Origin of the sequence: Galbibacter marinus (assembly GCF_000300875.1) — a bacterium.
Lineage (GTDB): Bacteria > Bacteroidota > Bacteroidia > Flavobacteriales > Flavobacteriaceae > Galbibacter > Galbibacter marinus.
In genome coordinates, this window is the sequence record NZ_AMSG01000006.1 from 1 (window position 1) to 115,343 (window position 115,343).

General features: G+C 36.5%; 100 protein-coding genes (1 of these 100 running past the window's edge). 47 read left to right on the forward strand and 53 right to left on the reverse strand.

What is annotated here, in order from left to right:
* Together I215_RS06240 and I215_RS06245 are read right to left on the reverse strand one after the other, a co-directional pair.
* Positions 1 to 241: hypothetical protein (locus I215_RS06240; RefSeq protein ID WP_008991118.1), on the reverse strand; the 241-nt coding region annotated here is incomplete at its 3' end.
* Between the two features lie 274 nt (positions 242 to 515).
* Positions 516 to 1,718 carry an LETM1-related biofilm-associated protein gene (locus I215_RS06245; RefSeq protein ID WP_008991119.1) on the reverse strand — a complete coding sequence of 401 codons (1,203 nt, stop codon included), beginning with the start codon at positions 1,716 to 1,718 and terminating at the stop codon, positions 516 to 518.
* Between the two features lie 372 nt (positions 1,719 to 2,090).
* Here I215_RS06245 and mgrA point away from each other — a divergent pair, with 372 nt between their 5' ends.
* The gene (mgrA, locus tag I215_RS06250; protein WP_008991120.1) at positions 2,091 to 3,098 is read left to right on the forward strand and encodes an L-glyceraldehyde 3-phosphate reductase; all 1,008 of its coding nucleotides are present in this window, start codon (positions 2,091 to 2,093) and stop codon (positions 3,096 to 3,098) included.
* A gap of 117 nt (positions 3,099 to 3,215) precedes the next feature.
* Here the strand turns inward: mgrA and I215_RS06255 are convergent, their stop codons facing one another.
* A complete protein-coding gene (locus I215_RS06255) occupies positions 3,216 to 4,601 on the reverse strand; it encodes an FAD-binding oxidoreductase (RefSeq protein WP_008991121.1) in 1,386 nt (461 codons plus the stop codon).
* Between the two features lie 454 nt (positions 4,602 to 5,055).
* Here I215_RS06255 and I215_RS06260 point away from each other — a divergent pair, with 454 nt between their 5' ends.
* Complete coding sequence (locus tag I215_RS06260; protein ID WP_008991122.1) at positions 5,056 to 6,021, forward strand: glycoside hydrolase family 97 catalytic domain-containing protein; 966 nt, start codon at positions 5,056 to 5,058, stop codon at positions 6,019 to 6,021.
* Positions 6,022 to 6,068: 47 nt separating this feature from the next.
* Here the strand turns inward: I215_RS06260 and I215_RS06265 are convergent, their stop codons facing one another.
* The gene (locus I215_RS06265) at positions 6,069 to 6,689 is read right to left on the reverse strand and encodes a LysE family translocator (RefSeq protein WP_008991123.1); all 621 of its coding nucleotides are present in this window, start codon (positions 6,687 to 6,689) and stop codon (positions 6,069 to 6,071) included.
* A 108-nt stretch (positions 6,690 to 6,797) separates the two neighbouring features.
* On the opposite strand from I215_RS06265, the gene I215_RS06270 reads away from it, so the two are divergent.
* Both I215_RS06270 and I215_RS06275 read left to right on the forward strand, forming a co-directional pair.
* The gene (locus I215_RS06270; RefSeq protein WP_008991124.1) at positions 6,798 to 7,694 is read left to right on the forward strand and encodes a LysR family transcriptional regulator; all 897 of its coding nucleotides are present in this window, start codon (positions 6,798 to 6,800) and stop codon (positions 7,692 to 7,694) included.
* 232 nt (positions 7,695 to 7,926) lie between these two features.
* Positions 7,927 to 10,278 carry a hypothetical protein gene (locus I215_RS06275; protein ID WP_008991125.1) on the forward strand — a complete coding sequence of 784 codons (2,352 nt, stop codon included), beginning with the start codon at positions 7,927 to 7,929 and terminating at the stop codon, positions 10,276 to 10,278.
* Here I215_RS06275 and I215_RS06280 read toward each other — a convergent pair.
* Positions 10,275 to 11,408, reverse strand: coding sequence for a Pycsar system effector family protein (locus I215_RS06280; RefSeq protein WP_040459946.1), 1,134 nt, complete (start codon positions 11,406 to 11,408; stop codon positions 10,275 to 10,277). The genes I215_RS06275 and I215_RS06280 overlap by 4 nt on opposite strands.
* 72 nt (positions 11,409 to 11,480) lie before the next feature.
* On the opposite strand from I215_RS06280, the gene I215_RS06285 reads away from it, so the two are divergent.
* A complete protein-coding gene (locus I215_RS06285; RefSeq protein WP_008991127.1) occupies positions 11,481 to 15,185 on the forward strand; it encodes a metallophosphoesterase in 3,705 nt (1,234 codons plus the stop codon).
* 138 nt (positions 15,186 to 15,323) lie between these two features.
* Here the strand turns inward: I215_RS06285 and I215_RS06290 are convergent, their stop codons facing one another.
* Together I215_RS06290 and I215_RS06295 are read right to left on the reverse strand one after the other, a co-directional pair.
* Positions 15,324 to 15,572, reverse strand: coding sequence for a hypothetical protein (locus tag I215_RS06290; RefSeq protein ID WP_156800213.1), 249 nt, complete (start codon positions 15,570 to 15,572; stop codon positions 15,324 to 15,326).
* Between the two features lie 45 nt (positions 15,573 to 15,617).
* Positions 15,618 to 15,923: a murein L,D-transpeptidase catalytic domain-containing protein gene (locus I215_RS06295; RefSeq protein WP_008991129.1), complete on the reverse strand. Its 306-nt coding sequence runs from the start codon at positions 15,921 to 15,923 to the stop codon at positions 15,618 to 15,620.
* Between the two features lie 190 nt (positions 15,924 to 16,113).
* Here I215_RS06295 and I215_RS06300 point away from each other — a divergent pair, with 190 nt between their 5' ends.
* From I215_RS06300 to I215_RS06350, 11 genes are all read left to right on the forward strand, one after another.
* Positions 16,114 to 17,001, forward strand: coding sequence for a helix-turn-helix domain-containing protein (locus tag I215_RS06300; protein WP_008991130.1), 888 nt, complete (start codon positions 16,114 to 16,116; stop codon positions 16,999 to 17,001).
* Between the two features lie 126 nt (positions 17,002 to 17,127).
* A complete protein-coding gene (locus I215_RS06305; RefSeq protein WP_040459947.1) occupies positions 17,128 to 17,676 on the forward strand; it encodes a cysteine hydrolase family protein in 549 nt (182 codons plus the stop codon).
* A gap of 174 nt (positions 17,677 to 17,850) precedes the next feature.
* Positions 17,851 to 18,270, forward strand: coding sequence for a hypothetical protein (locus tag I215_RS06310; RefSeq protein WP_040459926.1), 420 nt, complete (start codon positions 17,851 to 17,853; stop codon positions 18,268 to 18,270).
* A gap of 115 nt (positions 18,271 to 18,385) precedes the next feature.
* Positions 18,386 to 19,771, forward strand: a complete 1,386-nt coding sequence (locus I215_RS06315) for a TolC family protein (protein ID WP_008991132.1) — start codon at positions 18,386 to 18,388, stop codon at positions 19,769 to 19,771.
* A 10-nt stretch (positions 19,772 to 19,781) separates the two neighbouring features.
* Complete coding sequence (locus I215_RS06320; RefSeq protein WP_008991133.1) at positions 19,782 to 22,961, forward strand: efflux RND transporter permease subunit; 3,180 nt, start codon at positions 19,782 to 19,784, stop codon at positions 22,959 to 22,961.
* A 9-nt stretch (positions 22,962 to 22,970) separates the two neighbouring features.
* A complete protein-coding gene (locus I215_RS06325; protein WP_237738932.1) occupies positions 22,971 to 24,089 on the forward strand; it encodes an efflux RND transporter periplasmic adaptor subunit in 1,119 nt (372 codons plus the stop codon).
* A gap of 7 nt (positions 24,090 to 24,096) precedes the next feature.
* A complete protein-coding gene (locus I215_RS06330) occupies positions 24,097 to 24,654 on the forward strand; it encodes a TlpA family protein disulfide reductase (RefSeq protein ID WP_040459948.1) in 558 nt (185 codons plus the stop codon).
* Between the two features lie 22 nt (positions 24,655 to 24,676).
* Positions 24,677 to 25,123 (forward strand): protein-disulfide reductase DsbD domain-containing protein, encoded by a 447-nt coding sequence (locus tag I215_RS06335; protein ID WP_008991136.1) that lies wholly within the window; start codon positions 24,677 to 24,679, stop codon positions 25,121 to 25,123.
* 4 nt (positions 25,124 to 25,127) lie between these two features.
* Positions 25,128 to 26,795 carry a protein-disulfide reductase DsbD family protein gene (locus I215_RS06340; protein WP_008991137.1) on the forward strand — a complete coding sequence of 556 codons (1,668 nt, stop codon included), beginning with the start codon at positions 25,128 to 25,130 and terminating at the stop codon, positions 26,793 to 26,795.
* A 22-nt stretch (positions 26,796 to 26,817) separates the two neighbouring features.
* Positions 26,818 to 27,381, forward strand: a complete 564-nt coding sequence (locus tag I215_RS06345) for a TlpA family protein disulfide reductase (RefSeq protein ID WP_008991138.1) — start codon at positions 26,818 to 26,820, stop codon at positions 27,379 to 27,381.
* Between the two features lie 23 nt (positions 27,382 to 27,404).
* Entirely contained in the window at positions 27,405 to 28,028 is a 624-nt protein-coding gene (locus tag I215_RS06350) for a TlpA family protein disulfide reductase (RefSeq protein WP_040459950.1), read from the forward strand.
* 175 nt (positions 28,029 to 28,203) lie between these two features.
* On the opposite strand, the gene I215_RS06355 is transcribed toward I215_RS06350, so the two are convergent.
* From I215_RS06355 to I215_RS06420, 17 genes are all read right to left on the reverse strand, one after another.
* Positions 28,204 to 29,220, reverse strand: coding sequence for a TQO small subunit DoxD (locus I215_RS06355; protein ID WP_008991140.1), 1,017 nt, complete (start codon positions 29,218 to 29,220; stop codon positions 28,204 to 28,206).
* 9 nt (positions 29,221 to 29,229) lie between these two features.
* Entirely contained in the window at positions 29,230 to 29,643 is a 414-nt protein-coding gene (locus tag I215_RS06360; RefSeq protein WP_008991141.1) for a DsrE family protein, read from the reverse strand.
* A 260-nt stretch (positions 29,644 to 29,903) separates the two neighbouring features.
* Positions 29,904 to 30,281, reverse strand: a complete 378-nt coding sequence (locus I215_RS16120; protein ID WP_156800214.1) for a hypothetical protein — start codon at positions 30,279 to 30,281, stop codon at positions 29,904 to 29,906.
* A 147-nt stretch (positions 30,282 to 30,428) separates the two neighbouring features.
* Positions 30,429 to 31,376, reverse strand: a complete 948-nt coding sequence (locus tag I215_RS06365; RefSeq protein ID WP_008991142.1) for a glycoside hydrolase family 43 protein — start codon at positions 31,374 to 31,376, stop codon at positions 30,429 to 30,431.
* Between the two features lie 28 nt (positions 31,377 to 31,404).
* Positions 31,405 to 32,577 carry a glycoside hydrolase family 43 protein gene (locus I215_RS06370; RefSeq protein WP_008991143.1) on the reverse strand — a complete coding sequence of 391 codons (1,173 nt, stop codon included), beginning with the start codon at positions 32,575 to 32,577 and terminating at the stop codon, positions 31,405 to 31,407.
* Positions 32,578 to 33,339: 762 nt separating this feature from the next.
* Positions 33,340 to 33,546: a hypothetical protein gene (locus I215_RS15680; RefSeq protein WP_008991144.1), complete on the reverse strand. Its 207-nt coding sequence runs from the start codon at positions 33,544 to 33,546 to the stop codon at positions 33,340 to 33,342.
* Positions 33,547 to 33,564: 18 nt separating this feature from the next.
* Positions 33,565 to 34,221 (reverse strand): tetratricopeptide repeat protein, encoded by a 657-nt coding sequence (locus I215_RS06375; RefSeq protein WP_008991145.1) that lies wholly within the window; start codon positions 34,219 to 34,221, stop codon positions 33,565 to 33,567.
* A gap of 211 nt (positions 34,222 to 34,432) precedes the next feature.
* Positions 34,433 to 34,633: a HepT-like ribonuclease domain-containing protein gene (locus I215_RS06380; RefSeq protein WP_008991146.1), complete on the reverse strand. Its 201-nt coding sequence runs from the start codon at positions 34,631 to 34,633 to the stop codon at positions 34,433 to 34,435.
* A 115-nt stretch (positions 34,634 to 34,748) separates the two neighbouring features.
* The gene (locus I215_RS16470; protein ID WP_008991147.1) at positions 34,749 to 34,895 is read right to left on the reverse strand and encodes a nucleotidyltransferase domain-containing protein; all 147 of its coding nucleotides are present in this window, start codon (positions 34,893 to 34,895) and stop codon (positions 34,749 to 34,751) included.
* A gap of 285 nt (positions 34,896 to 35,180) precedes the next feature.
* Positions 35,181 to 35,459: a helix-turn-helix domain-containing protein gene (locus I215_RS06390; RefSeq protein WP_008991148.1), complete on the reverse strand. Its 279-nt coding sequence runs from the start codon at positions 35,457 to 35,459 to the stop codon at positions 35,181 to 35,183.
* Between the two features lie 162 nt (positions 35,460 to 35,621).
* Positions 35,622 to 36,740 carry a Gfo/Idh/MocA family protein gene (locus I215_RS06395; RefSeq protein WP_008991149.1) on the reverse strand — a complete coding sequence of 373 codons (1,119 nt, stop codon included), beginning with the start codon at positions 36,738 to 36,740 and terminating at the stop codon, positions 35,622 to 35,624.
* Between the two features lie 317 nt (positions 36,741 to 37,057).
* A complete protein-coding gene (locus tag I215_RS06400) occupies positions 37,058 to 37,738 on the reverse strand; it encodes a response regulator (RefSeq protein ID WP_083852488.1) in 681 nt (226 codons plus the stop codon).
* A 10-nt stretch (positions 37,739 to 37,748) separates the two neighbouring features.
* Positions 37,749 to 39,815 (reverse strand): ATP-binding protein, encoded by a 2,067-nt coding sequence (locus tag I215_RS06405; RefSeq protein ID WP_008991151.1) that lies wholly within the window; start codon positions 39,813 to 39,815, stop codon positions 37,749 to 37,751.
* 46 nt (positions 39,816 to 39,861) lie between these two features.
* Positions 39,862 to 39,999, reverse strand: a complete 138-nt coding sequence (locus tag I215_RS16130; RefSeq protein WP_156800215.1) for a hypothetical protein — start codon at positions 39,997 to 39,999, stop codon at positions 39,862 to 39,864.
* A 539-nt stretch (positions 40,000 to 40,538) separates the two neighbouring features.
* Positions 40,539 to 41,150, reverse strand: a complete 612-nt coding sequence (locus I215_RS06410; RefSeq protein ID WP_008991152.1) for a MarR family winged helix-turn-helix transcriptional regulator — start codon at positions 41,148 to 41,150, stop codon at positions 40,539 to 40,541.
* A 53-nt stretch (positions 41,151 to 41,203) separates the two neighbouring features.
* The gene (locus I215_RS06415; protein ID WP_008991153.1) at positions 41,204 to 41,467 is read right to left on the reverse strand and encodes a DUF2024 family protein; all 264 of its coding nucleotides are present in this window, start codon (positions 41,465 to 41,467) and stop codon (positions 41,204 to 41,206) included.
* Positions 41,468 to 41,585: 118 nt separating this feature from the next.
* A complete protein-coding gene (locus I215_RS06420; RefSeq protein WP_008991154.1) occupies positions 41,586 to 42,302 on the reverse strand; it encodes a hypothetical protein in 717 nt (238 codons plus the stop codon).
* A gap of 302 nt (positions 42,303 to 42,604) precedes the next feature.
* Here I215_RS06420 and I215_RS06425 point away from each other — a divergent pair, with 302 nt between their 5' ends.
* The 5 genes from I215_RS06425 (at position 42,605) to I215_RS06445 (ending at position 48,851) form a co-directional block, all read left to right on the forward strand.
* On the forward strand, positions 42,605 to 43,678 hold the full coding sequence (locus tag I215_RS06425; RefSeq protein WP_237738933.1) for an ArsO family NAD(P)H-dependent flavin-containing monooxygenase: 1,074 nt from the start codon (positions 42,605 to 42,607) through the stop codon (positions 43,676 to 43,678).
* 930 nt (positions 43,679 to 44,608) lie between these two features.
* The gene (locus I215_RS06430; RefSeq protein ID WP_162131558.1) at positions 44,609 to 46,663 is read left to right on the forward strand and encodes a tetratricopeptide repeat-containing sensor histidine kinase; all 2,055 of its coding nucleotides are present in this window, start codon (positions 44,609 to 44,611) and stop codon (positions 46,661 to 46,663) included.
* On the forward strand, positions 46,660 to 47,325 hold the full coding sequence (locus I215_RS06435; RefSeq protein ID WP_008991157.1) for a response regulator transcription factor: 666 nt from the start codon (positions 46,660 to 46,662) through the stop codon (positions 47,323 to 47,325). The genes I215_RS06430 and I215_RS06435 overlap by 4 nt, the downstream gene beginning before the upstream one ends.
* A gap of 567 nt (positions 47,326 to 47,892) precedes the next feature.
* Positions 47,893 to 48,369 (forward strand): MauE/DoxX family redox-associated membrane protein, encoded by a 477-nt coding sequence (locus I215_RS06440; protein ID WP_008991158.1) that lies wholly within the window; start codon positions 47,893 to 47,895, stop codon positions 48,367 to 48,369.
* Between the two features lie 146 nt (positions 48,370 to 48,515).
* Complete coding sequence (locus I215_RS06445) at positions 48,516 to 48,851, forward strand: DUF6520 family protein (RefSeq protein ID WP_237738934.1); 336 nt, start codon at positions 48,516 to 48,518, stop codon at positions 48,849 to 48,851.
* A 144-nt stretch (positions 48,852 to 48,995) separates the two neighbouring features.
* Here the strand turns inward: I215_RS06445 and I215_RS06450 are convergent, their stop codons facing one another.
* From I215_RS06450 to I215_RS06460, 3 genes are read right to left on the reverse strand one after another with little or no spacing between them, the layout of a single operon-like run.
* A complete protein-coding gene (locus I215_RS06450) occupies positions 48,996 to 51,854 on the reverse strand; it encodes a M16 family metallopeptidase (RefSeq protein ID WP_008991160.1) in 2,859 nt (952 codons plus the stop codon).
* A 14-nt stretch (positions 51,855 to 51,868) separates the two neighbouring features.
* Positions 51,869 to 53,263 carry a RagB/SusD family nutrient uptake outer membrane protein gene (locus I215_RS06455; RefSeq protein WP_040459933.1) on the reverse strand — a complete coding sequence of 465 codons (1,395 nt, stop codon included), beginning with the start codon at positions 53,261 to 53,263 and terminating at the stop codon, positions 51,869 to 51,871.
* A gap of 10 nt (positions 53,264 to 53,273) precedes the next feature.
* Positions 53,274 to 56,303, reverse strand: coding sequence for a SusC/RagA family TonB-linked outer membrane protein (locus tag I215_RS06460; protein ID WP_008991162.1), 3,030 nt, complete (start codon positions 56,301 to 56,303; stop codon positions 53,274 to 53,276).
* Positions 56,304 to 57,455: 1,152 nt separating this feature from the next.
* Here I215_RS06460 and I215_RS06465 point away from each other — a divergent pair.
* Entirely contained in the window at positions 57,456 to 58,040 is a 585-nt protein-coding gene (locus tag I215_RS06465) for a helix-turn-helix domain-containing protein (protein ID WP_008991163.1), read from the forward strand.
* Between the two features lie 33 nt (positions 58,041 to 58,073).
* Here I215_RS06465 and I215_RS06470 read toward each other — a convergent pair whose 3' ends face one another.
* Entirely contained in the window at positions 58,074 to 58,304 is a 231-nt protein-coding gene (locus tag I215_RS06470; RefSeq protein ID WP_008991164.1) for a hypothetical protein, read from the reverse strand.
* A 618-nt stretch (positions 58,305 to 58,922) separates the two neighbouring features.
* Here I215_RS06470 and I215_RS06475 point away from each other — a divergent pair.
* A complete protein-coding gene (locus I215_RS06475; protein ID WP_008991165.1) occupies positions 58,923 to 59,213 on the forward strand; it encodes a helix-turn-helix domain-containing protein in 291 nt (96 codons plus the stop codon).
* Positions 59,214 to 59,565: 352 nt separating this feature from the next.
* Here I215_RS06475 and I215_RS06480 read toward each other — a convergent pair whose 3' ends face one another.
* From I215_RS06480 to I215_RS06500, 5 genes are all read right to left on the reverse strand, one after another.
* Complete coding sequence (locus tag I215_RS06480) at positions 59,566 to 60,528, reverse strand: HaeIII family restriction endonuclease (protein WP_008991166.1); 963 nt, start codon at positions 60,526 to 60,528, stop codon at positions 59,566 to 59,568.
* Between the two features lie 15 nt (positions 60,529 to 60,543).
* Entirely contained in the window at positions 60,544 to 61,635 is a 1,092-nt protein-coding gene (locus I215_RS06485; RefSeq protein ID WP_008991167.1) for a DNA cytosine methyltransferase, read from the reverse strand.
* A gap of 155 nt (positions 61,636 to 61,790) precedes the next feature.
* The gene (locus I215_RS06490) at positions 61,791 to 63,110 is read right to left on the reverse strand and encodes a phospholipase D-like domain-containing protein (RefSeq protein WP_008991168.1); all 1,320 of its coding nucleotides are present in this window, start codon (positions 63,108 to 63,110) and stop codon (positions 61,791 to 61,793) included.
* Between the two features lie 168 nt (positions 63,111 to 63,278).
* Positions 63,279 to 64,109, reverse strand: a complete 831-nt coding sequence (locus I215_RS06495; protein WP_008991169.1) for a hypothetical protein — start codon at positions 64,107 to 64,109, stop codon at positions 63,279 to 63,281.
* A gap of 275 nt (positions 64,110 to 64,384) precedes the next feature.
* On the reverse strand, positions 64,385 to 66,307 hold the full coding sequence (locus I215_RS06500) for an ATP-binding protein (protein WP_008991170.1): 1,923 nt from the start codon (positions 66,305 to 66,307) through the stop codon (positions 64,385 to 64,387).
* A 693-nt stretch (positions 66,308 to 67,000) separates the two neighbouring features.
* On the opposite strand from I215_RS06500, the gene I215_RS06505 reads away from it, so the two are divergent.
* On the forward strand, positions 67,001 to 67,531 hold the full coding sequence (locus I215_RS06505) for a hypothetical protein (RefSeq protein ID WP_008991171.1): 531 nt from the start codon (positions 67,001 to 67,003) through the stop codon (positions 67,529 to 67,531).
* Positions 67,532 to 67,625: 94 nt separating this feature from the next.
* On the opposite strand, the gene I215_RS06510 is transcribed toward I215_RS06505, so the two are convergent.
* Both I215_RS06510 and I215_RS06515 read right to left on the reverse strand, forming a co-directional pair.
* Entirely contained in the window at positions 67,626 to 68,036 is a 411-nt protein-coding gene (locus tag I215_RS06510) for a hypothetical protein (RefSeq protein ID WP_008991172.1), read from the reverse strand.
* Between the two features lie 259 nt (positions 68,037 to 68,295).
* The gene (locus I215_RS06515; protein ID WP_008991173.1) at positions 68,296 to 70,743 is read right to left on the reverse strand and encodes a DEAD/DEAH box helicase; all 2,448 of its coding nucleotides are present in this window, start codon (positions 70,741 to 70,743) and stop codon (positions 68,296 to 68,298) included.
* Between the two features lie 507 nt (positions 70,744 to 71,250).
* Between I215_RS06515 and I215_RS06520 the strand changes: the two genes are divergently transcribed.
* Both I215_RS06520 and I215_RS06525 read left to right on the forward strand, forming a co-directional pair.
* Positions 71,251 to 71,679 (forward strand): DUF1801 domain-containing protein, encoded by a 429-nt coding sequence (locus tag I215_RS06520; protein ID WP_008991174.1) that lies wholly within the window; start codon positions 71,251 to 71,253, stop codon positions 71,677 to 71,679.
* Between the two features lie 50 nt (positions 71,680 to 71,729).
* Positions 71,730 to 72,224 carry a MepB family protein gene (locus I215_RS06525; RefSeq protein WP_008991175.1) on the forward strand — a complete coding sequence of 165 codons (495 nt, stop codon included), beginning with the start codon at positions 71,730 to 71,732 and terminating at the stop codon, positions 72,222 to 72,224.
* A 248-nt stretch (positions 72,225 to 72,472) separates the two neighbouring features.
* Here the strand turns inward: I215_RS06525 and I215_RS06530 are convergent, their stop codons facing one another.
* Together I215_RS06530 and I215_RS06535 are read right to left on the reverse strand one after the other, a co-directional pair.
* Positions 72,473 to 72,916 (reverse strand): virulence RhuM family protein, encoded by a 444-nt coding sequence (locus I215_RS06530; protein ID WP_008991176.1) that lies wholly within the window; start codon positions 72,914 to 72,916, stop codon positions 72,473 to 72,475.
* A 10-nt stretch (positions 72,917 to 72,926) separates the two neighbouring features.
* Complete coding sequence (locus tag I215_RS06535; protein WP_008991177.1) at positions 72,927 to 73,115, reverse strand: hypothetical protein; 189 nt, start codon at positions 73,113 to 73,115, stop codon at positions 72,927 to 72,929.
* Positions 73,116 to 73,326: 211 nt separating this feature from the next.
* On the opposite strand from I215_RS06535, the gene I215_RS06540 reads away from it, so the two are divergent.
* The 9 genes from I215_RS06540 to I215_RS06580 all read left to right on the forward strand — a co-directional run bounded on the left by I215_RS06540 (position 73,327) and on the right by I215_RS06580 (position 89,108).
* Positions 73,327 to 76,044: a substrate-binding domain-containing protein gene (locus I215_RS06540; protein WP_040459935.1), complete on the forward strand. Its 2,718-nt coding sequence runs from the start codon at positions 73,327 to 73,329 to the stop codon at positions 76,042 to 76,044.
* Positions 76,045 to 76,289: 245 nt separating this feature from the next.
* The gene (locus I215_RS06545) at positions 76,290 to 77,624 is read left to right on the forward strand and encodes a sugar porter family MFS transporter (protein WP_008991179.1); all 1,335 of its coding nucleotides are present in this window, start codon (positions 76,290 to 76,292) and stop codon (positions 77,622 to 77,624) included.
* A 2-nt stretch (positions 77,625 to 77,626) separates the two neighbouring features.
* Positions 77,627 to 79,222, forward strand: a complete 1,596-nt coding sequence (locus tag I215_RS06550) for a glycoside hydrolase family 32 protein (protein WP_008991180.1) — start codon at positions 77,627 to 77,629, stop codon at positions 79,220 to 79,222.
* 11 nt (positions 79,223 to 79,233) lie between these two features.
* Complete coding sequence (locus tag I215_RS06555) at positions 79,234 to 82,332, forward strand: SusC/RagA family TonB-linked outer membrane protein (protein ID WP_008991181.1); 3,099 nt, start codon at positions 79,234 to 79,236, stop codon at positions 82,330 to 82,332.
* Between the two features lie 22 nt (positions 82,333 to 82,354).
* Positions 82,355 to 84,052, forward strand: a complete 1,698-nt coding sequence (locus I215_RS06560; RefSeq protein WP_008991182.1) for a RagB/SusD family nutrient uptake outer membrane protein — start codon at positions 82,355 to 82,357, stop codon at positions 84,050 to 84,052.
* Positions 84,053 to 84,325: 273 nt separating this feature from the next.
* Positions 84,326 to 85,228: a carbohydrate kinase family protein gene (locus tag I215_RS06565; RefSeq protein ID WP_008991183.1), complete on the forward strand. Its 903-nt coding sequence runs from the start codon at positions 84,326 to 84,328 to the stop codon at positions 85,226 to 85,228.
* 535 nt (positions 85,229 to 85,763) lie between these two features.
* Positions 85,764 to 86,075 (forward strand): EthD family reductase, encoded by a 312-nt coding sequence (locus I215_RS06570; protein ID WP_202802592.1) that lies wholly within the window; start codon positions 85,764 to 85,766, stop codon positions 86,073 to 86,075.
* 477 nt (positions 86,076 to 86,552) lie between these two features.
* Positions 86,553 to 87,131: a YdeI/OmpD-associated family protein gene (locus I215_RS06575; RefSeq protein WP_040459938.1), complete on the forward strand. Its 579-nt coding sequence runs from the start codon at positions 86,553 to 86,555 to the stop codon at positions 87,129 to 87,131.
* Positions 87,132 to 87,632: 501 nt separating this feature from the next.
* Positions 87,633 to 89,108, forward strand: a complete 1,476-nt coding sequence (locus tag I215_RS06580; protein ID WP_008991185.1) for an SLC13 family permease — start codon at positions 87,633 to 87,635, stop codon at positions 89,106 to 89,108.
* Positions 89,109 to 89,343: 235 nt separating this feature from the next.
* Here the strand turns inward: I215_RS06580 and I215_RS16475 are convergent, their stop codons facing one another.
* Positions 89,344 to 90,279 (reverse strand): DUF932 domain-containing protein, encoded by a 936-nt coding sequence (locus tag I215_RS16475; protein ID WP_083852489.1) that lies wholly within the window; start codon positions 90,277 to 90,279, stop codon positions 89,344 to 89,346.
* Positions 90,280 to 90,284: 5 nt separating this feature from the next.
* On the opposite strand from I215_RS16475, the gene I215_RS16140 reads away from it, so the two are divergent.
* Positions 90,285 to 90,563 (forward strand): hypothetical protein, encoded by a 279-nt coding sequence (locus I215_RS16140; RefSeq protein ID WP_156800216.1) that lies wholly within the window; start codon positions 90,285 to 90,287, stop codon positions 90,561 to 90,563.
* Between the two features lie 205 nt (positions 90,564 to 90,768).
* On the opposite strand, the gene I215_RS06590 is transcribed toward I215_RS16140, so the two are convergent.
* Positions 90,769 to 91,743, reverse strand: coding sequence for a S41 family peptidase (locus I215_RS06590; protein ID WP_008991188.1), 975 nt, complete (start codon positions 91,741 to 91,743; stop codon positions 90,769 to 90,771).
* A gap of 277 nt (positions 91,744 to 92,020) precedes the next feature.
* Positions 92,021 to 92,584, reverse strand: coding sequence for a hypothetical protein (locus I215_RS06595; RefSeq protein ID WP_040459941.1), 564 nt, complete (start codon positions 92,582 to 92,584; stop codon positions 92,021 to 92,023).
* Between the two features lie 699 nt (positions 92,585 to 93,283).
* On the opposite strand from I215_RS06595, the gene I215_RS16360 reads away from it, so the two are divergent.
* From I215_RS16360 to I215_RS06635, 6 genes are all read left to right on the forward strand, one after another.
* Positions 93,284 to 95,092 (forward strand): hypothetical protein, encoded by a 1,809-nt coding sequence (locus I215_RS16360; RefSeq protein ID WP_008991190.1) that lies wholly within the window; start codon positions 93,284 to 93,286, stop codon positions 95,090 to 95,092.
* Between the two features lie 148 nt (positions 95,093 to 95,240).
* On the forward strand, positions 95,241 to 95,447 hold the full coding sequence (locus tag I215_RS06610) for a hypothetical protein (protein ID WP_008991191.1): 207 nt from the start codon (positions 95,241 to 95,243) through the stop codon (positions 95,445 to 95,447).
* Between the two features lie 3 nt (positions 95,448 to 95,450).
* Positions 95,451 to 95,939, forward strand: coding sequence for a hypothetical protein (locus I215_RS06615; protein ID WP_008991192.1), 489 nt, complete (start codon positions 95,451 to 95,453; stop codon positions 95,937 to 95,939).
* A gap of 148 nt (positions 95,940 to 96,087) precedes the next feature.
* The gene (locus I215_RS06620; RefSeq protein WP_008991193.1) at positions 96,088 to 97,536 is read left to right on the forward strand and encodes a toll/interleukin-1 receptor domain-containing protein; all 1,449 of its coding nucleotides are present in this window, start codon (positions 96,088 to 96,090) and stop codon (positions 97,534 to 97,536) included.
* 162 nt (positions 97,537 to 97,698) lie between these two features.
* Positions 97,699 to 98,376, forward strand: coding sequence for a DUF5677 domain-containing protein (locus tag I215_RS06625; RefSeq protein WP_008991194.1), 678 nt, complete (start codon positions 97,699 to 97,701; stop codon positions 98,374 to 98,376).
* Positions 98,377 to 98,479: 103 nt separating this feature from the next.
* Positions 98,480 to 99,639 (forward strand): IS3 family transposase gene (locus I215_RS06635; RefSeq protein ID WP_156800217.1). Its coding sequence is split into 2 segments (ribosomal slippage): positions 98,480 to 98,720 and positions 98,720 to 99,639, totalling 1,161 coding nucleotides; the frame shifts between segments, so codons are not numbered across the junction.
* Here the strand turns inward: I215_RS06635 and I215_RS06640 are convergent.
* From I215_RS06640 to I215_RS06650, 3 genes are all read right to left on the reverse strand, one after another.
* Positions 99,618 to 100,880 carry a serine hydrolase domain-containing protein gene (locus tag I215_RS06640; RefSeq protein ID WP_040459942.1) on the reverse strand — a complete coding sequence of 421 codons (1,263 nt, stop codon included), beginning with the start codon at positions 100,878 to 100,880 and terminating at the stop codon, positions 99,618 to 99,620. The genes I215_RS06635 and I215_RS06640 overlap by 22 nt on opposite strands.
* 97 nt (positions 100,881 to 100,977) lie before the next feature.
* Positions 100,978 to 101,385, reverse strand: a complete 408-nt coding sequence (locus I215_RS15695; RefSeq protein WP_162131559.1) for a helix-turn-helix domain-containing protein — start codon at positions 101,383 to 101,385, stop codon at positions 100,978 to 100,980.
* A gap of 998 nt (positions 101,386 to 102,383) precedes the next feature.
* Complete coding sequence (locus I215_RS06650) at positions 102,384 to 102,671, reverse strand: helix-turn-helix transcriptional regulator (RefSeq protein ID WP_008991198.1); 288 nt, start codon at positions 102,669 to 102,671, stop codon at positions 102,384 to 102,386.
* A gap of 367 nt (positions 102,672 to 103,038) precedes the next feature.
* On the opposite strand from I215_RS06650, the gene I215_RS06655 reads away from it, so the two are divergent.
* Complete coding sequence (locus I215_RS06655) at positions 103,039 to 103,806, forward strand: type IV toxin-antitoxin system AbiEi family antitoxin (protein ID WP_008991199.1); 768 nt, start codon at positions 103,039 to 103,041, stop codon at positions 103,804 to 103,806.
* A complete protein-coding gene (locus I215_RS06660; RefSeq protein ID WP_008991200.1) occupies positions 103,799 to 104,695 on the forward strand; it encodes a nucleotidyl transferase AbiEii/AbiGii toxin family protein in 897 nt (298 codons plus the stop codon). Before I215_RS06655 ends, I215_RS06660 begins: the two co-directional genes overlap by 8 nt.
* A 22-nt stretch (positions 104,696 to 104,717) precedes the next feature.
* Here the strand turns inward: I215_RS06660 and I215_RS06665 are convergent, their stop codons facing one another.
* The 5 genes from I215_RS06665 to mnmE form a co-directional block, all read right to left on the reverse strand.
* The gene (locus I215_RS06665; RefSeq protein WP_316928331.1) at positions 104,718 to 105,581 is read right to left on the reverse strand and encodes a tyrosine-type recombinase/integrase; all 864 of its coding nucleotides are present in this window, start codon (positions 105,579 to 105,581) and stop codon (positions 104,718 to 104,720) included.
* A complete protein-coding gene (locus tag I215_RS16605) occupies positions 105,535 to 105,879 on the reverse strand; it encodes a hypothetical protein (protein WP_316928332.1) in 345 nt (114 codons plus the stop codon). The genes I215_RS06665 and I215_RS16605 overlap by 47 nt, the downstream gene beginning before the upstream one ends.
* Positions 105,880 to 105,907: 28 nt before the next feature.
* The gene (locus I215_RS06670; protein WP_008991201.1) at positions 105,908 to 106,102 is read right to left on the reverse strand and encodes a helix-turn-helix transcriptional regulator; all 195 of its coding nucleotides are present in this window, start codon (positions 106,100 to 106,102) and stop codon (positions 105,908 to 105,910) included.
* Entirely contained in the window at positions 106,089 to 106,475 is a 387-nt protein-coding gene (locus I215_RS16645) for a helix-turn-helix transcriptional regulator (RefSeq protein WP_008991202.1), read from the reverse strand. Before I215_RS16645 ends, I215_RS06670 begins: the two co-directional genes overlap by 14 nt.
* A 245-nt stretch (positions 106,476 to 106,720) precedes the next feature.
* Positions 106,721 to 108,145, reverse strand: coding sequence for a tRNA uridine-5-carboxymethylaminomethyl(34) synthesis GTPase MnmE (gene mnmE / locus I215_RS06680; protein WP_008991203.1), 1,425 nt, complete (start codon positions 108,143 to 108,145; stop codon positions 106,721 to 106,723).
* Positions 108,146 to 108,308: 163 nt separating this feature from the next.
* Here mnmE and I215_RS06685 point away from each other — a divergent pair, with 163 nt between their 5' ends.
* Both I215_RS06685 and I215_RS06690 read left to right on the forward strand, forming a co-directional pair.
* Entirely contained in the window at positions 108,309 to 108,806 is a 498-nt protein-coding gene (locus tag I215_RS06685) for a Dps family protein (RefSeq protein ID WP_008991204.1), read from the forward strand.
* A gap of 205 nt (positions 108,807 to 109,011) precedes the next feature.
* Entirely contained in the window at positions 109,012 to 109,353 is a 342-nt protein-coding gene (locus I215_RS06690; RefSeq protein ID WP_008991205.1) for a DUF4870 domain-containing protein, read from the forward strand.
* A gap of 159 nt (positions 109,354 to 109,512) precedes the next feature.
* On the opposite strand, the gene dnaN is transcribed toward I215_RS06690, so the two are convergent.
* The 4 genes from dnaN to I215_RS06710 form a co-directional block, all read right to left on the reverse strand.
* Positions 109,513 to 110,631: a DNA polymerase III subunit beta gene (gene dnaN, locus I215_RS06695; protein WP_008991206.1), complete on the reverse strand. Its 1,119-nt coding sequence runs from the start codon at positions 110,629 to 110,631 to the stop codon at positions 109,513 to 109,515.
* Positions 110,632 to 110,703: 72 nt separating this feature from the next.
* Positions 110,704 to 112,368, reverse strand: a complete 1,665-nt coding sequence (gene gldG / locus I215_RS06700; RefSeq protein ID WP_008991207.1) for a gliding motility-associated ABC transporter substrate-binding protein GldG — start codon at positions 112,366 to 112,368, stop codon at positions 110,704 to 110,706.
* Complete coding sequence (gene gldF, locus I215_RS06705; protein ID WP_008991208.1) at positions 112,365 to 113,081, reverse strand: gliding motility-associated ABC transporter permease subunit GldF; 717 nt, start codon at positions 113,079 to 113,081, stop codon at positions 112,365 to 112,367. Before gldF ends, gldG begins: the two co-directional genes overlap by 4 nt.
* A gap of 78 nt (positions 113,082 to 113,159) precedes the next feature.
* Positions 113,160 to 113,987: an SAM hydrolase/SAM-dependent halogenase family protein gene (locus I215_RS06710; RefSeq protein WP_008991209.1), complete on the reverse strand. Its 828-nt coding sequence runs from the start codon at positions 113,985 to 113,987 to the stop codon at positions 113,160 to 113,162.
* Between the two features lie 190 nt (positions 113,988 to 114,177).
* On the opposite strand from I215_RS06710, the gene I215_RS06715 reads away from it, so the two are divergent.
* Positions 114,178 to 115,134: a PhoH family protein gene (locus tag I215_RS06715; protein WP_008991210.1), complete on the forward strand. Its 957-nt coding sequence runs from the start codon at positions 114,178 to 114,180 to the stop codon at positions 115,132 to 115,134.
* Between the two features lie 6 nt (positions 115,135 to 115,140).
* On the opposite strand, the gene I215_RS06720 is transcribed toward I215_RS06715, so the two are convergent.
* Positions 115,141 to 115,343: the final stretch of a hypothetical protein gene (locus tag I215_RS06720; protein ID WP_008991211.1), read on the reverse strand. It continues 430 nt past the right edge of the window; 203 of the gene's 633 nt are visible here — the last part of the coding sequence; its start codon lies off the right edge, out of view; it ends in the stop codon at positions 115,141 to 115,143.

Here is a 115,343-nt window from a genome sequence, read left to right on the forward strand (position 1 = left end):
CACCAATTTGAACGTCTAATTTATAGGTACCCTCAGCGTTTTTATATGCTTTCGAGATAGCTGCTTCTGGATAATCAGCTGCTAGAGCTTCTTGAATAGCTGCTGGAACTTCCTCTACAGCGATTTCTTGATATTCATCTTGCATAGTGATTACAAGATCGTTGTTTACTGTCACTGGTGCAGCTGCAAATGCTGTCAATCCACCTAGTGCTAGGGCTGCTACTAAAATTACTTTTTTCATGATTCTTAAAATTTATATTAAACTTATGTTCTCAATTTGTTTCGCTTAAGTAATTGCTATTTTTATGCCACTGCATATAGTTTGGATTAAGTTGTTGATTAACAACGTTTTAATTATGAGTGCCATCGATTTTGTAAGAGTGAAAATTGTGTAAAGTGTGTAAGAAGATGTGTAATTGTTACCCATTTTTGTGAGAATTCAGGTATGTGGCATACCCGACTATTCTATTTTGCTATAATAAATGGAGAAGTTGTTTAAATAACCACCTTAAGGCTTATGATTTTTTCACCCTATTATCATCAAAGGCGGAGGGAAGTAGGGTAGGTATTAATTTAATAAAGATAGGAAGTAATATCGCTCCACCTGGTAGTGCGAAAATCGCTAAGGATGGAATCGACTTAAAGATATCAAGTAATTGCTCCTTTATTTTTCGCCGTTCCTGGTCGGTGAGTTCTGTTGTAGTTGATTTGCTCAATAGGTAAATTAATTCTTTACTCTCACTAAGTTCTCTCAACAGCCGTTTACTGTTTCTTTTTATCAATCGTCTGACTAATTGATGGGAGTTTTCAAAGAATTGTAAGATAGGATTGGCGGTTTTAAAAAGGCTAACACTGTCTTTGTGTTTTTCAAAAAACACGGCCACGTGATTAATGGCGTCTTTTACAACGTCTTGGTCAAGCTCAAGAACCAGTGCAATCTCTTTAATGAAATCTGATTCAGTATATTCTATTTCATGATCTTCCCAAGCAGCTAGTGAAACGATATCGATGAAATATTGTCGCTCTGAGGAAGAGTAGCTTCCTTTTAAATCATCCTTATAGGTGTTCACAATAGGATGGTCTTCCATGTCGTGGTAGAGCAAGGAAGCGCTAAAAAGTTTTAGAAGCTGATTGTCGTTTTCTGTTTTAACCTGTTTGGCATCTATGGCGTAAAAGGCCAGGCTCATTAAGATCCGTTCTAGTTTTTTCGCCTGTAATTGAATGTCTGATCCCCCTTCTAGGTAATAGACAAACATTAGAACATCTACAAAGAGTAATGAATTGGTCAGTAATTTACTGAAGTTTTTGGTCAAGAGGTTCTCCATCACATGAACCCTTTGATGGATGATTTTCTCAAGCTTTGCGCTTGGTTTGTTGTCGGTAAATAAACTGGCCAAAAATGAAGCCTTCTCAATCTCTAGCTTGGAATAAAAATCAAGAACCTCTTCTAAAAATAAATCAAAATTTATAGGTTGATCCTTTGTGCTGTGGAATTGATAGGTAGAATAAAGAGCAGTCAATAAGTTGACTTTAGCCATTTCATCCTCTGTAAGTTCATTATCAATGTCCAGAACAGCTGCGACATTTATGTTCGCACCGTAGATGAACCCAAAACTTCGTAATTCACGATAAAGTACTTGTTCAGAGGGATAAGGGAAATCCTTATCCTTTACAACGTATGCGAATTTGTCAATCCAACCTTGGGCTGAAGGGTTCATAGCTTCTTAAAACTTTAGGGTGCTAAAATACGATAGTTCTTTTAATATCCTTTTGGAAGCAGGTAAAATTAAGGCGAACAAAATGTTCCTAAAATGTGTGTTATGTACTATTTGTTTATTGCACAGTGTGGAGTTAACAATTTTTAACTACTGTGCTTTTGGATTCCTTAAGTCCAATTAGTAAATGCAACAACCTTTGGTTTTTTGTGTTGCATCTCAAAGGTGAAATTTGAGGAACAATAATCCCTTACTCTTTTTTAAACCTTTAGGCCGTTATGGATTGGGTATTAAAAATTAATAGATTTTTTAAGCGTTGCTTTATAATAACATCCAAATAGCGTAATTTGGTCTGTAGATACTAACTAAAAAGACATGAAAAAATACTTTGCAGAAGAAAACCGATATGAAAAAATGCAATACCGTCGATGTGGCAAAAGTGGAATAAACTTACCGCTTTTATCACTTGGGTTATGGCACAATTTCGGAAATAACGATGACTTCAAAAATGCAGCGCAAATTTTGCGTTCTGCCTTCGATCATGGGATTACGCATTTTGATTTGGCAAACAATTACGGACCTCCTTACGGAAGTGCTGAAAAGAATTTTGGTAAAATTTTCAAAAGAGATTTTAAATCCTATAGAGATGAGCTTATCATATCTACCAAAGCAGGTTGGGATATGTGGCCCGGGCCTTATGGGAATTTCGGATCCAGGAAATACCTAATCTCAAGTTTGGATCAATCCTTAAAACGAATGAAACTGAACTATGTAGACATCTTTTACCACCATCGTCCTGATCCAGATACCCCATTAGAAGAGACTATGGGAGCACTTGATCAGATTGTGCGATCCGGAAAAGCGTTATATGTAGGTATTTCACAATACAATGCTGCAGATACTAAAAAAGCGGCAGCTATCTTAAAAGCTCAAGGAACACCATTTTTAATTCACCAACCAAGGTATAATATGCTTGATAGATGGGTTGAAGATAAGCTTCTTGATACCTTGGATCAAGTAGGTATCGGAAGTATTGTGTTCTCGCCTTTAGAACAAGGTATTCTCACCTCCAGGTATTTGGATGGTATTCCAAAAGATTCAAGAGCAGCCACAGAAGGCAGCTACCTAAAGGCTGACAGGATAACTCCTGAACTTATCGCTAAGATTGGAGCGTTAAATGCTATAGCGGAGAAAAGGGGTCAGAGTCTGGCACAAATGGCCATAGCGTGGCTTTTAAAAGATCAAAGAGTAACCTCTGTACTTATTGGCGTAAGTAAGGTATCTCAATTAAAGGATAATATTGAGGCTTTGGACAATTTGAAGTTCACCGCCAAGGAATTAAAAGAAATTGAAACTATTGTTGCTGATGTAAAACTCAATTAATTGTTGACTAATAGCAAGAATTCAGTGCTATACAAGCTTTAATTAAAAGCATAAAACCATCAAATGCGGTACTCTAAATACCGCATTTGATGGTAATAGAAAAACTTATAAGCCTCATTATGGCTTAATGTTTTGATTGATTCGAAATAGATTTTTAGGGTCATATTTCTGTTTTATTTTCTGAAGCCTAGTATAATTGTCACGATAACTGGCCTTTATTTGATCTTGGCCTTCATCCATCATAAAGTTTATATACCCTCCTCCCAGAGAATAGGGGTGTATGGCCTCCCAATAAGATCTTGCCCAATGCGTTATTTTAGGGTTGTTTGTGGGGTCAGGATCAACACCAACGATAACTTGTGACCAATTGGCATCGCGATTCCCCCAAGCACTATCACTGTTTTTTTTATCATGGCACGCACCATTTACGGGGTAAAAGTGTACTGTAGAATGGGGTGTTGGAAGTCGATTTGCATGTATGATGTTTTGACTTATTGCCTCCTGGCTGAGGTCCTTTAAAAATGCGGCTTTCCAATACCATTGTAATCCGGAAGGATAGAGGGCGTCGAAAAGTGATTGTAATTGCACGTATGGCATGATTTCTACATAGTCAAGCGCAGGAGTTTTAAAGCTTCTGAATCGTTCCAACGCTGCGTTAGACTTAATGGTACTCCCGAGATTACACCAAACCAGACCACACATTTTTTTAAGGTGTAAATTTTCAGGGAAGATAGCAACCGGAGGTATTGTGAGAAACGCGAAATAGCAGTAAATTTCTTTGGGCGCCTTTAATATAAAGTCTCTATAAAAAGGCATTATATGCTTGGCCTCTTCCATATGCCATAGCATTGGGCCTCCCTGTATTTTTCCGGCAGGATGGAGCTCAAATAAATACGAGGTAACAATTCCAAAATTGCCGCCACCGCCTTGTATTGCCCAAAATAGATCTGGAAAGTTATGTTCATCCACCGTAATTAGTCTACCATCAGCTAAAACGATGTCAGCTTCTAATAAACTATCTATAGTCAGCCCATAGGCTCTCGAGAGATGACCAAAACCACCGCCCAACGTAAGGCCGGATATTCCAGTTGTCGAAAAAATCCCTGTTGGAAAAGCCTTACCAAAGGGATCTAGAGCATGGTCAATATCACCCAATAAACAGCCCGCCTCTACTCGTACAGTATTAAATTTTAAATCCACTTGGATGCCGTTCATCAGACTAAGGTCTATCACAATGCTTTGGTCAGCAACGCCTAGGCCTGCTGCATTATGCCCTCCTGCTCGAATTGCAATTGGGATGTTGTGTATTTTACCAAATTCCAGGCTATATAAGACATCGGCAATGTTCTGACACCTAACGATCAAGGCAGGTTTTTTGTCAATCATTCCATTATACACTCTTCTGAACATATCGTAACGATCACTGTCAGGAGTGACTAGTTCTCCTTTTAATTGATTTTCAAATGCTTCTAAAGCTTTAGAATCCAAATGTTTAGTTTTCATTTTTATTTTTTGTTGGTTGGTTGAGTAGGTTGAATTCTAGAGTGGGGACAAGGTGGGTTATTGATTCTTCAAACTCTAACTTGCTTTGCAGTATAAAATGCAAGGAAAGTTTATCCGATAAACGCGCAAAAAAGTCAATGTTAGTGTTCTTCATAAGGCCATTACAGTGTCTTCTTGTGCATAATAGATAGTAACAAAAAAGTCAGCTGCATATTCGCAATAATTATAATCGAAACAACCCTTAAATTACTAAATATCCAAAGTTGCAATGTCGAATTAGGATGAAGTGCGAGAAATTAACTATAAGAGGTCAATCCTGTCCTAAATAAATTTAAGGCACTCAAAATCTAACCATTTTATGTGGTGCTGGCGTCTGTCCTGTGGAAGTTTCAGTTCCTTTGATTTATGTTCATTTTGAAGAAGAAGGTAAAATTATCTATATTATGATTTCTGATTGAACGAATATGCAGATTTTGATTTGGAACGAATTGCTAAATATGCAGCACTAAAAAATGTACGTCTAATCGGGCACCATAGAACTGCAGGAGCTGCGAAACATTACGAAAGTCAAATGGATTCGGCTTTTCAGCTTTATCACAAAAATGGAATAAATACGGTCAAAACAGGCTATGTGAATAAATACCTGGACACCAGCCAGTGGCACGATAGCCAATATGGAGTAAGACACTACAGAAAGCTGGTGGAGACCGCAGCGAGGTATCAAATCATGATTAATAATCACGAACCCGTAAAAGGAACTGGTCTTCAGCGAACCTACCCCAATTTAATGACTCAGGAAGGGGGGAGAGGCCAAGAGTATAATTCCTGGTCTATCGATGGTGGAACCCCACCGGAGCACGCCACTATACTTCCTTTTACCAGAATGCTTGCCGGACCCTTTGATTTTACTCCAGGAAATTTTGATTATCAAACTCCCAATGGAGCATTGGTGAACACAACTCTAGCCAAACAATTAGCATTATATGTAATTATTTTTAGCCCATTACAAATGGCTTCCGATTTACCCGAAAATTATAAGAATAAACCCGCTTTTGATTTTATAAAAGATGTTCCGGTAAATTGGTCATTCACTAAGGTCTTAGATGCTAAAATTGGAAATTACGTGAGTATGGTAAGAAAGGGTCGCAACAGTGAAAATTGGTATCTGGGCGCCATAACCAATAAAGATGGACGAACCGTTGAGATTCCTTGTGATTTTCTGGATGAAGATAAGCGTTATGAAACTATCATTTATACCGATGGAGTAAATGCAGATTATAAAACCAATCCATATGCCATTGACATTGTCTACAAAAGAATCACGGCTAAAGACACCTTAACATTGCAACTGGCGCCAGGAGGAGGAACAGCCGTTTCATTTAAAGCAGTACAACCCAACTGTGACATGATAAAGCGCTAATAAGTCCTATAGATATTCTCATATGGTGTTACAAGGGAAATAAATCATTAATATGCCACCAGTAAACCCATTAAGATGAAAACAATTCCGCTGATGGTATTGAGGTGAAACATCGTTTTGGGGTTTGTTTTTAATCTTTGAGAAAATCCACTGGCCAAAAGAGAGAGCGTTATATACCATATGGTTCCCATAATGGCATAACTTAAGCCCAATGTCATAAATGGTATTGGGTTATTTATCTGCTCCGGAACAATGAATTGGGGGAAAAAGGCTAAAAAGAGTAATGCAACTTTCGGATTTAAAGTATTGGTAACAAGTCCGGACCAATAGCTGTTCGTTTTCCTACCGTTTCGATGGGAGGATGAATCAATATTGACTTTTGACTTTCTATTTATAAGAGCCATTGTGCCTACATAAACCAAGTAAGTCGCGCCACAATATTTTATGGCAATAAGGGCCGAAGGAACCTTGGAAATGAGAACAGATAATCCTAAGGCACCAAGTAGCGTATGGATGATAATTCCTGAATTCACACCTAAAGTAGCGTATATTCCGGATTTTCTTCCTTCTCCGATTGATTTGTTTAAAACAAATACGGTGTCCATCCCGGGAGTAATAATAAAAAATAGTGTACTGATAATAAAGGTATAAAAGTTTTCGATCCCCATGTTTTTCTTTTTTTAAATGAATGACAGAATCACAGTGCAAATAAAGTAGAAGAGCTACAAAAGAAAAATACTTATTTTTGCTTAACTAATGCATAAAGTGAATTAATTATGACAATTCAACAACTTAGATATTTTTTAGCTCTTGCTCAAGAATTACACTTTTGGAAAACCTCTGAAAAGATGTACTTATCGCAATCGACATTAAGTCGACAAATTTTATCATTGGAAGAGGAGTTGGGTTGTAAGTTATTTGAGAGGGACAAAAGAAATGTGAAACTAACAGATGCCGGGCGGTATTTACAAGAGAAATGGACGGTGCTGATTGATGAGTTTGACAGAACAGTTCAACAAGCTAAAAAAATAGATTTGGGAACCACCGGGGCAGTTAGTATTTCATATCCGGGATCCATAATTCATAATTTTCTACCAGAGGTATTAGAATTGTTTTCCAGAGATCTTCCTGAGGTGAAAATCGAATTAATGGAACCGGTAGATAAGGATCAGGAGCGTTTGCTGCTGGATTACAAAATAGATATATCCTTTAGTAGAGACTCTACTTTGCATCCTTCATTGCTTTGTGAAAAGCTGTACACTGAACTGGTGTGTTTGGTTGTGCCAAAACAGCATTGGTTAACTCAAGACACCTTTGAGAATCTAAGGGATCTTAAAGATGAAAAGTTTATTACTTCCGGTTTACATCACAACACCTATTTTGCTTCGCTACTACGTCAAATGTTTAGTAGTGCGGCAATAGAACCTGAGATACAAATTGAAACCGACTTTGGGGGAATTATCTTAAATCTTGTTTCACAAAATCTCGGAGTTTCCATTCTACCTATGTCATTTTCAAAGGCAGAAAATGAGAATCTTCGATTTATTCCATTGGAAGAAACCGTAGACTTATATGTACACTGGAGAAAAAACGATCCTAACAGAATTCTCGAACAACTCGTTGTTTATGCAAAGGAGCTTGGTGCAAAGTATGCCTTAAAATCCAAACGTTAAAATCAAATGATCCAACTAGTTCTAAGTGATTTTCCTTGTGATTAAGATCCTTCATTTGGGTATTTAAATTCACCCATGGGGCTGTTTGGTGAATGCTTGAGCGGAAGTAATGTAGTATTCTAGTAAATTAGTCGAGTTTCTATGGTTTCACCGCGGACGTTTGTTAAATTTTTCGGATCTTTGTTGTAAGTTTTTTGTATATTCTAGACTAAAGTAAAAATTAAAAAAAAGCATGACAAAAGAGGCTCCATTCGAGGTTTTAATTAGCTTTCATAAGCTGTTGGATAAGTATGAGTCCTTAGCACAAAGCAAAAATAAGCTTCAGGCAAAAAAAGCCAAAGAAATTTTGGAGTTAGCCGGTAGCCATAGTGAGCTACGCAATGGTATAGTGGATAGAAGCAGGGTAGGTGAGTTTCAAGAGATTATTGACGCTATGCTTCAGGATTCTTTCTCTTCGATACTTTCGGAAAATGAAATTAAAATCGCCGGGATTCCTTTTGAATATGCTAACTTCCAGACCACACAACGATTCGATAAGATTATAGAGGACGCAGGTAAGGATTTCTTTTTGCATATGAGGGATCTTCCTGATGGTCAAATGTACGTACTCCAATGTGCCATAATACTTACGATGTACTATAAAATTGATATCAATTTTAAACGGACATTGTACTTTGATATTCCTGATAAATATGGAATAATGAGACATTACCGTATTATGTACAATGCGGATTTTATGGACTTTATACCCACAGATAAAGCAAAGGATTTAACCCAAGAAGATATAGAGGAATTGCTGGATGGATTTGATAATTTGGAATTGTGGAAGGAAAAATTCCCGCCCAATAGCTGGATTGCAAAAGGTTTTGTCATTTCAAGTCTCTTTGATACTACTCTGGATCATTCGATCTCCAACCTAAAAACGACCCTACTGGAACGCAGTAGTGGAGATTTGCACCTGATTCAGAGGTTACAAAATATATTTAGATCCTTTTTTAATATTCGTGATCTGGAAGTAGGTTTCTCAATCTATGATAATCGGAACTTCACTTTTGAACGCTTGACCTCCGGTCTGCCTAGTTTCCTGTTATGTGATCTTAAAGAGATGGATTGTAAAACGCTCCTTTGTCAGCAAAGCAGGGAGGTGCTGCTTAAGGATAAAAGGTACCTTGCCATTTCGGATGTTGAGAAGAAAACAGCAATGCAGTGTGGGGATATGCCTTATAAAGTTCTTAACGATCAAGGACTTAAAAGTGCGATCTTAATACCAATAAATACTGGAGAAAAATTGGTTGGTGTTTTGGAATTAGTTTCCAAAAAGAGCTATGAACTCAACAGTATCAACGCTAAAAAATTAGACGATATTTTACCCTATATCACCGCTGCGGTGGTACGCTCAAATAATGAATTAGAAAATGAAATAGAAGCTATTATTCAAAATGAATATACTTCGATACATGAGAGCGTGAAGTGGAAATTTGTCAAGGAAGTAAAACGCTTTATTGACGAGCGTGCAATTGGCAACAACATGGCCTTTAAGGATATTACCTTTAAAGAAGTGCAGCCTCTTTACGGACAGGTAGATATACAAAATTCTTCCACTTCAAGAAATAAAGCTACCCAGAGAGATTTGGCAAAGCAGCTTGAACTTTTAGGAGAGATATTCAGTACCTTAATGAGTATTCACCGCATACCGATCTATGAAGAATACCAATTTAGAGTATTCAACTTTTTGGAAGAGGTGAAGAAATCATTTAAGACAGGTACTGAACAACGAATCATTGATTTTATCAATGAAGAAATACATCCTTCCTTGGATCAAATAGCATTGATGGATCCTTCGTTAGATGTTTTAGTAAGCGGTTATAGGGATCATTTGGACACGAATTTACAAATGGTCTACGACCACAGACAAAATTATGACGATGCGGTAACCGCTGTAAACAAGCGCTTGACGCGTGTAATAGACCAGCACCAAAAAGACGCGCAATTGATGTTTCCTCATTATTTTGAGCGCTATAAAACTGATGGCGTGGAGCATACCATGTATATAGGTGAATCCATTACTCCTGGAGCCGGTTATAGCGACTTGTACCTTCAGAATTTGAAACTGTGGCAATTGGAAACAATTTGTGCCATGGAAAATGCATTTTATGAGCTTAAGCCGGAATTAGAAGTGGATTTTGAAGTCACCTCTATGGTTCTAGTGCACAGTTCTCCTTTATCAATAAAGTTCCGAATGGATGAGAAACACTTTGATGTGGATGGTACGTATAATGCCCGCTATGAGGTTATTAAAAAACGTATTGATAAATCTTTGATTAAAGGAACCAATAGACGTATTACGCAACCAGGAAAAATTGCAATCATTTACTCCCAGGAGAAAGAAGAGCTTGAATACCTACGGTATATTCGCCTTCTGCAAGCCAAGGGGATGTTGAATGACAAGATTGAGATTCATGAGTTAGAAGAACTGCAGGGTGTCAGTGGATTAAAGGCCATTTCAGTGGAAATCCTTTATTCCAATGAGGCTAATGAAAAGAGTAAATTGACCTATGATGACCTTGTGAAGTCTATGGCTTAGATCAGTCCGAATGACAACCCGAAGGTTAGCACTGAAATGATCAGCCCAAATAGAAACACATAATAGGTTATTCTAAGGAGTCTATACTTTTTTGCCAGGACTGTTCCTAAGGAATGAAGATCCTTTGTCATGGATTCGTAAATATAATCTCGTTCTTGGATCATCTCCATAACTGCGTCTTCATATTCTTCATATTTCATTTTGTGAAAATTTCCAAAAAAGAGGAGGTTAACATTTCTGTTATCTAAATCCTCTCTGGTAAACTTGCCGGAGGATAGGTTTGGCTTTGTGGAGAGTACTGCAAATATTACCGAGACAACACTAAAGACGACCAATACTAAGGTGGGTATTATGAGGTGTTGATTGGATGGGCTGTCTAATTTAGGAATAAGATTTGAAAGTGCTAATGAGATGATAATGGCATTGATAGATAAAAGAATATTGGCTTTAGTGTCTGCAATGGCACTGAGTTGAATATGATTTCGTAATGAAACTCTAAATAAGGTTTGAACACCTCTATCCGGATTTTCCTGTTTGTTTTTAGCTTTTTGGGTTTTTCGAATCAGTTCATTAATATTGTTCAACTTCCCGAGTCCCCAATTTTCGCGCGCAAAACTAGTATAGTACTGATGCTTGTTGTTTAGTACTTCGATGTTTTTTTCCCTCCATTGTTCCGTGGTGTATTCAGCAATTCCCAGTAACTGAAGTTCTTGTTGTAGTAATTCTGATATTTTGGAGAAATTCTCATCGGAAAAGTGATAACTATCGGCGTCCTTAATGATTTCTTCCATAAGGTTGGTAGGCTTATGATCCATTTTAGTGGCCATGATGACCTGTATGACAGCGTCAATTTTTTCGACATCATAGTTTTGTTGCGTCAAGAAATTTTTAGTGATTTGACAACTCGTTTCTTCATGAACCTCATTACCTTTGGTATACCCTAAATCGTGTAACCAGGCCGCGATGATAATTATTTCTTGCTCAGAAGGACTTACTTCTAAGGCTTCACAAATTGTTTTTGCCGCGTTGACTACTCTTTCTGTGTGAATGAGGTTATGATATAGATAGTTTTTGTCTAATTTAGTAGTTAGTAAATTTTTGGCGTATTCTGATACTTTATCTATAATCATAACTTGTGGTAATGCGTAAGTGGAAATTTCATATAATATTACAAAATTAAACATATTCTAAATACAAAGTTGATGAAAAAATCTTGGTTCCTGTGGCAGTTAATTTTACTTGGAATAGTAGTAGGTTCATGTGCTACTTATACTTCTAAAGTTAAGGTAGGTTCAAATTCATCTAACTATCCACTGGATAAACAGTTGGATCATAGATTTTTTTTAATAGGTGACGCCGGTTTATCCAAAAATGGAAAGCCGTCTGACGCCCTGACAATTTTTCAAAACGCAGTATCCAAAAGCACCAAAAATGATGTTGTTCTTTTCTTGGGCGATAATATTTACCCCAATGGCCTGCCGGAAGTAGGGGAGCCGGGAAGAGCGGATGCGGAATTTCAGCTTAACACTCAGCTCAATGCGGTTAAGGATGCCAAGGCTCAGGTGCTGTTCATTCCCGGAAACCATGATTGGTATAGTGGTGGCATTCCAGGGCTGGAGCAACAAGAAGAATTTATTGAATCCGTGATACAGCAAAAAAAAGTGTTTTTACCGAGCGATGCATGTGGATTGGAAGATGTTGATATTTCCGAAAGTGTTCATTTGATTATAATCGATTCAGAGTGGTTTTTGGAAGATTGGGACAAACATCCTACCGTTAATGACGATTGTGAAATAAAAACTCGAAAGAAATTTTATGAAGAATTCGAGGGGATGCTTAAAAAGAATGAGGGTAAGACTGTTATTGTAGCGATACATCATCCCTTAAATACCTATGGTACCCATGGAGGGTATTTCTCAGCAGATAAACATCTTTTTCCTTTTCAAAACAAAGTACCGCTTCCAGTGATTGGTAGTCTGATCACACAGGTTAGAAAAACAGGAGGTGTGTCGGTCCAAGACATTCAAAACCAACGCTACAAAGCCCTTAGGGATCGTTTAGAAGCTATTGCCATGGTGGCTCCGGCGAATGTAATTTTTACCTCCGGGCATGATCATTCCATGCAGTACATAGAAAATGACAACTACAAACAACTGATCTCGGGTTCTGGTTCAAAAGAATCCCCGACTAAACTCACCGGAGATGCACTTTTTGTATCCGGAAAACAAGGTTACGCCACATTGGATGTTTTTAAAGACGGCTCGGTATGGGCACGTTTTTATACTTCAAGAAACGGGCAGCCTTATTTAGAATTTCAAAAAGAAATATACCCTGCTCAAGAAGATCAATATGTCGATGAATTTCCAAAGGAGTACCCACAGCATGTGATGTCGTCTATTTATCCAACTGACGAGACTATCAAATCTAAAGGATATCAAAAGTTTTGGGGAGAGCATTACCGGAAACTTTACGGGACACCGATTAAGGCTAGAGTAGCGCTTTTGGACACGCTCTATGGGGGACTGACTCCGGTGCGTAAAGGTGGAGGGCATCAGACCAGGACCTTGCGGCTTGAAGATCCTCAAGGTAGGGAGTACAATATGAGAGCTGTTAAAAAAAGTGCTGTTCAATTTCTACAAAAAGTGGTATTGAAGGATCACAAGCTTTCTATCGACGATCTTTCAGAGACCTTGCCGGAATCCTTACTGATGGACTACTATACGGCATCTTATCCTTATGCGGCATACCCTGTATCAGAACTTTCCAAGGCCATAGAGATTTATCATACCAACCCTGAGCTATTTTACATTCCTAAACAACAGCGTCTGGGGAAATATAATTCAGAGTACGGAGATGAATTGTATTTGATTGAAGAGCGCCCTGCAAAGGAGCATCAGAATGTTGCGAGTTTCGGGTATGCTGAAGATATTGAAAGCACCGATGACCTGTTCAAAAAACTTCGAAAGGATGAAGAGAATGTTCTGGATGAAAACGCTTATATCAGAGCGCGATTGTTTGATATGCTTATAGGAGATTGGGATCGTCATGGAGATCAGTGGCGTTGGGCAGAATTTAAGGGAGAAGAACAAACGGTATACCGATCAATTCCAAGAGATAGGGATCAGGCCTTTGCAGATTTCGACGGTAGCTTTTTAGCTGTAGTTCGGGCCTTAATGGCTCCTGCAAAAATGTTGCAACCTTATGGGCCGGAAATTGATCATCTGCGTTGGATTAATACTGAACCATTGCCTATGGATAGGGCCTTAATCCGAAATAGCGATCAAGAGGATTGGGTGAGGGAAGCTAAGTTTATTCAAGATCACCTGACTGAACAGGTTATCGACCAGGCTTTTATGACTGTTCCTGCCGAGGTACGAGAAGAAACAATGAAAAAAGTAAAGCCTTTGTTAATGCAGCGACACGATGGATTAGTAACTACAGCTAAGGATTATTATAAATTGGTGGACAAGGTTGCGATATTACACGCAACTGATAAGGATGATTATATAGAAGTGATACGATCCGGTCCAAAAGAAACCAGGGTTGTAATTCACAGGATAAAAAAAGGAGAAAAGGCTGATCTGATTGTAGATAAAACCTATCATAAGGATGTCACCAAAGAACTGTGGATATACGGGCTGGATGACAAGGATGTTTTTGAGGTTAAAGGACAAGGGAAACAACCGATGCTGGTACGATTAATAGGCGGGCAAAACAGGGACACCTATAAAATACGAAACGGTAAAAAAGTACGCTTTTACGATTTTAAATCTAAAGATAATATTGTTGAGGTCAATAATGGGGGAACCAAACGCTTTAGCGATAAATACGATACTAATATTTTCACCTTTGGAAAGAGTAATTACAGTACCTATACACTGTTGCCGAGTTTAGGTTATAATGCAGATGCCGGCTTTATCGCAGGGGTGAATTATGCTATTACCAATTATGGATTCGAGAGAAATCCATTTAGTTCAAAACATAGTATAGGAGTTAATTTCCATTTTGCCACTTCCGGTATTGAATTGAAATATGATGGGGAAAGTTCCGGGATTTTCCATAAGCTGAATTTAGCGTATGGTTTAAAATATAACAGTCCGACTTATGCCAGGAACTTCTTTGGCTTCGGAAATCAAACCATGAATTTAGAAGATGATTTTGGGAAGGATTATTATCGCTCGAATTGGAGTAACCTAAGGGGGTATCTCGGACTGGTAAAAAGGTCTGAATATGGGGGTGTGCTCTCTGTCAAAGCAATTTTTGAAGGAGCTCAGGTAGAGGATACGCAGAATAGGTATATTACCACATATAATTCTGATGCTTCCTTTTTCGATTGGCGCTATTTTGCCACAGCAGAGGTAGGTTTTGAGTATGAAAGCTACGATGTTCCGGTAAATCCCAGTCGTGGAATGTATTTTAAAACTACTCTTGGTTATACCCTTAACTTATCGGGTAGCAGCACATCCTTTGCTTACTTAGATCCACAAATCACTTTTTATAATCCTTTGAGCCAGAATCATAGATGGGTGCTAAAGACCAATGTACAGAGCCAACTTAATTTTGGAGATGATTTTGAGTTTTACCAGGCTCCTTACCTAGGAGGGAATAGTGGTCTTAGAGGCTATCGCATCAACCGATTTACCGGAAACAAAAGCTTGGTGTTTAACGGTGATATTCGACACACCTTCAACTCTTTTAAAACACCGATTCTTCCCGTAAATTTAGGTGTTTACGGCGGAGTGGATCTCGGTAGAGTATGGGTTGACGGTGAAGATTCCAAACAATGGCATAACTCCGTTGGAGGGGGTGTGTTTTTAGTGGCCAGTGAACTGGTAAACTTAGACCTATCCTACTTTAACTCTAAAGAAGGAAATAGATTTACCCTTGGGTTTAGGGCGAGTTTTTAAGCCTTACTTAATTACATATGTCTAACATTCCAGCTTAAATTGGAATCAAAACTCATATGAGCATCGTTTGTTTTTTAATCTATGATAGGAATTTGACAGCGTCGTGTTGCGTGGTATTTAGTTGGGTATTACCTTTACTTATTGATAGTTAAGCTCGTAATTTCCTTTGGTTACCTTCAAAGTATGGGCAATCCATGAATTTCCGGGATTATTTAACTTAATGAGCTTTACATCAGTGATTTTTAGATCTTTATACTCCTTGTTAATACCTTCACTTTGTGGAGATTCGTCCGTTTTTTGATCAGTGTCGACCTCTTCAGTAACATCACTACTAGTATCTTTTTCCTTTTTATTATTACATGAAATCAACACCATCAAACTCGCCATATAAAGTACCTATAGAAAACGTGATTTTTTCATTTTAATTATTTATTAAAATTGCCTTTCCAGGCATTTTAATAAACTTGAAGAATCGTAATAATTCTTACCATTATCATCAGTCGCATTTGCTTTAGTTGTATAGGCAAATAGCAGACTACCATTTTTAATTTCCTCAAATAATATGTTTTTAAGTTTATTGTTGATAGTTTCATTCTCGAAAGGATCAATGGCAGGACAGCCATGGCTTCTCCCTACTACTCCGGAGTTTTCTTTGACGTAACTGGCGGTATGCATCATGATTCCACGTCTTTGAGCTTTATCATTGATATCTTTTTCTAGTACGTAGAATATTAACAAAAATCAGCTATCATTTTAATATGGCGAACCAATTGTGTTACATTTTGAATCAATTATTATTCATATAATTTTCTTTGATAAACAAACATCCATAATGTGATAAGCTTGTTTGCTAAAGTTTGTAAATTGCGATATCTGGTTTGAGAAAGGATAAGGCAATGCATAACTGATTTTTTAAATTAAAGACGTGATGGAGAACGAGGTCGAAACATATAGATTTCACAAAACAGATTGTGGTGTTGATTTTCTTTTGAATGTTGTTCATCTAGAGAACACACATGGAACCTATCTTAAGGATATCCCGTTCAATACAGATTTCTTTGAAGTAGTGTTTTTTAAAAAGGGTAGTGGTCGGCTTATATTAAACCATCAGCAGATTGATTTGAAGGATAACAGTGTGGTCTTTATATCTCCATATCAAAAAAGACAGTGGCATTTTGATAAGGAAAGTGAACAGGATTTTACAATTCTCCTGTTTCAGGAAGATTTTCTTAATGAGTTTTTCGCCGATAAGCTTTTTACTTACAAACTTCTTTATTTTTACCAACTTCATTTTCCTGTGCAGATGAACGTTGACAGACCTTTTATTGAAAAATACTGTGCATTACTTACCGAAATAAAGGATGAACTTGTATATACAAAAGCCGGCAGTGTCCACATTATACGGTCCCTACTTTATTACATCCTCCAAAAACTTAATAGGGAGTATGCCCTTAGAAATGATTTAGACTTGGAAAAGGAGAATAATCACTACGCTTTCAAATTCAAGCAATTGATCGAAATTAATATAAAGAAAAAACAACGTATCGCTGATTATGCCGAGATGCTTGGTATTAGCAGGGTTTCTTTAAATACCGCCGTCAAAGAACAATTTAACGTAACGGCTACACATCTATTAAAACAACGGTTGTTGCTGGAGATAAAGAACTATCTGATCCACTCAAAGCTGACTGTAAGCGAAATTGCTTATCAGCTCAATTTTTCAGAACCGAACCATCTGATGCGTTTTTTCAAAAATCAAACAGGAATGACTACCAGTGAATTTCTTACCGATAACGGATACAATTTGCATTCCTGAAACCTCCCTTGGTAATCAATTTTATTTATCATAATGGTAGTTTTAACTCCTGCTTTGGTAGGTTTATCCATTCTAAAACAAGAGAACTTTGTATAATACAATGTTAACGAATAAAAATAGATGAAAATGAGTAAAAAAGCATTAATAGTAATTGACATTCAGAATGACTACTTTGAAAATGGCGCATGGGAACTTGTGGGTGCAAACGAAGCAAGTTTAAAAGCACAAAAGATGATTAATCACTTTAGAGAGAACAATTTACCAATAGCACACATTCAGCATTTTGCTGTTGAGGGTAATATTCCGTTTTTCCACCCGGGAACACCAGGTGTTGAAATCCACAACAATGTAAAACCGCTAGAAGGAGAGAAAGTAGTTAAAAAGAATTATCCAAATAGCTTCAGGGATACTGATTTAATGGAATACTTGAAAGAAAACGACGTATCAGAAGTAGTCATCACCGGGATGATGTCACATATGTGTGTGGATGCAACAACAAGAGCTGCCAAGGATTTTGGATTTGATTGTACGGTGATTAGCGATGCCTGTGCCTCTAAGGATCAGGAGTTGGATGGTAAGCTGGTCAAAGCCGCTGATGTACACACCGCATTTTTAGCAGCATTAACATTCTTCTATGCCAGGATAACTACAGCCGAAGGCTATATTAGTGCATAATAATTGAGTAACAAAAACTGTTAATACGGTTTTTGTTACTTAAAACTAAAAGAGAAATTCAATTTTTTCTTCCAGGGATGAAATATCACATAGGTAGCAGAGATATGTTAAAATAACTTAAATTACAGGTTGTCACTTGCTCCCTTAATCAATAAAAACTAATTTTGATAATTGATGAAAAGGACAATTCTAAATATTTCAACGAATTTCAAGCAATACTTTCTTGTGTTGACAGCAATACTTTTTGTATTGCTTTCGTCCTGTGCCATCAAATCCAGTATTAAAGAATTGACAGGTATTTCTGCGAACACAGAGCAGGGAGTACCACAAAACAGTCGTAATTTATTTACAAATTCAGTTGAAAAATGTCCGTCTTTTGACATTTCAGATTCACAAGTCGTTCAAAACATCTCTTCTCATTCGGACGATTTACTACCACTAATTAGCTTTAAAACTGCATTTTTATTTTTGTTTGACTTTCCTTCACTAGAAAGTGAAAGTATACATCCACTTTATAACGGCAGTAGAAAAATCCAAAGTTCTATTCCCATCTTCTTGGAATACCAGAAACTGATTATCCATTACTCCTGCTAAAAAATTTTCTTTCGCCTATCGACCCCCTGGTCAGCTAGGCTAAATTTCTGTTATATCCATTTTAAAAACAATCTACGGTCGATCCATGTGATCTTTCCAAAATATGTAACGTAATATGATTAAACATATTAAGGTGACCTCATTATTGTGGTTAACCATTGTTGCAGTGTATCCAATAAATGCGCAGCAACATAAGGAGTATACTTTAGGCAAAATATGGTCTAAAGTGGAACGAAATTATCCTGGAATAGGAGCCGAAATCTCTACTGTGGAGGCAGCTAAGCTCAATGAGAGAGTAATTAAGAGCGGCACACTTCCTCAGTTAAGTGCACAGGCACAGAACACATACGGAACCTTTGAAGGAAGTGCAGGAGCTTTTTTTCCCCAGCCGGGTTTATTCAATGTCAGTGGTTCGGCTATACCACTGCAAGGCAGTTCTACTACTGCCAATAGTTTTGGTTCAGCCGTTGTTGAATGGGAGTTGTTTTCTTTCGGGAAGAACCGCAATCACAAGAAGGCTGCAACTACTTTGTATCATAAATCAGTAAGTGAAAAGGATGCTTACTTGCTCAAGCTTAAAAAGACGTTATCCCAGCGCTATATTTTTCTATTGTACAACGATGCCAAGTTAAAATTATCCGAGAAGAACGTTCAACGCTTGAATGAAATTCTGAAAATTACTTCTAGATTGTCGGCATCGGGATTAAGGCCTGCAGCAGACAGTCTTCTAGCCTCCTCCTCGCATATTCAAGCTTTGGGCGAACACGATAAATGGGAGGGACTTAAAAACGCTTCTATTATCAAGTTGTTGGAGCTATACAACGAGGATACCATTGTATATGCCGCATCCGCCAAACAATTCAGTAATCCTGTGGAAAATGGATTAAACCAGAAGCGTATCATAAATACTGCTCACCCAATCTTGACTGCTTTGGAAATGCAATCTGAGTATTTTAAGTTAAGTGGTAAGGCAGAAAAAAGAGCCTCATTGCCATCGATAAGTCTTTTAGGCGGTTATGCTTTTAGAGCAACTGGTATCAACCCCAATGGTACAGTAAGTGGAGCGTGGGAAGAAGGGTTTAAGAATTCAACCAATAATTTTCTAGCCGGTATTGGCATTACTTGGAACTTAACAAACTTGGTAACCAATCGAATAAAAGGAGAACAGTTACTTAAAGAAGCAGAAAGTGCGGAACTACTTCATTCGCAATACCAACAAGGAATGCAGGCAGATTTATCGGCTTCCCAGGCAAAAATTATACAACAGTACCAACAACTTCAAAAAGCCTTGCTAGCTGTTAAGCAATCAGAAGACGCGTACCGAATGTACCTCGCAAGATACAAAAGTGGGTTAATCACCCTGAGCGAGTTGCTACAGATTCGCAGTATGCTTGAACAAGCAGAAAATGCGCATATAGAAGTCTCTAGAGACTATTGGGTATTACTTACTTACCAAGCCGAGCTTACCGCTGATTTCGAGTACTTATTTAATAACCTTTAACTAATCGTTTATGAATATTATAAGATTTGCGTTAAGGAAGCCTATTGCCATAATGGTTGTTGTATTGACCATAGCTTTCTTTTCCTATAACACGGTAAAAAATATAAACGTTGATATATTTCCAGAAGTGGAACTCCCTGCGATGTACATAGCCATGCCTTACGGAGGGCTATCCCCTGAGTATATGGATGGATTTATGGCTAATGAATTTCAAAAAGTGCTACTGTTTGTAAGTGGTGTGAAGAACATTGACTTTAAAAGTGTACAAGGCCTAACCTTAATGAAATTAACTTTTTATCCGGGGACTGATATGGCGCAGGCGGCAGGAGAAGTATCCACCTCTGTTTCAAGAGCAATGGGTTTTTTGCCTCCTGGTGCGGTTCCGCCGATGGTGGTGCGTTTTGATGGTAGTTCACTTCCCGTGGGACAGCTAGTCTTTGAAAGTGATCAGCGATCGGTTAATGAACTGCAGACTCTTGCCATTTCTAAAATCAGACCTATGTTTACAACTATTCCGGGTATTACTGCCCCGGCTCCATTTGGAGGGAATAGTAGAACCATAGTAGTAAATGTAGACCCGGTTGCCATGCATTCTAATGGGCTTACACCTGAGGATATCACAGTCGCCATTACCAACAACAGTCTACCGTCTCCGGCTGGAAATATCCGTATAGGAGAAGAAAACTTGATGGCACCCATTAACTCCATTTTAAAAGGGCCTGAAGAGTTTTTAAATACACCGGTTAAAACAATAGACAACCGTACTATATATGTGAAAGATGTTGCCAGCGTTGAGGACGCAGCTGATCAAACTGTAGGCTACGCCTTAATTAATGGAAAGCGTTCAGTTTATCTGCCAATTATTAAGAAGGCAGATGCTTCCACTTTGGAAGCGGTGAAAAACCTGAAAGCATCTATTCCAATGCTTAAAAATCAATTGCCGGAGGATGTACAAGTGAGTTATGAATTTGATCAATCTACCTATATCCAGCGCTCACTTTCAAATCTAATCCACGAAGGTCTATTAGGAGCACTATTTACCGGATTGGTGATACTGATGTTCTTGGGAGATACACGAGGCGCTCTTATTGTAGTATTCACTATTCCAATTTCTATTCTTGCAGCCGTTACCGTACTGCATTTATTTGGACAGACTATCAATATGATGACCTTGAGCGGTCTAGCCTTATCTATCGGAATCCTAGTGGATGAAGCTACTGTAACTATAGAGAACATACACCAACATATGGAACTAGGCAAACCCAAGCAGAGAGCTATTTTAGACGCTTTACTCGAGATCTCTATTCCAAAATTTCTCATAATGCTTTGTATTCTTGCGGTATTGACTCCTGCCTTTATTATGACCAGTATTCCAAGAGATATGTTTATGCCTTTATCCATGGCTGTTGCCTTTGCAATGATTGCATCCTTTTTGGCTTCTCAAACCTTTGTGCCTATACTGGCGAATTGGATGATGAAAAATAAGCACGTTAAGATAACTAAGACAAAACGAAAGCGAGCATTCTTTGAAAAATTCCGTGTCAATTATTCTTATAGAATGCGCAAGTGGTCTACTAAAGCACTCTCGATTTTTGCTATTTATGTTTTGGTAGCGGGGACTGTAGCCGGCATACTATTGACTGTGGTGGGTACGGATGTAATGCCTGTTTCAAATAACGGCGACTTTCAGATTCGTCTCCTGGCTCCAGAGGGTAGCAGGATTGAAAAAACAGAGCGTCTGGTCAAGGGAATTATTGGGACTATTAAAGCTGAATTACCTGAAAACGGATTGAATATTACATCCGCTTTTGTGGGAATGCATCCCTCAAATTCACCTATCAATCCGATATTTCTTTTCAGCAGTGCTTCTCATGAAGCCGTCTTGCAGGTGTCTGTAAATCAAGATATTTACGATGGGTCGATGGAGGATTTTAAAGATAAAATACGTACGAAGATTTCACAAACACACCCTGAGGCTACGTTCAACTTCGAACCCATGGAGCTAACAGAAAAAATTATGGGGCAAGGCGCGATGACCCCGATTGAGGTAAAAGTGAGTGCCAATAAGTTAGGTACTGCAGTTAATCATGCTGAAAAAATTGAAACAAATTTGAAAAATGTTTCATACTTGCGTGATGTTCGTATTGCAGAATCCACGTCTTACCCCAGTTTAGCAATTGATGTAGATCGGGATCTTGCCGGACAGTTTGGTTTGACCATGAAGGATATTACACGCAGTTTGGTTTCGGCTACCTCATCAACTCGTTATACGAATAAAAATTTATGGGTTGATCCAAACTCCGGACGGGTATTTCAGACTCAAGTACAGCTTCCTGAAGGAATTATGTCGGAAGAAAAACTACGATCCCTTCCTTTGAAATCCGGAAGTCTTCGTCCTGTTCTGGAAGATGTGGCCACCATAAGTAGTGTAACCACGCCAGCACAGGTAAACCGCAAAGGGCCAAACCGATACGTCACCATTGTCGCCAATGTTTACGGCGAAGATCTAGGTACGGCTTCACGTGCGGTTGATACGGCTATCAAAGATGCTGGAGAGCCCCCACGGGGTACCCTTGTTTGGACTGAAGGAACATTGCAACTTTTAGAAGATACCCTAAGTAGCCTATTGGCAGGTTTAGGTGTGGCTATTATCGCCATATTTCTGATGCTGGCGGCCTACTACCAATCGTTTAAAGTTCCGTTGATTATTCTTTCCGTATTGCCTGCCGTGATTGCAGGAAGTCTCACTGTCCTGTTTTTGACGGGCAGTACACTAAATCTGCAATCATATATGGGAATCATTATGTCGCTTGGCGTCTCGGTTTCCAATGCGGTATTGCTAGTTAATCAGGCAGAATATTATCGCAAAAAACTGGCGCTAAAACCCGCTAATGCCGCGAGGCTTGCTGCTTCATCAAGATTAAGACCTGTTCTTATGACTGCCGCAGCAATGTTCGCAGGGATGTTGCCGATGGCAATGGGATTAGGAGATGGAGCAGAACAGATAGCGCCACTAGGTAGGGCAGTTATTGGAGGTTTGATTGCCTCTACGATAACTATTCTTTTGTTAGTTCCTCACTTTTTTTCCTCATTGATGTCTAGGACTTCTATTGTAAGCCCTTCATTAGATCCTGATGATAGCCAAAGCAGGTATTATTTGGAACAGTCCAAACAACAAACCGTATTATAAACTTTAAAAATGCATATTTCAATGTTTCACAGTATTTCAATATATAGAAGATTAATCACAATATTGGTGTCCGCCTCACTATTGGGATTTCTATTTTCCTCTTGTTCGCAACAAGACGGGCAAAAGAAGGAGTTACAGTATAGAACGTCAATTTCCGAAACCTATCCTACCGCTCCAATAGCGGTCATGAATCCTCAGTACCAAATATCCGTTCCTGCGGAATTAAAACCCTACGAGCAAGTAGCGATTTATGCCAAGGTAACGGGATTCGTCAAACAAATTCGTGTTGAACGTGGCGACCGCGTAAAAAAAGGACAGCTCTTGGCTGTTCTGGAGGCCCCTGAGATGCAGCAACAGTATCTTTCTGACAGATCCACAGAGCAAAAAGTATATAGCGATTATCTCTATGCAAAACAGGCCTATGATCGCCTCGTTGTGGCTTCAGAGACTACAGGGGCAGTTGCGGAGATTGAACTTGATAGAGCTAAAAGCGCTATGGAAAGTGCCAAATCCGCTTATGATGCTTCAAAGGCAGGTACAGGGCATACCTCACAGTTGCAAGAGTATCTTCATATCACAGCACCGTTTAACGGAATAATTACTCAAAGAAATGTATCCGTAGGGGCATTGGCAGGAAAAGCAAATCATTTGCCGTTATTTAGGGTTGCGCAGGATGATAAACTGCGGTTGACCTTATCTCTGCCCGAAAAACACGCGTCTTCTGTTTACCCAGAGATGCCGGCTACTTTCACTATTAGTTCACAGCCGGGTAAAATTTTTGATGCCAAGCTTTCCCGCACCTCTGGTATACTCGATCCGCATGATCGCTCACTTGCATTGGAGTTTGATGTAAGTAATTCTTCAGGCCAATTGCAGGGTGGAGATTATGCACAAGTTAAATTGAAATTAAAACGTGAAAACCCTTCCAACTGGGTCAAGAGCCAAAGCGTCTTGAAAACCCAGTCAGGAAAATATGTTTTAACATTTAATAACAACCAGGTAAAACGGATTGCTGTAAATGAAGGAAATCGATTAGATAGCTTGACAGAAGTCTTCGGAAATCTATCTCCCAATGACAAAATCATTATTAAACCATCAGAAGAAATTAAAACAGTTAAAATTAATTAAGAGAACTATGAAAAAGCATATTAATAAAATAACAGTAGTCTTATTATTAATCGTCACAGGTTGGGCAAATGCTTCAGAGCAACAAAGAACTTTGCCGGTTTATGAAATCCCCAATAGTAAAAAGATTTTAGAGACACCATCACAACAATTTCCGGAATTAAAATTCAAGGACGAAACTGGTAATATCATTTCACTTAAATCCCTAAGAGGGAAGGTCGTTTTCATCAATCTTTGGGCCACATGGTGCCCCCCGTGCATTCATGAGATGCCTTCAATTAACGGGCTTCGAAACACCTTTAAGGATAATGATGATTTGATATTCCTGATGGTCGATATGGACAATAAAATTGAAAAGTCCAAAGCCTGGATGGAAAGTAATAATTATGACCTTCCGGTGCATGTTATGGACAGTAGATTGCCTCGGGAACTGTTCAGTGGTTCCATTCCAACGACAATTATTGTCGATAAACAAAACAATATCGTAGCCCGGCATGTCGGTATAGCGGATTATAACTCCCCGGAGATTATCGAGTTGATGGAGAAACTGTTAAATGAAAAATTATAATTAATTCGCAAAAGATATTGAAATGAAAAAAAATCTAATATTGGTAGTGCTTCTTTGTATAAGTGCTGCGTCATACGGACAAATATTAAATCCAGTAAAATGGTCTTATGCTTCAAAGAAAATCAACGACAAGGAAGCTGTGATATTTTTAAAGGCTACTATTGACCACGGTTGGAATATCTATGCACAAAAAGTTCCTGAAAACGGTCCGGTGCCCACGACCTTTTCGTTCAATTTATCGGAATCATATCAATTAAACGGAAATACCAATGCACCACATCCGGTGGTCAAACATGACCCCACATTTGATATGGAGATCGGTTACTATTCAGAAACGGTGGTTTTCCAACAAAAGGTAAAATTATTGGAAAATTCAACTGCTGTTAAAGGAACACTGAGTTACATGGCATGTGATGACACACAATGTCTGCCACCAGAAGAAGTGGCTTTTAATATCCCAATAAAATGAACTAATGATGAAATTTAAAATGAAATTAGTTGTGATGCTATTGCTGAGCGCATTGACGTATTTTCCAGCAAGTGCCCAAGATAGCCTCATTTCATTCGATGATGTAGAATTTACAGAGATAAAACAACAACCTGTAGATAACGTGATACTTGGTGAAGGGCAGACGACCAAAAAAGTGACTAACGCAGTCACAGATTATGAAGCACAAAACAATAAAAGTTCTTTATGGACGATATTCATTGCGGGTTTTATCGGAGGTTTTGCGGCTCTGATTATGCCTTGTATTTTCCCAATGTTGCCACTAACGGTGAGTTACTTTACAAAGAGTGGAAAAGCAAAGGGTAAAGCAACGGCACATGCAATGTTGTACGGTTTGTCCATCATTGTCATTTATGTTTTATTAGGTATTCTGATTACTGTTGTTTTCGGAGCAGATGCATTGAATAGCCTTTCCACCAACGGAATCTTTAATTTTTTATTTTTCGTTCTTTTGGTGATTTTTGCTTTTTCATTTTTGGGAGCATTTGAACTTCAGTTGCCATCCTCGCTTGCCAACAAATTAGATCGAAATTCAGATCGCGGAGGTCTATTAGGGCTTTTCTTTATGGCAGCAACATTAGCCGTTGTATCATTTTCGTGCACGGGTCCTATTATTGGAACATTATTGGTGCAGGCAGCTACAATGGGTGAACTTTTAGGTCCTGCTATCGGGATGCTGGGCTTTGCATTAGCTTTGGCTATACCATTCACCATCTTTGCTATGTTTCCTAGTCTTTTGAAAAGCCTGCCCTCCTCAGGAGGCTGGCTGAACAGTGTAAAGGTTACACTCGGATTCTTAGAATTGGCTTTAGCGCTGAAATTTTTGAGTAACGTAGATCTCGCTTACCACTGGAATTGGTTTGATAGAGAAGTGTTTTTAGTCCTTTGGATAGTTATTTTTGGATTTTTAGGACTTTATTTATTAGGGAAAATTCGTTTTTCCAATGATGTCCCAATAGACAAAATGAGCCTACCAAGAATGGTATTTTCAATGCTGGTGTTTTCCTTTACGCTTTATATGGTTCCCGGCTTATGGGGAGCTCCGTTGAAATCTATTTCAGCATTTTTACCTCCACAGACAACTCAAGATTTTGACTTGTATACCTCCTCATTTGGGACAACGCAGGCAGGTCATACTACAGAAGGTAAAGCTCAAAAATATGCCGATATATTCCATGCTCCATTAAACTTGAATACTTTTTTTGATTATGAAGAAGGGATGGAATATGCAAGAAAAGCGGATCAACCTGTAATGCTAGATTTTACAGGTCACGCTTGTGTTAATTGTCGTAAAATGGAAGCATCTGTATGGTCAGATAAACAGGTGTATAGGTTGTTAAGTGAAGAGCTTGTTATCATTCAGCTTTATGTGGACGACAAAACAGAACTACCGCAAGCAGAACAATTCACATCATCTTACAGCGGAAAAAGTATACGTACAATCGGCAATAAATGGAGTGATTTTCAAGCCAGTAAATACAATTCCAATTCGCAGCCATACTATGTGATGTTAGACCCATACAGCGAAGAGCTATTGCTAAAACCCAAAGGAGCAGACTATAACCCTGAAAGTTATTACAACTTTCTTCAGTCAGCCATTGACCGATACCACAATAAAAAGAACCAGAATTAAGAATCACTAAAAATTAATGTATATGAAAATGCAAGCCAGAAATGTGGCAGTCAGTCTCGGATTTTTCATTTTTATAGCCATTTTGTTGGCTTCCTGCGGGAATATCGAAGGTAAAAAGAGCAAACAAGACACCCGTGCCCAAGAGGCGACGAAAGTTGAAATTCCAGCGCCTGAAGATTCAGACCTTTCATTTAAAGACAAAAGCGGAAACATCGTTACTTTAAGCTCGTTGAAAGGTAAAGTAGTTTTTATTAATTTTTGGGCTACGTGGTGCCCACCTTGTATACATGAAATGCCCTCAATTAACGAACTGAAACACTCTTTCAAAGACAGTGACAATATAGAATTTTTGTTGGTTGATGTGGATAATAAAATAGAGAAATCCACGGCCTTCATGGAAGAAAACGACTATGATTTACCCGTGTTTGTTCCAGCTAGTATTATACCATCTTCCTTTCTAGGGGGTGCCATACCAACAACTGTTATACTTGATAAAAATGGAGAAATGGTAGCCCGCTTGGAGGACGGTCGTGATTATACACACCCACAAATCATCAAAGGTTTGAATGAACTGGTCGCAAAATAATGAGTTTAAAAAAAAGAAAAATTATGTTGAACGATCAAGAGGTAGTTGAAAAGAAAACTCAGGTAAACGGATTTATCGGGTTTTTGAAAAAAAACGGATTCAATATCATTATGCTGCTTCTAATCCTTGTACTGATAATTCCTGATGCAAAATCCTACGTACTTCAACAACTAATGGTAACGGGATTATTTAATGCGAGCATGGATGTAAACGAAGTGGATAAGGGGAGTAAGGCTCAAATAGATTTTGAATTTGTTGACGAAAAAGGAAATTTGAAACATACATCATCCTTAAGGGGAAAGGTTGTCTTTATTAACTTTTGGGCTTCATGGTGTCCTCCTTGCCGCGCTGAATTTCCCTCCATTGAAACACTTTACACAAAATTCAAAGATAACCCGGATGTTTTCTTTTTGACCCTTAATGAGGATAGTGACTTAGCCACCGGGAAAGCTTATCTTGTGGAGGAGGGGTTTTCTGTACCCATGTATACCTCCAGAGGCAATATCCCGACACAGGTGTATTCTGGGGCACTGCCTACGACCGTTGTGCTTGATAAGGATGGAAGAATTAGGTACCACCATACAGGCTTTGCAAATTATGCAGCACCTAAATTTATCGAGCAAATTGAGAACCTGATAAGTAAATAGTTCATTCTTAAGATTTACTTGTATCGGATTAAACCTTCTCAAACACCAATTTAGCGGTGCAGCATAAAGGATCCTTTCTTTAAGGGTAGTACTAGTAGTTGCCGATATATGGCAACTACTAAGTTACTACAAAAGCTGTCAACTGTTTATTTGATAAAATTAACAGCAGAGGACGTTATATTTCAATATGATGTTGCCAATAAACACCACTGATGTCAGTGATCTTTATAGTGTAAGTCCCTTTTTTCAAGTTTTTCAAGTTATCATGTTGTAGGTTTATTTTAGCCTTTGCTCCCAAAGGAACAATCAAACTGTGTTTAGCAGATTTAATTTTGGCGATATAATAATTGGAAATACTTTCTTTGGGTAAAAAGGCCAGGTCTTCTTGTGAGTACGTTAGAATGGCATTGTTTTGCTGGTCATAAAGTTCTATACCAATAACCCAAGAGCCATATACATCAGCACCTTCTGTTCTGAAGACATCAAAGGAAAGGGTGTTGTTAGCGATTACACCTTCGGTAATCTCCAGTTTAGGTTTTACTGACTTATTGTGGAGTGTACCCCACAGGCCGCCATGAAACACCTGATTGGTCATCAGGGTCATCCCTAGTATGCATAGCGAACCGATTAAAACGACTTTTGGGAAAATATTTTCTTTAATGGGAAGTACACCCGAGCCAAGCCACGCAAAAGATTTCTTTTTGGTGATGGCATAGTTGTTTTTCATCATATAACGATCTAAAGAATATCGCCCACTACCGGTAAGGAATAATACAAAGCCAGTTGCGATACCCAATACTCCGATTTGCCATTCGTCTAAACAGGTAGTCCCAATCCAACCGGAACCAAGTAAGATTCCCATGGCCAGACCAAATACACCAATGCTCATAAGTCGGGTAAACAATCCAAAGATGATCAGTAGACCTACTATCCCTTCAATGATTGTAAAGAGTACCATGCTGATCCAGAGAATATCAGGATTTTCTACCAGGTATAGAATGATAGGTTTTATACCCAAGGCATTGGGTAAAAAGTGGTTAAATTTTTCTCCGATATAACCTGCTAATTCAGGATCCAGTTTGTCCGCTAATATAGTTCTTCTCCAAAAGGCTGAAAAATATGTCCAGCCTATAACAAGCCTTGTTGCCAGAGCCAAAAGGCCAGCGTCATTTTTTACACTTATATGTTGCATAAATGAATATTAAATGGTTAATGAAATGAATCCTTTTTTGCTGAATTGAAATCCAAAAAGAATTCCATTCTCAGTCCTAATTAATTGGTCAGGAAGCTCACTAGGGTCTACTTGGAATTTATCCAACGAAATGCCACAAACAAAAACTTTCACATGCTGCTCTTTGGCTTTTTTGAGAAGTTTTTTAAAGCTATTATTATCAGGAATATCTTTTACCGTTTTGCCGCATATTACCACATAAAATTCACCATAGGAATTACCATCTTCCTTAGCCAATTCTTCTGCGGTTAATAGTACAGGCTTGAGTTGGTTGATGTTTTTGGTAAGCAAAAGATAATTGTTCTTTTGTGGATCAAAATCCTGTGCTTGGACAACTCCGAAAGATAATAGGAGCGTAGATATAAATAGAATAAAATGTTTCATTTTTTTAATTTAAAATTGGAATTTATATTGACAAGAGCGGTGCCCGTAAATACAGGCTTTCGCCACTTGAATCTAATGATGCTAGGAATTACTGATAAAATAGAATTACGGCAGTCGATCTATTGGATGATCATTTGGCTAAACCGAAAGATTGACACTAGTCTCTAGATGGATCTTTACGGTTAAAACCACCATGGACTAACATATAATACTTTGGAGCAATGCTGCAACTGACTCTAATTATTCTATCAGAAAATCAATTACGAATAAATCTTTAGATTCCGGTATAAAATGTATAAAGGAACATCAGAAATTAAAAGGTATTTCGATGGAGGTGAAATTACAGGATATTGGTAGAAATGACCTGTGAAATCATCAGGACAAACCGCATTAAATAGCAGCTTTGTTACTGTGATAGATGGTTTAATGACTGTTTCATCAGATTGGGAAATTTCAACTGAAAAGCAACCGAACTGCGAAATTGTCGATTGACTTTTATTCAATGCTTGGGTCTGAGATACACCCAATTTGGACTGCATAAAATTTCGGACCTTACATGGGGAAACTAAAAGCAACAACGCCAGTCCTGCAATGGAAAGCATAGTGACAATAGGTCTTATGTATAGTCTTTTTTTCATCTATGCAAAGGTAGTAAAAATGAATACCAATAAGATGTTATAAATTTCTTAATGCATCAGCAGATTTCCAAAATACGGGAGAGATGAGCCTCGCATTCTCAATTTATATGTAAAATTCCAATACTATAGAGAGCCACACTATTGAATTCACAACTTAAGCCACTGAAAACTGTTTTTAACAGCTTGTATTTTATAATTCTTAATTTGTATAGAAATAATGGCGGTTTTTCGTGGTGCGACCTTTGTATTTGAAAAATGAGTATGAAATACATAGTATGCCTTACCGTTATGATTATAGAGTAGATCGCCATGACCACTTCCGTTTTCACCAGTAACAGTTCTTGAAATAAAAGGACTGTCTTTTATCTTCTTCCATGGGCCTTTGGGCGACTCACTGATGGCATAGCCCACTGCGTAATCCTGATTTCTAAAATCATTAGCAGAATAGAGCATAACATACTTTCCATTCTTTTTAAATACCGTAGGACCCTCTGCTACTGGCCATGCTACTTTTTGAGTGTCTTCCCAGCCGGTTTCGGCATTAATGCATTCGGTAAGTGTTTCTGGTTTAATAGCCCGTAAGTTATCAGACAGCTCTGCCACGAAAATTCGATTGCCGTCTTGAAGTCTGACATGATACAAATAAATCTTATCACCATCAAACAGCACATAGGGATCTATTTGTTTAACATCCGACTCTAATACATTTCCGTTATTGATGAAAGGGCCTAAGGGGTTATCACTGGTTGCAATGGCAATATGCTCATTAGCCGTATAGGCCATATAGTATTTTGAATGGTACTTAAAAACCTGTGGTGCCCAGAATCCTTTAGTTCCAAAAGCATCTCCTTTTTTTAAAGCAAACCCATCAGTTGCACCAATGGGGCCTTCCCAGTTTTTTAGATCGGTCGAACGATATACCAAAAAGCCTTCACCCTCAATGCGGGGGTCACCCTTTGTTCCATACAGATAATAAGTGCCTTGATCCTCAAAGATCGTGGGATCGGCCAGGTAAATCTGATCCATACTGAGCTCTTGACCAAAAAGCTGAATTGTAAAAATCAATAGTAGTACTTGAAAGCTTAATTGTTTCATTTTTGATGAGTTCTATAATTTGTAAAAACTATTCCGGCGAATTGGCTAACGGCATTGGTTTTGGCGTTGTTGAAGGTCCGTGGACTACTAATTTTCCATTGCCCAGAATTTTCATTTCATCAATAAAAACTACACGTTGATCTCCAGTAGCCTTGGTTCTGCCGTGATACACGCAGTATATTTTGTTGTCATGAGAGGAAAATACCAAGCTATTATGCCCGGTACCCGTTACCTCACCGCCACTACCTATGTTTTTCTCTAAAACAGGATTGTTGTCTGCTTTGGTGTAGGGTCCCAATGGGGAAGAGGCTGTGGCATAGCCTACTGCATAATTTTCACCTCCAAAATAATTAGCGGAGTACATCATATAATAGGTGTTCCGGTGTTTAAAAGTGAAGGATCCTTCAGTCCACCTTCGGTTTACCTCCTTTGAGGTCACCGATCGGCTTTCCCATTCTGCATTTTTATCCTCCAATGTTAATGGAGGACGGAGCAATAATACGGGATCGCCTATTACCCCTGAAAAATCCGACTTTAGTTTTATGCCATACACCCAACTTTCTTCAATTTCATCAAACCAACCTTTTTCCCTCGCCCATTTTGAGATTTCTGATTCTACAGGGTGTTTATAACATACCCTGGAATAGTATAAATAAAACTCCCCACTATCGTCCTGAAATACATTGGCATCTATAATGGGATAACCCGGGTCAAAAAGAGGTTCGTCTTTAAGATCCTCAAAGGGTCCGGTAGGACTATCTGCTACTGCAACACCTATTTTAAAATTCTCAAGTTCATTGTTGGGATTATGTTTCCACTGAGCGCTGAAAAACATATAATATTTGCTGCCGAATTTGTAAACCTCAGGAGCCCAAAAAGCACTTGTACTCCAAGAATCATTTGTGTTTCCTGTGTATACCTGTCCCATAAATTCCCAATTTATAAGATCAGTCGACATATAGGTGGCAAAACCATCTTTTGCACCACCACCCGTACCATACATATAGTAGTTGCCATTGTCATCATTTAGAATAAAAGGATCGCCAAATTCCACAGAAAGGGGATTGCTATATGTTTTTTCGGACGATATTTTGTCTTGATCTGTACTATCATACTTGGAAGATTTAGTGGTCTTGCGATCAGCACACGACAAAATCGTGATGCACACTAAACATTTTACTAAAATGAATTTTAATTTCATAATTTTTATTATATAACCTGCTACGCAAAGGAATTAAACAATGTCGTTATTTTTGGAATATCGTCCCATCTTTCGAGATGAGTTATTCCATGACACCCTGGTGGTTTTAATGATGGGGGGTGCCTGTTTCTCCAGAGTGCAACAAGCTGAATACTTTTCTGCTCAAAGTAGCTGAATTATATGTGAATCTTAGAGTTTATACGTTTCAATAATTCTACAGATTAATTCAACTTTAAAAATAAAGCTAAATATCAAACCATTGTGCATCAATTTATTGACTGAAAGCACTAAATGAAATATCTAAACTGGATTAACTAAACTGGATTATCTGATTGATTGCGCTTCATACCCTATAAATGCTTTGTAATGGTGGTAGGCAATTTGTTGATTTCAGTTGACCCTAGGATGTTTAATGCGCAGCCGGTTACTTGATGTAAGTTATGTAGTCAAAGTGCACTTAGAGGGAAATAGGGGAGTGTAGTTTACAAATTCTGTCCGGTTTCTCCATCCTTTAGGCTATCCACAAAGGAAGCTATCATTAAATGAATATTGATTGGCAGGGTACTCTAAGTTGATAACAATTAAAACGGAGTAAGCTTGAGTTAATCAATTGAAACTGCTATTAATGAATTTCGGGTCTATGTTGAATACCAACTATTCAATATAGACCCGGAGTTTTGTTATTCACTATTCCTTCGCTTTCTTTTTTTGTAATTATGGAACAGTGATTTGCATCTCTGTAAGAATGTTTTTATTTAAATTTTAATAGGCTTTTAAAAACTCTAAACTTCCCTTAGTTTCTTCCCACAAGTCCTTATTTGCCATTACATAGGAAGTTGCCTCGCTAGAATCTCCAAGGCTAATGTATTCAGGATGATTTTTAGGTAATCGTTTTTTGCCTGTTAAATACCCAATAACGTGCTCGTTGGATTTTATTGCTTGCTTTAACTGAGATTTTGCGTCTGCCATATTAGCATTTTTTAAATATTACAGTACCCTGTTGTAATTCCAGTGGGCAGCACTTTCGTCAGGAGTTAATTTGTATAACTTCTCATACCCTTTAAAATCATCCATTTTTAAAAGTAGTGAAGATAATTTATATCGGATACCCTGATTATCGTTAGGGTTTAAATCCAACATCTCCCAATATATAGAAGCAGCTTCTTGATGTTGTCCTGAGAGTGCCAAGCATTCTTCTAATCCTGCTTTAGCACGCATATAAGGGCGTGTTTCTAAAAGACCCCAGAAATGACCTTTGTCTTCTTTGAATGCTTGTTTCCCTAATTTTTTCTCTCCTGCCTTTACTCCCTGTTTATATAACTGTAGTGCTTTTTCAAAATTGGGTTCTTTTTCAGCCAAATAATTGTAAATATCTGCATTGTCCGCGTCTAATTCTAACGCTTTTTCTGCTAGTTGTTTTCCTTTTTTTACCGTTGAGTCATAGGCTTCATAAATGAGGTCCTGCGCTTTTTGTTCATTTGAAAGGTCTCCTGAGCATATATTGTCTATAGACTTTCCAGCCATTCCATTCATAAAAGATCGAACCTGATCTTCGGACTGTAATACTTCTTTTTGCATTTCTGCGAATATCTTAGCCATCAACTGTTCGGTAAGCATTTTACGTGAAGTCTTTTTATTTCCCATTTCATGAATGTTTATATTTCAAAAATAATAATTTTGACCAGTATCGTTGCGAGTTCAAAATACAATTTCGCATTTTTAACAGTACTGAAATAAGTTTAGTAGAATAGCGCCACATGCCTTGGAGGTATAGCATCCTAGACAATTGGCCGGTTATTTCTATGCGCCTTATCGGGAAACGATTTTTCGGAGATATCTATAAAATTTCAGGGAGTCAAAAACCCTTTCGGATACATGCAACTTCCCCAATTATTTCAAAATTTCGAATCATAGCATCTTGCTCCATCCACTTTAACTCAAATTCTTCAAATTTTTGAAGTCTTTCTACTAATTCAAGAATCTTGTCAATACATTCCTCTATGTCCCTTAATCTAAATAAGTCTCTTTCCTTTTGCTCTATAAAATATCTTAGCATCAGTTAAAATTCTGTCCTTTAGTCCCGGGTGGATCGCTATAAATTCCACTAAATCTACATTTTTTTTAAGCAATTCCTGTAGTTTTATTTGGAGCCCTGCCAAGTCAAATAAAGATTATTTAGAATTAAAAGAATAGAATATATCAATATCACTACTTTCTATAGATTCATTTCTTGCCACCGAACCAAACACCCCAATTTTAATGGGATTAAATGGTTTCATGGTGTTTATAATGATATCTATCTGACTTTGTGTTAGCATATAAAATATAGCAATTTTGTGGATTAAAATGAATTTAATCGGTACCTTAAAACGGTACAACAATAAATGAGGTTAGCCATAACAGAATCATTCTATGCCAAAATTAACACGTTCGCTGCACAGTTTAGAGAGGTAATAAATGTGGAATCCTTTCATTACAGATTAACCACAATATTTGCATAAAACACAGCATTTAGGTATGATCCATACTTTTCGATTGAAATATGGTCCAGTAAATACAGATTATCCCGTCCTAAAAAAACTTTACAGGATTTGTTATAATTACTAATTGAACTTTAGCTGCGGAAAAAGACTTTCCGCATGTTTAAAGAAATCTGAAAGGTTCATACCTTGGGTTTCGCAGATATTTATGATCGTTTGCAGACTGGCACTTTCAGTCTTAAGACCTTTAATGTTGCGTACCGTCTTTTCGTCAATATTATTTTTGTTAGCAAATTCTGTATTGTTAGTAACCTGCTTTATCCATAGCTCATTCAAGGCCTTTACTATATATACATTCCTATCATCCATTTTAACAAATAAAAGGATTGTAAATAAAAACATCTCGGATTTAAATCCGAATAAAGGTAGTTTTTACGTAATTGACTTCTGCTTTGAGTTTAGAAAAATGCATTCTTATTAAGTTGTAGTCACTGGATCTATTTTTTTAGAATTCGATTGGTTATTATGCACCCTTTAACTTGTTACGACTCTTTAGCTCCACTATTATAATTCTAATGTTTTCTTTGCCCCGGTTTTACATACTTCATAAATAGCATCTATAATTTTAAGGTCTTTAACTGCTTCCACTCCGTCAACCGGTACCACTGCTTGTTCACCTGCTAAGATAACCCCTGCCATTTTATCCACTTGCAGAGTCTGGTGGGTGACATGTGGCTTTGTTAATTCACCCTTATGTGTGCGTCCTTTTATTGGCCCATAGCCCGTAGAGGGTTGTAGTTCGGCAAATCCCTTGTCTCCATTTAAGAAAAATCGGTCTAGATGATTCATACTGTATGTGGACAAACAGGAAGCAACCGCTCCTGTGGGAAAGCCCAGCTGAAATAAAATAGTTTCGTCTACACCTTCTTTGAACTTTATAGGATCCGTTTTGGTTTCCTGGGCGGTAACCCAGATGGGGTCTTCACCTACCATATAACGGGCACCATTAATGGAGTAAACACCTATATCCATTAAGGATCCGCCACCTGCCAATTCTTTATTCAGTCGCCACTGATTGGGGTCTCCAATTTTGAAACCACTGAGCCCCTCGAAAAATAAAATTTTTCCAAACTCTCCTTCATTTCGCATTCGGATAATCTCCAGTGTATTGGGTTCAAAATGCATGCGATAACCCACCAATAATTTTACATTTGCCTTATTGCATGCATCCACCATTTCTTGTCCCTGTTGTGCATTCAAAGCCATTGGCTTTTCACATATGGCATGTTTTCCGGCTGCAGCTATTCGAAGTACTGCTGGATGATGAAGGGCATTGGGTGTGATAACATATATGGCATCAATGTCCGGGTTGTCTTTAACACTGTCGTAATTTTCATAATTATAGCAATTCTTCTTTGGAATACCATATTTGGCTTGCCAGTCTTTAACTTTAGCAGGTGTACCACTGATAACACCCACGAGTTTGGCACGTTTACAATTTTGCATGGCCTCCGCTACTCGGGTACCATAGCTTCCCAATCCCATAATGGCTACACGTAACACAGGTCCGTCATATAATTGGTCGTAAAAATTGAATTGTTCTGATGAACCGTATAGTGGTAAAAATGGTATGGCTACAGCCGAAGTAGTAAGTTTTTGTAGAAAATCGCGACGTGAATTCATGAAATATAATGTTTTTGGTATGGTGTTCTAAAAATAGGGAAAAAATAGAGTTTTCTTAAGGCCTAATTTGAGTTTTATTATATATAGTACCCAAAGAGATATTTTTATCCTACCTAAAATCAAAACACCCACAATGAGTTGTATACATGGTTGAGTGAATAAGGTGTTTGACAGTAATGCGCTTGTTTGTTGTCTTGTGAGCCTAGTACACCTAAGGTTTTTGAAGCCTTAATAAATACTGAACTATTTTTAGGCATGCCAACGTACAAATCTAGAGTATGATAATTACCCCAATAGCCTTCCAAATGCTTTAGGGTTTAGATAAGCCCCAATTCTCTTGCAGTTTCTATCAATTTTCGGTTTTCTGCGGACTTCACATTAAGGCGTATTCTTAATTGTGATTTTCGCTTTGCTAAAGCGGACCTAGATAGTGGTACGATTTCTGCTATTTCACTGAGGTTTGCTCCACTGGCGAGTTCGTATAATATGCGGCGATCTATCTCATCGAGATTGTAGTCATTTCTCATATAGGATTCCAATACCGTTAATACTGTTGGGCTGTAATACTTAACGCCTGTTATAATTTGACGGATAATAAGATAAAATTCCTTTGGATCCAGATCACTTTTTATTAAAAAGGCAGCCGGGTCTAGTTGCTTTAGTAAGGTACCTATCCTATAGGGTTCATTATAGGTTGTAACAATAACGATTTTACTTTTTGGATATCTCTTTTTGATCATTAAACCAATGTCTTCACCGGTAATTATATTTTTTTCAGCCATGTGCGGTAATTTTATATCCAGAAATACAAAATCTATGGTATACGCCAAACTGGTTTGTTCTAATAGATCCATAGCCTGAGCGGATGAATGAACCTCTACCGTATTAATACGCATGGATTCTTTTTCACCTACCTCTTGTATTATGTCTTTTAACTGTTTGGTAAACATCCGGTGATCATCAATTACCACTACATTCATTACTTTTTTTTCCATCATGAAATCATTATTAAGTTAGCGTTGGGATGCGGCCATGGATCCTTGTTCCTATTCCGGGTTGGGGATAGAATACTATTTTTCCGTGAATTTCTTCAATGTTTCTATGCATTAGCTTAAGCCCTAATGAAGCTTTAGTTTCTGACTTTATAAAACCGCTGCCATCATCTCTTATAACAAAATGCAAGCCTGGCTCAAAACCATAGAATACAACTTTAAAATGTCGAGCGTTGGCGTACTTAATACAGTTGTTTAAACTCTCTGAAATAATATAATATAGTTTAATCTTAATAGGTAATGTTATAGTTTCCCATTGGATATACTGGTCTGTATGGAGTTGAAACGCAATTTTGGCATCGTCACAGCGACTTTTGAATTTACCTGTTATATCATTTACAAAATCCGTTTCGAAAGAATTTGCATTGGAATATAATCCGTTGGATAAATCCCTAAGGGTTTTTTCGACTTTATGAAGTAGGTCGATATCGGACAATTGTTCTCTGATTTGCTCATTAGATCCATTTAAATATAGCCTGAACCACTTTAAACGCAGTACACTTAAAGATCCCATAACCTCTGTATGTAATATGTTTGAAATGCGTAACCGTTCTTTTTGCTGACCACTAAAGTTTTCGTTCTCCAATTTCAGTATTCTTTCTTCGATATTCTTTTGTATATTTTTAAGCTTAAGAACTTTAAGCTTAGAAGACTGGTAGGAGTCGAGAATTATCTTAGTTAAAACTACTATGACAAGGACTGCAAATGCGGTAATATGGTAATTTTTATTTTGTAGAGCCCTCGCTTGCTCCCGATACTCTTGGGTTTCATATTGGATTCGCGCAAATTTATTGTGCACCTTACTTTGTACTAAATAAATTTTATCGCTAAGTGTCTTGTGAGCCTTCAAATAGTGATTGCTTGATGCTATGTCAAGTTCAGAGAGCAATGTGAGACATTTCAAGGTTTCACTATGACTTTTAATTCTTCTGCTTATTTGTAGTGCAATTTCTGCAAGAAATATGGCCTGTGCAGTATCTTTTTTTATAGCATAAAACTCAGCTAAGTGCAAGGTGCCGGTCACTATACCTATGTGATCTTGGTTGGATTTACGTATTTGTAAAGACTCATTAAAGTCATCTGCCTTTACTTTGGGATCACCCATTAATAATTTGGTATACGCAATATTGTCAATTATTCGCGCCAAATGGGCTGAGTATGTATCAGAAAGTTCAGGCACTTGCAATGCTTGATTAAAATGTGCCAGGGCAGTGGTGTACTCTGTTTTTTCGCGAAACAGGACCCCTATATTATTATTCAACTGAGATTTTAGAAGTTCCTCATTATCCAGCCTATCGATATATCTCATGGCTGTTTTGTAGTAGCTTAGCGCATTGTCAGGTTCTTTTAATTTGCTTTGTATGATACCTAAAAGATTATAGCAAAGCGCAAGCTGTTTATACTTGCCTAGTGGTTCGAAATAATTGATGGTAGCGATGAGCAAAACTTCACTTAAGGTGTAGTTTTTTATTCTACTTTGAATAATGGCCATATGGTATAGCATCTTCCCGCTATAGTAGGAGTGTCCAGCTATTTCATAGAGCTCATACGCTTTTTTATAATGAATATAGGAACTGTCAAACCTTTGGTTTCGAAGGTGGAAAATGGCATAGTTCCAATGAGATTCAGCTAATAATTCTGTTTCACCTTCTTTTAAGGCGTATTCTATGATTTTCGCGTTGATAATTCTAAAGCTGCCCGAATCCTTTATCTTTAAGTATGCTGAGGCTACTTTAGATAGGTAATCATACTTTAAGGAATCATTCGAGACGGCTTTGGTATAATGATAAGCGCTGTCTATGATAATTTTCTTTTCTGCCCTGGATCCTGTACTGTTTTTCTTTCGTTTCAGCCATAGGGATACCTGGTCCTTGTTGTAGTCATGTTTTTCGAATATTTCACTGATACAGGAATAATTAGAAATAACAATTACAAAAAGAACAAGGTATTGGCAATATATTAGCTTAACGTCAATACTTGAAAATTTAATGTAAACTACTAAATAATTGAAAGCCTCCAACATTGGAATGCCGGAGGTTATTCACAATTTTAAATATCAGAAGAAAATCTTATTCATCTGCGTCTTTTTCATTATCCGGAGGTATACTTACTTCATCTCCCGCATCTAAACGGTTAGTGTAAAGTTCATGGTGTTCAGTTATATCCTCCGGCGGATTACAGGATTGTACTAAGATAATGACTGCCATCAATAGCAGCGTAGTGCCTATTTTTTTCATGACTAAAAAGTTTTAAATAAATCAATAGTGAATTACCCTTCGATGAGGTTTATTGTAATTCCGTAGTGCACTTGGAGGTATGAGTGTCGCAATCATTACCCATACAGGAATCAGATTTCCAGAAGTAAAGATAGTAGGAGTATAGCTTTGTGTAGGGTTCAAACCATACCGTAGAAGTAGGCGTTATGAACACTTTTTTAGAAATACCATTGAAAGGCCAAGGAAAAATAGCGTATCGCCTGTCAAAGTAAAGTAACTCAACAACAACTACTAAGTAGAAGGGCTTACCCATATACAAAGACCGAACCCTTCAATATGATATTCATCTCCGGTCTATCGGAGGAACGAATAGCTTGTTGTTGATGCTTCGTTTTTCTAGTTCAAATAGTTTGATTTCTTTTTTGCAGGCACATGAAAAATAAGATACAGAAATGAGGTACCCCTAGACCTTTGACGTTTTTCTAAAAGTGACAATCAAAAAATAATAATAAGGGTAAATATATAGTAGATTAGACGCTCTCTTTCTTCTCGAATTCCGGACAATCCAGGCGTATTTCATGATTCATTAATTCTGTTTGAAGTAGGTTGCAATAATCAGAGTCCGGGTTTTTTTGATAAAATTTACATCCGTAGCAAGTACGTTGAACGTCCAAGATTCCGTGGCGGTTTAATTTATAAATTAATTGGCTTAAGGTGGAAAATAAGCTTTCCAGTTCAACAGTGGAGAAACTATCCACTTGTGTTTTTAGTGGATCTGAGAAGTCATAGGTGTGTGCTATTAAATCATTTCCTGAATCCGATAAAGAAATGGAATAACTTCGATTGTCCGTATTGGAGTAATCTTTAATAATAAATCCTTTCTTATCCAATATTTTGACAGCATCACTTACCGTTGGCTTGGTTACGTTAAACTCTTTGGCGAGGTGACTTACATTACACAAATTTTGTTTGTGAAACGCAATAAAAATCAGAATCTGGATTTGAATTGGGCTCAAACCGACTAATTTTGCTTTTTCCCATAACAAGACTTTAAACACCTCAGAGACACGTTCTAACCCTGCAACGATCTTGCTTGAAATATCTTTTTGTTGTTGTTTTGGATTAAATATACTCTTGTCCATAAAAAAACCTGTTGAATTTGAGTTCGACAGGTAAAGTTAGTTATCCTAATTAATTAATCACAATTTTCCATTTCAATAATGGCATATCCATTCCCTTTAATGGATGCTTCCATTTCTTTTGTCGCTTGTTCAATGTGACAAAATCGGCATTCTTTAGAGGTGATCTGGCCAGTTTGGAATGCCTTGGATTTCAGATAATGTTTTCCAAAATCAATAATGGTGTTTTCATTTTTCAGCGCACTTGGAACAAGAATGTCGAAGTGCATAATTTGATTGTCTTTTCTCTTTACATAGGTGTCCCAGACTGCAATTTCCATATTGTTTTTAGGTTTTAATTGTTTTTTATTTTTTCACATGGAGTGAAAAACATACTTCACTCCATGTGAAACTTAACCAACCATTGATGCCATATACCACCATGGTGATCTCCCTTTCTTATTCACTGACTTTATAAGGTAAGGATAAATCCCCGCTGGCTATGCTATAAACTTCGTATACTCCTAACATCGGAAGATCATCTATACTGGTGTTAACTTTCATAAAAGCAGTAACTCCGTCATAATTAAAGTCTTTACGGTTATTAATTCTATAATCGGGAACCACTACTCTGATCACATCTTTTTTGGCCGTTACCGGATATCCCGGAGAATCCATATACATTGGCATTCCTGGATTGGTAGGGGGAAGGACAACGGTATCATCAGCTTTTTTAAATTCTTTCACGGCAAGACCTCCTTTAACACGGTCATCCTTGTGAAGAACTACCCAATGGGGATGCCAAATTATACCATCATTATCGTAAGCTTTATCATTGTTTTCATCCCATAATGGTGTGTCGTCAAAATCTGGATGAGAGGTCAGCGCAAGGGCTAGAATACCTTCGGTTTGACTAAAACCTACATCGGTTGGGTTTAAGTTTGTCGGGAAGACGTAACCTAAAACAGGTGCACCGTCAAGCTGACCGGCCTTAGTAGGTGTTGTGGCTCCTGCTTTACCCTGTACATGAATTTCCCAAACGGTTACACCATAATCTGCCTTGTGTAAAACCTGAACGCTAGTGATGGCAAAGTCATCATTTTTATAACTTTCTTGAGCATTGATTCCGCTAATGCTAAAGAACAACAGTGCTGAAAATAATAGAATAGATTTCATTTGTTTTGTTTTTAAAAGTCAGGATTATCTCAAGATAGGATTCCTAACTAGGTTAGTTAAAAAGTTTAATCATCTACCTTAACAGGTAGGGATCAAGGTTATACAAATATAGTAAGGAATCCTAACTAAACAAATTTTGAGATACTTTTTTTAAAATAGTATACATGATTGGTCCGTTGAGGGGGTTAGAATTCTTTGTGATCCGGTTTCCGCTATAGGCATTAAGAAGGGAACAAGAATAGGATACTATAGCGACCATCCTTAAAATCCACTTAAAAAGAAGAAAATTAAATTCAATAAATTTGAAAAAATATTTCAGTGTGCATATTTATGATACCATAATTATAGGCGGCGGGCAAGCGGGGCTCTCTACGGCTTATTTCTTAAGAAGAAGTGACTTGGACTATTTGATTATAGATGATCAAAAGCAAGCGGGAGGCACCTGGCTGAACACTTGGGAGAGCTTAAAATTATTCTCGCCGTCAGAGTATAGTTCATTATCCGGTTGGCAAATGCCGAAAAGTAATTATGAATACCCTACCAGATATGAGTTTATCAAATACCTTACAGCCTATGAAGAACGTTATAATTTTCCGCTTAAGAGAAATACTCTTGTCTATAGGGTAGTAAAAGAAAATGATATTTTCAAAATAGAAACCAACCGGGGAAATCTATATGCCAAAACAGTAGTAAGTGCGACAGGAGCTACTAGAGTTCCATATGTGCCTAATTATCCAAATCAAGGTCTTTTTATGGGCATGCAACTGCATTCCGTGGAGTACAGGAACACTAAAAAATTTGAAGGTAAAAAAGTACTTGTGGTTGGTGGAGGTAATTCCGGCGCTCAGATACTCGCCGAACTCTCCGAAGTAGCCCGGACCAAATGGATCACATTGGATGCTCCTCGTTTTCTTCCGGAAGAAATGGATGGACGCTATTTGTTCCATCAAGCGAACTCAAGGTATTTTAAGGGGGAAACTCTAAATCAGCATGGGGAAGCTTCATTAAGTGATATTGTTCAGGTGGAAATTGTTAAAGATGGTCTCGAAAGAAATATTTATAAAGATTTAAGACCTTTTGCATCATTTTATGAGCAAGGAATAATCTGGTCTAACGGAGAAAAAGAAGCTTTTGATGCTATACTATGGTGCACCGGATTCAGACCGAATCTTGACCATTTGAAACCACTTAACATTATTGAAAACAACCGCATTAAAACAGAACATACCCGCGCCCTAAAAGAACCACGACTTTGGTTGGTGGGTTATGGTAATTGGACAGGTTTTGCTTCAGCTACAATATACGGTGTAGGGAAAACTGCTAGAGCCACGGTAAAAGAAATAAAAGCTTATTTTGAGAACATGGCTGAATCTTAATTTATTTCTTATATTATTTACTGTTGCAATTACACTTGAAACTTGTCCTAAATATCCGAAAATTACTGGTATTTCCAGATGTTTTTCCAAATCCATAGATGCGTGGATATTACCGAATATTTTGGAAATGTAGTTCATCAGATTTCCTCCCCCAATAGTATGGTCAAGCTTTTCAAAGTCGATACCTCGCCGGTAAATAAAGGAAAGACATTATTGTATCGGATATTAAGTTGCTGATTAAAATCAGGAAATTCAATGGCACACTTAGTTCTAGTACTGCGTTACATTCTCCCAGCGGTGAAACCCTGCTCCAGAATTATACCTGGGTCGCTTCTGTCTTTATTACTTACTTTTTCCTTTTATTGGCATTACTGCTGATAAACATCTCATTGCGCTCTTCCGATATAATAGCTAAGAATCGATCATAATGTTTTAGGACATCTGAAATCAATTCATTTTTTGTGAAATAGTGGATGTCATAACCTTTTCTTGAATCTCCGAAATACGCTTTCGGGAAGTACGTTTTACTTTCTTCAATATCAGGATGGTTTTCTTCATTTAGGAGGCTGATTTTACTTTTCTACTGTTTTTGATATTGTAGAAGTATTGATTTTTAATTTAAAACAAAGCGTAATCGCTAAAAAATTAAATGATTTTTCAGCCAAAATGAGAATAATCAGTTAAAAAGTTTATTTTTTTATTGAAATATTCAACTTTCATTTCTTAGAAATAATGTGATGGGAACCCTTGGATTTACTGTAACATAATTGGGATTAGAATTCTGCTAATGTATATTTAAACACCTTTAAGTGGTTTTAATTCAATGCTTTAGCGGTTTGTGTTAAATTTTTTATTATATTTAAGGTTTATTTATCATAAAGATAACCCTCTAATGTAGCTGCTGCTTTTTTCTAAAAAATGGGAAAAAATATGGTCAGATATCAGATTGTTGTACTTCTTTTTGGTATAGTGCTGATAGTATTTTTTAACCGTTGTCAAAAGACTTCCCATAAATCCGATCAGACCTACACCGATACAGAAGCCAAAGCCGCTATGCTTATTTCCAAAGCAAAAGCAAATCACTCTGATTCCACTATTATATACTTAAAAGAAGCCTTAGGACTTGTCGATCATCTAAAGCAGGATTCTACTGCCGGAAAGTATCTTGAAAAGATTAGCACTCAAGCGATATATCTAAAGGACTCCGTCCTTTTTAATACGGCCAATGCCAAAGCCATGGAACTTGCGGTAAAGACAGGGGATTCATTAAGTATGGGACATGCGCATTGGAACTATGGTATTTGGTATCTTAATGAGGAACGCTTTGACAGTGCGTATTATCAGTATGATAAAGCCCAACATCATTTTGAAAACCAAGGACATTTATATTATGCCGGAAAGATACATTATAATAAAGCCTCTATCCTTTGTCGAAACAAACATTATACAGGAGCTGAAGTGGAAGTGTTTAGGGCGTTAAAGTTATTTGAGCCCAATAAAAACTACAAACAGCTTTACCTGTGTTATAATCTTCTAGGGATCATCTATAACGAATTAAAGGAATATGAAAACGCAATTGATGCTTATACCAAAGGTTTAGGGTATTTAAAAAATGTGAAAGATCCCGGTCTTTTTCGTGACCACACCCTAAACAATGTCGGAGTCCTCTATCATAAGTCCGGAGACTATCAGAAGGCTGTTTCTTATTTTGATAAGGCACTGGAGAATCCAGGGGTACAAAAAACGGATAAGGCGCTTTATGCCCGATTATTAGATAATAGAGCTTATAGCCGACTAAAGCTTAAAGATACCACAGGACTTTACACGGAGTATAATCGGGCTTTAAAGATCAGGGATAGTTTGGAATCCAAACTGGGAGTGATAACAAGTAAGCATCACTTGGCTTGGTACCGTGCTTATGCAGGAGATACCCTAAGGGCAATCCAATTAGCCAAGGAATCGTATCAATTGGCAAAGTCGATTCAAAGCAATAGTGATGTGCTTGATAACTTAGAATTGCTGGCTGCAATTGATCCTGTGAATGTCGCGGGGTATCAAAAAGAACAGATTTCTTTAATTAATAAATTACGTAATCACGAGCGCCAGACCCGTAATAAGTTTATGGCGATCCAATATGAGGCTCAGAAATATAAACAACAGACTGCGAAGCTTTCTGTAATAAATAACAAGAGACTCAATCTTATAGGGTTTTTGCTTGTCTTACTGGTCTTTTTATTTATCTGTTATCGACAGCATGTTCGATACAAGCAGTTACAGTTAGAAACTGCCCAGCAGAAAGCTGATATGGATTTATATATTTTACTACACAAACAATTGGAGAAATACGAAGAGGGCAGAGAAGAGGAGCGCCTTAGAATTTCCCAGGAGCTTCACGAAGGATTGCTTCCTGAATTTTATGCTGTTCGGATGGATCTGGAAGATTTAAGTCTCGAAGGGGATGCTGAAAGTTTAACACGCTATAGAAAATGCATTGAAGAACTCAAACATATTTATAAAGGGATACGGGGTGTCTCTCATACTTTAAGAGCCAGCAGAATTTTTACATCTGTAAACTTCACAGCTATTATTGTAGATCTCGCAAAAGAAAGGGCTGTCACCGGAAAATTTAAGCTTATTATAGATACCGATTTAAATATTGATTGGTCGAAATATGAGAGGCTCACTAAAATGGATCTTTACTATTATATCAATGAAGCATTACAAAATTGTATTGTACACGCTAAAGCTACCAAGGTTACATTAAAACTCAAAATTCAGGGGCAGTCCCTGGTGGTAATCGTTGCAGATAATGGAGTAGGGATGTCAAAAGTGAGCTCCAAAGGTATCGGTCTTAAAAATATGCAATCTCGCATTGATAAATTAAAAGGAAAATTCACTATTGAATCTACCCAGGGTAAAGGAACTAAGCTAGTTATGACCATTCCTTACCCAACTTCAAATAGCCTAAACCCAAACCTTTCATGAAAAAACATTACAAAACACTCATTGTAGAAGATCATGTCTCCACCGCAAATGGAATAGCAGGTTTCCTTGACGAAATTAGTAATTCTACTGGTACCGAATTTACTACCCGAATTGCTTATAATTTGGCTGATGCTTTAACTGCATTGAAAACAAAACCGTCCTTTGATTTGGTGTTTTTGGATATACGGCTGAAACCACAACCGGAAATTGGAATGAACTCCGGGGAGGATCTAGGAAGTGAGATACGCAAGCTTTATCCCGAAACCCTTATAATAGTTTCCACAATTCATGATGAACCCTTCTATATAGAGAATATTATGAAGAATGTTACTCCCGAAGGTTTTTTTGTGAAAGGCGATTTGGATCCTAAAAGTTTTGTCAGTGCTATTAAAACTGTACTCGATGATAGTCCTTATTTAAGTAAAACCGTTGTAAAATATGTATCCCATAAGTTCAAGACTGATATTACCATTAACAGTTTAGATCGACAATTACTTTTCGAAATGGAGAAGGGTTTTACCATGAAGAAAATTGCAGATAATCTTTTTTTCTCTAGGTCCACTGTTACAAAAATGAAGAAAAAACTAAAAATTACTTTAGGAGTAGAAGGTGGCAGTAATAAGGATTTAGTGGATAAAGCTCGTGAAATGGGCTTCATATGAAAAATAACTTTTTGTTGTATGACTAATCAAGTATCTTTAAATACCAACACTCAAAAGCAAGCAATTCACATGAGTACGTGCGCCTTTTTTATCGATCCATGTCTTAATTGTAACCTATTCCATAGACTCAATGGGCAATCATCATTCCTGATATAAAGCGCCATAACGCAAGTTCTTTTATATGGGGCTTTCTGTATTTTTCCGAATGCACTATTCTCTAAATCATTGTTCTAAGAATTTTAATTTAATATCTAAAAGGCATATGTTCGTTGGTATAGCCTTACCTGAATTTCTGATAGGTTATTTACGGTAAAAGCACATAAAACAGGGCTTTATAAAGGATTTATTCAATGAATTTCAAAATTTCCAATTCCTATATTGTATGAATTAGCTTATGAAAATCTTCGTTGGGTGTACTTTTTGCGTAATTTTTTTACCCACATTGGCTCGTAGTATCACCCACTTTGGGTAATATATTTATCCACATTGGCTCAAATTTTCAATCAGAATGTAAACCACTTTTTAAAAATCATATCCTAACTTTATCTTGTTTGAAATCAGGTAATTATGAAAGTTTTGAAGTGGAATAAACAGTATAGCGGAATTATTATAGAGATCATTAGTGTTCTCTTTATAGTGTTGTTTGTGTATGCGGGGCTTACGAAACTTATGGAAGGGGATAAGTTTTTTAATAATCTGAATAACTCTCCCATTTTACCTGGTGATGCAACAGCTTATATTTTGAGCTGGGGAGTTCCAACCTTGGAGTTAGTAATTGCCTTACTTATTGCAATCCCCAGAACAAAGCTTAAAGGGTTGTATGGCGCTTTAGGTCTAATGATTTTGTTTACACTCTACGTTGCAGGGATTGTATTTTTTAGCCCTTACACGCCTTGTTCTTGTGGAGGAGTATTGACACTGTTATCCTGGCCTCAGCATCTGGTAGTTAATATAAGTTTTGTGCTATTAGCGGTGTCGGCGATACGGTTATACCACATAAGGAAATTACCAAATAGAGAACTGCCTCATTACAAAGTGGAGTAGGGGATATTGCTCTTATTCCAATGACAGCCTACTTAATGAATTAAAAGTTTAGACCTAATTTTTTAGGTGTCAAGATATTTTGTTGGCCAACAAAAGAAGGGAAGATCAGCCGAAAACCTGCCCAGAAGTAGGCAAAATTATTAATCATGAAAAACACTAGAATCATGAGAAATTTAAAAACAATTTTACCGATGTTAGCCTTCGTATTGGCCATCGGTATGTCATTTGCGTTTGTAGGCGCAACGGAGGAGAAAGAGGTCTATGATACAAAATTCATCTTAGTGGAAGAGCCTAATGGTTGGGCTACAGTCGAAGGTGTAATTTGTGAACCTGACAATGACCAGTGTATCGTTAGGTTTGCTGAGGACCTTTCAACAGAGTATACTCTCTATAACTCTAAAAATGTAAATGATCCTGCAGAAGGGAATGGAGTTGTAATAACAAAAACGGGTTCGGCTCCTGATCCCGATCCTGAATTTTAGTATTAATGATATAGGAGTGCACTAATGGCACTCCTATATTTTATAACTCTAACCGAGTCTATCCCGAATTTTGTGTTTTTCAAAATCATTTCTCTAGCTTGGTTCCAGGAAGAATACAAAATATTTTACAGTCCCCTCTAACCTTTACTGTTGTGATTTTTTATTCAACATTTTAAATTCAAAAGGATCTCTATTGAATAATTGTTGTGCTGTATTCAGAATATCACTCGGTGTGAGAGATTTTATATATTCCACTTCCTGTTTCACACTTCTCCAAGGATATCCGCTTTTATAATAATCATGAATTTTCCCACTCACTTGTCTTCCACTAATTTTTTCCGCCTTCATAGATTGTAATTTTTCATTAATAAATTGTTCTAAAAACTCTACATCAACTACATTATTTTTGAAGGATTCAACAAATTCTTTTACTTGCTGAATTATTTGGTCTGTATCCTTTGGTCTAGAGCTAAATTCTATAAAAATTTCATTAAATAAGCGAGATTTATCAGAATTGGCGTATACTCCAATAAAATAAGTTTGTTGTTCTGCTTTTGATTTATATCTAATCTTTTGCATCATTAATGTGCTCATCATTTGTTGTAATAGCTTTAGTTTTATTTCCTCTTTCCAGTTGAGATTTTTATTATCTAAAGGTGAAAGGTATACCAACCTTCCTTTTATCTGTTGCATGAACTCAATGGATGGTATAGTTAATGAATAAGATGCCGGTAGATCAACACTTGTTGGTTTATTTATTGTTTTACATTTCTCTTTTTTATTTGTTGGTAAATTCCCCAAGTATTTTCTAGTTAAAGCTAATATTTTATCCTTTTTAAAATCCCCGGTGAAAACAAAGGTAAAGTCTTCCGCATTACCAAAGACATTCTGATAAATATCAAATGCCTGTTCCATATCTGTTCGATTTACACTTTCTAATGAATTATGGTTGTTGGGAAAAAGAGTACCATCTCCAATGATATCTCTAATCTTACTTCTAAACGCATCTTCGTTGATCGTTTTCATAACTAATGATGAACTACTTTTAATTTTCCAATCTTTAAAAGCTAAACTATTTTTATTGGGAGCGGTAAAATATAAATACATTAATTGTAAAGCTGTTGTTAAATCCTTAAGTTTTACATTTCCTTTTATGCCTGCCTCATTATAGTTTATATATGGGGATATTCTTAGGTTTAAATCCTTGTCTCTAAAATATTTTTCCAATTCAAATCTATTCATTCCATTTACACCTGAATTCCTTATAATCTCAGTTGAATTTAGAGCCGAATAATAATCTTTTTTTGGAAAACAACTAACCCCTTTAGAAGTAAAGCCATGAAAGCTTATATTATCTCGCAGTTTATTACTTATTGAGGACAGTGAATCAAAAGGCTTGAGCACTATTCTCACACCATTATCCAGTTGGTACTCTTTAGCTCCAGGAATAGAAACAACTTTTTCTTGAATCTTACTGGGCTTTAAATTTCGTATGGTAGATGGAGATAATAATACTTCGGGAATTCTCAGTTCTTTAAATTCAGATACAGGTGAATTATTAGCATCTTTAATCCATCTCCTGATTTCCTTTTCCGTATATGATAATGCATGATGGTTCGGAGGAGACAATATTATTATATCAATGTCATTTGGATTAGTTTTAATATATTGTTTTATAAATTTATTAAATTCCGTTAAAGTAAGTTCCCTTATCAGTTTGGTTAAAATTGCTTTTTTATTTGATGGTAATGCCTTTCTGTAAATGAAGTGGTCTCTGATGTTATTTCTCCAATAATGTATTCCTGTAGTATCTTTTTTATTTAAAGATCTGAGTTGTTTCTTTTTGCCTTCCATAAACTCCCTTTTAGAGAATCCCTTACTTTTTAATTGTTTTAAAAGCTGTATAGATTCTGAAATAACCTCTTTCTCTGAACCGTCTTCTATCCTTATTTGCAAAGCTATCCCTAATGAAAAAGGTTTTATAAATGCTGGAAGTACATAAAAAGAAGTAGCATATTGCTGTTGTTGTTTTGTAATAAGCATTTCTCTTAATATATTCATGAATAACTGTCGTTTTTGATCATTTTTCAGAACGTTCAAGCCATACACCTCTTCCTGTATTTTTTGGCGCATGTATAGACGCATATATACAGCATCGTCTTTTGAATTTTTTTTTAAAAAAGGATGTTCTTCGCTAATAAATTGTGGAAAAGAATTCCTGTATTCTTCATAATTATTAATTGGAGATTGTAGGTTTTTGTTAGGTTTGGTCTTAGAAAACTTTTCTTTTATTTCATTTTCTATAAGATCCACATCTTTAATATCACCAATAACAACAATAGCCATTAAATCAGTTCGGTACCAATCTTTATAAAAACGTTTAAGAGTTTTTTTCTTGAAATGTTCTATGTGTTTTATAAAATCGATTGGCGGAGTAGCTCCTCTTCCGATCATCACACTTTCGAAATCACTAATCAAAGAGTTCGCTAGATATCCCCCCCTTTGTGCTTTTTCATTAATAATTACCCCGCGTTCACTATTAATGTATTCATCTTTAAACTCTAAATTCCATATAATATCTTGACATAACTGAAAAGCAATTTCTCGTTGCTCTTTTGTGCCAACTGATTCAAAAAAATACTGCGTAAAATCAAAAGATGCGCTGCCATTGATTTGCCCTATTTTAAAACCTAAATCTTGCGCTTTTTCAATAGTCATATGCTTGCCTGATTTAAAGGCTATGTGTTCCATAAAATGAGCAGACTCGTATTCATTTTCTAATGCAGATCCAGCCTTTATGAGTAATCGTACATCGAGTTGAGAGGATCCGTCTTTTATAGGTTTGATGTAATATTCGAGACCATTTAATAACTTTCCATGCCGTATACTTCTATCCAGAGGTATCGTATCCTGACTTCCTGATGAATGAACCATAAACATTCCCCCCAAGAAAAAGGTCAATAAAAACGATAAGACTTCTTTTTTTATGAATTTATTTTTCATTGTAGTTTGCTAATTTAGTACCCGTTATTTTGTGTCAGGTTAGGATTTTTACTTCTTTCTTCTTCAGGTATGGGGTATAAAACATCAGTGTCCTGCCAGGATGTTTTTGTGCCACTTAAAATCTTTGGAGCCATTCCTGTACGTTTTATATCTAACCACCGATGGCCCCATTCGGTAAATAACTCTCTTTGTCTTTCTATCTGAATGGAGTCCAATAAAGCTTCTCCTGTAATGCCGGAATTTAGATTCATAATCAGATCGAGATTTGCTCGCTCCCTTATTTTATCCAGATCTGTAATAGCTCCGGTTAGATTTTCTAGATGAACTTTTGCCTCCGCCCGTATAAAATATTGTTCTGCCAAGCGCATTACCATAGAATATTCCTTGATACCCTCTGAATCATGAATTCTATATTTAGTTGGATAGTAATAATCTTTGACATCAGTAGGAAATACACCTAACCAGTATTCAGATCTAATGTCTTTTTTTGAATATAACATCAATTGTTTTTTGGTAATGGCGGTGGGTTGATTAGATTGTGGAGGAGCACTTGTTAAAATAAAAATTCGAGGTTCATTTGGAATAACGCTTAAGGCCCTACCAGCTGGAGATATTTGCCAAATAGCTTCTTGGCTATTGGCTAAAAAAACCTGATCTAGGTCGTTTAGTAAAGCATAATTCTCAGTGCTGTTGATTACTTGAGTACTATATGTTTCCGCTTTTTCCCAATCTTCCAGAAATAAATATACCCTAGCCATTAGAGCCATTGCTGTATATTTATTAGGTCGTATACGTTCTCCACCCTCATAGGACTCTCCTAAAATAGCAACAGCATTCTCTAAATCATCAATTATAGCTTCATATATTTCTGTTTTTTCAGCCCTCGATGCTAAGGCATTTTCTCTGTAATCTGGGGATTGTATTAAAGGTACTTTCCCATATAAATTGACAAGGTAGAAATAGACAAAAGCTCGCACAAATTGTACTTCGCCCATTAATTTAGCTTTCATCTCTTCAGATACTCCATTATATTTTCGCAGACCATCGATTACTGCATTACAGAGGTAAATAATATTATAGGCACTTGACCAAAGAGCTAAATTGTATGAGTTTTCTATTAAGATTTCGCTCTCTTCAAATTCGATCATCTCTTCATTTAATGCAGTGGTTTGCAGTTCACCAGCAGATAATCCTCCCAAGAGAGTGACAGAACGGAAATTACCATTAGAAAAATCAGCCTTGAACAATTCATTGTATATGCCAATTACAGCATTGTTTGCAGCTTCATCGCTACCGAAAACAGTTTCACTTACAATTTTTTGGTCGGGGACATCTACTTCAACAAAATTTTCACAGGATGACTGCATAAAGAAGAAGAAAATGATTATAATATGTCTTGTGTTTTTCATGATATAGATATTATAAGGTTACTTTAATACCGCAGGTAATAGTTCTTAATGGAGGAACCACACCCGATCCTCCCTGTGGGTCTAAGCCTTTATATGAGGTTATGGTGAAAAGGTTTTGTGCATGTACATAAATCTGACCTGATTTTACGTTTATTTTTTTCAGAATATGTTTAGGTAAGCGATACGACAGAGAAATATTTTTTAATCTTAGAAAGGAAGCATCTTCTATCCCCATAGTACTATTGGCCGTATTGTAAAAAGGGTCTATTGCTAAAAATGATTGTGAAACCTTTTGAATGTTTTCATTATCTCCGGGTCTTTCCCAAGCTTCTAAAAATTCTACAGGTTTGTTTCCAGAAAAACCAGGCGGAGTTGCTCTAAATATATGACTCCCGTTAAATTGTTTAATATATTCGAATAGGAACTGTAAAGAAAGTCCCTTATAACGGATATGGTTATTAATACCCCCGTAATATTCCCTTCCCATATTTTTTATAACTACCCTATCATCATTATTATATCGTCCATCCTCATTAGCATCCACTATTTGATAAAAGCCAGTTTCTTGGTTAATACCATCATATTGATAAAAGAAGGAAATGTTTAAGGGGTGTCCCACTCGGTATTGGCTAGCATATGAGGTATCGTCAATATTATCAAACTCCAGCAGTTTATTCTTTGGAATGGTCATATTTATTGAAGTTTGCCATGAGAAATTTTTACTACTTAAATTCATGGAGTTTAACAATACTTCCCAACCGCTGTTCTGCACCAACGCGGGTAGATTAGCCTGTACTGAGGTAAATCCTGTAATTGCAGGAAGTGGATATCCTACCAATTGATTGGAAGAACGGTTTCGATACCAACTGACCTCCATATTGAAATGATCATTAAGAAATCCTAATTGTAATGATGCCTCTATTTTTTTATTAACCTCCCAGGAATAATCTGGGTTAAATAGTTGGGTCGGATATAATCCTCCAATACCTTCTGTTGCCTCATACGTATCCAAAAAGCCATAGTCTGGTATCTGATCACTTCCAGTGGTACCATAACTAGCTCTTAATTTTCCAAAACTCAAGAAAGAAATATTCTCCTCAATTACCTTCTCACCCGAGAAAATCCAAGCACCCCCTATAGCCCAAAAATTAGAAAAACGTCGATCAGAGCCAAAGCGGGAAGACCCATCCCTTCTCCCTGTAATATTTAGGAAATATTTCTTGTACCAGTTCAATCCCATACGACCAAATAAAGCAGCATAGCGATAATGTATGTTGGCATCATTTGTAATTCTAACTTCCTCAGCTGCATTAAGATTGCTCATTAAACTTTTGTCGGGATAACCATTTGCCGTTATGCTTAAAAAGTTGCTCTTATTATCCTGGAAAGTCCCACCCATTAATGCATCAATATTTATTTTACCATAAGTTTGATTAAAAATAATTTGGGGTTCTAATATCCAGGATCGTCTTTTAGAATAGTTCTGATTTACGCCGAGTTTTATCCTCTCCCATCTATTAGGATTGTACCGTTCTTTATAATATTTTATTCCATCTTCATTATCTAATTTGGAAAAACCCGTACTAATTTTAAATCTCAACCCTTTTATAATACCATATGAAATATTCAAATTCGTTAATAGATTATCTGTTTTAATATCCTGTGGTTGTTTCAAAACTGCCAGTGGATTATCTACTGTCCAATTTTCCCAGTTTAGACTACCATCGTCCTTATAAATAGGAGGTGCATTTGGCGGAACGGAAAGTGCATAGTTGACAAAATTGGCTCCATTAAACACTTTGTTATTATCTACCCCATAGTTAGCAGAGAAGCTTAATTGAAATCTGTTATTATCTGATTTATGGCTAAAATTCACATTTGCCGTTAGTTTATTGTAGTCAAAATCTCCAGGGAATACAGAGCCTAGTTTATTATATGAGCCTCCAATCCTATAAGTGGTATTCTCATTACCACTAGAAATTGCCATGTTTATATTGTTAGCGAAGGCTGTACCTCCAAACAGAACATCCTGCCAATCTGTATATCGATTTTGATCCCATACCATAAGGTCAGGAGCATTTGTTTCTGTAGGAATGACTCCATCATTTTCAAAGGCTTGTTTTCTCATGGAAATGTATTGTCGGGTATTTAGTAGCTTCATTTTATTTGAAACTTCGGATATGCCTGAATACATGTTGATCTCTAATGAGCTCTTCCCTTGATTTAATTTCCCCTTTTTACTAGTAATCAATACTACACCATTGGCTCCCCGAGAACCATAAATCGCAGTAGCATCCGCATCTTTAAGCACTTCTATACTTTCTATATTATTGAGATTTAGGGTGCTCAAAGGGTCTAGTCCTGTTATTGTTAAAGTGCCAGGGCTTTGTATTGGTGCAGAGACAATTGGAATACCATCTATAATATATAATGGATAATTTCCATTATCATTGCGGCTGTTTCGTAAACTGTTTTGTCCACGTATTCGTATGGTCGGTGCCAAACCAGTAATTCCGCTTCCTTGTTCTACTTCCACTCCAGCCATTCTCCCTTCTAAACTCTGGAGCGGACTTACAATAGGTTGTAACTCTATTTCTTCTGAAGTTACTTTTGCGATACTTCCAGTTCGCTCTCTTTCCTTAACGGTGTAATACCCTGCATTAACAGTGACGGCTTCCAAGTTTGTTACATCCTCTTCGAGTGCCAATGAAAGTTCCTTTGAAGTTCCAACTGTCACTTCAAGAGGCTTAAATCCGATATAGCTTAATATTAAAACATCGGTAGGGGCGGCATCCACGTAAAAGTAACCCTCTTTATCTGTGAAAGTGCCATAAGAAGTCCCTTTGATTTCTACGTTCACTCCGGGAATCGGAATGCCGTTGGAATCCTTGACCTGCCCCTTAACCCGATGTTGGTAATCAGCTAATTCTAAAAAATTGATAGTTTTATTATTTCCGAATAGGGAATAGGTCCCAATAGAGAAGATGAGAAGGAGTACCAATAGTATACACCTATCTCTAATGATATGTTTATTTTGCATAATGTTGTTCTAATAGATTGTTTTTAGTTAATTATAAAGATTCCGATCACCTGTCAAATGCACTGAGAATCTTTTCCTTGTTAGATTAAATTAGTATGATGTCTGTTGTATTCTATCTCGTATATGTCTTTGTTTTTAAATGTTTTGTAATAGGGTATTCGTGATCTAAATCCATAATCCTGAACTATAATTTAAGTGAGTTTTAAACACACTATCATTAACTCAATCATGAATTGTCACTAACAGAGTAGTGGTATACTTTTCGATTAAAAAAAGTATACGTACATATCAGTCTAAATTCCATTCTTCCTTGGCCACTGCTACAATAATGGTATCTGGGCTAAATAGGATTTTTTCTTTTCTTCCGAAATAACCTATATGAAGGTGATACCTGTATCTTCTTTAAATAGTGAGATATGATTTCACAATTCAAATAAGTTGATAGATCCTTTGAACGTGATATTTCTATAAAAACCGACCCTATGCTGCAAGACCTTAATAAAACGACTTGCAAAAATGTTAAATACGGGTTACATTCGTAATCAATGCGACTTGACGAAAAATGTGACCTTTTAATTTCCTGAGGGAAACACGTTTGGTTACCCAAACATAAGATCGGTACTACCCAACAGATACTGTCGGGAAGATTTTTTTTGTTTAAGTGTGTATAATAGTTTTTTGAAATAGATACGAGAGGTTGTGACCAATTGGAATCACCAATAGTGATGTCCGCGGCCAGTGGGCTGCGGATAAAAGGTTTTGGCGGTATGTTAAACTTCGTTTTCATAATCATGTTGGTTATGTAAACGATGTGTACTCGATAAGCAAAGAAAGTTCCTCAATTGGTAAAAAACCAATAAAGCGAGCCTCAATGCTTTGAATGTGGTACCGTCAAGAACCGCCACAACCGAAGTTGTGGTTCCCCAAAGACTTACATGAGACCCGCCTATTGGTTTATATCGCGAAGATACAAAATCCAATAGAAAGCGAGCTCACGGTCTGCTCATAGGGAAAATTGACGGTTTTCATTTATGAGTGACATCGTATTAAGATTGAGTTAAAAACTCTTTCTTCTAATCGTCGCTATTGTTACTGATACAAATATAATGCATAAATCTATAAAAAACAAGAATTAAGGTTTTTATATAAATAATGAAATACAACATAAAAAGTGAATTCGGTAGACAAGCGAAAAAGTTTAGGTTGAAATTTGGGCTGAGTCAGAAGGAGTTAGCCGAACTTAGTAATATGAGTCCCTCTGAATATGGTGTTTTAGAAAAGGGAATTACAAATTATAATGTTGAAAAACTTCAAAGAGTCGCTTCGGTATATGGCTTAGTATATTACCAATTTGGCAATCCAAACTGTGAATTCCCTATATTCAATAAATTACCGAATAAAACAAGGAAAGCCATTATTTTACGGGAAAAGCCACTTAGGATCTATAAAGAGAGGTTAATAATTGAGCATTTGACGCTGTTACTAGGTGAATTGTCTACAGGTAATGAGTTTTTAATCAAACATTTGCGGACTAATATTAACAAAGAGTATAGTATCCTATACGAGGACGAAGAGATATCGGGAACTATAAGTAAAAACTTTTCAGAATACGTTATTAAAACTGATGATCAATATATGACTAAACAAGGTGTTGGAGCTAAACCTTTTTATTATAAATTAATTAAAAGAATACCTGCTCGAGTTATAGCTGAGGCAAAAGAAAAAGTTGGAGAATGATACTACCGATGAAGCTCCTTGTGCCCGTTAGGATCAAACTTTATTATCACCATTAATCGTTGAGTCATCAATAGGTGTTTTCACCACAAAATGCACCCTATTTTGTATTTTGAGTATCCCTACTTCAAAGACATCTCCATTTTTTAATTCAGCTCTAAAGCTTTTAGCTATTGGGATTTGACTTTTAAAGTAATATCTTTTTGTTGCCGGAAAATCTTGCTTTATATATGTCATCGATAAAGAATTCTTGTCTTCCTTCTTCATTTACTCTCACAGTTACCCTTTTCGTGGTTGCGATAAATGCGTGCGATTCAGCTGTAGTCTATTGTACCTGGTAATCAGGACTCCCAAAGATTAGCTTCCCTTCTTTGGTATACAGCGAAAAAAGGCGCTGATTAGTTGTCCCTCCTAGACCAGTTCATATTCAATTTTATCCCATAATCCTTTTACATGAAGTAATCTGAAAAAACTTCCATCCATATTGCCAGTTATCATGAAACCCTGCACCTACAAAAAGACCGTATCTTGATTTTTGAATAATTACAGTGTCATACGCTTGGTTTGATGCTAAGGTTTTAGGCTTAAACTTGTGGGCTTTTGCCTAAATATTTATCCAAATTCCAGTTTTTTGCCTCGTTAGCCCCAGTAATTACTGCCCTTACAACTTCTTACAACTAAAAGTTGTAATTGATTCGTATTCTTTTTTTGTTCATTGTGAGTGCTTTATAAGTGAAGAGTATTATAGATCTAAACTTTTAAAAATTGTCGACATAATTAAAAGGAACTAATCTTCACAAATTGGTAGAATCAGTGTTTAACCTGAATGGGGACTATCACATTAAATAACAGGTTGTGATTGTCCCCTTTTCATAAAACCCTTGTATGATGACAAGACTTATTACTTTAGATGATTTTCAAGAACTTAAAAAAGAAATACGCGAATATTGTAAACAGTCCATTGCTCTTCAAACCACTGGAGTAACCAGGAGATACCTTAAGTCGGATGAAGTAATGGACTTACTTAGGGTAAGTCCCGGAACACTACAGAATTTAAGGATCAATGGAACTCTGTCTTACATGAAATTAGGCGGAACGATTTATTATGACTTTAATGAGATTCAAAATGTAATGGAGAAGAATCGCGTGCAACACAGGCGAAAACCAAAACCCTAAATCTCATTAATACACGCAATACAGCTTTGAGAAGTTCTATTCAGATAGATGATTGTTGAAGTACGATTTAATTTCAATTATATGCGGTTAAAAACCATCTAAGGATTTGGAAAAAGTAAAGGCTATTGCATTAATGATCTGAAAGTAGAGCCTTCTGTTAGGCTCTACGTGAAAGACCTGAATGTACCGATAGGAGAGAAGGTACCATCCAATAAAGGGGTGCGGTACTGTTGTCCGATTAACTTTGTCTAGATTTTGGGGTAACTAGCTTACGCATTTTATATTTATTTCAATCCAAAAGTATACCATTTAGGATGCAAGCTATTTGTTCCTTATAATTGAACTACTTGTTTTATTTAATAAACAAATGGTTTACAAATAATGTATGGGGAGCACTTACCAGATTGATGTCAAATTTTAATGAGGATTCCACCCTGGAACTGGCACTGTGTATACGAAATGAAATTTGCCAGCCTTCATCAAAGGTAGCCAGCAATGTATTATCATAGCCATTTTTAAAGGAGAGCTCTATAATGCGGGAGGGGAGGTTTAACTTCTGAACCTTTGCCTTAGGTTTGTGTTTTCCGAAAGATTTATTTAAAGAACCCATTAAGTTAAAAGCCTGAATCTCTACCTTTTTCTTTCCTTTTATGACCTTATAGAAATCTTTGTTTCCAACTAAATAGAGAATCAGGTTTTGAGCAAAGTTATCAGGGGCTTGTTTTTCTAAAGCAAGCATTTCTTTTTTAAAAGCTTCTAAAATGGGTTTGTATACCTCTTGATATTTATCCTGTATTACTTCATCCCATTTGGTGGTGTTATCATGCTTTCTAATTTCACTTAACCGGTTAAAGACAACATTGACTTGATCAAAGTATGTAGTAGAACAAGGGAGACCAACCCAGCTTTTACCGAAATCTAATTTTCCGGATAGTCGAGAGTGTTTTAATGCCCTATGATTGTTCTTTGCAGAAATTCCAATCTCCCATTTCTGCTTTGCTCTTATAATAATGACATCCCTGACATCACCCTTTTGTCCCTGGCTATCTGTAGCGATTTCTAATTGCAATATATCTTCATTGTCAATTCCATAGGAGAGTCTCGGCTCCAAATCAATAAGAAAATTCACGGCAAAACTGGAACTTAAAACATACGCATCCTTTTCCTCTGAAGGAAAAGCATCAAAACATTCCCTCGCGGTTAAATAGGCATGATTCTCAATAATATTTACAGTTGTAATATCTTTCAGTCTTGAATGAAATTCATGCAATAAGGAATACTCAAAAGCCTTACCGGTTTTTGTTTGCTTAGCCATGGGAATAGATATAGATTAGGAATTCACTAATTCCAGCATTTTCTCCTTGATATAATTGCCATTAATAGGCGTGGATGAAGTGTCTGCTTTATTTGTTTTAATTTGTTTTTTAGTTTTTAATTGATTTAAGTCCTTTTTGATTTGCGATGCAATAACATGAGCAAGATCAACAGGAACTGCATTTCCTATCATTTTATAACCAGCTGCAACCGCTTTATAATGGAAAATGAAATCATCTGGGAAAGTTTGTATACGGGCACATTCCCTAACGCTTAATCTTCTATAAAGATGTTCTTTACCCGGAGCAAAAATCCTTACATCTGGTCCGGTAAGAACCATTTTTGGCGCCTGAGGATGGATAGGAGCATGGCGTCCGCCAGCTTGTATGGTAAATGAAGTTTCATCCCAACTGCGCACCCGGTTTCGTGACATATACATAGAAGAAAAGCCTCCGATCAGGTATTCATGATTTGGAACAGAACATTGATCACCATTAGTGTAGTTTCCCTGTAAAGCAGGGATTGCTGTTTCTTTTAAATCCGAAATTTTATTTTCAAGGGTGATTTTTTTCTTAGATGTGGTAGGTTCCGGAAATTTAAACTTAATACCTAAGTCTTTTCTATACCCTACAAAAAACACTCTCTTTCTGTCTTGTGGAACGCCATAATCCGAAGCGTTTAGCATCGTAAATGACAAATTATAGCCACATTCATTGAATAATGCTTTAATATTCTCCAATGCTTTGTGGTTGCGCTCTAATAGCATTCCAGATACATTCTCAGCCAGAAAGAATTTAGGTTGTTTATCAGCTAATATTCGAATAAAATCAAAAAATAGTTGTCCTCTTTTGTCCTGAATTCCTCTCAGTGATCCAGCTTCACTCCAACTTTGACATGGAGGTCCACCGATGATACCATCACATTGTGGAACTTCCTCAGAAAGAATATCAACAATACTACGTTTATCTAAAAAGGTATCTAAATGATTTTCTTCGTAAGTTTTCCAAATATCTTTATCGTATTCATTTGCCCATACCACATTGAAACCAGCTTTTGAAAAGCCTAAATCAAGACCTCCAGCACCTGAAAAGAAAGAAACTAAGTTCATATAAATTCTGGTTATAAATTGTTGAGTAGAGATTATTTCTCTAATGTCAATCCCTTAAATAAAAAGGGAATTGATAAGGTGTCAAAATTAATAAGATTTCTTTAAATAGAGCAGCTTATTTTGTTTAGTTAATATACATAAATTAATTTAAATAACTACAAAACCTTTTCCGTTTTGGGATCATTTTTTAGCATGGTTACATTTTCTCGAAAGGCGTTTATGGTTGGAATGTCTTTGATGATAACATGTGAGGATACTTCACAATGAATTCCATAAAATGATTTCTTAGGCATGTGTTCGAATGAATCAATCCTTACCTGATCTAAATATATAAATTGGGTAGGAGTGAAGTTGTATGTGCAAAAAATCAATAAATCATCAATGATAATATACTTAGAATGAATATTGGCATTAATATAATAAGCCGTTGATGGGTTGTCTTTTATATGCTTGTAAAAGTTACTATAACTTTTTTTGTTAACTAGGGTTCTAAATTTATGATCCACTTCTTTATTACCGGTGGCTAGGGTCTGCGATAGATAGGTTATATTCACTCCTTTGAGAGACATGTCTGAAATAGCACGTAAAATACCGGGTTTGGTATTGGATTGTAGGTTTATTTTTGAATGGAAGGGATTATAAAATTTATAATCAAAAGCAGATAAATGCTGACCGCAAATTATAATTTCTTTTTTTGCTGTTTTAATATGCGTTATTAGCTTTTCTTCCATTTTATTTGCTGAGTCAAAATAAAATGGTGCGCTATAAAAATTCTTTGAGTTATTTGCAGTGGTCAAAGGCTTAAGTTCGCGCCTAAGGATATTGAAGTTTTTATTAAAGCTTTTGATATGGATGCTATTTGCGATGATATCATTGAAAAATTGCCTGGTATTATCTTCATAACCCAGCTCATCTTCTATAATGAGTAAAGACTCATATTTAACTTTATCTCTGACAGCTAAGTTAGAGGAGCTCAATAAACTGATATACCCGTCCTTCTTTTTTATATATCCATTTTTAATATGAAGGGAGTATGGGAAATCTCCCTTTGAAAATTGCTTTATATACCTACTTCTAACATAGATGTGATTAAAGAAATATATGTTGTAATTGGCATAGTTATTAAAATAGTAGTCTTTGAAGATTTCTTCAGCTAAGCTGTACTTGGTATATTGAGATTGGCCGATAACATTTGTGTCTATATCTGTTAGTTTCTGAGCGGATTTGTTATCATACCCCTCTAAAGGGATGGTAATAACATTGACTTTAATGCCTTTTTGAGCGATCCGTTTTAGATAATTGTGTAATATCTTATTATTAAATAAATACCAACATAAATTTACTTCTTCAATGGCATCTATATTCCCTTCTATCGTGTCAATGATCGTTTTAAGTAACTTAGGAGAGCCACCTTGTAAGTAATGATTTGAATTTTGATAATCGTCTGGGTTTTCAAAAAAAGACTTAAATGGCATAGAATAATATAAATAGTTTAGCTAATCAAAGATAAAAATTATTCTGAGGTTGGATGTTGCAGTTTTATTAGTGAGGCTAATTTATGGATCTGTATGATTAAATCTGGCTAATTCTCTTGTGTCTCCAAAATTTCATAGGTGTATCTGTGGACAAAAGAGCTAAAGTTTTTATTCCGTTAAACTGTTCAATTCTTTTTCTAATTCCGTTGTTCCATTTTTAATCTTACAGGTTTTAATCAATTTAGATTGGCTTTTAAAATATTCAAATAGAAGTTTGGATTTATGGTAACACTTATTGTCATTTGTTATAAATGCTTTACAAATTGAACCATAAGCCGAATGTTTTGCGTCATTCAGTAAGTTACTATACTCTCCTTTTTCATTCATTGAGTCTGGAAAAAAGCCAATCAAGTCTAAATTCATATATGCAGTTGTATAATAATCAATATATGTCAAAGGATGTGTTGAAGTATCTCCTCGAAGCGATAATCCAAATTCAATGAATTCCTTCAAGGAACCACTTATACCTAACATTTTGATTAGTTCATCCAATTGAGATGCTGAAAAATTACAGATACTCTTTGGGTCTAATTTAAAGTGTATTTTGATTATATCATCCCTTAATGAACCATATGTGTCTGTCATTTGTTTTATGGCAGTGTGCGATCCAGCCATTGGTATTGAATTGTCATAAACATTTTGTTCATAGAATTCAAGGGCATTTCGATTTTCAACATCGACATAATCACGTCCAAAATATTTAACAATTACTAAATCCTTTGCTTTTTCAGAAAGATAGGTCAAGTCATTTATTCGTTTACTCGATAATCCGCCGGATGTCTTTGCTAGATCTCCAAGGTGTGCATCTGAATAAACTAAAGTGATTTTATCAGATTCCCTTTTTAGAAAGTCATTCAGAATGATGTGAGGACTCAGTTTTGGTTCTTTAAGTATGGAAAACAAATTCCAATCTATATATGTAAGTTCCGCTGTTTTCAATGTTTGGTCAAATTGTGGTGTTGAATTGAGCCTGCTACTCGAATTAATATATTTAATTGCTAAGTTATTAAATTTCGGATAACAGTAATCCCACTAATACCAGCTCCGGTAATTATACGAACGGTATAAAATCGATTTATGGTAATTATGTCGCCAAACCTAACGTTTTCGTATCCAGTGTCTTGTCCAGAGATACTCCACCTCAAAGTTTACCAATCATTCCAGAGTAAAGTGGTTCTTCGTCAAACTTGGGGATTACCGGTAAGCTGACCTTTCTATCCGATAAATTCTTTTATTTTATCTAGCCAGACTTTAATTTCAGCATAACCGCCTCGCTCATTTAATCTATCAATTGTCATTTTATTGACACCATCTGTGTTTAATTTACGTTTTGCTTTCGATATTTTTTTCTTTTGTTTTTCTTCGTTTTTTACAGGGTCTGGATTTATAGAGTTCCAATCGGTATCACTTTCTGCACTATGAACTGCCATTGCAACTTTTTCAGGAACATCATCTGCATCAGTTATTTCTGATAAATTGATTGTAATATTAAAATCAAGATAACATTCATTAATTGCATCATGGTGTAAATAGTTTTCCAATTCTGATTTTGCTGTATTATAACCAATTTTTTTATCGTTCCCTTCTGCATTTAAATCTGCAACGCTTTGAATATATGCCGGATTATCTGAATCATAAATGTGAACTTGCGCTTGTAAAAGGCCATCTAAATATTTCTTCTCTATATAGTATTTCAATTGAGATCCACCTGTTGGAATGAATGCAACAGCCTCATTATTTTCTAAATTCAGAATCGAATTATCATAGGCATTCAAAAGTTTACTCATGCCAATTAAGCCATTTATATCATTTTCTCCCTCAACAAAAACCAATACTTTAACCTTGTTTTTCGGGTCTGGTAATGCACCTAAAGTTTTAATAATTTTGTCAATTATTTCAGTATTGTCTGTTCCATCCGTATTTAAACCACTTTCAACATTTATATTGCCATTATTAGAATATACATATCTTAACGATTTTTTAGGAATTTCTTTAGCTAGATTGGAATTATGCGTTGTAAAAAACACTTGAGCATTTTCAGTTTCTGATAATTCTCCTAAAGCATTTACGATCATTAGTTGAAAATCAGGGTGCTGTGATGTTTCTGGCTCTTCTAGTGCATATATGATGTTTGGTGCGTTAGCAGTTCTCCTATTTTCAACCTGGGCTCTAAAGAAACTTAGCAAGACTAAACGCCTCATTCCACTTCCTCTTTTATTGAGAGGAACGCCTCTGTCATCTTCTAAAGTTAATTTGAAGATTGAATTCCAGGTAGGTTCTTTAGGGAAATTAGAGCGTAAAGTTTCCGCTAAACTAGAATCTAATTCGTTTAATTTATTTATTGTGTCATCAGCGAGAGAAGTGGAAGCATTTTGTACAGCTTCTTTTAATTGTTCCAATAATGGTTTAATATGGTCTCTTTTTAAAACCTCTTTTATGATCTGCCTCATTGGATCTTGTATATCCGAATCTTGGTCTGTTAATGGTTTGTCAACGAAAAAAAGAGAATAAATCGGCAAATATTTTTTTAGACCTGCCCATATTTTCTTTCTATTATCCTCGTTGTCTAATTTCCCATCTATTTTTATTTCAGTAGTTTGTGTTATTATCTTTCCGTCTGTAAAAAAGTGGTTTCTTATTGCATTTCTTAATTCTTTACTTCTTCTTCTATTAACTCCTTCTGGGTTAATATCCAATTCCTCAAATTGAAGTTTTAAAGTTGTTCGCTTTTTTGAAAGTAAGTCTGTTAGGTTCTCATTATCAGGATATTCGCAAATTATAACAGATTCTTCTGATATACTACCAGCTGCTGAAACTGGAAACTTCTTTTTAATCTCAAGTTTTTTACTAACATTTAAAAGAAATTCATCTTTTAAACTTGTTTCTATCGTGTCGTCAAGAATTAAGGTGTCAGGTAAATCATCAAAAACACATGTTATTTCTATTTGGGAATTGTCATTCGAAATACATAAATCGTGCTTATCAGGTTTTCCGTTAAAAAAGATTTCTAACGCTTCCAATATAGTGGATTTACCAACGTCATTTTTTCCTATTATAACATTGAGATCCGAAACGTCAATTTCTGTTTCTAGAGAATAACTTCTAAAGTTTTTTAATTTAAGCTTATTTAGTTTCATAGGTAGTTTTGTTCAGTTTGTTTACAACAAATGTAAAACGATTTACAGAGCATTGAATGTGGAAAGCCGTAAACGAGTGTAAATAAAATGCTAAGCAGGAGAAGAGAGGTGTTAAATGTAATAGATAATAACACATTTTTGGCAAAAAACGAATAGTTACTAGATTGTGTAAGATGTTAATTTTAACAACCAGACAGGAAGTGACAGCCTTTTCACTACCATTGGATAGAATAACAGGGGACTATCTAATAAATTATTTTGTTGTTTTACCAAAGCAATTTAAATATTATCCATAAGCCCTTCCAAAGTAACTTTTGAGATCTATTACTTCATTATCGGTCAGTTGTGATTTTTTTAGGAGATCGTTTAGGACATTTGGGAGAGCATTGAAAAGATCTTTTATCACCCAATTGCCATTCTGAATTTCCTATAATCTCGTGATCTTTACTAGATTTATTTTTCAAATTGTCGTCGGGTTATGAAATAAAATTATAAAACGTTAAAATATATTTAATTAATTCTGATATTTGAACGTGAATGTTTGGGTACAAACACGAACTTTATTTTAACTTTGGAATTAATAAAGGAAACGCAATAATGCCCAATCGGCTGAGTATGTGCATTATTATGAATATAAAAATTCATCAATGATAAATATTTTAAGATCAACTAATTTAAAAATGAATTTCAGTAATGATTACGGTAGACGATAAATTATACATTACCAAGGAGGTTAACAATGTAATTCTAAGATTTGCTAAGGAAATAGTACTTCGCCGTTTGTTAAATTTGTACACATATGGATCAGAAAATGAGAAAAGTGAATTAACCGAACTTCTCATCATTGTAAGTCATTACAATGGAGATTTGCCGCCACCAGAGCAACAACTTGAAATGATAGGTTTCCTGTCTGAATTTATAAGAAAATTAAGCATTGAAGAACGCACAGCACTAAATTTCTGGGTGTTGAACCAGCGTTATTTAAGATATCTAGAGGAAACTGAAATCACATCAAAGCATATGAAAATGGAACAATTTAATCAAGAATATGGTAGGGAATTAGCCTATAAATTATATAACCCAGTGGGTTCTGGTCTGGACGATGATCTCCAAGAAGAATTGACAACATTCCTTACTCATTTTTCGATTGAAATGGATTTTTCTTTGATAGATGAACACACTTTTGAGGATGTGAGTGATATTATTAAGTCATATTGTGAATAGGCAATGCATTATTTAAGTCATATTGAACATTCGCAGAAACCGACATAATCATCTTTTGGGTCTATGTTGATTACTGTGGGTGTATTTATAAAATTTATTTCGGTTTAATTCCATTTTGAACTTTACCACTGGACTCCTTTCTATTCATAAAAATAGCTATGTCATTCAATGGGAGGTTTTCCCATGCTTTTCCCGTAAACTTAAATTGATATTCTATGCTGGTGTAACCTATTGGATTAAGGAAGTGAATGTATAAAATATCATCCTTAATAATGGAAATAGGCTTGTCAAAAATACTGTTGGAGTTTAATAACTTTAACAATAGTTCTATGTTTATTTCCTTTGTTTTATTATTTGTGCAATGCCTAGGGATTACCATGCCGATGACATCTGTAGTATACTCACCAGGTTCTTTTAATCGATATAACACCCAATAATCCTCAAGCTCCTCAATACTTTTATCAGTGCAGGTGCAAAACTTTATTTGATCTGAAATTTCACACATAATGTGTAGAAGGTTTTAGTTTCAGTTAAGATAGCATATCGAAAACCAAGAAACAAATGTTTTCAACAACTACAGTAGGTGTTCAATAAAATGAGCTATATAGCAGCCTATGTCTGTTACTACTTCATCCAATACTTAAATTATTTACATACTGTTAGAATATTATAATCCCTGCTCAATCATATAATTAAAGATTTAAACATCAATTAAAAGATAACCTGTACTCCGTTTATCTCACCCTTTTTTAAATTTGGATAAACTATTCAAACAAAAAGGCAATATCATCTGCGGTTAGGCTTTTTAGGAAGTTACTGTCATCCGAAACAACCTCATCCGAAAGAATCTGTTTTTTCTCTTGTAAGGCCATAATCTTTTCTTCAATAGTATCCTTACAGATCATATTGTAGGCAAAAACTTTTTGATCCTGGCCGATACGGTGGGTTCGATCAATGGCTTGTTGCTGTACGGCTTTGTTCCACCAGGGTTCCATCAGGAAAACATAATTGGCATTGGTAAGGTTGATTCCGGAATTTCCCGCCATAAGACTTAATAAAAACACCTGTATATCCGAATCTTCTTCTTGAAATTCAGAAACCAATCGGATACGCTCCTTTGCAGCTGTTTTTCCCCTAAACTGGCGATATGTAATATCGTTTTCTTCAAAGGCTTCGCATAGCAGATCCATAGTCCCTAAAAATTGAGAGAATACAATGACTTTGTTCTCGGCTAGATCCGTGGTTAGGGTTTCGATCAGACTATCGATTTTTATGGAAGGCCTGTTGTTGAAATCCGTCTCTTCTTTTAAAAGCCGAGGTGAACTGCAAACCTGTCTGAGCTTGGTGATTCCTTGTAGTACTCCTAATTTGGCCTTGTTCAATCCTTTATCGTTGATTTCAACCATAATGTTACTCTTTACCTTGTTTTTGACCTCTTCGTAAGCCAAACGTTGGTGTTCTCCCATTTCGCACCAGAGCACAGATTCTGTTTTAGGCGGTAGGTCCGGACCAGCGGTTTGTTTGGTTCGCCTTAAAATAAACGGACTGGTTAGTTTTTTAAGCGTATTCACTTGTTCTTCTCCTTTTTTGAACGCAAGGGGTTTCTCGAACTGTTCCTTAAATTGCTTTAGGGAAGGAAAGAGCTGAGGAAGAAGAAAATGTAATTGTGGAAACAAATCTGTTACATTGTTCATAATCGGAGTACCGTTGAGGATAACTCTGCGTCTTCCTCTGAGCTTCAGGACGGCTTGAGTTTGTTTAGCCGTATAGTTTTTAATGTGATGGCTTTCATCCAATACAATGGCATCCCAAAGCATTTTTGACATCAGTTCATTATCGTTCCTAATTAAAGGGTAGGAGGTGATCAGTACTTGATACTCACCTTCTAAAAAATGGTTAATATCACGTTGAGTTCCATGATAGATACAAAGATTGAAATTGGGCGCAAACTTTTCAAATTCATTTTTCCAATTGTAAATAAGCGAAGCAGGGCAGATGATCAAGAATTTAGATTTTGGATTGCTCTCTAACCAGTAGGACATTGATGTGATAGTCTGCAAAGTTTTCCCCAGTCCCATATCATCAGCCAGCAGTGTACCAGCATCGATTTCAGCCATCAAATTAATCCACTCATAACCCTTATGTTGGTAATTTCTTAAATCGGCCTGTACCAAATCCGGTTTTTCATAAAGCTGCTCCTCTGATTGGTTCCAGCGATCCCATTTTTCCAGCCAATCTTTTGGCAATACCATATTAGCAGCAGTGTGGTTTCGGGCAGAATCAAAAATGAACAGCAGCCATTTTGGAAATTCGATCTCGTCTCCATCTACATTTGCATTTCTTACAAGTAGGGCATAGTTTTTCAACCAGTCTTTTGTGAGTATACCAAGGGAACTATCCTTTAATAAAACAAAGGAATCCCCTCGCTTTAGGGCTTTCTGTAAGGTTATTGTGTCTATTTTTTCGTCACCGAAATGAGTTGTAAATTTGGCGGTGACCATATTGTCCAAGGTTTTTGTGATTTTTAGACGAGACACTACCTGGTGGCTCGAATACCTAAAATAGCCCAGCATATCCATACCGGTTATCGTAAAATTATCCTTGAGTTGCTCGTGGTAAAAGTTAAAAAACCAATTCTTTTTGGAAGCTTCTTCAAACTTTAAGAAAAAGCTGCCCTGTCCTTTAAATTTAGGATGGGCGTTTTCCATAAACTCCAATGTTTTACCTTCTTCTTCTTTATTACGGAGATAAGTAATCCGTTTGAGTCCATCATAAACTGAAAATTGAGTTTTATGGTCTTCCACAATGGTACCGTCATACTCCCAACGGGGTAAAAACAACAACATATCGCCTCCCAATTCGGAAATCTGGATTATGGCTTTTGGGGTGGTTTCCCTAGTCTCTTCTTCAAAGACACCTTCGAGATCCAAGGGATACCTTTTCAGTTTGTCATGGTATTTTTCAAGGTAGGTTTGGTGACTGAATGCCCCGGCCTCAGCAATTTCCTCCATCAACTGCCAATCCAACTTTTTTAACAAGTAATAATTATCTTCTTTACAAATTAAGAATCGGGACTGCTGAAAGTCCGTAGCCTTGTAGGTCTGATTACCGAGTTGAAAAAAAGTGACTATCGAAAGCTTTTTACCTGTTTTCTCGATCTTGAAATATAGCTCAGGAGTCTGGGAAGAATCAAAATGGCAGCGTTGGATCATATAGCGTTTTTCGCCGACTTTGATTTTATGATGTAGATCTTGATCTGTAGAAAGTATATTGAAAACTTGGCGGAGGGATTTGAAGTAATATTCAGATAGATACTTCTCGATATAATCCTCTAAAGTTTTTTTTGGATTTAACTTTCGATAATGGAATGCGTGCTTTTTCTCCTTTGATACCGTGCTTTGTCAATGAAAATCATTCGAGGATAAATAATAACTGAAAAATACCTTGGACACTGGTTAAAGTTCCTTGCTATTGACTTTTCTTTCGGATAATCCACCTGAGTCTGATATCCTCGGCGTAACGAGCGATCCAGACTGTAGAAAGGCATGTTACTGATATCCTCGTGCATCTTGTTCTTTGAACAACACAATTAAAACATAGCCATTATAGAAGATGCGCTGAATTTTAAACCATTTACCTTTTTTGTACGATCAATCCTTATGCAAAAAATTGTATTTTTGAGAGAGTAGATTGCCATACAGGTATAATAAACGTTTTGAATGGGTAAATTAGATTTAAAAACTGATCCCAGGGTAGAAGCCATTTTTGCTAAGTATCCTGACTTTGTTCGGGGTAAATTGCAATTTTTGAGAGCATTGGTCATAGAAACGGCCAAGGAAACAGAAGGGGTGGACATGTTGGAAGAAACTTTGAAATGGGGCGAACCCAGTTTTGTTACCAAACGAGGCAGTACGCTCCGTATGGATTGGAAAGAAAAATCGCCGGATCAATTTGCAATGTATTTTCAATGCACGAATCGACTCGTTGATACTTTCAGGTTAGTATTTGGCACTAAATTTCAATATGAAGGCAATCGTGCTATTATATTCGATCTAAACCAGAGAATTCCCGAATTGGAACTAAAGGAATGTATAAAAGCATCCTTGACTTATCACAATGTAAAAGAACTGGTTACATTAGGAATTTGAAAACCGAAGAAAAAACAATCAGTGGCTAACAGATGTATCCTTTAAAATAGGTGGACGAGAATTTAAACCAAATAAAAACAGAGATTTACGATAAATGCTCCTTTGAAATTTCACACTTCAAACTAGAACCTGAAAGTAGGGAGTATGATGCTTGCCGGTTTGATTTAAATGGGCGCAAAATTATTTGCAGGAATGCTAAAATTACACCTAAAAGAGTGGGGCAATTCGTGACGTTTTGGAAACGAAATGAGAATGGACCAATTGAACCCTTTGAAGAAAACGACAAAATTGACTTTTATGTTGTGAATGTTAGAACTGAAAATGGATTCGGACAATTTGTTTTTCCGAAATCTGTGTTGATTGGAAAAGGAATAATCTCCAGCTGCAAGAAAGAAGGAAAAAGAGCATTTCGAGTTTACCCGAGTTGGGACATCGTAAAAAACAAACAAGCCGAACTGACTCAAAATTGGCAACTCAGCTATTTTTATGAAATCGGTAAAATGACTGATTTTAAAAAAGTAAATGATTTATACAGCCGGAATTGATAAAAACGCACCGACAACGAAAAAAGTTTAACCATAGCCACATTTGTAATTATTTTGGTAAGCTGTCCAGTCAATAAAAAATCAAGTGCTGACGAACCAAAATAAGCAAATGGGGTAATTAAACCTGAATACACGCTTAATTAAATATAGTTATTCTAATCAAATGTACGACAGTTCAGTTTACACTCCCGGTTAATTTACTGGTTTCTGTTTAGCACACTAATAATAAGTTTCTTTACCGTTCTATTTTACCCTCGATTGCTCGGCTTAAAATGCGAATACCATCTTTTCAGGGTCTGAACTTCTTGCTGTTTCTGAGCTAATCGTTTTTCATTAATAACGTAGCCTTGTACCAGATATTCTTTTAAGCGTTGAGTTGCCCATTGACGGAATTGGGTGCCCTGTCGGGATTTTACGCGATATCCAACTGAAATAATAACATCTAGATTGTAATGGTCTATCTGATATATCTTATTATCAATTGCAGTTGTCGCAAATTTTGCGACAACTGAATCTTTATCCAGTTCTTCCTCGTCAAAGACATTGTTAATGTGTTCCCCGATAGTTTTAATATCACGCCCAAACAATTCAGCTAATTGCTTTCGATTAAGCCATACAGTGTCCTGATCGAACGTTACTTCAACTTGAGTTTGACCATCCATGGCTTGATATATTTCAATCTGGTTCTTCATCAGTTAATTTTTATATACGAATATTTATACTTTCTAAATTTGAAAGAACAACCAATTGTTGGATAGTTGCCATATCTCTTATATAGCCTTTTTCGTTGGGGTTGTCCTCACGCCATTGTTTGGCTGTTTTACCAAATAGAACTACAGATTTGATAGCAGGTTCTTGATACTCGAATAATTCTAATTTAAGTTTTATCATTTGCCGCTGTTTTGTACATATTGCTTATAGAGGAAGGTAAGATATATTGCGAACTACTACAGGTTATTCTTTGGGTTGTTTAGTTGTAAAATAGACACTACTTCGTTGAGGTGGTCAAAGAGCCGCTGCTCATTTGATTAAGGTTTAAATTATTGAAAATTAAAAAATTTCAATTCGATTGGTTAACTTGGGCTGCGTTAAGGGTATAACCATGATTATATATAGGCTTACTTGTTTTTTGTTTTTAATATTGCTTTACGCATCTTGTAATTCACCTGATGCGGATAAGGGAATTCGTGTTGGGTTCTCTCAAGCCATGAGTTCTGATAATTGGAGGCGCGAGATGGAAAAGAGTATGCAAATTCAATCTTCTTTATATCCTGATATTGATTTGGAAATAAAAAATGCAAATAATGATGTAGAGACTCAAATTAAACAGATTCAGGACTTCGTGGAGTCTAAAGTGGATGTGCTTATCGTATCCCCAATTAAATCCATGCCGGTGACCAATGCCATTGAAAATGCTACAAAATCCGGTATTCCTACAATCATTATTGATAGAAACATAGATGGTACTAATTATACGGCCTATATAGGAGCCGATAATATTGAAATAGGGAAGGATGCCGCAAAATATATTCTTTCCGGGCTTAAGCAAAGAGCCACTGTAGTTCAAATCACTGGAGATATTGCCTCATCGCCGGCCAAAGAGCGCCAACAAGGATTTGAGACGGTACTTTCAAAATCTGACAAGGTAGATTTAATTGCCACCATTAATGGCGATTGGGAAAAGCCATCTCTAATTGCACCTTTGGAAAAGCTGCTGGACAGCGTGACTCCTAATTACATTTTTGCGCACAATGACCGTATGGCAATGGGGGTTTGGGAGGTGCTTAAGAGTCGTAACCTAGATAAGGATGTAAAAATAATCGGCGTTGATGGGTTGTATGGTCCTAACGGAGGAATACAATATGTCAAAGATGAGATTCTTTTAGCCACCATTTTGTATCCTACAGGAGGGGCAGAGGCCATTGATTTGGCAGTTAAAATAGTACGTGGAGAACTCGTCAGAAAAAACAACACCCTAAATACAGTGGTTATTGATTCGGTCAATGTTGATTTGATGCAAAATCAGTTTAATAAACTGGTGGAACAGCAAAATGATATCAAAGGACAGCAGTTGGTAATCGATCAGCAACTAAAGGAGTATCAATCTCAGAACACGTTGATTAAATTGATGATAGGACTATTGGTACTCCTACTGGCACTGGCGCTATGGAGTATCTATTCCGGTATAAAGATTAGCCGAAGTAAACGAAAATTGGAATTGATAAATGAAAGGATTAAAACCCAAAGAAATCAAATTAAGAAATTTGCCAAACAATTAAAGGCTTCAAATGAGAGTAAAATTAACTTTTTCACCGCCCTGTCTCATGAGTTCAAGACCCCGCTTACGCTAATTACGAGTTCTGTTGAAACCATTTTGGAGCAAAATAAAACATTGGCTGACCGTTCTTCTTTTGAAATTAACCTCATTCACAATAATTCTAAGCGGCTGAGAAGGTTGATTAATGAATTGCTTGATTTCAGGAAACTCGAATCGGATTCGTTTTCATTAAAACCCCAAAAAGTGGATGTTGTAGAGGTATTACAACAACTTATTAACGATTTTAAATTAGAGGCCGTTAAGCATTCGGTTCGTTTAAGGGAAAAGTATCCAAAATCACCTTGTTATCTATGGATTGATATCAATGCTATTGATAAGGTTTTTTTTAATGTGCTTTCAAATGCATTGAAGTTTACCCCTGCCAACGGTAAAATAGAGGTAACAGTGGAGGAGCTGGATGAATGCGTGAAAATTTATATCAAAGATTCCGGTATTGGTATTCCTATGGAGGATATTGAAAATATCTTTGACCCTTTTACACAAGCAACTAATAACCAAAGACCGAGTTCTGGGCTTGGGCTCTATGTTGCAAAACAATTTGTAGAACTGCATAAAGGAACCATTGAAATTCATCTACAAAACGGTACAGAATTCGTAATTACCATACTCAAAGGAAAAGAACACTTCAAGGATTTGGTTGTCCAGTCTGAAGGTGTGAAGCATCTGAGGACCACTTCCGGTATGAACCAGGATATTAAAATAGAAACACCTCAGAAGCTTCCTGTTGTGACAAATGAGCAATTACCTAATCTCTTTATTATAGAAGACAATATAGACTTGTGTTTTCTTTTAAGAAAACAATTACAAGATGGGTTTAATATTTACCTTTCAAATGGTATTGATGCATTTCAAGAGGCATTGGAGCTTATACCCGATATCGTTATTTGTGATCTGAATTTACCTGAAATCTCTGGTTTTGATATCGCAAAAAAGATTAAAGAGGATCTTCGCACATCACATATACCGGTAATTGTACTAACAGCACTCTCGGATGAAGAATCATATTTGAAAGCCTTAAATGCGGGCGCGGATTTTTATATGACTAAGCCATTCCAAATGGAGTCCCTAAGACAGGTCTTAAGGACGATGTTGTACAACAGAGAGCGGTTACGTTATTATTATACCAATAAGCTGGATAGTGTGGTGCACAGTGATTTTAATAAAGAGCAACAAGATTTTATCAAAAAAATGAACAGCCTTGTTACTGATAATTTAACCAACCCTGATTTTTCAGTGGAAGAATTGGCAAAGGCGCTACATATCTCTAGGGTTCAACTTTATAGAAAAACCAAGGCCATACTTGGGGTTTCCGTAAGTGACTATATGAACGAAATTCGATTGGAAAGAGCTAAGGAGCTTCTTACGGACAATACCTTTTCCATAGCCGAAATTGCATATGAGGTAGGCTTCTCGTCTCCCGGGTATTTTTCCACCGCTTTTAAAAATAAATATGGAATCTCCCCAAATCGCTACAGAAGTTAGAATGGACATTTAGAACGTTATCGTTATAGTTTGGTCAAATGATGTATCAATTTTTAAATTTAGGTTACATGACTAAAACTATTACGTTGTAGTTTTAAAATGTTAAAATTAGTTAAATATCTGTAAGTTAGGTTTTTGTCTGCAATTAGAGGGCTGATTAACAATTTCAGAAGTTTTTGAATTTTTCTTAGAATAGACAATGATTTATTACGCATACTTTAGTGGTCTAACATTAAAGATGTGCTATGAATAAATTGACACTTTGGTCTATTTGTGCTGCTCTTGCAGGGTTTCTTTTTGGGTTTGATACTGTAGTTATATCAGGAGCCGATAAGCAATTGCAAGAACTATGGGGTACAACGGATGCCTTCCATGGTTCTGTTGTAATGGCAATGGCCTTATGGGGAACAGTAGTGGGTGCTATATTTGGAGGGATTCCCACCAATAAGTTTGGTCGAAGGAACACCTTATTCTTTATAGGGGCATTGTATTTGGTCTCCGCAATTGGTTCGGCGCTTGTAAATGATCCAGTTTCTTTTGCCGCATTCCGATTTATTGGTGGACTAGGCGTTGGAGCCTCTACCATTGCCGCTCCTACCTATATCTCAGAGATCGCTCCACCTAAGAATCGAGGCCGCTTGGTTTCTATGTATCAGTTTAATATTGTACTGGGTATACTTATGGCCTTTCTTTCCAATTATTTGCTGCGAGATGCGGGGAATCAGCCTTGGAGGTGGATGCTTGGCGTGGAAGCCATTCCGGCTTTTATATATATGCTTTTTGTTTTGTTTATTCCAAAGAGCCCAAGATGGTTGTTGTCCAAATCAAAAATTGCCGAGGCCAAACAGGTGCTACAAAAAATGAATATCGGCATGGATATAGACCAGCTATCCGAGAATATCCAACAATCTAAAGGAGATAGAACTACAGCGGAGTCTATTTTTTTAAAAAGGTATCGCTTCCCATTAATGTTGGCATTTTTAGTAGCTTTTTTTAACCAAATGTCCGGTATAAATGCCTTTCTATATTATGCACCACGAATTTTTGAAATAGCCGGTTTAGAGCAGGATTCCTCTTTGCTAAGCAGCATTGGTATAGGAGTGGTGAATTTGATATTCACCCTTATCGGTGTATTTCTAATTGATAAAGCAGGTCGAAAACAATTGATGTTGGTTGGATCTATCGGCTATATAATCTCACTTTTACTAGTGGCCTGTGCATTTTTCTTTCAATGGGGAGGTTTATGGGTTCCAATCTTCCTCTTTATTTTTATCGCCTCTCATGCCGTAGGGCAGGGCGCTGTGATTTGGGTATTCATTTCTGAAATCTTCCCCAATCACTTGCGAGCCTCGGGCCAGGCATTCGGTTCTTCTGTTCACTGGGTGCTGGCTGCTATCATCCCGTCATTTGTTCCGGTATTATTCACCTCTATCGGGGCTGGGTATGTATTTCTGTTTTTTGCTATTATGATGTTTTTCCAACTACTATTTGTCTTGTTTATGATGCCCGAAACCAAAGGGAAATCACTCGAAGATCTGAGTAGGGAACTTTCTTTAAAATCTAAATTTAAATCTAACTGATTATGAATGTTAACACGCTAACTCTAACAATTTTATTAAGTACAATTTTGCTTTTCTCCAGTTGCAAGGACAGCTCTGAGAAAACCAAAGCGACCTCTGAGAATCTGGTGATCAGTGCTGAGATGCAGGATACAGATTACAGACCGAATTTTCACTTCACTCCAAAGGAGAATTGGATGAATGATCCAAACGGGATGTTCTATCTAGATGGAACCTACCATTTATTCTATCAATACCACCCTGAGAGCAGTACCTGGGGAACCATGCATTGGGGGCATGCCACCTCCAAGGACATGATTAGTTGGCAGCACCAACCCGTGGCTTTATTTCCGGACGAGCACGGATGGATATTCTCCGGAAGCGCCGTGGTGGATAAGAACAACACCTCAGGGCTGGGCAGCGATGGGCAAGTGCCAATAGTAGCTTTGTTTACCTATCACGATATGGAAGGTGAGAAAAGCGGACGCGATGATTTTCAGACTCAAGGAATGGCCTATAGTCTGGATAAGGGAAAGACTTGGATCAAATATAAGAATAATCCGGTGCTTAAAAATCCGGGGATCAGAGACTTTAGAGACCCTAAAGTGACTTGGGACGCGCAGCGCAATCAGTGGGTGATGGCCTTGGCTACTTACGAAAAAAACCTGTTTTACACCTCAAAGGACTTAATTGATTGGGAATTTGCTTCTGATTTTGGGGAAGGAATTGGTGCCCATGGTGGTGTTTGGGAATGCCCGGATTTTATTCCAATGAAGGTCCAGGGAACTGACACGGTCAAATGGGTGCTTATCCAGAGTTTAAATCCGGGGGCTTATAACGGCGGATCGGGGACGCAGTATTTTGTGGGAGATTTCGATGGAAAAACCTTCACTCCGGAATCCTATGTGAATGATCTGGGAGAGAAACACGATTATTGGATTGATTTTGGAAAGGATAATTATGCCGGAGTGACCTGGAATAACGCACCTGGTGGAAGAACCTTATTTATCGGATGGATGTCCAATTGGGAATATGCCAATGTAGTTCCCACAGAGACCTGGAGAAGTACCTCCACTATTGCAAGAGAACTTAAGCTTCACCTTGTAGATGGGGTATACCGTATTTCTTCTGCCCCTGTGATGGAATTAGATTCCTATTTAGATAAGAGCTTTACAAAAGCATCTATGGAACTCTCAAAGGGATCTACCATTGTATCTGTAGATGATGTATCATTGTCCAAGACGGAACTCTCTTTTGAAATCCCTAAATTAGAGGATAAGGATTACAAATTCTTACTCACCAATGCCATTGGAGATAGCCTGACTTTTGGATACGATCATTCTAAGGCGCAGTTCTATATCGATCGTTCGAAATCCGGTAAGGTTGATTTTAACGAGAATTTTGCAAAAAAACCATCGGTTGCTCCCCGAATTTCCGACAATGAAAATTTAAGTGTTACTGTTTTATTAGATAAGACTTCTATCGAATTATTCTTTGATAAGGGAACAACAGTGATGTCTGAAATATTTTTCCCTAAAAACTCTTTCCTAGAATTTAAATCACTTTCTAACCACACATTTTTAATAACCGATTTAAAAGCAAGCGAACTAAAACTTTAAAAACCAAACTTATGAATCATAAATTAATTGTGATGTTTTGTTTGTTGTTCTCCATGACCATTTGGAGTCAACAAGCACAAGTCAGCGGTACCATAATTTCGCAGGATGATCAACTGCCTTTGCCTGGAGTATCAGTTTTGATTAAGAATACTCAAAAAGGGACGGTTACAGATTTTGACGGTAATTTTAGTCTACAGAATGTGGCATCAGATGCTGTATTGGTCATTAGTTACGTAGGATTTTCCACTGTTGAAATTCCTGTAAATGGCTCAAATTCTATAGATGTAGCACTGAAAATTGATGCGCAACAGTTGGATGAAGTCGTGCTGACGGGCTATACCACCCAGAAAAAGGCAGATATCACAGGAGCTGTTTCTGTGGTGGATATCGATGAAATGAATAAACAACCACAAGCAAATCCAATGCAGGCATTGCAGGGTAGGGTTGCTGGGGTGAAAATCACCTCCGACGGAACCCCAAGTGGCGGGAATACCCAAATCCTTATCAGGGGTGTAGGGACTCTTAACAATACGGATCCGCTTTATATCATAGATGGAGTGCCTACCAAATCCGGTATGCATGAGTTAAATCCCAATGATATTGAGTCTATTCAGGTCTTAAAAGATGCCGCCTCTGCCAGTATTTACGGGTCCAGAGCTTCAAACGGTGTTATAGTAATTACCACCAAAAGCGGGAAAAATGGGAAGATGCGAGTTAATTTTAAAAACTACACCTCCATTTCTAACTACACCAACAGACAGGAGGTTCTCAATGCACAACAGTATGGTCAGGTGCTTTGGCAGGCCATGATAAACGATGGTTTGGATCCCAATTCGAATAATTTAAGTTATCAATTTCAATGGAGCGAGAATCAGGGAACCCCTAGGTTAAACCAAGTTTTGATGCCTGAATACTTGGATGCTGAAAAGACCCTCAGGGCTTCAGATACGGATTGGTATGATGAATTATCCAGGATGGGAATTGCACAATCTTATAATTTATCGGTCTCTAATGGAACCGATAAAGGTAATTACCTCTTCTCCTTGGGGTATTATGACAATCAAGGAATTATTAAACAGACCAGCTTTAACCGGATTTCTGCCAGAATGAACAGTTCTTATAAACTCTTCAATGATCGCGTTACCATAGGTGAAAACTTTACCGTTAACAGGACCGAAGAAGTGAGTGATCCTGGTGTATTGGACCCTGCATTAAGAGCGCTGCCCATCATACCGGTAAGGACCGTAGACGGCCAAGGATGGGGAGGCCCGGTTGGGGGAATGAACGATCGTCAAAACCCGGTGCGACTTCTTCAGTACAATAAAGATAATGGATATGAATTTCAACGTCTTTTCGGGAACCTCTACATTGATGTGGAGCCTATCGATAATCTTCATATTAAAACCAATCTTGGAGTCGATCAGGGAAGTTTTTACAAACGAACACTGCAAAGAAGTTATCAATCCGGTTATTTAAAAAATGATCAAAACGCAGTGACTATTGATCAGAACACCTCCAATAAGATTACATGGAGTAATACTATTACATATGATCTGACCCTAGAGAATCATAAATTTAATGTGTTGGGAGGAACTGAAATATATAGAGAAAAAGTTGAGAATACGTATTTAAGAAAAGAGGACTTTTTACTTGAAACACCACAGTATATGTACCCGGATGCCGGAACTGGAGAGTCTTTTACTGGAGGGAGTGCAACCTCCTTTAGTTTGGTTTCCTTTTTTGGAAAACTGTCTTATGATTTTGATAGTCGCTATTTGTTCTCCGCTACTATCCGTAGGGACGGTTCTTCTCGCTTTGGAGCCAACAATCGTTATGGTACCTTCCCTGCATTTTCAGCGGGTTGGAGGATCAGTGATGAAGGTTTTATGGAGAATTCCAATCTTATCTCTGATTTAAAATTGAGAGTTGGATGGGGACAAACCGGAAATCAGCAAATTGACAATAATGCCATTTATTCATTATACATCGCAGACTACGCCGGTGGTGATCCTACCTGGGGGACCTCTCATGGAACTGCTTATGATTTGTCGGGAACGGGAAGTGGATTATTGCCTTCGGGTTTTAGATCTATTCAAATCGGAAATGATGACTTAAAATGGGAAACTACAACACAGACCAATATTGGTTTAGATTTCGGGCTTTTTGATCAGCATTTAAGCGGATCGCTTGATCTTTACTATAAGGAAACGGAAGACATCTTAGTATTACCACCATACCTGGGAGCCATCGGAGAAGGTGGAAACCGATGGGTGAACGGGGCATCCATGGAGAACAAAGGTATTGAGTTTGCTTTGTTATACAGAGGAGGTAAATCCGATGGATTGTCCTATGAGATCTCGGGAAATATTGCTCTTAATAGAAATAAGATTACTTATTTACCTGTTGAGGTGCAAAACAATTACGGCGGAAACGGAATGGATGATAATATTCTTGGAAGGCCTATAAACTCCATGTATGGATATGTTACCGATGGTCTTTTTACCTCCGAAGAGGAACTTCAAAATTCTGCGCAGCAACAAGGAAAGGATCTAGGAAGAATCCGGTTTGAGGACTTAAACGGTGATGGGGTTATTGATGATAAGGATAGAGCTTGGATTGGAAATCCGAACCCTAGTTTTACCTATGGATTAAATCTGAGTTTTGCCTATAAGGGTTTTGATTTGAATTTGTTTTTTGACGGAGTAGGGGACGTGGATGTGATAAATTCCAGAAAATATCAAACAGATTTTTGGAGTGTGGATGATGTGGGATCCAATAAGGGAAGCAGGCTATTAAATGCTTGGTCACCAAGTAATCCTGATTCCACTATTCCAGCACTTACAACTATTGATAGTAATGCAGAAAACCGTTTTTCAACCTATTATATAGAACCCGGTGATTATTTTAAACTCCGAAACTTACAAATAGGATACACCATTGACCAAAGTATAGTGAATCGTATTGGACTGAGTTCCCTAAGGTTTTATACCGGAGGTCAGAATCTTTTCACGATTAATTCTAAGAAGTTCACCGGAGTTGATCCTGAAAACCCTGCCTTCGGATACCCTTTACCGTTAACGGTGACCATGGGAATGGATATAAGCTTCTAACACACTTAAAAATAAAAGAATCATGAAAGTTATTTATAAAACGATTTTAGGAATATTGAGCCTTGGTATGCTCTACGCTTGTTCTGATTACTTGGAGAATACTCCTAGTTCCGTATTGGAGGAAAGTGAACTGATCAATGCGGAGAATATTGATGGATTTGTAACTGCTGCTTATGCGGCATTGGGAAATGATCATTATGATACTCCTTTTAGTTTATGGCCCTACGGAAATGTTCGGTCTGATGATGCTTATAAAGGAGGGAGTGGTACCAATGATATTCAGGTTTTTCATTTCTTTGAAGTGTCTAACAATATCCGTACTGATTTTGGTGAATTGGATGCTTTGTGGTATAATTCATATATCGCAATTTCAAGAGTTAACAAGGCAATCAACGCCCTTAATCAATTAGAAGAGAGTGAGTACCCCATAAAGGATGCCAGATTATCTGAGATGTATTTCCTAAGAGGACATTTCTATTTTATGCTCAAGGAGGTCTTTAAATACATCCCCTATATAACAGAAGATGTTCCCGTTGAGCAATATGGAACTATTTCAAACAGAGATCTTAGTAATGATGAGTTATGGGAAGCAATAGCCCAGGACTTTGTCAAGGCAACTGTAAATTTACCCGAACATCAGGATCAAATCGGAAGAGCAACTAAGGCTGCTGCATTTTCCTATCTTGCTAAGGTGAGATTGTATCAGGCCTATGAGCAGGATGAGAATAATAATGTGGTCAATATTAATGATCAAAGACTTCAGCAGGTCATTGCAGCCACGGATAGGGTACTGGGTAAATATGCTCTTGAATCGGATTTCGGTTTTAATTTTCTTGCCGGCAGTTATGAGAATGGACCAGAAGCGGTATTCTCGATTCAGTTCTCTAATGATGATAATACACTTCATGGTCGTTTAAATTATTCAGATGTTTTATCGACCCCACAGGGACTTGGTTGTTGTGATTTTCACAAGCCAAGTCAAAACCTCGTTAATGCTTTTAAAACCGACGGTGAAGGTCTTCCAATGCTCGAGGATTTTAACAACACAGATATGGATTACAGCAATCTAGATGCCTATACAGTAGATCCTAGATTGTATCATACGGTAGCCATACCGGGACTTCCGTTTAAGTATAATGAATCTTATATTTATAAGGAAGATTGGAATAGAAGCCCAAGTACCTACGGGTTTTATGCTTCCTTGAAGGAAAATGTATCACCGGATTGCGATTGTTTTGTCAACATAGATCCTTTTTATGGAAATTCTAAAAACAGAATTCAAATCCGTTATGCTGATGTTCTTTTAATGAGAGCGGAAGCTCTAATTGAGTTAGGAAGACAGAAAGAGGCCTTGCCGTTGATTAATCAAATTCGAGAAAGAGCAGGACAGAGTACAACACTGATTGATGGTTATGCTACTAATACAAATGTTGCCCTATATGAGGATGGCGTAAACTGTAATTGGACACAAAATTTTGCAAGGAAAGCGCTCCGTTTTGAAAGAAGACTGGAGTTTGCCATGGAGGGTAGTCGCTTTTTTGATTTGGTCAGATGGGGTGTTGCAGAAGAGGTGTTAAATACCTACTATGATGAGGAAAAAGATAAGCGTATTTATTATGCTGAGGCGCACTTTGATGCCAATGCAGAAGAGTATTGTCCAATTCCATTAGCCCAGATTAATTTCAGTAGAAATGTATATCAACAAAACGTAGGATATTAAATTGATGATTGCTGTTATAGAATGGACCTATTTGTAACTGGGGAAATTAGCATAAACCTTTAAAATCATTTTGATTAAGTATGATTTAATCAAGAAAAAAATGATAATTTCCAATGTAGATGCCTTCAATTTTAATAGTGAAGACTAGAATAAAAATTTAAATCCGGGTGCCCATGGTGGCAGTAGCCAAGCTAAGGGAGGGATTTAACAATTAGAGGGTTTTAGGAATATGAAAATAACAGCAAAATTGAACTGTAAATAGAACGAATTCAAATGGATGATAATTTAAAAATCACCTGCTACGGTGAGGTGCTGTGGGATGTATTTCCAACGGGTGAGAAGATAGGAGGGGCTCCTCTAAATGTTGCGATAAGGCTTCAGAGTATGGGCGTGAATACCAGCATGATGAGTTGTGTTGGAGATGATGTTCGCGGGCATAAAATTACGGACTATCTGAGAGGTTTGAAGCTAAACACCTCATGTATAGAGATGCATGCTGATTTCCCTACCGGAATAGTTCAGGTGACTTTGGATAAAACCGGGTCGGCAACCTATGATATCAAGTATCCGGTGGCCTGGGATAAAATTTCTTTAACTCCAAAAATGGTTCAAGCCGTTGAATCATCGGATGCTTTTATTTATGGGAGCTTGGTTTGTAGGGATCCTCAAAGTAAGCATACGTTGTTTGAATTGATTCCTAAATCAAGTTTTAAGGTCTTGGATGTGAATCTCAGACAGGGTTATTACACTCAGGATCTTTTACTGGAGCTGATTCAAAGTGCTGATTTTATAAAATTCAATGACGATGAGTTATTTGAAATTGCGCAAATGATGGGATCTACTTTCAATTCATTGGAGCAAAACCTTGAGTATATTAAATCCAAGGTTAGCGCAAGCTCCATATGCGTTACCAAGGGGAGGCATGGTGCCTTGTTGGTTCATAATGATAAGTACTACTACAATAGCGGTTATAAGATCACAGTAAAGGATACCGTGGGTGCTGGGGATTCTTTTTTAGCAACATTATTGGTCAAACTGTTAAGAAATGAAGATACGCAACGCGCTCTTGACTTTGCCTGTGGCATCGGTGCTATGGTTGCCGCTGAAAGTGGAGCCAATCCTGTGTTTGAACAGTCGCAAATAGATGAGTTCATAAATGGAAGACCATTAAAGTAGGGAGTTTATCTACGATATAATTAAAAAAAAATAAACGCATCTAAATCTTTAGGTTGGTTAGTAAGAGGAATTGATGTGGAAAGGGCTACGGCTTGATCCAGGTCTTTTCCTTTTTTTATTTTTTTGTACCTTTATTTGCCTGAGAAGTAAAACCTACTGGCAGCGGGACAGAACTGACTATTACTCAATCCAGTAATAATGAAGAGAAGGCAAAACATTCTTCCAAAAATTGGGCAGTTGTTATAGATGGAATGAGAAAGCTCATTGAATAAAACCACCTATAATGGACAATTTCACACAAACTACATTCAGTACCTGCACAAGAAACTAACTAAAAAACAACGACTAGCAAACCGTTGGAGTCAATTAATATCGATAAAATAAAAATCTTGAAACCTGATTTATATGAAAACTAAAATTAATTTATTTTCACTCATCTTCGCCTTCATAGGCTTGATAAGTTGCAATACCAATCAACCGACACAGTCGTCCAACCTAGAAATCGGTATGTTTAAGGTAGTAATACTTTATCCAAATGGAGAAGATAAAACCTTTGACATGGACTATTATGAAAAAAAAGCACATGCCAATGGTGGCGGGTTTTTTAGGCGAAAATTTAAAGTTCTTTGAAATAGATAAGGGTATAGCCGGCAGAACTCCTAATGATAAATCTCCTTTTGTAGCCGTAGGCTATTTTTATATTAATGATGTCGCTGAATATAATAAAGCAATAGGACAAAATATAGATGCAATTCGGACTGACTTTAAAAATTACACCAATATTACGCCTGTTATACAGATTAGTGAAATAAAGCAGGTGAGATACCTTGACAGAAATAAAGAATAGGAAATCATTGAGGATAACATCTAGTGGACAATACCGAACTCCAGTGAATTACTATGGGCGAGTATCCCACAAAAATCACCAGGGGAGAGCAGTATAACAACTTGGCGAAGCTTCATTTCTGTCCTGCCATTATGCAGTAGTCTTATGGTTGAGCGATAGGGTGTAAATGCCTATTATACGTGCTGGTGTTTTAATTTTTTTTGGGGAGTATCCTGTAAACTGTGTAAGTAAAAAAATATCGAGGGTCATGACCCTCGATATTTTTTATTAATTTTAAATTTTAACACAGTATGAAGAAAGAATGGTTTGATCAAATGAAAGCAATGAAAACTTTTATTCTCTTGAGTCACACGAATTATATCTAAATGAATTACTGGCCAAAGAACTGTGTACACGACTTTTCGGAGCAATCAGTCTAAAGGATTAGATCAAGCAATTTGCATTAAAAATGAACCAATCACAACCAAAAATTACTCAATGGATAAATCAAACAGAGAAACACTCTATTTAAAATCAAGAGCGCAATGGCGAAAATGGCTGAGCGATAACCACCAGATAAAACAGTCTATTTGGCTGGTGTGTAATAATCAAAGATCAGGCTTACCAACAGTTCCTTGGGGTCAGTTGGTTGAAGAGGCACTTTGCTTTGGCCGGATTGATAGCACCAGAAAAACCATTGATGAGTTTACTTTCAAGCAGATGTTTAGCAAACGGAAGCATAGTAGCACATGGTCAAAAATAAATAAAGACAAAGTACAGATGCTTATTGATAAAGGACTTATGACAGAGTCTGGTTACCAAACTATTGAGGTTGCAAAACAAAACGGATCCTGGGCTCTGTTGGATGCGGTTGAACAGCTCATAGTACCAGCAGATTTAGAAGAAGCCTTTGAAAGACATAAAGGTTCAAAAAATTACTTTCTGGGTTTGAGTAAATCGCTTAGAAAGATGATGTTGCGTTGGATAGTTCTTGCAAAACGGCCAGAGACCCGACAAAAACGTATTGATGAAATCGCAATGCTTGCCGGTGAAAACAAAAGACCAAAACAATTTTAATCCGTAGTTTGTTTCAAAAAATGTACACATAACCAAAGTGAATCTTAATTATTTGGGTTCTAATATGTTTTTATGCATTGCCCTATATAAAAACATCGCCTATTTTTATTTTATTGAACTTATCGAATTGTGAGAAGTATAGTTTATTCCAATTTCTAGAAATCCTAGAATCGAAAAAGTAGAAGGAGAGCGCTCAGGCTTGCAAACCAAGAGCACTTCTCATCTTCTCATCTTCTAATATAATATCCCTTTAGATTCCAATAAATAGCTTTGAGATATTAGGATACAAGGAATGGACTATACCTACTTAGAATTTAAGTATGACAGTTTATTGTTAAATATTAGATTTGAGAACTGGAAACACCCTATAAATCGCGTTGATTCCTCTTGGGATACACGAAAAAGGATAGGAGAGGGCGAGGTCCTGTAAACACCTCTGTTTCTTATGTATTAGGAGCATTAAGTAAAAGAAAGTAAATTAAAAATTAAGTTCGTTTAGAAATGATTTCGACAAAAAAGATTGTTTTTTTGATCCTAGGCCCTTTAATATTTGCGTTACTGCAATTATTGGATACCCCTGAGGGAATGCCTGAAAGTGCTTTTGATATGTTGTCCATTACAGTTTGGATGGCAATTTGGTGGGTCTCAGAGGTTATTCCTATAGGTGTAACAGCACTTCTGCCAATTGTTTTATTTCCGTTGACAGGAGCAGTAGATATTTCAACCACAACAGCCTCCTATGGACATAAATATATCTTTTTATACTTGGGAGGCTTCTTGCTGGCCATAGCTGTAGAGAAATGGAACTTGCATAAACGAATTGCCTTACACATAATTAAAACGATTGGAACGGACGTATCCAAAATCATTTTGGGATTTATGGTTGCAACCGCATTTTTGTCGATGTGGATATCAAATACCGCAACCAGTGTTATGATGTTGCCTATTGGAATGTCAATTGTATTCCAATTAAAGGATAATCCACATACAGAAGAAAATGAAAATATAATTTTTGGGAAGGCATTAATGCTGGCAATTGCGTATAGTGCGTCATTAGGTGGTATTGCGACGCTTATTGGGACTCCACCCAATCTTGTGTTTGCCGGGTTTATTGAAGAAACCTATAATATAGAGATCTCTTTTGCAAGTTGGATTACATTTGGATTGCCAATTTCAGTGATTCTTTTAGCCGTTTCATGGTATTATTTAACCCATCATGCTTTTGTCTTTAAGCAAAAACAATTCCCCGGTGGTAAAACAGAAATTCAGCGGTTATTAAATGACTTGGGTCCCATGGAAATGGAAGAAAAAACAGTTTTAATTGTTTTTATATTGACCGCATTTTCTTGGATTACCAGATCATTTTTTTTCGAACAGCTTATGCCGGGCATAGACGATACTGTAATAGCTATAATCGCAGGAATTATATTGTTTATATTACCGACAAGGAAGAAAGGAGAGCCCATAATAATATGGAAGGATGCCGTTAATATTCCTTGGGGAATAATCCTTTTATTCGGGGGCGGATTGGCATTGGCCTCTGGATTTCAAGTCACGGGATTAGCTACTTGGCTTGGAAGTCAAGTTGAGCTGCTTGAAGGTCTAACTTTACTTGTGCTTATTGTGGTCATCGTAACGGCAGTTAATTTTATCACTGAATTAACGTCAAATACCGCCACCACAGCCATGCTGTTGCCCATTTTAGCGCCCATTGCGATTTCTTTGGATATTAATCCTTATATGTTGATGGTGGCAGCCACACTTGCTGCATCATGTGCGTTTATGTTGCCGGTAGCAACACCTCCGAATGCAGTGGTCTTCGGGTCAGGTTATTTGAGTATCAAGGATATGGTCAAGGCAGGATTTTGGATGAATTTAATTTCAATTGTTATTATAACCTTTGCTGTATATTTATTACTTCCCTTATTATGGGATTTTGATCCAGTAGATATTGAACTTTTTGTAACAAGGAAGTAGAGGATAAACCTTACACTAATGTATTATCGAATCAGAAGAAAGAATTAATGTGGAAGATCTTCAAAAAATCGGTGATTTAGAAAAACTGAGCTTAGAAGATGTTTTTGGTTATTAATGCAAAATTACACTCCCTGAACGGCTTCCGGTAGAGGAGTCAACAGGCTCTAATTTACCCAAGCATGTTCCACTGATTGGTTTATCAGTGCAATTTCTATAGTGTTTTAATTTAACATTTTTACCAATTCGATTTTAATTCGAGTGTGTTTACGCCTATGTTATAGGCATAAACGGCAGCAGGAACATAGGTTAAATTAATATCCTCTATTGTTTTATTATCTAAAATATCGATTGTGGTTACCAGGCTTGCGGAAAAATTATTTTGATTACAGAAATATATCAAGCTTTTTAATTCTTGCGGTTTTTCAAAATAACGATTACTCCATTTTATTTCTACACACCATTGCGGTTGAAATAATTTGTTGTCCAGTAATACGATATCAACTTCACCTTCGGAGCGCCCCATTTTCCAACGAGCATATTTTAAATCAAGATTTTCTCGATGCATCCATTGTAAAAAAAAAGCTGTTTCTACCATATTACCCATTTCATTATCTGTTTCTGTAATTCCAAAGCTATCGGAGATGGAGTAGAACTCGTTGTCGAGGAACCTTCGGAAAAACCCTTCCAGTTCCGGCATGATTAGGTGCACGCCATGGGTACTGTGCTTGATGGAAAAGGCAATCTCCGACTGTACCACGTGCAGGCCGTTGGAGCAGACCATACGGTAGAAGCCGAAGTGGCCCGAGGTACGCTCGCTGCCATCGTAAGAATTGGTGAACCGGAGCATAGGCAGGATGGTGTCCGCCTTGTTGCCCACGGAGAACTGGGTACTGTCGGAAAGGATAAAGTCCATACTGAAGCTGCGGTCCGAGCGGTTGATGGTCTGGCGGTAATAGGTCAGACCTGCATCGATGAGCATTTGTTCCGCTTTGGCGAAGAACAGCTCATTGGGGATGTGCCCATAGCTTTTGGACACGATGTTCACAATTTTGCCATTGGATACAATGACATTTTCAAGCCCTTTACGGGGTTCCATTTGGGTAAGTTCCCTGAGGGGCCTTACCGCGGACGCTACAAAGACCTCGTCCTGTTGCAATTTGTCTAAATACATAATACATGGATTTAAGGTTAAACAATATTTGCAGGGCACCCAAACGGAAGACAGGCCGTGGAGCGGCAAGGAAACGGAATATAAAAAGAGAGGACGGAACGGCTTTATGCCGTCCCTTGTCCGGATACGGGCTGCGACGTTTACCTTGCGCAAAGGATTGGTTGATGGTTTGTTTGTTCTACGGTATTTTCATCATCTTATGGCATATGGTACTTAAAGCCATTTACCAATGTCAAATTTTAGGATATGGAAGAGCAGGAATGTGGAATTCAAATTCTATCTGAAAACCTCTATAGGGTAGCATATCCCAATCAGGGAGGTTTACAGAACCAATTCTGATTGAACCAAAGGTATCTTGCGTGTTCTTGGTAGATAAGAGTTGCGCTCACCGGCAACCCGAGCGTGGAAATGTGAAATCCGCCATTGGTCCAGTTATCGTGTCCAGTGAGAATTTCTCCAGCTTCAATAGTATGGAGGACAAGATGTCCCTTAAGGGCTTTTCATGTTGGGATTTATTTTTTCGAGTGCTAGTTTATAAGCAATATCCAGCGCTTCATTGGCTTTTACCTTTACATCTGGTTCAACTCCTTTCCCTTCCCAATTGGTCTTTGTAATGGGACTGATGGCTTTTCCAGTGGGGATCCATACAATAAAATTTCCGGATGCATTGAATTCTTCCCCAAAATTGGCGGCGCCGGCAGTGGTTTCCCCTACAATGGTTGCCCGGCCGAGGCTTTTAAGGTCGTAGGCGAACTCTTCCCCGGCAGAAATCGTTTTATTGTTTGTCAGGACATAGACAGGAACATTTGGCATTCTTTCCCCATCTACATAAGGTAAGGTCCAGGATTGGATAGTCGTGTTTTCTTTCTTTTGATAGAAGTCGATTAGATGTACCGGTTCATCCGAGTACAAATAGCTTATCAAAAGCTGAATCATTGTGGGGTCCCCACCAAAATTATTTCTCAAATCGAAAATGAGTGCATCACAATTGGAAACAAATTGCATTGCTGAAGATGCTGTTTTCCCTCCATATAGGGTGGGTGCAAAAGCGGTTATTTTAATATAACCGATATTGTTTTCCAAAATTTTCAACTCTTCAAAGCCATAATTGAACTTCCGTACCCGTTCATTGACCCTATTGAATTTTTCGGCTGGATCCTCTTTTTTTGAAGGACTTCTCAATCGTGCCGCTTTTTCTTCATCATAAGCAACACCAATATGTTTATCTTTGCTGATCGTGAACAAATGGCTTTTCAGTGAGTCGGCAAAAACGGTTTTGTCTGTAATCATTTTGTATTCACCGCGTTTGTACCTTTTTAGTAAATCTTTGGCCATTAAGTCCGCCACTTTTTCAAACACGTATTTATCCTTCAGTTGATAGTTGATGGAGTCGATGATTTCTTTTTTATGGGCATTGGTTAAATTCCCACTTTGAGCGTATGCTGCAATTGAGGTAGCTAACATACATATGATGATACATTGGAATTTCATTTTTCTCTATTAAGGTTGAACCATTTTATAGGCTTTAAAACGGACACAAGTTTTATGCCAAGAAATTCCGGTATAAAATCGGAATCTTTTATTTAAAGACGAAGAGAAATTATCAATGTTGCAAATAGGCTTACTTTGGATAAAATGGTTTTTATGAAATAAACTGTCCTTAAAATCATGAAGCAAATTTATTGTTGCTTTGACGGATATGTGCTGCGACAACTAGCTTTGTGACTTATTGTCTAAAGCTTCATTCCCCATCGGGCGGGTCGAAGAGATTTTGCTGCCGGGTTGTGGTTTCCGTTCCGGATTTTGTGGTATTGGCTTTCATACGCTCTTTCAGGGCCTGACGGCGTTTGTCGTAAATCCAAACTCTGAGCCCTTTCAGCAAACCCTCCTGATAGCCGGAAAGTTTCTCTGGGGCAATTTCGACCATAGCCTCGAACTGTCCGGCATTCTTAAAAGTCTTGGCGTATTGCAGCCCGCACCAGATATAAATGTTCACCCACTCACTGGCCAATGGCGATTCGAAGGTACGGGGCATCATATAGGCTACTACCTCTGTCAGAGAGGCCATCCGCTGTCCCTGCATCTGGGCCAACAGGCGGGCCAGGGGAATGTCGTTAAGCAGGTGTTTGGGCACGGCATCCTGCCAGGAGTTCGGATAGACAATAATGGGGCTGCTCAGGCAATCCATAAAATCGAAGACAAAATCGGACTGGTCTTGTTTCGGGGGCTTTTGCTTGGATTTCGGTTGTGCCAGTGGCTCTAAATCAAAGCCGAAATCGAGTTGGTGCGTTTCAGGATGTTCCATGATTATAACTTTTAGGTTCAACATTATTTTCAGTTCGGATCAAACGGAAGCGAAAATTTTAACGAGGCAAGGAAACGGAATAAATTGGCCTGCAGATGGGCAGGTGGTGGGAGGGGAGTGGCTTTATGCCGTCCCTTGTCCGGGAAACATTTTCCGGGTTTATCTTGTGGAAATAATGTTGGGCTACTTATTGATTACTATGGACTCATTGGAGTTGAGACAAAGCGGACTTAACCCCTTCCTTTTTGTGGCCCGATGCTGACCGGGAAGTGCAGTGTCTCATTCCAGTTTTTTCCGGAATGGGGAAGCAGAACGGGAGCAAAAAGGAAGGGGTTGTGTCCAAGACTATTTTGACGATGCGCATTTCCCGGATTTCAGGGTAACGGAAAGAAGGGGAATGGGCTGAGGAATAGGTTTCTTCTAAATTATTTCGATAGGGCAGCGAAACCCATAATTATTTAGCTTTTTTTAGGAGTTTTTTATTAACTTGGGAACTATTTTTTAATGGCTATATTCTTATTAAATGTAAAGCCGACCTTGTCTTGTGATAAAGCAAAAGTCCCCTCTTCGACCGGTTTGGAAAAGGATTTGGATTTACAATAAAATATGTTGGCTTGAAAATTCCAGGATCAAAAATTTCTTTTAGCCTGGTGGAATTACGATATAAACTGAACATGGTTATAATTATAACGAACTAGAATGCAGTGTAAATACAATATTGACATAACTGATAGTGTTAAGTTCGTTAAAGACTTAAAAACAAAACCATTTGTAGAAATCGACGGGGAACACATTTGGAGTTTAGGCTATGATACAAAGCCTTTTGACGATGAATATGACCCACCAGATAAATTTCCAAACTGTTGTGGCTATCATAAAAGTATTGTTGAACATACAGATGAATGGTTGATTAAATTTCCTAATTGTTGTGAAAGTCATAAAAAATTGAAAACGAAGTATTGGTTTAAAAAGGAGAATTATAAGTTTCTGTCATTAAAGGTTGTTAATGAATTAGCTTTTACCGAGAATTTTATTGCAAAAAATTTAGAAAGTGATTTATGGTATAAAAACATTACAGACTATATCGAATACTCAATCGATAGCTTTGGAATTCCTAATATTGGTGGTGACAGGTATTTAGGGAATCTAAAACATTGGCTAAAGAGTACCGAACCCACTGATTTTGATTTTCCTGAATCTAAACGGAGTAAGTTATTAGAGTTTATTGATAAGTTTTATTCTCCAGGTAAGAAAATCAATACAGATTTAAATATATTACATACAACATTTCAGAAATGGTTGAAAACCTTTCCTGACCTTCCATTCTTTAAAGAGCTTAAAGAAAAACTAAAAGGAAAAATACCTTTCAACTTACTCCTTTACGAAACAAATCATAACAGATTCACAGGATTAACAAAAGCTAAGATTAGAACACAAAGCGAGCTTATTGAAATTTTAATTAACTCAACAAAGAATTTATTAGGTACTATTAACACTCCAAAGTTATTCGCGAATGGATTAATTTCTGACAAAGTAAAATATCAAATTGATTTACTTAATGAACAACATAAAGTTAGGCAAAACCAGCTTCTAATTGACTATTCGAAGAATGAAGTTAAGTATGTGAAAATCATAAAAAAATGGCTAAAAAACGAAAGATTATTTTTATCAGAACTTAAGCCCATAATAAAAAACTATAACTCAATGCCAAAACTTTTTACCACCGAAAAAAGAGAAGCTTTTGATAAACCATATCTAAAAGTATTTCTTAGAGACAAAAGCGAAATTGAAGAAGCAGCAAGTTTAATTAGCTCCCTTCAATCAGTTAGGAAAGCTAATGTTACTGATAATGCGGAAAAGGATATTACTGTTTATCCAGCAAAGACTTATTCAGTTGATGAAATGATTGCCGAAATAGACATTGCTCTTGATTCATATTTGACAGGAGGAACCCTTGACCCAGTTTTTGAAGATAAAATAGATTCATTAAGCGAAAAAGGCTATGAAGATATTTTAACACATATACGATATTATGGGAAAAACTTAGAAAAGTTTAAAAAACTATATGACAAGTTTGATGAAGAAGGCTTTAGGGAGTTTTTCCTTCCTCACTTAAATTCAATTTCTAAAAAGCATTCTGCTACTGGTGAGACTTTTAATAAAATAGGAAAAACTGACATTTTAATACAAGATGAGAACGGTATAAATGTTTTTATAGCAGAATGTAAATTGTGGAAAGGAGAATTGGAATTATTAAAGGCAGTTGACCAATTATTAGAGAGATATGTAACATGGAGAGATGAAAAAGTTGCACTAATTATTTTCAATAAGGATATGAAGAAGTTCAGTGAATTGCTAACCAAAGCTTCGAAAAAATTAACCGAGCATCCATTATTTGATAATTACATTGGGCCAACTAGCGATACATCGTTTAGATACTTATTTAAACACCCTGATGATAATTCAAAAAAAGTATATTTAGAGTTGATTGTATTTAATTGTATATAAGAATAAAAGTACCTAATGTTATGGCAGTTAAAGTGCCAAATATCAAGGTATGTAGCCCGCTTGAACTGTGTAGCGCTTTGACAAGTAAATGTCATGCAATCTGCTACATTCATACAATTTACTGTTATAGCGAATTAAAACAAACAATATGGAAATTAGAAACATTATTGCCAGACTTAAGCAATCAGAGTATAAATATTCTGAAGCCCGAGGAATCAAGGAGGAATTAAAAAGAAAGCCTCTATCAGAGCAGCTTGAAATTGTAAACAAACTTCGGGAGGAATCACGAAAAAGCGATAATTCGGACATTATTGATGTCATTAACGATATTATAAATGAATTAGATAAAAAGTAATAAATGGACTATGCTCTTGAAATAATAGCTTTGGTGGTTTCAGTTTCCGCACTGATTATTACATATCAAAATCGAGTTGATAACAAAAAACAGACAAAAAAATCTAACGATAAAGCAGATAGAGCAATAAAGTTATCAGAGGGAAATGTAGAAATGGGATTGCGTAACTCGATAAGCAATGCGAGAACTAATGTGAACTCTGCGATAAGAGATTTAGAAAACTTCAAACTGCAAAACCCAAACGCTGACTTGAAAATAATGACTAAATTATTTTGGTCATCTGTAGAAGACTTACTAAATCAATATGAAAGGGCGTGTATGCTCTATTTAGATGACAAATTAGACAAAGTTCGATTCCGAATTGAGTATTCATCTGAAATCAGAAATGTGGTTGAAAAAGGCGAATACAAGGAGAAATATTTTCCAGCACACACATCAAAGTATAAAGCAATTTTAAAAGTCTATGATGAGTGGGAAAATTTAGAGAAATAACTAGTTACAATAATGTATCCGCAATATTGGCAGATATGACCACGTCCCAGTGCACTCGGAATTTCTAAAGTTTGTGCTAAACTGAAAATTAAAGCATACTAAACCGTAACTGACGGTTATACGAAACGTTGGGCATAATATGAACTAAATGAAGTTAAACACAAAATATTCAGAATTTCTAAAGAGAATTAATTCTTTCAAGAATGACCTTGAAAAGTTAACAAAGCAAAATATCAATAATGCATCCGAATATGAAAATTTAGAAAGTTCATTTATCGCCTACAAAGACAACTGCGCAACCTACATTGAATCGGTCTTTTCAGAAGACATTAGCTTAAATTTTTCAAATCTAATCAGATATGAAAATCGTTTCAATGTAGGAATGGAAATTCCGCTAAATCAAAAAGCCAAGAATCTAAATAATAGAATTAAGAAAAGAATTAAAACTATTGAATACTTAGTTCAAATAGTGGAGTTAAGTGACCCCCTATTTTTAGGAAGGCAATTCGAGCAAGAAAGGTCAAATCTAACTACAAATGAAAAGGCAACATTTTTATTATCTAAACTTTATTCTCTACGAAAAACAAATAAGCTTTGGGATACTAAAATGATTTTTGAGTTAAATCAAATAGAGTTAGATAATTATGATGAGGTAAGAGGAATTACAAAAATATTAGAGAATAATGGTTATGTTGAGACTATAGGAACTAAAGATGGTTTATCAGCTAAGATAACCTCAGTAGGCAAGTTATTTTGGGAAGAGAACTCTAAAAATGTTAGTAATAAAGAAACTGAAAAAATTATGGATATATTTATTAGCCATAGCAGTCAAGATGCCGATACTGCAAAATTGCTAATTGACTTGCTTAAAACATCTCTGAATTTAAGTTCTTCAAGAATTAGATGTACAAGTGTAAATGGCTATCGACTTCCTGCTGGCGCATCTACCGATGAAACGCTGAAAAAAGAAGTGCACGATTCAAAAGTTTTAATAGGTTTAATTTCGCCTAAAAGTATTAATTCTGCCTACGTCCTTTTCGAATTAGGAGCTAGATGGGGAGCATCTTTACCTCTGATACCTTTAATCACAAGCGAACTTGGAAGTGAACTTCTTAAAGGACCCTTAAGCGGAATCAATGCTTTAAATTGTTGTGAACCTGCTCAATTACAACAATTAATATCGGATTTAAAATCTGAATTAGAAATAACGGGTGAATCACCTGAAGTATATCAAGATAAGATTGAATCATTAGTAAATCACTGTTTAAAAGAGCTTCTTCCATCCGCTGAGGAAAGTAAATCATCATTTAAGCAAACAGCACAAAAGAATAGCAGTCCTTCAAAGGATGATGATGATAAGATAAAATCTTATTGTGAAAAGGAATGGCCTAATGATTATTCAATGCGAGTACTTTGTATAAAAGAACAAAGAGAGGCGAAAAAGGATATTGAAACCTTTAAACCATTGGATATTCCCGAAGATGTATTTAAAAGTATATTAGAAAAGGCAATATCTGAATGGCCAACAGATTATACTATGCAAGTTCACTCTCGGAATGAACAAATAGAAGCATATATAGAATTGAATAATTTATAAAATACTATGCCCAACAAAGATGGCTATAAGTATTGCTCATTCTCGCCTACTTCTGAAAATCCGCAAGGATTTTCAGTTTGGTGTATACTTGCAAAGTTAAGTGCTAAACCACGCAACTACTCATAGCCGAAACCGTTAGGCGATAGTTTATTTTGAAACTCTATGGAATATGGAGATAAAACAATTTATGGCGCTACCAAAAACGTAGATGAAGATCTGCGTAAAATAATTGCGTTGTTAAATGACGAAGTTTCTAAACTTGTCAAGAAAAATGAGGTTGATTATCTATTGATTTCTTTGCGAGCAATAGCTAATTATACAGGTGTACTTTTTGAACGTTTAATTTCATACCAGGACTTACCGATTGAATACACTGCTATCTCTGCAAGAAATCTTTTTGAATGCTATTTAATCGCAGCTTATATTATTAGTGATCCTTCTAAAGGGAAAGAGTTTATTAGCCAAAAACCCCGTGAAGAATTAGAGATTAATGAAGGATTTCTATCATTGACAACTAAAAATACCTCAGAAGAAAGTATAAAATCTATACGTGATAGGATTGAATATATCAGAGAAATTGTGAGAGTGAATCATCTAACTCCATCAAAAAACTGGACCGTTAGTCATCTTGCTAGACAAACAAATAACGAACAGGAGTATAAGGCTTTTTTCAAACTTTATTCAAAATATATTCACCCTTCATCGTGGATAATGAATAGTAATAGATATGAATATGACAACCCTGTCTTTAAAAATATATTCCTATTACAAGGGCAACATTATACAAGTTGTATTACAAAACTCATTGATGAATATCTAGGAAATAAAACCATCGCCTAATTGCGGTTGACCCGCGAAACGTTATACACAATGCGTGGAGTTGCTACCTTTACTCGGACATAAAATTTAAGACTGTTTGTTATAAAACAAATATCTTAGAAACATGAAAAAACGCTATTACAGCCCCGAATTAAAAGAACAAGCAGTTCGCTTAAGTTATCAGCGAGAGAACATAAAAGAATTAGCAGACGAGCTAGGGATAGAAGTAGAAAGAATCTACAAATGGCGCAAGGCAGCTAAAACAGCTACATTGCCTAAGTCTGAAAGACCAATACCTGATGACACATTAGAGGTTAAAAGACTACGCAAAGCTCTTAGAGAAAAGGAACTTGAACTTGAAATATTAAAAAAGGCCGTGCACATCTTCTCCAAGAGCGATGGGAGATCTATGGATTTATAGCCAGTTATAAGCATTTATACCCCGTTGAGAAGATGTGTAGAGTTTTTAAAGTAAGTAGGAGTAGTTTTTACAGATGGTATACGGCCAGACCATCAAAACGAAGATTGGAACTTAGCCTATTTACGGATTTGATTAAAAAGGAATTTGACCAGAGCAAAAAACGATATGGCTCTACACGAATAGCAGAAAAACTTAAACGTAAAGGTTACTGTATATCCAGATGTAGAGTGGCTAAAATCATGAGGGCGAACCATTGGGCAAGCAAACACAAAAGAAAATTTAAAGCTACCACAGATTCCAATCACAGTTATCCTGTTTGCAGAAATTTATTGAACAGAAACTTTAATCCCAGTAGATTAAATGAAGCTTGGGTTAGCGATATTACCTATATTCAAACCAATCAAGGGTGGCTATACCTAACCACGATTATTGATTTGTTTGACAGGCAGGTAATCGGCTGGTCATTAAGCACAAGTTTACATACCGATCAAACTATTATTCCAGCCTGGAAAATGGCTGTAAGCAAGCGTACTATAAAGATGGATTTAATATTTCACTCAGATAGAGGAATACAATACGCCTCAAAAACATTTAGAACTTTTATTAAATCAAACTCTTTGGTAACCCAATCTATGAGTAGAAAAGGAAATTGTTGGGATAATTCCGTTGCTGAATCCTTCTTTAAAACTTTAAAGGTAGAACTTATTTATGATGATGATTTTAAAACCATAGAGCAGGCTAAAACCGCTGTTTTTGAGTACATCGAAATATGGTATAATAGAAAACGTTTACACTCTTTTTTAGGATATAAAACTCCTTATGAAGTAGAACAAGAATTTTATCAATTTAAAAATGTAGCATAGGTCTTAAAAAAAATGTCCGACTTTTTGTTGCAAGTCCAAAAATAGAGCGTATCGTTTTCTGCAATGATATTGAAATAGGTGCCGGGAAACATTTTATATATACCCTCAAACCGCTTTAATTCTTGTGTGGTATAATTAATCTTCTTGGACTCCAATGGTTCTTTTTGATATTTTTTTAGCAATAAATCAACGGTTTTGTAAACAATTTTAAGAGGTGCAAAATCATTGTTATTTCCCAACAATACTATTGAGAGTTTATGCTTGGGAACGTGTAAAATATAGGAACGAAAACCTGCATCACCACCTCCGTGGAAGACTACCTCCAAACCTTTATAGTTTTTGAATTCAAGACCCAATCCATATTGGACTATTTTCCCCGAGTTAAGGGCTGTGCTTTGCTGCATTTCCTGAAAAATATCCTGATCTTCAGGATGTTGAAAGTCAATAGCCCATTTACTCAAATCGTTGATTGTTGTGCTTATACCTGACGAGCCGTTTGCCATAACATTAAAAGCGTGGTTCTCATATTGTCCATTGTTCAATCTATAGGAATACGCTTTGTTTTTTACAATTAATGACGGGTCATCCACGGCTATGCTATGTGTCATTCCCAAAGGGGAAAAGATTCTGTTTTTCAAGATTTCCTGAAAAGGTTCCCCTATAATACGTTCTATAATTTCTGCAAGTAATACATATCCGGTATTGTTGTATTCATATTTATTCCCGGGTTTAAAATTTACTTTTTTAATACTCAATAGCATTTGTACCACTTCCCTATGTGTCATTCTATCTTCAATTCCTATTCCACGAAGACGGGCTAATTCAAATAGGTTGGGTAAACCGTGGGTGTGGTTTGCCAATTGGCGAAGTGTGATTTTATATGGGAGTTGTTTTAATTCAGGGAGGTATTGACTTAGATCATCTTCCAATAATAGTTTACCTTCTTTTTCTAATGATACGGCCAAAAAGGCGGTAAATTGCTTGGAAACAGAGGCAATATGAAAAACTGTAGAATCGGTTATGGGAATTCCGTGTTCCATATTCGCTATGCCTATTTGGTTGGAATAGACAACCTTTCCTTTTTTTATGATTGCCATTGCAATTCCCGGAGTACCGGGTTGATAGTAGCTGTTTACTATTGAATCTAATTTGTCCAGCTGTTTTTCTTCAATGTCGTTTTGTGCAAACATGTATTGAAAAGACAGCATTAAGAGGATTACGATTAAGAACGGTTTTTTCATTTCTGTATTTAATTTTTAGCAAAAATGGTATTTAAAACCGTCAAAAATGTCCGATTAAAAAAGTCGGACTGATTTTAAAGGAGGAAATAGCATCAGATTAATTGGGTAAAGCTGATTTTCTATATGCTGTAGGCGTTTGGTTTGTTACCTTTTTAAAAGCAGTGTAAAAAGAAGATTTGGAGTTAAATCCTACCTGATAAAGTATTTCCAAAATGGTGAGTGCTTTGTTTTGTTGATTTCCTAAAATTCTTTTGGCCTCCTCAATCCGATATTCATTTATAAAATCAAAGAAGTGTTTTCCCAAATGATGATTGATAAGTATTGATATTTCTTTTTCTGGCATATCGAGTTGGGAAGCTAATTTTTGAAGAGTCAATTCGTAATCCAAATACGGTTTTTCATTTTCCATATAAAAAGTCAATCTTTTTATGGCTTCGTTGGTGGAATCAAGATCTTTTTCGATTGCTCTTTTGTACTTATCTATGGTTGATTTTATGGGTTCCAAAGTTGTTCTTATACCTGTAAAAAGGTGGGGGCTGTATAAGGCTTTCAAGACAAACCAACATATAACGGACAAAGAAGAAATACTGATTAAAACATAAATGTATTGTAGTATATACTGGTTATTTTGAAAATAAAATGTTCCCAATTTCATTAATACGAAGACGTGGGCGATACAAAAAATAAACGTCATCTGGAATAACCATTTATAGCTCGAATAATCAGGGGTTGAATAGTTTTCCAAATAGACTGTCTTATACTTTTTAAGGACAAAAAAGATGGCGATGATATAAGAGAAGTATTGTACTTCTCCCACAATTCTCAGGAATAAAAGGCTTTGATGGGAATAGGAGGTTGTTTTGAGGATAAAAAGAAACAGGAAAAACTAAACCGTATGCCATAGATGTTTTGGTTTAAAGGTAAAATCTGAATAGCAAATAGTGAGCACGTACAAGTAAAATGCAGGCATTTGCAGTAGTGAAGAAGCCGATTTCAGAATTTGAAAATTCGTATACTTGGCATACCCGTCGGCCAAGAATAAACCTGTTAGGTCAAAAGCAGTGATGAGGATAAATAGGGCAAATATTTGATTGGGTAATCTTTTATTGCCCTTAACGGTAAAAAGAAAAACAGAAAAAAGCACCATCAGAAAAACAACGATTTTTCCTATACTGGATATTATAGCTATATGGTTCTCCAATAAAACTTTGGTTTTTAAATTAATTATTACCGATCTGTTTTTCTATCACAAATATAAATCTTTGTTTATAAGGCGGTAGGATATGAAATTTTTTTATCTCTGCTTGACTTAACATAATTATGAGTTTTTGGAGAATTCACTTTAAGTACTGTCCAAAAAACATTTGCTTATTTGCTCCTCAAGGTCACAATAGAAATGGTCTTTAAAGCTAGTTTGTAGTTATAGTGGAAAATATTTTTCATTTAGTGTTTTAAAATGATTTTAATGGAAAAAAAGAGAAACTTACTTATCAAAGGTAGTCTTTAGACTTTTTTGTTTTTCAGGACATAGGAGAGCGCTTCATCTTTTGTTTCCTGTTTGGATTTCCTGTGGTTTCTCAACAACCAGTTTTCGAGTTTTTCCTTTTCAAAGAAAATCACTTTACCATTGGGTTTGGAAAATGGGATTTTGTTGTCTGAGGTCAGCTTGTAGAGATAGCTTTTTGAAATACCGGTATAATCACTGGCTTCATCAAAAGTTAGGACCCGTTTATTGAACGCAAGAAGCTTTTCAATTCTTTCCAGGCGTTTTTCTATTTCGAGATTGTTCATCATTATTATAGATTTTGATTACAAACAAAGCACTTTAAATTCTAGAAATAAACATAAAAAGAATGACGAAATAAATTTTAAGAAGTGCAAATTTTTTATTCACAAAAAATTGATAATGAGCCTCTTGATGTTATTTGGTTGCAACTGCGTTTAAAATATAGGTAGTTGATTAAATCGAATATGAAAAGATATGAACTGCTGATAAATAAGAACATCTTAAAACATTGAAAACTGGAGTTATTAACAAAAATTAAGTCCTAAAGCACGAGTTTATTTTTAATATAAAAACTAAACTATTAGTTTATATATTTTAGTAATTTCAAACTATTTTATATATTTGGTTTGTTTTTTCATAAAAAACTATATTATGAGTTTAGAAAAAGAAAATAAAATAAACTCTCTTATGCAGGGGTGGCCACAAAATGCTGTGTACCTTACTTCTTGGTTAGTAGAGAATGGATATTCTCACCAGCTATTAAACCGATATAAAAAGAGTAATTGGATTACCTCTTTAAATAATGGAGCATTCATAAAAAGTGGTGGTACAGCAACTATTGAAGGAGCTGTATATGCTTTGCAATCACAAGGTAAAGTTAGTATTCATCCAAGTGGTAAATCAGCCTTGAATCTATTAGGAAAAGCTCATTATCTTGAATTTTCAAGACAACAGTATATTCTTTTTGGTAATAAAAATGAGCGAATACCTTCTTGGATGAAAAATCACAATTGGGGAATGGAGATAAATTATTATCCCACGTCATTTTTACCTAGTGACTTGGGTTTAACTGAAATAGAAATGAATGGATTCTCTATAAAAATATCAGGTGCAGCACGAGCAATAATGGAATGCTTATATTTAGGTCCCAAAAGGCAGGATTTAAAGGAATCCTTTGAGCTTATGGAGGGCTTGAATAATTTACGTCCTAAACAAGTACAACAACTGCTAGAAGCTTGTACATCTGTCAAAGTAAAGCGATTGTTCTTATATATGGCTCATAAATGCGGCCATCCTTGGTTAGAATTTGTAGAAGTTGAGAATATTAATCTGGGGAAAGGGAAGCGGCAAATTGTCGCTGATGGTTTATATAATCCGGAATATAAAATAACAATTCCTAAAAATTTGGTGGATGAATAATTATAAGAATCAGGTGCGTTTACTCCTAAGTGTGATTCCAGAAGTGGCAAAGGAAAAGTGTTTTGCCCTTCATGGAGGAACAGCTATAAATTTATTTGTAAGAGATATGCCTAGGTTGTCTGTTGATATTGACCTAACATATATACCTATAGAAGATAGAACAACTTCTTTTACTAATATTAATAATGCTTTAGGTGAAATAAAGAAACGGCTGAATATAATTTTCCCAGACTTATCGGTCGAACACCAAAAAGACAAACTCAAATTGCAGATAAGCAATAGGGAAGCCTTAATTAAAATTGAAGTAAATCAAGGTATAAGAGGTCTAATAGGTGCCCCTGACACTTTATTGTTATGTGATAATGCACAAGAAGATTTCGATGCTTTTTGTTCAATTCAAGGAGTGTCGTTTGGGCAATTGTATGGAGGTAAAATAGTGGCTTCGTTGGATAGGCAGCATCCCAGAGATTTATTTGATACTAAGGATTTGCTGGAAAATGAGGGGTTTACAGAAGAAGTTAAAGAAGGATTTATATTTACATTATTAAGTAGCAAAAGACCTATTAAAGAAATTCTATTTCCTAATTTTATAAATCAAGAACAAGTTTTTACAAATCAATTTATGGGAATGACAGAAAAACCCTTTTTATATGAAGATTTCGAGCGGACCCGTGAAAAACTTGTTCAAGTTTTAAGAGAAGCGCTTACCGAAATTGATAGAACTTTTATTATAAATTTTGAAAATGTTTCTCCTGATTGGAGTAGTTATGATTTTGAAAAATTCCCAGCCATACAATGGAAGCTTCAAAACTTACATGCACTTAAAAAGAATAATCCTGAAAAGCATAGTTCAAATGTAAAAGAACTGGAGAGATTACTTTTTAGTTAATCTGAATATGAAATTTGATTTTCTATAAAAATTCTATTTCAAGTTTAGGGAGGAGATTAGCAGCCTCTTTCATTTTCTTGTCTATGATTTTGGCGTATATCTCCGTAGTCCTGATCTCTTTATGTCCCAAGCGCTTTGAAACCGTATAGATATCCGCTCCGTTTTCTAATAACAGAACTGCATTGGTGTGTCTCGCCGAATGAAAAGTGATATGCTTGGTAATACCGGCAGCCATACACCAACGGAGCAATTGAAGGTTCATATGTGCACTGTAACGAAGTCCTTTGAACACACGTTGCTTGGGATCTTTGCGTTCTCCCAAAAGGTCTCTGGCTTGTTGGGATATGTATAAATATTCCACCCCTTCGGTTTTCTTCTGTTGGAAAACAATTCGAAAAGTGGGATTTCCAGAATCATCCATACCTTCATCACGTACCTCGGACCATTTTAACTTATGGATATCAGACCACCGGACCCCGGTCAATGCCGAGAAGAGAAAAGCGCGTTTTAGCAAAGGTATTGTACAGGGGGTTTGGGACAATTTTTGAAGTTCATTATAGGTAAGGTATTCTCTGGTCGATTCTCCCATAGAAAACCCTTTTACTTTTTTAATGAAGTTCTCTTTCAGATATCCTTCATCAAAGGCGGCATTCAGGCATGCCTTGAATTTATTGAAATAGGTGTGCTTGGTATTTTGAGAAAGCCCTTTTTGACTCTTGGTCACCGCAACTGTATCAAGATGCTTTCTAAACCCTTTGATGAACTTTATATCAATGTCATTAAAAGTGATATGGGCGGGGCAATACCGTTCCAAATGTTTTTGAGCGGCATCCCAGTTGTCATAATTCCCTTTGGTCTGGTAGCGCTCTTCTTTTTTTTTGCTCATAAAAGGCCAAAAAGTTTGTTTTCCCTTTATTGTTGTTTTGGATTTTAAATTTTCCTTGATACACCTCTGCTTTTCTAATGGCCAGGATTTGTTGGGCCAACTCAAGTTGCTCTTTGTTTTTCTTTTTTTCGGCAGGGGTTTCCGGATCGGTAACCAAATAGAGTTCCAGGTATTCAAATTCCCGGAGGTGCTTGACTTTCCCGTTTGAGGTGGTTTTATGGCCTCTATAATATTCGATATAAAGGCTGGTCTTCCCGCTTTTGAGTTTTTTCTTTTTAGGTGTACTTTCATGATCCAACTACTTTTATTCAAACTGAATGGAACGTTCATCGTCCCTTAAATAAATCATCTATATCTGAACGCTTAACCCTTGTTAACCTATGACCCAAATTCACCGCTTTAATGGTTCCGTTATTAATATGACGGTAAACGGATCTCACTGAACAATTCAACAGGGTGGCCACTTCTTTCACTGTCAGGACCTCTTTTTCATTTAATACTTTTAAATCAGCCTTGCTCATTGGTTAACAATTTATCAATGGTTGATCGCTTCACAATAAACTTTTTAATGTTCAAATCCACCGATTTTAATTTTCCCGAATTAATCATTTTGTAAACAGTCTGCCTGGAGCAATTCATCAGGATAGTTATATCCTTTACAGTTAAAAATTCTTTCGCTTTTATGAGCTCAATATCTTGCGTTTTTTCCTTGTACGCTTGGGTTTTTGCCCTGACCGTTTCGGTATTGGACTTCTTGATCTTTTCGGATTTGATTTTAGCTTTATATGCTCTGCTATTGCACAAATGGGAGCAATACCTGGTAACGGTTGTCCTGGCCAAAAATTCTTTTTGGCAAAATTCACAAATACGGTTTATTTCAATATTTGAACTCATTTAAATGGGCAATATTAAGTGTATTATTAGATGATATTAGTTAATTAAGTGCCATTAAGTGCCAAATTGTTCAATCGAGGTGTAAATTTTTACACCTCGTTCGAAGTTAATAAAAAAAGGTGTAAATAGGGTGTAAAAAATTGGCAAAAAACATCCTTTTATAAGAAAATAATGAGAATTTACTTGTAGTCAATAAATTGGTTTACAGTTATTTGATGTTAATTGGTGTCGAATAAAAGTTCTGTCTATTTGCCGATACAAAAATTGGCGAAAATATTCCCAAGCAAGTCATCTGATGTGATTTGCCCTGTAATTTCTCCAAAGTGGTGAATTGCCTGTCTGATATCTATAGCCAACAGATCACTAGGTATGCCGTGTGCCATTCCGTCTTTAACTTTGTCAATTTCTTCTAAAGCCTTAAGTAACGAGTCGTAATGCCTTGAATTAGTAACAATAGTTTCATTGTTCCTTAAGGCTCCTGTATTAACAAAATCGTGGAGTATGTCCTTAAGTTCCTCGACTCCTGAATTCGTTTTTGCAGATATTAATAAAATTTTTGTTTTGTCTTTTTGCGTAATGATATCACTTATCTCATCAAGGATAAAAAGTTGCTCTTCTTGGGCTAATTGATCTTTTTTATTAGCAATAATAACAAGGGGCTTTTGCGGAAACTTATTCCTTAGCTTCCTTAATTCAATTTTAATTGATTCAACGTTTGCTCTATCTTTCTTTACTCTAAGGCTGTCGATGATATAAACAACAACTTGAGATTGTTCTATTTTTTCAAAAGTTTTTCTAATTCCAATGGTCTCGACTTCATCTTTAGTATCTCTAATTCCAGCGGTATCAATAAACCTAAACCCGATGCCTGCAATACTAATTTCATCTTCAATAGTATCTCTAGTAGTTCCAGCAATTGAACTCACAATAGCTCGTTCTTCGTTTAACAAGGTATTAAGTAAAGTGGATTTACCTACATTTGGTTCCCCAACAAGTGCTACTGGAATACCGTTTTTAATGACATTACCTACTGCGAAGGAATCTATGAGTCGTTTGAGGACGAGTTGGATTCTCTCTAGAAGCTCATTGAATGCTCCTCTGTCTGCAAATTCAACATCCTCTTCTGCAAAGTCGAGTTCGAGTTCAATTAAAGATGCGAAGTTTAGAAGTTCTTCCCTTAGTTTTTTGATTTCGCTACTAAATCCGCCTCTCATTTGTTGCATCGCAATTTGATGACTCGCTTCATTCTCTGAGGCGATAAGGTCAGCTACTGCTTCGGCTTGACTTAGATCTAATTTCCCATTTAGGAAAGCTCTAAGGGTGAATTCACCCGCATTTGCCATCCTACATCCATTTCTTAAGAATAGCTGTAAAAGTTCTTGTTGGATGTACGGTGATCCATGACAAGAAACTTCTACTACGTTTTCTCCAGTATAGGAGTTAGGAGCCTTAAACAAGGATACCAAAGTCTCATCATAAGTCTTGTTATCATCTACGATATGACCTAGGTGAATAGTATGAGATTTTTGCTCGCTCAGCTTTTTATTGCTAACAGATCTAAAGTGTTGATCTGCTATAGCAATGGCTTGCTTTCCCGAGAGTCTAATGACTGCAATGGCACCAGAACCTGCGGGGGTAGCTAGTGCTGCGATGGTATCTTGCGTATTCATTTCTTGAAATTTTGTACAAAAATACAAATATATATACATCAACTACCAGCTGTGAATTTTTAGGAATCTATTTTAGTTTAACCAATAGTTAATTGTTGTTAAACTGTTGATTGTGAATCTTAATTTACGTATATTAATCATGTAATTTAAAACGAGAAAGAATATGGATTATTTGAAATTAGACAAATCTCAAACTGAAAAAACGGTTTTTGAACTAAACGTATTACTTGCTGATTATCATTTGTATTATCAGAAGTTAAGAAATTTCCATTGGAATATTGTCGGTGAAAATTTCTTTGATCTTCACAATAAATTTGAAGAGTTATACAATGATGCTAAGATTAAGATTGATGAGATAGCAGAACGTATATTAACTTTGAGAAATCAGCCTTTAAGTAACCTGTCGCAGTACCTCGATATTTCAAATATCAAGGAGTCAGATTCTGACCTTAAAGACAGGCAAATGATTGACACCCTTTTAAAAGATCACGGCCCATTATTAGAGCAAATGCGTAAAGTGCTCAGTACAGCTGAAGAAGGAGGAGATGAAGGTACTGTTGATATGATAGGGGCGTATATCCGTGAATTGGAAAAAACGTCTTGGATGCTAGATGCTTGGCGCACAAAGACTGGTCAAACTGTAGCTAAATCAACATCCTAAAAACATTCAGTTAAACACTTTAGTGTTATATAAGATTGGATTTTTACCTCGGTCTAATAGGATGGATGAAGTATTAATATTATAAAAACAGCTGGCATTACCAGCTGTTTTTATTTTTTTGGTCACAGGTTATAAAAATAAGATTCGTTGTAACATTTTTAATGTTTTAGCGTCTTATAGATATAAACCAATCAAAAAGTAAATCATGAAACGAACAGATAATCAGCTTCTAGCAGTTACCCATCTTAGTCAATTGTTGCATTATTTTACAGGGATTGGAGGTTTTGTACTTCCACTCATCTTATGGATTGTAAAAAAGGACAGTGTCATTGATATGGATGAGCATGGCAAGGCTATTTTAAATTTTCAAATCAGTATATTCATTTACGCCTTAATAAGTGTTCCTTTGATTTTTCTTTTTGGATTTGGGTTATTAGTCTTATTTGCAATTGTAATTATGTCTTTTGTACTTCCTATTGTAAATGCGGTTAATTCAAGTAACGGGAGAGCCCCTTATTACCCGTTCAGTCTCCAAATTATAAGCTAATTAATTATAAGCTTACAACCTTCCTCAGAGTTCGTTAATAGTCTTTTATATAATTACAAAACCCCGCTCTAAATTAACACACAATTTAGACGGGGTTTATTACTTGGTATTTCGGTAATCCCATTACAAGGTATGGGGTATATGATTTGTACTTTTAAATTAATCGTTTATCATCACTGGCATAACCAGCATAGTGATGTGTTCACCTTCGTCCAATCCATCGATAGGAGATAAGATTCCTGCTCGACTTGGGACACTCATCTCTAAAGTGACATTGTCTGAATTCAAATTGCTTAGCATCTCATTTAAGAATTTGGAATTGAATCCAATGGCCATATCGTCACCTTGATAATCACAGGTCAAACGTTCTTCTGCTTTATTACTGTAATCAATATCTTCAGCTGAAATATTCAATTCTGCCCCTGCGATTTTTAATCGAATTTGATGAGTCGTTTTATTTGAGAATATGGAAACCCTTCTAACAGTACTATAAAATTGAGATCTGCTGATTGTAAGCTTATTTGGATTTTCCTTTGGAATAACTGCTTCATAATTAGGGTACTTGCCGTCTATGAGTCTACAGATAAGTTCAGTGTTGTCAAAAGTGAATTTAGCATTACTCACGTTGTACTCAATTTTAACCTCACTTTCACTACCTTCTAAAATTCCTTTAAGAATATTCAATGGTTTTTTAGGCATAATGAACTCTGCAACCTGATCAGCAGTAACATCTGTCCTTTGATATTTAACTAATTTATGAGCATCGGTAGCAACAAAAGTTAAATTCTCAGTGGAAAATTGAAAGAAGACACCATTCATCACTGGTCTTAGTTCATCATTTCCTGAAGCAAATATAGTTTTGTTGATAGCAGTAGCTAGTATATCACCTAAAATAACTGTAGTGCTGGCTTCCTCTAACTCTATAGTGTTGGGGAATTCAGCACCATCAGCATAAGCTAATGCATATTTACCATGATTCGAGTTAATCTCGATGGTGTTGTTGTTTTCTACGATAAAAGTCAATGGTTGCTCTGGAAAGGTTTTTAAAGTTTCCAAGAGAAGTCGGGCAGGTACCGCGATATTCCCTTGCGATTCTGATTCAACCTCTAGAACAGCACTCATTGTAGTTTCTAAATCGGATGCTGAAACCGTTAATTTATCTTTATCTAATTCAAACAAAAAGTTGTCCAAGATTGGGAGGGTATTTTTACTATTGATTACCCCGCCTAAAACCTGAAGTTGTTTTAATAAATACGTACTTGATATAATAAATTTCATCGAATGCATAGTTTTCTATCACTTACAAAGATATCTGAATTGATTTTTTTTTGGAAAATAACTTATTAACATTTAATGTCCATACTTTTTGCGTCTTATATAGTAAAATACAGAACCGAAAAGGAGCATTATAACTATGGGAAGGCCTATGTTTACTACTTGCCACCATGATTTTTGTTTATAAGTTTCTTGCTTGTCAAGTAAGGGGATCGAAATTTCTTTAGAACGAATGTTTATAAGTCCATTATCTTGAACAAGGTAATTAACGCAATTAAGTAAAAAATTTCTATTGCCATAAAGTTGTTTAGTCCAAGGATCAATTCCACCGACAAGAGGCTTATTATTGGCATAAGTATAATTGATGATATCACCATCACTTATTACAATCATCTTGTTTGGATTTGTATTTTTCTCGACCAAAACATCTGGTGTAAATGGTTTTACTCGATTGCTGTATGCGGAATTAAATTGACCTTCCAAAAGTACTCCCAAAATCTTAGGATCTTCGCTAAATTCTGAAAGGTTAGGTGGGCTGTCGAATTCATCTAAGCTATAGTTTCTTGGCACCCCAACCGCTCTTGATTGGTCCGAACTTTGGAGTAATATAGTTTTTTCGATGCCATTGGAAAGTGTATCTATGCTGTTAGCAAACTCTAGTTTTACAACATTCAGACTTTTGTTTATAGGATGGTTGTTTAATGAGGAAACCATTGGACTATAAAACCAATTTAAAGGAATCTCACCATTGGCATCAGTTACAGTTACTGGCGTTGACATAAGATCTTGCACGAGATCCTTATTGATGCGCACCCCGTATTTAAAAAGCATGTCATCTAACTTTAAATTCATCGGAAAGGCCAGGGATCTAAAGTTTTCATTCTGTAAACTGTCCAAATCAGCAGTAACCTGATCGAGTAACCAAAGGGTTTTCCCCCCGTTTAGGATATACTGATCTAAGATCATTTTTTCATTTTCTGAAAATGCCTCTGTGGGTTTTGCAATTATGGCTGCGTGGAAGCGTTTTAGATTATCTAATGTGCTTTGAGGTTGTTGCTGAAGTGAATCCATGTTGAATTCAGCTAGATGATAATAATTCTGTAGATTTCGTAAAAAATCAGCCATGTATTTATCATCCATTTCCCCTTGTCCCTTAATAACTGCGATGGATTTTTTATCTGTAACGGTCACTTGGTAAATAGCATCAGCTAAGGTATGTTCAAGCTGTTGTACTGAATTGTTTATGCGAGATTCTGTATTAGATCCAAGGCTGTTGTTTAATAGCGAAGCTTTAACTGTTTTGTTACCAGAATTTACCATTGCCCAAGGAAAGATCATCTCTCTTGAGACGCTATTGCCTTCTTCTATGGTTACACTAGCTGGAGTTAGTCCTAGTTCCATTAGTGATTGCGCGATTTGATCTTTGGTTCCGTCGCTTTCCATTGGATCCACAATACTGAAAACGATATAGTCATTCACGCTGCTAAATTCTTCGAGCAACTGTCTAGTCTCTGTTTGAAGACGCTTGAATTCTGCTGGAGGATTTCCACCTAATAGAACATCAATAAAAATTGGTCTTTCAACATTTTTAAGGAGCTCTTTTGTGGGGTCAGAGAGTGTGTATCGTTTGTCTTTGGTTAGATCTAAACGCAAGACGAAGAATGAAGCGATAAAATTGATCGCAATCAGCACTACAATTGGGAGCAGTATTTTCTTTGCTATGTTTTTAATTCTATTCACAGTTTATGGTTCAATTTTAGGGTGGTCAAAAATAAAAAGAAGCTGGTAATACTGATAAAATATATAAGATCCCTCAGATCTAATACCCCACGACTAATGCTGTCATAGTGGTATTTTAAACTCCAGCTTTCTAAAAACTCAAGTCCGTTTAAAGTTGAAAATTCTGCTAGGCCGTAATAGCAAATAAAACAAATAAGCATAGCAGAAATAAAAGCGGTGATTTGATTCTCAGTAAATGAAGAGGTGAAAATTCCAATAGCGGTATAGGCGCCTATTAAAAAACATAGCCCAAAATAGGAGCCGATAATGCTACCTAGATCGATGGAACCTTTTGGACTTGCTAAAGTCCAAATGGTATACACATAAAGTAGTGTTGGAAGTAAGGCGAGAATGATTAGGGTAAAACTACCCAAAAATTTTCCAAGTATAATTTGATTCTTTGTAATAGGGTGGGAGAGAAGAAGCTCTAACGTACCTGACCTTTTTTCCTGGGCAATGGTACTCATAGTCACTGCGGGAATTAGTAATAATAATACCCATGGGGCTAATTGAAAAAAGGGGTATAAGTCAGCAAAACCACCTTCGAGTATGTTGAATTCACCCTTAAATAACCACAGGAACAGACCGTTTAAACACAAGAACAAACCGATGACTAAATAACCAATAGGTGAGCAGAAGAAGCTGCTAATTTCTCTGTTTATGATTGCTTTCATTAGCGGATGTTACAGTTTTTGGATAAAATGATCAATTTAGTTCTATTTGCCATAAACGTATGGGTTTGTGTAGTTGTTTTAAGTGAACTTTAAGGTGACTACATCTCTATAGTTTAATCCTAATAAACTGGAGGCGCCTCCCACGGTGTCTAGATTACTTTTGTAAATAGCAATTTCAATTAAATTTGCTGAATTGAAAATAGCCAGTTTTTCCCCGTCCTTGTTGATCTGTACATCAGAGCTGAAATTTATAATATCACTATACTTTGAATGAATATTGGTGAATCTATGATTCCGAGCCCACAATTCAAAATTTCTTCCTCTACGATGTTTCTCAAATAATTTTCTTGGAATATTAGTCACCACATTTCCGTAATTGTCTATGTAAATCACATTACCTGTTATTTGATTCTCTTGGTGATTTATAGTGGGTTCTAGGTCTTTTAAGGTTTTGAGTTGTTCCAATGGCTTTCCTATGACATCTAGAGTTCCGCCTCTTGTAATGTGGGCAGCAACATTTATAAATACATCCAGAACAGGGAATACACTCGCAATGCGATCATGGATGTTGATCTCGACCAACTTCTCTGGTTTTATTTCAGAGGTCAAGAATGATAAAATACCATTGTCCGCCCCAATGAAGTAATGATCGTCAATCAGCGCGGCCACGTGTTTGTTAACTGGTGTGAGTTCAGAATCGACTCCGATGATGTGTATGCTCCCTTTTGGGAATGTTTTATAGGCGTTTTTTAGTATATAAGAGGCCTCCAATATGTTGAATGGACTCACATTGTGCGATATGTCCACAATGTTTGCATGCTCTATTTCGCTTAGGATATACCCCTTAATGGCACCTACAAAGTGATCTCTGACCCCAAAATCTGTAGTTAATGTTAATATTGCCATTTGCGAATTGTTGTTGTTTTTTTAATTTAAGAGCGAATTTTTTACTTAAGTTTGTTATATGCCAATCTGGTTTTTGGAGATTGCGTTAAAACCAAACACAAACCTACTAAAAAGTAACAGAATTAACCATTTTAAAACATACTTTTTGTGTTAAGATCCGTTAAAGAAATATTCACATAAATTAAAGCTTTTGAACGAACTCATTATTGAACTTACAGAGATTAACCCTAAAGAATTCTTTGGGGCTGGGAACGCTAATATTGATTTATTAAAGAAATATTTTCCAAAACTAAAAATAGTAGCAAGAGGGAATAAATTAAAGGTCTACGGCGATCAAGATCATTTAGAGGAATTTGACAAGCGTTTAGATATGCTTGTTACCCACTTTGGGAAGTACAATAAATTGGATGAAAATATCATTGAACGAATTCTAATAAGCGACAATGGGCAGGAATACCTAGATGTGGCTGCAAATGGAGAGGTGTTAGTTCACGGTGTTAATGGTCGTTTAATAAAGGCTCAGACAGTCAATCAGCAAAAGTTAGTTGATCTGATGAAAAAGAACGATATGGTTTTTGCTATTGGACCTGCGGGTACTGGAAAGACCTATACAGGGGTGGCACTGGCTGTAAAAGCGCTTAAAGAAAAACAAGTTCGTCGTATCATACTTACACGTCCGGCAGTGGAGGCAGGAGAAAATCTAGGATTTTTACCAGGTGATTTAAAAGAAAAACTCGATCCATACATGCAGCCGCTATATGATGCGCTAAGAGATATGATTTCCCCAGAAAAACTTCAAAATTATATTGAAACTGGAATAATTCAAATCGCTCCGATGGCCTTTATGAGAGGACGAACTTTAGATAACGCCTTTGTAATCTTGGATGAGGCTCAAAACACCTCTCATGCCCAAATGAAAATGTTTTTAACCAGAATGGGTAAGAACGCAAAGTTCATGATCACTGGTGATCCAGGTCAAATTGACCTACCACGTCGTATTACCTCTGGATTGAAGGAAGCTATTCTGATTTTAAAGGATGTAAAAGGGATTGGAATACTGTATCTTGATGATAAAGATGTAATTCGCCACCGTTTGGTCAAGGAAATTATATCTTCTTATAAAAAGATAGAGCACAGTAATTCCTAGGTAGGCTTACTTATCATAGGGGAATTTACGGGTTGATTTCCGCATCATAGCCTCTATGATGTCATAGGTGTTTTTACCCGATTTCCGATTGATTACCTTTTCATATTTCCACAAGAGTTTACCTGTATCACCATCGCTTAGCTTGATCGCAATCCGCCCATAGTCGGAAGTTCCAGAGATGAAGGATATAAAATCAAAATCTGTAGATA

Excerpts from the sequence above, each read along its gene's own strand:
- I215_RS06245 (WP_008991119.1), bottom strand. The coding sequence starts at position 1,718 with ATGAACCCTTCAGCCCAAGGTTGGATTGACAAATTCGCATACGTTGTA.
- mgrA (WP_008991120.1), top strand. The coding sequence starts at position 2,091 with ATGAAAAAATACTTTGCAGAAGAAAACCGATATGAAAAAATGCAATAC.
- I215_RS06255 (WP_008991121.1), bottom strand. The coding sequence starts at position 4,601 with ATGAAAACTAAACATTTGGATTCTAAAGCTTTAGAAGCATTTGAAAAT.
- I215_RS06265 (WP_008991123.1), bottom strand. The coding sequence starts at position 6,689 with ATGGGGATCGAAAACTTTTATACCTTTATTATCAGTACACTATTTTTT.
- I215_RS06270 (WP_008991124.1), top strand. The coding sequence starts at position 6,798 with ATGACAATTCAACAACTTAGATATTTTTTAGCTCTTGCTCAAGAATTA.
- I215_RS06275 (WP_008991125.1), top strand. The coding sequence starts at position 7,927 with ATGACAAAAGAGGCTCCATTCGAGGTTTTAATTAGCTTTCATAAGCTG.
- I215_RS06280 (WP_040459946.1), bottom strand. The coding sequence starts at position 11,408 with ATGATTATAGATAAAGTATCAGAATACGCCAAAAATTTACTAACTACT.
- I215_RS06285 (WP_008991127.1), top strand. The coding sequence starts at position 11,481 with ATGAAAAAATCTTGGTTCCTGTGGCAGTTAATTTTACTTGGAATAGTA.
- I215_RS06290 (WP_156800213.1), bottom strand. The coding sequence starts at position 15,572 with ATGGCGAGTTTGATGGTGTTGATTTCATGTAATAATAAAAAGGAAAAA.
- I215_RS06300 (WP_008991130.1), top strand. The coding sequence starts at position 16,114 with ATGGAGAACGAGGTCGAAACATATAGATTTCACAAAACAGATTGTGGT.
- I215_RS06305 (WP_040459947.1), top strand. The coding sequence starts at position 17,128 with ATGAGTAAAAAAGCATTAATAGTAATTGACATTCAGAATGACTACTTT.
- I215_RS06310 (WP_040459926.1), top strand. The coding sequence starts at position 17,851 with ATGAAAAGGACAATTCTAAATATTTCAACGAATTTCAAGCAATACTTT.
- I215_RS06315 (WP_008991132.1), top strand. The coding sequence starts at position 18,386 with ATGATTAAACATATTAAGGTGACCTCATTATTGTGGTTAACCATTGTT.
- I215_RS06320 (WP_008991133.1), top strand. The coding sequence starts at position 19,782 with ATGAATATTATAAGATTTGCGTTAAGGAAGCCTATTGCCATAATGGTT.
- I215_RS06325 (WP_237738932.1), top strand. The coding sequence starts at position 22,971 with ATGCATATTTCAATGTTTCACAGTATTTCAATATATAGAAGATTAATC.
- I215_RS06330 (WP_040459948.1), top strand. The coding sequence starts at position 24,097 with ATGAAAAAGCATATTAATAAAATAACAGTAGTCTTATTATTAATCGTC.
- I215_RS06335 (WP_008991136.1), top strand. The coding sequence starts at position 24,677 with ATGAAAAAAAATCTAATATTGGTAGTGCTTCTTTGTATAAGTGCTGCG.
- I215_RS06340 (WP_008991137.1), top strand. The coding sequence starts at position 25,128 with ATGATGAAATTTAAAATGAAATTAGTTGTGATGCTATTGCTGAGCGCA.
- I215_RS06345 (WP_008991138.1), top strand. The coding sequence starts at position 26,818 with ATGAAAATGCAAGCCAGAAATGTGGCAGTCAGTCTCGGATTTTTCATT.
- I215_RS06350 (WP_040459950.1), top strand. The coding sequence starts at position 27,405 with ATGTTGAACGATCAAGAGGTAGTTGAAAAGAAAACTCAGGTAAACGGA.
- I215_RS06355 (WP_008991140.1), bottom strand. The coding sequence starts at position 29,220 with ATGCAACATATAAGTGTAAAAAATGACGCTGGCCTTTTGGCTCTGGCA.
- I215_RS06360 (WP_008991141.1), bottom strand. The coding sequence starts at position 29,643 with ATGAAACATTTTATTCTATTTATATCTACGCTCCTATTATCTTTCGGA.
- I215_RS16120 (WP_156800214.1), bottom strand. The coding sequence starts at position 30,281 with ATGAAAAAAAGACTATACATAAGACCTATTGTCACTATGCTTTCCATT.
- I215_RS06365 (WP_008991142.1), bottom strand. The coding sequence starts at position 31,376 with ATGAAACAATTAAGCTTTCAAGTACTACTATTGATTTTTACAATTCAG.
- I215_RS06370 (WP_008991143.1), bottom strand. The coding sequence starts at position 32,577 with ATGAAATTAAAATTCATTTTAGTAAAATGTTTAGTGTGCATCACGATT.
- I215_RS15680 (WP_008991144.1), bottom strand. The coding sequence starts at position 33,546 with ATGGCAGACGCAAAATCTCAGTTAAAGCAAGCAATAAAATCCAACGAG.
- I215_RS06375 (WP_008991145.1), bottom strand. The coding sequence starts at position 34,221 with ATGGGAAATAAAAAGACTTCACGTAAAATGCTTACCGAACAGTTGATG.
- I215_RS06380 (WP_008991146.1), bottom strand. The coding sequence starts at position 34,633 with ATGCTAAGATATTTTATAGAGCAAAAGGAAAGAGACTTATTTAGATTA.
- I215_RS16470 (WP_008991147.1), bottom strand. The coding sequence starts at position 34,895 with ATGCTAACACAAAGTCAGATAGATATCATTATAAACACCATGAAACCA.
- I215_RS06390 (WP_008991148.1), bottom strand. The coding sequence starts at position 35,459 with ATGTTTTTATTTACAATCCTTTTATTTGTTAAAATGGATGATAGGAAT.
- I215_RS06395 (WP_008991149.1), bottom strand. The coding sequence starts at position 36,740 with ATGAATTCACGTCGCGATTTTCTACAAAAACTTACTACTTCGGCTGTA.
- I215_RS06400 (WP_083852488.1), bottom strand. The coding sequence starts at position 37,738 with ATGATGGAAAAAAAAGTAATGAATGTAGTGGTAATTGATGATCACCGG.
- I215_RS06405 (WP_008991151.1), bottom strand. The coding sequence starts at position 39,815 with ATGTTGGAGGCTTTCAATTATTTAGTAGTTTACATTAAATTTTCAAGT.
- I215_RS16130 (WP_156800215.1), bottom strand. The coding sequence starts at position 39,999 with ATGGCAGTCATTATCTTAGTACAATCCTGTAATCCGCCGGAGGATATA.
- I215_RS06410 (WP_008991152.1), bottom strand. The coding sequence starts at position 41,150 with ATGGACAAGAGTATATTTAATCCAAAACAACAACAAAAAGATATTTCA.
- I215_RS06415 (WP_008991153.1), bottom strand. The coding sequence starts at position 41,467 with ATGGAAATTGCAGTCTGGGACACCTATGTAAAGAGAAAAGACAATCAA.
- I215_RS06420 (WP_008991154.1), bottom strand. The coding sequence starts at position 42,302 with ATGAAATCTATTCTATTATTTTCAGCACTGTTGTTCTTTAGCATTAGC.
- I215_RS06430 (WP_162131558.1), top strand. The coding sequence starts at position 44,609 with ATGGTCAGATATCAGATTGTTGTACTTCTTTTTGGTATAGTGCTGATA.
- I215_RS06435 (WP_008991157.1), top strand. The coding sequence starts at position 46,660 with ATGAAAAAACATTACAAAACACTCATTGTAGAAGATCATGTCTCCACC.
- I215_RS06440 (WP_008991158.1), top strand. The coding sequence starts at position 47,893 with ATGAAAGTTTTGAAGTGGAATAAACAGTATAGCGGAATTATTATAGAG.
- I215_RS06445 (WP_237738934.1), top strand. The coding sequence starts at position 48,516 with ATGAAAAACACTAGAATCATGAGAAATTTAAAAACAATTTTACCGATG.
- I215_RS06450 (WP_008991160.1), bottom strand. The coding sequence starts at position 51,854 with ATGAAAAATAAATTCATAAAAAAAGAAGTCTTATCGTTTTTATTGACC.
- I215_RS06455 (WP_040459933.1), bottom strand. The coding sequence starts at position 53,263 with ATGAAAAACACAAGACATATTATAATCATTTTCTTCTTCTTTATGCAG.
- I215_RS06460 (WP_008991162.1), bottom strand. The coding sequence starts at position 56,303 with ATGCAAAATAAACATATCATTAGAGATAGGTGTATACTATTGGTACTC.
- I215_RS06465 (WP_008991163.1), top strand. The coding sequence starts at position 57,456 with ATGAAATACAACATAAAAAGTGAATTCGGTAGACAAGCGAAAAAGTTT.
- I215_RS06470 (WP_008991164.1), bottom strand. The coding sequence starts at position 58,304 with ATGAAGAAGGAAGACAAGAATTCTTTATCGATGACATATATAAAGCAA.
- I215_RS06475 (WP_008991165.1), top strand. The coding sequence starts at position 58,923 with ATGATGACAAGACTTATTACTTTAGATGATTTTCAAGAACTTAAAAAA.
- I215_RS06480 (WP_008991166.1), bottom strand. The coding sequence starts at position 60,528 with ATGGCTAAGCAAACAAAAACCGGTAAGGCTTTTGAGTATTCCTTATTG.
- I215_RS06485 (WP_008991167.1), bottom strand. The coding sequence starts at position 61,635 with ATGAACTTAGTTTCTTTCTTTTCAGGTGCTGGAGGTCTTGATTTAGGC.
- I215_RS06490 (WP_008991168.1), bottom strand. The coding sequence starts at position 63,110 with ATGCCATTTAAGTCTTTTTTTGAAAACCCAGACGATTATCAAAATTCA.
- I215_RS06500 (WP_008991170.1), bottom strand. The coding sequence starts at position 66,307 with ATGAAACTAAATAAGCTTAAATTAAAAAACTTTAGAAGTTATTCTCTA.
- I215_RS06505 (WP_008991171.1), top strand. The coding sequence starts at position 67,001 with ATGATTACGGTAGACGATAAATTATACATTACCAAGGAGGTTAACAAT.
- I215_RS06510 (WP_008991172.1), bottom strand. The coding sequence starts at position 68,036 with ATGTGTGAAATTTCAGATCAAATAAAGTTTTGCACCTGCACTGATAAA.
- I215_RS06515 (WP_008991173.1), bottom strand. The coding sequence starts at position 70,743 with ATGATCCAACGCTGCCATTTTGATTCTTCCCAGACTCCTGAGCTATAT.
- I215_RS06520 (WP_008991174.1), top strand. The coding sequence starts at position 71,251 with ATGGGTAAATTAGATTTAAAAACTGATCCCAGGGTAGAAGCCATTTTT.
- I215_RS06530 (WP_008991176.1), bottom strand. The coding sequence starts at position 72,916 with ATGAAGAACCAGATTGAAATATATCAAGCCATGGATGGTCAAACTCAA.
- I215_RS06535 (WP_008991177.1), bottom strand. The coding sequence starts at position 73,115 with ATGATAAAACTTAAATTAGAATTATTCGAGTATCAAGAACCTGCTATC.
- I215_RS06540 (WP_040459935.1), top strand. The coding sequence starts at position 73,327 with ATGATTATATATAGGCTTACTTGTTTTTTGTTTTTAATATTGCTTTAC.
- I215_RS06545 (WP_008991179.1), top strand. The coding sequence starts at position 76,290 with ATGAATAAATTGACACTTTGGTCTATTTGTGCTGCTCTTGCAGGGTTT.
- I215_RS06550 (WP_008991180.1), top strand. The coding sequence starts at position 77,627 with ATGAATGTTAACACGCTAACTCTAACAATTTTATTAAGTACAATTTTG.
- I215_RS06555 (WP_008991181.1), top strand. The coding sequence starts at position 79,234 with ATGAATCATAAATTAATTGTGATGTTTTGTTTGTTGTTCTCCATGACC.
- I215_RS06560 (WP_008991182.1), top strand. The coding sequence starts at position 82,355 with ATGAAAGTTATTTATAAAACGATTTTAGGAATATTGAGCCTTGGTATG.
- I215_RS06565 (WP_008991183.1), top strand. The coding sequence starts at position 84,326 with ATGGATGATAATTTAAAAATCACCTGCTACGGTGAGGTGCTGTGGGAT.
- I215_RS06570 (WP_202802592.1), top strand. The coding sequence starts at position 85,764 with ATGGAGAAGATAAAACCTTTGACATGGACTATTATGAAAAAAAAGCAC.
- I215_RS06575 (WP_040459938.1), top strand. The coding sequence starts at position 86,553 with ATGGATAAATCAAACAGAGAAACACTCTATTTAAAATCAAGAGCGCAA.
- I215_RS06580 (WP_008991185.1), top strand. The coding sequence starts at position 87,633 with ATGATTTCGACAAAAAAGATTGTTTTTTTGATCCTAGGCCCTTTAATA.
- I215_RS16475 (WP_083852489.1), bottom strand. The coding sequence starts at position 90,279 with ATGTATTTAGACAAATTGCAACAGGACGAGGTCTTTGTAGCGTCCGCG.
- I215_RS16140 (WP_156800216.1), top strand. The coding sequence starts at position 90,285 with ATGGATTTAAGGTTAAACAATATTTGCAGGGCACCCAAACGGAAGACA.
- I215_RS06590 (WP_008991188.1), bottom strand. The coding sequence starts at position 91,743 with ATGTTAGCTACCTCAATTGCAGCATACGCTCAAAGTGGGAATTTAACC.
- I215_RS06595 (WP_040459941.1), bottom strand. The coding sequence starts at position 92,584 with ATGGAACATCCTGAAACGCACCAACTCGATTTCGGCTTTGATTTAGAG.
- I215_RS16360 (WP_008991190.1), top strand. The coding sequence starts at position 93,284 with ATGCAGTGTAAATACAATATTGACATAACTGATAGTGTTAAGTTCGTT.
- I215_RS06610 (WP_008991191.1), top strand. The coding sequence starts at position 95,241 with ATGGAAATTAGAAACATTATTGCCAGACTTAAGCAATCAGAGTATAAA.
- I215_RS06615 (WP_008991192.1), top strand. The coding sequence starts at position 95,451 with ATGGACTATGCTCTTGAAATAATAGCTTTGGTGGTTTCAGTTTCCGCA.
- I215_RS06620 (WP_008991193.1), top strand. The coding sequence starts at position 96,088 with ATGAAGTTAAACACAAAATATTCAGAATTTCTAAAGAGAATTAATTCT.
- I215_RS06625 (WP_008991194.1), top strand. The coding sequence starts at position 97,699 with ATGGAATATGGAGATAAAACAATTTATGGCGCTACCAAAAACGTAGAT.
- I215_RS06640 (WP_040459942.1), bottom strand. The coding sequence starts at position 100,880 with ATGAAAAAACCGTTCTTAATCGTAATCCTCTTAATGCTGTCTTTTCAA.
- I215_RS06650 (WP_008991198.1), bottom strand. The coding sequence starts at position 102,671 with ATGAACAATCTCGAAATAGAAAAACGCCTGGAAAGAATTGAAAAGCTT.
- I215_RS06655 (WP_008991199.1), top strand. The coding sequence starts at position 103,039 with ATGAGTTTAGAAAAAGAAAATAAAATAAACTCTCTTATGCAGGGGTGG.
- I215_RS06660 (WP_008991200.1), top strand. The coding sequence starts at position 103,799 with ATGAATAATTATAAGAATCAGGTGCGTTTACTCCTAAGTGTGATTCCA.
- I215_RS06665 (WP_316928331.1), bottom strand. The coding sequence starts at position 105,581 with ATGAGCAAAAAAAAAGAAGAGCGCTACCAGACCAAAGGGAATTATGAC.
- I215_RS06670 (WP_008991201.1), bottom strand. The coding sequence starts at position 106,102 with ATGAGCAAGGCTGATTTAAAAGTATTAAATGAAAAAGAGGTCCTGACA.
- I215_RS16645 (WP_008991202.1), bottom strand. The coding sequence starts at position 106,475 with ATGAGTTCAAATATTGAAATAAACCGTATTTGTGAATTTTGCCAAAAA.
- mnmE (WP_008991203.1), bottom strand. The coding sequence starts at position 108,145 with ATGAATACGCAAGATACCATCGCAGCACTAGCTACCCCCGCAGGTTCT.
- I215_RS06685 (WP_008991204.1), top strand. The coding sequence starts at position 108,309 with ATGGATTATTTGAAATTAGACAAATCTCAAACTGAAAAAACGGTTTTT.
- I215_RS06690 (WP_008991205.1), top strand. The coding sequence starts at position 109,012 with ATGAAACGAACAGATAATCAGCTTCTAGCAGTTACCCATCTTAGTCAA.
- dnaN (WP_008991206.1), bottom strand. The coding sequence starts at position 110,631 with ATGAAATTTATTATATCAAGTACGTATTTATTAAAACAACTTCAGGTT.
- gldF (WP_008991208.1), bottom strand. The coding sequence starts at position 113,081 with ATGAAAGCAATCATAAACAGAGAAATTAGCAGCTTCTTCTGCTCACCT.
- I215_RS06710 (WP_008991209.1), bottom strand. The coding sequence starts at position 113,987 with ATGGCAATATTAACATTAACTACAGATTTTGGGGTCAGAGATCACTTT.